Annotated in this window: 99 protein-coding genes and 4 pseudogenes (1 of these 103 running past the window's edge); 67 read left to right on the top strand and 36 right to left on the bottom strand. The window is 66.5% G+C overall.

Annotated elements, in window-relative coordinates; translation table 11 throughout:
• The 11 genes from BM297_RS04980 to BM297_RS04930 all read left to right on the top strand — a co-directional run.
• Window positions 1–1,308, top strand: partial view of a DUF1302 domain-containing protein gene (locus tag BM297_RS04980; RefSeq protein ID WP_092428914.1) — the 3' portion only. Its footprint begins 384 nt before the window's first position; the window shows 1,308 of its 1,692 coding nt (coding positions 385–1,692); the start codon falls outside the window, past its left edge; the stop codon is at window positions 1,306–1,308.
• A gap of 10 nt (window positions 1,309–1,318) precedes the next feature.
• Window positions 1,319–2,692, top strand: coding sequence for a DUF1329 domain-containing protein (locus BM297_RS04975; protein WP_092428912.1), 1,374 nt, complete (start codon window positions 1,319–1,321; stop codon window positions 2,690–2,692).
• Window positions 2,693–2,795: 103 nt separating this feature from the next.
• Window positions 2,796–3,875 carry a YCF48-related protein gene (locus BM297_RS04970; RefSeq protein WP_245768210.1) on the top strand — a complete coding sequence of 360 codons (1,080 nt, stop codon included), beginning with the start codon at window positions 2,796–2,798 and terminating at the stop codon, window positions 3,873–3,875.
• Between the two features lie 26 nt (window positions 3,876–3,901).
• The gene (locus BM297_RS04965; RefSeq protein WP_092428908.1) at window positions 3,902–6,325 is read left to right on the top strand and encodes an efflux RND transporter permease subunit; all 2,424 of its coding nucleotides are present in this window, start codon (window positions 3,902–3,904) and stop codon (window positions 6,323–6,325) included.
• A complete protein-coding gene (locus BM297_RS04960) occupies window positions 6,322–6,768 on the top strand; it encodes a GlcG/HbpS family heme-binding protein (RefSeq protein WP_092428906.1) in 447 nt (148 codons plus the stop codon). The genes BM297_RS04965 and BM297_RS04960 overlap by 4 nt, the downstream gene beginning before the upstream one ends.
• 53 nt (window positions 6,769–6,821) lie before the next feature.
• Window positions 6,822–7,610, top strand: a complete 789-nt coding sequence (dmpE, locus tag BM297_RS04955) for a 2-oxopent-4-enoate hydratase (protein ID WP_217648241.1) — start codon at window positions 6,822–6,824, stop codon at window positions 7,608–7,610.
• A gap of 23 nt (window positions 7,611–7,633) precedes the next feature.
• Window positions 7,634–8,590 (top strand): acetaldehyde dehydrogenase (acetylating), encoded by a 957-nt coding sequence (locus BM297_RS04950; RefSeq protein WP_092428902.1) that lies wholly within the window; start codon window positions 7,634–7,636, stop codon window positions 8,588–8,590.
• Window positions 8,591–8,601: 11 nt separating this feature from the next.
• On the top strand, window positions 8,602–9,633 hold the full coding sequence (dmpG, locus tag BM297_RS04945; protein WP_092428900.1) for a 4-hydroxy-2-oxovalerate aldolase: 1,032 nt from the start codon (window positions 8,602–8,604) through the stop codon (window positions 9,631–9,633).
• Between the two features lie 134 nt (window positions 9,634–9,767).
• Window positions 9,768–10,490 (top strand): hypothetical protein, encoded by a 723-nt coding sequence (locus BM297_RS04940; protein WP_092428898.1) that lies wholly within the window; start codon window positions 9,768–9,770, stop codon window positions 10,488–10,490.
• A gap of 82 nt (window positions 10,491–10,572) precedes the next feature.
• Complete coding sequence (locus tag BM297_RS04935; protein WP_092428896.1) at window positions 10,573–11,418, top strand: alpha/beta fold hydrolase; 846 nt, start codon at window positions 10,573–10,575, stop codon at window positions 11,416–11,418.
• 75 nt (window positions 11,419–11,493) lie between these two features.
• A complete protein-coding gene (locus tag BM297_RS04930; protein ID WP_092428894.1) occupies window positions 11,494–12,705 on the top strand; it encodes a multidrug effflux MFS transporter in 1,212 nt (403 codons plus the stop codon).
• Between the two features lie 69 nt (window positions 12,706–12,774).
• Here the strand turns inward: BM297_RS04930 and BM297_RS04925 are convergent, their stop codons facing one another.
• A complete protein-coding gene (locus BM297_RS04925) occupies window positions 12,775–13,719 on the bottom strand; it encodes a p-hydroxyphenylacetate 3-hydroxylase reductase component (RefSeq protein WP_092428892.1) in 945 nt (314 codons plus the stop codon).
• Window positions 13,720–13,918: 199 nt separating this feature from the next.
• On the opposite strand from BM297_RS04925, the gene BM297_RS04920 reads away from it, so the two are divergent.
• From BM297_RS04920 to BM297_RS04905, 4 genes are all read left to right on the top strand, one after another.
• Entirely contained in the window at window positions 13,919–14,986 is a 1,068-nt protein-coding gene (locus BM297_RS04920) for an SMP-30/gluconolactonase/LRE family protein (protein ID WP_092428890.1), read from the top strand.
• A 35-nt stretch (window positions 14,987–15,021) separates the two neighbouring features.
• The gene (locus BM297_RS04915; protein WP_092428888.1) at window positions 15,022–16,677 is read left to right on the top strand and encodes an arylsulfatase; all 1,656 of its coding nucleotides are present in this window, start codon (window positions 15,022–15,024) and stop codon (window positions 16,675–16,677) included.
• Between the two features lie 178 nt (window positions 16,678–16,855).
• On the top strand, window positions 16,856–17,605 hold the full coding sequence (locus tag BM297_RS04910) for an electron transfer flavoprotein subunit beta/FixA family protein (RefSeq protein WP_092429288.1): 750 nt from the start codon (window positions 16,856–16,858) through the stop codon (window positions 17,603–17,605).
• Window positions 17,605–18,567, top strand: coding sequence for an FAD-binding protein (locus tag BM297_RS04905; RefSeq protein WP_092428886.1), 963 nt, complete (start codon window positions 17,605–17,607; stop codon window positions 18,565–18,567). Before BM297_RS04910 ends, BM297_RS04905 begins: the two co-directional genes overlap by 1 nt.
• Window positions 18,568–18,692: 125 nt before the next feature.
• Here BM297_RS04905 and BM297_RS04900 read toward each other — a convergent pair whose 3' ends face one another.
• Window positions 18,693–19,451, bottom strand: coding sequence for a hypothetical protein (locus BM297_RS04900; RefSeq protein ID WP_092428884.1), 759 nt, complete (start codon window positions 19,449–19,451; stop codon window positions 18,693–18,695).
• 344 nt (window positions 19,452–19,795) lie between these two features.
• Between BM297_RS04900 and BM297_RS21780 the strand changes: the two genes are divergently transcribed.
• Window positions 19,796–19,966: a hypothetical protein gene (locus BM297_RS21780; protein ID WP_175526604.1), complete on the top strand. Its 171-nt coding sequence runs from the start codon at window positions 19,796–19,798 to the stop codon at window positions 19,964–19,966.
• 255 nt (window positions 19,967–20,221) lie between these two features.
• Here BM297_RS21780 and BM297_RS04895 read toward each other — a convergent pair whose 3' ends face one another.
• The 6 genes from BM297_RS04895 to BM297_RS04870 form a co-directional block, all read right to left on the bottom strand.
• Entirely contained in the window at window positions 20,222–21,538 is a 1,317-nt protein-coding gene (locus tag BM297_RS04895; protein WP_092428882.1) for an MFS transporter, read from the bottom strand.
• A 99-nt stretch (window positions 21,539–21,637) separates the two neighbouring features.
• Window positions 21,638–22,669 (bottom strand): 4-hydroxy-2-oxovalerate aldolase, encoded by a 1,032-nt coding sequence (gene dmpG, locus BM297_RS04890; protein ID WP_092428880.1) that lies wholly within the window; start codon window positions 22,667–22,669, stop codon window positions 21,638–21,640.
• 10 nt (window positions 22,670–22,679) lie between these two features.
• On the bottom strand, window positions 22,680–23,600 hold the full coding sequence (locus BM297_RS04885; RefSeq protein ID WP_092428878.1) for an acetaldehyde dehydrogenase (acetylating): 921 nt from the start codon (window positions 23,598–23,600) through the stop codon (window positions 22,680–22,682).
• A gap of 25 nt (window positions 23,601–23,625) precedes the next feature.
• The gene (locus tag BM297_RS04880; protein ID WP_092428876.1) at window positions 23,626–24,417 is read right to left on the bottom strand and encodes a fumarylacetoacetate hydrolase family protein; all 792 of its coding nucleotides are present in this window, start codon (window positions 24,415–24,417) and stop codon (window positions 23,626–23,628) included.
• Between the two features lie 112 nt (window positions 24,418–24,529).
• Window positions 24,530–25,303 (bottom strand): glucose 1-dehydrogenase, encoded by a 774-nt coding sequence (locus tag BM297_RS04875; protein WP_092428874.1) that lies wholly within the window; start codon window positions 25,301–25,303, stop codon window positions 24,530–24,532.
• A 105-nt stretch (window positions 25,304–25,408) separates the two neighbouring features.
• On the bottom strand, window positions 25,409–26,389 hold the full coding sequence (locus BM297_RS04870; protein WP_092428872.1) for a flavin reductase family protein: 981 nt from the start codon (window positions 26,387–26,389) through the stop codon (window positions 25,409–25,411).
• Window positions 26,390–26,544: 155 nt separating this feature from the next.
• On the opposite strand from BM297_RS04870, the gene BM297_RS04865 reads away from it, so the two are divergent.
• The 8 genes from BM297_RS04865 (at window position 26,545) to BM297_RS04830 (ending at window position 36,658) form a co-directional block, all read left to right on the top strand.
• A complete protein-coding gene (locus tag BM297_RS04865) occupies window positions 26,545–27,978 on the top strand; it encodes an aldehyde dehydrogenase family protein (protein WP_092428870.1) in 1,434 nt (477 codons plus the stop codon).
• 213 nt (window positions 27,979–28,191) lie between these two features.
• The gene (locus BM297_RS04860) at window positions 28,192–29,379 is read left to right on the top strand and encodes an acyl-CoA dehydrogenase family protein (RefSeq protein WP_092428868.1); all 1,188 of its coding nucleotides are present in this window, start codon (window positions 28,192–28,194) and stop codon (window positions 29,377–29,379) included.
• 34 nt (window positions 29,380–29,413) lie between these two features.
• Window positions 29,414–31,120, top strand: a complete 1,707-nt coding sequence (locus BM297_RS04855) for an FAD-binding protein (protein WP_092428866.1) — start codon at window positions 29,414–29,416, stop codon at window positions 31,118–31,120.
• Window positions 31,121–31,130: 10 nt separating this feature from the next.
• Window positions 31,131–32,831 carry an FAD-binding protein gene (locus BM297_RS04850; protein WP_092428864.1) on the top strand — a complete coding sequence of 567 codons (1,701 nt, stop codon included), beginning with the start codon at window positions 31,131–31,133 and terminating at the stop codon, window positions 32,829–32,831.
• A gap of 14 nt (window positions 32,832–32,845) precedes the next feature.
• The gene (locus BM297_RS04845; protein WP_092428862.1) at window positions 32,846–33,619 is read left to right on the top strand and encodes a glucose 1-dehydrogenase; all 774 of its coding nucleotides are present in this window, start codon (window positions 32,846–32,848) and stop codon (window positions 33,617–33,619) included.
• 2 nt (window positions 33,620–33,621) lie between these two features.
• The gene (locus BM297_RS04840; protein ID WP_092428860.1) at window positions 33,622–34,650 is read left to right on the top strand and encodes a ferredoxin--NADP reductase; all 1,029 of its coding nucleotides are present in this window, start codon (window positions 33,622–33,624) and stop codon (window positions 34,648–34,650) included.
• Window positions 34,651–34,667: 17 nt separating this feature from the next.
• Entirely contained in the window at window positions 34,668–36,290 is a 1,623-nt protein-coding gene (locus tag BM297_RS04835) for a FadD3 family acyl-CoA ligase (protein WP_092428858.1), read from the top strand.
• Between the two features lie 113 nt (window positions 36,291–36,403).
• A complete protein-coding gene (locus tag BM297_RS04830; protein WP_092429286.1) occupies window positions 36,404–36,658 on the top strand; it encodes a type II toxin-antitoxin system Y4mF family antitoxin in 255 nt (84 codons plus the stop codon).
• A gap of 412 nt (window positions 36,659–37,070) precedes the next feature.
• Here the strand turns inward: BM297_RS04830 and BM297_RS04825 are convergent, their stop codons facing one another.
• Together BM297_RS04825 and BM297_RS04820 are read right to left on the bottom strand one after the other, a co-directional pair.
• Window positions 37,071–37,787: a hypothetical protein gene (locus BM297_RS04825; protein ID WP_092428856.1), complete on the bottom strand. Its 717-nt coding sequence runs from the start codon at window positions 37,785–37,787 to the stop codon at window positions 37,071–37,073.
• 108 nt (window positions 37,788–37,895) lie between these two features.
• Entirely contained in the window at window positions 37,896–39,215 is a 1,320-nt protein-coding gene (locus tag BM297_RS04820) for a HEPN domain-containing protein (RefSeq protein ID WP_092428854.1), read from the bottom strand.
• Between the two features lie 470 nt (window positions 39,216–39,685).
• On the opposite strand from BM297_RS04820, the gene BM297_RS04815 reads away from it, so the two are divergent.
• The 6 genes from BM297_RS04815 to BM297_RS04790 all read left to right on the top strand — a co-directional run bounded on the left by BM297_RS04815 (window position 39,686) and on the right by BM297_RS04790 (window position 47,456).
• On the top strand, window positions 39,686–40,885 hold the full coding sequence (locus BM297_RS04815) for an acyl-CoA dehydrogenase family protein (RefSeq protein WP_245768209.1): 1,200 nt from the start codon (window positions 39,686–39,688) through the stop codon (window positions 40,883–40,885).
• 17 nt (window positions 40,886–40,902) lie between these two features.
• The gene (locus BM297_RS04810; protein WP_092428852.1) at window positions 40,903–41,979 is read left to right on the top strand and encodes a 3-ketosteroid-9-alpha-monooxygenase, oxygenase component; all 1,077 of its coding nucleotides are present in this window, start codon (window positions 40,903–40,905) and stop codon (window positions 41,977–41,979) included.
• Between the two features lie 180 nt (window positions 41,980–42,159).
• Complete coding sequence (locus tag BM297_RS04805; RefSeq protein ID WP_092428850.1) at window positions 42,160–43,062, top strand: VOC family protein; 903 nt, start codon at window positions 42,160–42,162, stop codon at window positions 43,060–43,062.
• 246 nt (window positions 43,063–43,308) lie between these two features.
• Window positions 43,309–44,901, top strand: a complete 1,593-nt coding sequence (locus BM297_RS04800) for a DUF1302 domain-containing protein (protein WP_175526607.1) — start codon at window positions 43,309–43,311, stop codon at window positions 44,899–44,901.
• A gap of 15 nt (window positions 44,902–44,916) precedes the next feature.
• Entirely contained in the window at window positions 44,917–46,293 is a 1,377-nt protein-coding gene (locus tag BM297_RS04795) for a DUF1329 domain-containing protein (RefSeq protein WP_092428846.1), read from the top strand.
• Window positions 46,293–47,456 (top strand): helix-turn-helix transcriptional regulator, encoded by a 1,164-nt coding sequence (locus tag BM297_RS04790; protein WP_092428844.1) that lies wholly within the window; start codon window positions 46,293–46,295, stop codon window positions 47,454–47,456. The genes BM297_RS04795 and BM297_RS04790 overlap by 1 nt, the downstream gene beginning before the upstream one ends.
• Before the next feature lie 12 nt (window positions 47,457–47,468).
• Here the strand turns inward: BM297_RS04790 and phaC are convergent, their stop codons facing one another.
• Together phaC and BM297_RS22095 are read right to left on the bottom strand one after the other, a co-directional pair.
• Entirely contained in the window at window positions 47,469–49,175 is a 1,707-nt protein-coding gene (gene phaC / locus BM297_RS04785) for a class I poly(R)-hydroxyalkanoic acid synthase (RefSeq protein ID WP_092428842.1), read from the bottom strand.
• Window positions 49,176–49,333: 158 nt separating this feature from the next.
• A pseudogene (locus tag BM297_RS22095) lies at window positions 49,334–49,474 on the bottom strand (DUF4172 domain-containing protein); the annotation flags it as partial.
• Between the two features lie 382 nt (window positions 49,475–49,856).
• Between BM297_RS22095 and BM297_RS04775 the strand changes: the two are divergent.
• Entirely contained in the window at window positions 49,857–50,087 is a 231-nt protein-coding gene (locus BM297_RS04775; RefSeq protein ID WP_092428840.1) for a hypothetical protein, read from the top strand.
• A gap of 9 nt (window positions 50,088–50,096) precedes the next feature.
• Here the strand turns inward: BM297_RS04775 and BM297_RS04770 are convergent, their stop codons facing one another.
• Entirely contained in the window at window positions 50,097–50,882 is a 786-nt protein-coding gene (locus BM297_RS04770; RefSeq protein ID WP_092428838.1) for an enoyl-CoA hydratase, read from the bottom strand.
• A gap of 139 nt (window positions 50,883–51,021) precedes the next feature.
• On the opposite strand from BM297_RS04770, the gene BM297_RS04765 reads away from it, so the two are divergent.
• The 12 genes from BM297_RS04765 (at window position 51,022) to BM297_RS04710 (ending at window position 65,185) form a co-directional block, all read left to right on the top strand.
• Entirely contained in the window at window positions 51,022–51,804 is a 783-nt protein-coding gene (locus BM297_RS04765; RefSeq protein ID WP_092428836.1) for an SDR family oxidoreductase, read from the top strand.
• A 74-nt stretch (window positions 51,805–51,878) separates the two neighbouring features.
• Window positions 51,879–52,838, top strand: coding sequence for a bifunctional MaoC family dehydratase N-terminal/OB-fold nucleic acid binding domain-containing protein (locus BM297_RS04760; RefSeq protein WP_394328007.1), 960 nt, complete (start codon window positions 51,879–51,881; stop codon window positions 52,836–52,838).
• 10 nt (window positions 52,839–52,848) lie between these two features.
• Window positions 52,849–53,982: an acyl-CoA dehydrogenase family protein gene (locus tag BM297_RS04755; RefSeq protein WP_092428832.1), complete on the top strand. Its 1,134-nt coding sequence runs from the start codon at window positions 52,849–52,851 to the stop codon at window positions 53,980–53,982.
• Window positions 53,954–54,373, top strand: coding sequence for a MaoC family dehydratase (locus BM297_RS04750; RefSeq protein WP_092428830.1), 420 nt, complete (start codon window positions 53,954–53,956; stop codon window positions 54,371–54,373). Before BM297_RS04755 ends, BM297_RS04750 begins: the two co-directional genes overlap by 29 nt.
• Window positions 54,374–54,390: 17 nt before the next feature.
• Window positions 54,391–55,566, top strand: a complete 1,176-nt coding sequence (locus BM297_RS04745; RefSeq protein ID WP_092428828.1) for a lipid-transfer protein — start codon at window positions 54,391–54,393, stop codon at window positions 55,564–55,566.
• 10 nt (window positions 55,567–55,576) lie between these two features.
• The gene (locus tag BM297_RS04740; RefSeq protein WP_092428826.1) at window positions 55,577–56,746 is read left to right on the top strand and encodes an acyl-CoA dehydrogenase family protein; all 1,170 of its coding nucleotides are present in this window, start codon (window positions 55,577–55,579) and stop codon (window positions 56,744–56,746) included.
• 118 nt (window positions 56,747–56,864) lie between these two features.
• Window positions 56,865–58,055, top strand: a complete 1,191-nt coding sequence (locus BM297_RS04735; RefSeq protein ID WP_092428824.1) for an acyl-CoA dehydrogenase family protein — start codon at window positions 56,865–56,867, stop codon at window positions 58,053–58,055.
• Window positions 58,056–58,065: 10 nt separating this feature from the next.
• Window positions 58,066–59,220 carry an acyl-CoA dehydrogenase family protein gene (locus BM297_RS04730; RefSeq protein ID WP_092428822.1) on the top strand — a complete coding sequence of 385 codons (1,155 nt, stop codon included), beginning with the start codon at window positions 58,066–58,068 and terminating at the stop codon, window positions 59,218–59,220.
• Window positions 59,221–59,236: 16 nt separating this feature from the next.
• Window positions 59,237–60,925, top strand: a complete 1,689-nt coding sequence (locus BM297_RS04725) for a class I adenylate-forming enzyme family protein (protein WP_092428821.1) — start codon at window positions 59,237–59,239, stop codon at window positions 60,923–60,925.
• A gap of 220 nt (window positions 60,926–61,145) precedes the next feature.
• The gene (locus BM297_RS04720) at window positions 61,146–62,522 is read left to right on the top strand and encodes a DUF1329 domain-containing protein (protein WP_092428820.1); all 1,377 of its coding nucleotides are present in this window, start codon (window positions 61,146–61,148) and stop codon (window positions 62,520–62,522) included.
• A gap of 157 nt (window positions 62,523–62,679) precedes the next feature.
• Window positions 62,680–63,471, top strand: coding sequence for an SDR family NAD(P)-dependent oxidoreductase (locus BM297_RS04715; RefSeq protein ID WP_092428818.1), 792 nt, complete (start codon window positions 62,680–62,682; stop codon window positions 63,469–63,471).
• Window positions 63,472–63,598: 127 nt separating this feature from the next.
• Window positions 63,599–65,185, top strand: a complete 1,587-nt coding sequence (locus BM297_RS04710) for an amidase (RefSeq protein ID WP_092428816.1) — start codon at window positions 63,599–63,601, stop codon at window positions 65,183–65,185.
• 81 nt (window positions 65,186–65,266) lie between these two features.
• Here BM297_RS04710 and BM297_RS04705 read toward each other — a convergent pair.
• The 6 genes and pseudogenes from BM297_RS04705 to BM297_RS04680 all read right to left on the bottom strand — a co-directional run.
• A pseudogene (locus BM297_RS04705) lies at window positions 65,267–65,557 on the bottom strand (helix-turn-helix domain-containing transcriptional regulator); the annotation flags it as partial.
• A 195-nt stretch (window positions 65,558–65,752) separates the two neighbouring features.
• A complete protein-coding gene (locus tag BM297_RS04700; RefSeq protein ID WP_092428814.1) occupies window positions 65,753–66,619 on the bottom strand; it encodes an SDR family NAD(P)-dependent oxidoreductase in 867 nt (288 codons plus the stop codon).
• Between the two features lie 129 nt (window positions 66,620–66,748).
• Complete coding sequence (locus BM297_RS04695) at window positions 66,749–67,189, bottom strand: nuclear transport factor 2 family protein (RefSeq protein WP_092428812.1); 441 nt, start codon at window positions 67,187–67,189, stop codon at window positions 66,749–66,751.
• A gap of 65 nt (window positions 67,190–67,254) precedes the next feature.
• A complete protein-coding gene (locus BM297_RS04690; RefSeq protein WP_092428810.1) occupies window positions 67,255–69,384 on the bottom strand; it encodes an FAD-dependent oxidoreductase in 2,130 nt (709 codons plus the stop codon).
• Between the two features lie 55 nt (window positions 69,385–69,439).
• A complete protein-coding gene (locus tag BM297_RS04685; RefSeq protein ID WP_092428808.1) occupies window positions 69,440–70,270 on the bottom strand; it encodes an alpha/beta fold hydrolase in 831 nt (276 codons plus the stop codon).
• A gap of 14 nt (window positions 70,271–70,284) precedes the next feature.
• Window positions 70,285–71,628: a spinster family MFS transporter gene (locus BM297_RS04680; protein WP_245768208.1), complete on the bottom strand. Its 1,344-nt coding sequence runs from the start codon at window positions 71,626–71,628 to the stop codon at window positions 70,285–70,287.
• 178 nt (window positions 71,629–71,806) lie between these two features.
• Between BM297_RS04680 and BM297_RS04675 the strand changes: the two genes are divergently transcribed.
• From BM297_RS04675 to BM297_RS04600, 16 genes are all read left to right on the top strand, one after another.
• Window positions 71,807–72,544: an SDR family NAD(P)-dependent oxidoreductase gene (locus BM297_RS04675; RefSeq protein WP_092428804.1), complete on the top strand. Its 738-nt coding sequence runs from the start codon at window positions 71,807–71,809 to the stop codon at window positions 72,542–72,544.
• Window positions 72,545–72,557: 13 nt separating this feature from the next.
• Complete coding sequence (locus BM297_RS04670; RefSeq protein WP_092428802.1) at window positions 72,558–73,331, top strand: SDR family NAD(P)-dependent oxidoreductase; 774 nt, start codon at window positions 72,558–72,560, stop codon at window positions 73,329–73,331.
• 80 nt (window positions 73,332–73,411) lie between these two features.
• On the top strand, window positions 73,412–74,044 hold the full coding sequence (locus BM297_RS04665) for a nuclear transport factor 2 family protein (protein ID WP_090311690.1): 633 nt from the start codon (window positions 73,412–73,414) through the stop codon (window positions 74,042–74,044).
• Window positions 74,045–74,054: 10 nt separating this feature from the next.
• Window positions 74,055–75,128, top strand: coding sequence for an alkene reductase (locus BM297_RS04660; protein ID WP_092428800.1), 1,074 nt, complete (start codon window positions 74,055–74,057; stop codon window positions 75,126–75,128).
• Window positions 75,129–75,198: 70 nt separating this feature from the next.
• Window positions 75,199–77,058 carry a long-chain-acyl-CoA synthetase gene (locus BM297_RS04655; RefSeq protein WP_092428798.1) on the top strand — a complete coding sequence of 620 codons (1,860 nt, stop codon included), beginning with the start codon at window positions 75,199–75,201 and terminating at the stop codon, window positions 77,056–77,058.
• Window positions 77,051–78,136, top strand: a complete 1,086-nt coding sequence (locus BM297_RS04650) for an MBL fold metallo-hydrolase (protein WP_092428796.1) — start codon at window positions 77,051–77,053, stop codon at window positions 78,134–78,136. The genes BM297_RS04655 and BM297_RS04650 overlap by 8 nt, the downstream gene beginning before the upstream one ends.
• Before the next feature lie 71 nt (window positions 78,137–78,207).
• Window positions 78,208–79,803: a DUF1302 domain-containing protein gene (locus BM297_RS04645; RefSeq protein ID WP_092428794.1), complete on the top strand. Its 1,596-nt coding sequence runs from the start codon at window positions 78,208–78,210 to the stop codon at window positions 79,801–79,803.
• A gap of 219 nt (window positions 79,804–80,022) precedes the next feature.
• Window positions 80,023–81,234 (top strand): thiolase family protein, encoded by a 1,212-nt coding sequence (locus BM297_RS04640; RefSeq protein WP_092428792.1) that lies wholly within the window; start codon window positions 80,023–80,025, stop codon window positions 81,232–81,234.
• 5 nt (window positions 81,235–81,239) lie between these two features.
• A complete protein-coding gene (locus tag BM297_RS04635; RefSeq protein ID WP_092429282.1) occupies window positions 81,240–82,178 on the top strand; it encodes a bifunctional OB-fold nucleic acid binding domain-containing protein/MaoC family dehydratase in 939 nt (312 codons plus the stop codon).
• A 482-nt stretch (window positions 82,179–82,660) separates the two neighbouring features.
• Window positions 82,661–83,560, top strand: coding sequence for a sulfate adenylyltransferase subunit CysD (cysD, locus tag BM297_RS04630; RefSeq protein WP_092428790.1), 900 nt, complete (start codon window positions 82,661–82,663; stop codon window positions 83,558–83,560).
• Complete coding sequence (cysN, locus tag BM297_RS04625) at window positions 83,560–85,467, top strand: sulfate adenylyltransferase subunit CysN (protein WP_092428788.1); 1,908 nt, start codon at window positions 83,560–83,562, stop codon at window positions 85,465–85,467. The genes cysD and cysN overlap by 1 nt, the downstream gene beginning before the upstream one ends.
• Before the next feature lie 59 nt (window positions 85,468–85,526).
• A complete protein-coding gene (cysQ, locus tag BM297_RS04620; protein WP_092428786.1) occupies window positions 85,527–86,315 on the top strand; it encodes a 3'(2'),5'-bisphosphate nucleotidase CysQ in 789 nt (262 codons plus the stop codon).
• A gap of 170 nt (window positions 86,316–86,485) precedes the next feature.
• Entirely contained in the window at window positions 86,486–87,154 is a 669-nt protein-coding gene (locus tag BM297_RS04615) for a TetR/AcrR family transcriptional regulator (RefSeq protein ID WP_092428784.1), read from the top strand.
• A gap of 10 nt (window positions 87,155–87,164) precedes the next feature.
• Window positions 87,165–88,337 carry a sulfotransferase family protein gene (locus tag BM297_RS04610; RefSeq protein WP_092428782.1) on the top strand — a complete coding sequence of 391 codons (1,173 nt, stop codon included), beginning with the start codon at window positions 87,165–87,167 and terminating at the stop codon, window positions 88,335–88,337.
• Window positions 88,330–89,736 (top strand): hypothetical protein, encoded by a 1,407-nt coding sequence (locus BM297_RS04605; protein ID WP_092428780.1) that lies wholly within the window; start codon window positions 88,330–88,332, stop codon window positions 89,734–89,736. Before BM297_RS04610 ends, BM297_RS04605 begins: the two co-directional genes overlap by 8 nt.
• Window positions 89,737–89,846: 110 nt before the next feature.
• Window positions 89,847–90,890 carry a TIGR03617 family F420-dependent LLM class oxidoreductase gene (locus BM297_RS04600; RefSeq protein WP_092428778.1) on the top strand — a complete coding sequence of 348 codons (1,044 nt, stop codon included), beginning with the start codon at window positions 89,847–89,849 and terminating at the stop codon, window positions 90,888–90,890.
• 557 nt (window positions 90,891–91,447) lie between these two features.
• On the opposite strand, the gene cofH is transcribed toward BM297_RS04600, so the two are convergent.
• From cofH to BM297_RS04575, 5 genes are all read right to left on the bottom strand, one after another.
• Complete coding sequence (cofH, locus tag BM297_RS04595) at window positions 91,448–94,468, bottom strand: 5-amino-6-(D-ribitylamino)uracil--L-tyrosine 4-hydroxyphenyl transferase CofH (protein WP_092428776.1); 3,021 nt, start codon at window positions 94,466–94,468, stop codon at window positions 91,448–91,450.
• On the bottom strand, window positions 94,465–95,427 hold the full coding sequence (cofD, locus tag BM297_RS04590; RefSeq protein WP_092428774.1) for a 2-phospho-L-lactate transferase: 963 nt from the start codon (window positions 95,425–95,427) through the stop codon (window positions 94,465–94,467). The genes cofH and cofD overlap by 4 nt, the downstream gene beginning before the upstream one ends.
• Window positions 95,424–96,191 carry a coenzyme F420-0:L-glutamate ligase gene (gene cofE / locus BM297_RS04585; RefSeq protein WP_092428772.1) on the bottom strand — a complete coding sequence of 256 codons (768 nt, stop codon included), beginning with the start codon at window positions 96,189–96,191 and terminating at the stop codon, window positions 95,424–95,426. The genes cofD and cofE overlap by 4 nt, the downstream gene beginning before the upstream one ends.
• Window positions 96,192–96,194: 3 nt before the next feature.
• A complete protein-coding gene (npdG, locus tag BM297_RS04580; protein WP_092428770.1) occupies window positions 96,195–96,875 on the bottom strand; it encodes an NADPH-dependent F420 reductase in 681 nt (226 codons plus the stop codon).
• A gap of 458 nt (window positions 96,876–97,333) precedes the next feature.
• Window positions 97,334–98,197 carry a LysR family transcriptional regulator gene (locus tag BM297_RS04575; RefSeq protein WP_092428768.1) on the bottom strand — a complete coding sequence of 288 codons (864 nt, stop codon included), beginning with the start codon at window positions 98,195–98,197 and terminating at the stop codon, window positions 97,334–97,336.
• 262 nt (window positions 98,198–98,459) lie between these two features.
• Between BM297_RS04575 and BM297_RS04570 the strand changes: the two genes are divergently transcribed.
• Window positions 98,460–98,855, top strand: coding sequence for a DUF6306 domain-containing protein (locus BM297_RS04570; protein WP_092428766.1), 396 nt, complete (start codon window positions 98,460–98,462; stop codon window positions 98,853–98,855).
• 27 nt (window positions 98,856–98,882) lie between these two features.
• A complete protein-coding gene (locus BM297_RS04565; RefSeq protein WP_245768207.1) occupies window positions 98,883–99,305 on the top strand; it encodes a hypothetical protein in 423 nt (140 codons plus the stop codon).
• Window positions 99,306–99,399: 94 nt separating this feature from the next.
• Here BM297_RS04565 and BM297_RS04560 read toward each other — a convergent pair whose 3' ends face one another.
• The 3 genes from BM297_RS04560 to BM297_RS04550 form a co-directional block, all read right to left on the bottom strand.
• Entirely contained in the window at window positions 99,400–99,753 is a 354-nt protein-coding gene (locus BM297_RS04560) for a DUF1428 domain-containing protein (RefSeq protein ID WP_092428764.1), read from the bottom strand.
• A 186-nt stretch (window positions 99,754–99,939) separates the two neighbouring features.
• Window positions 99,940–100,419: a SixA phosphatase family protein gene (locus tag BM297_RS04555; protein WP_092428762.1), complete on the bottom strand. Its 480-nt coding sequence runs from the start codon at window positions 100,417–100,419 to the stop codon at window positions 99,940–99,942.
• A 156-nt stretch (window positions 100,420–100,575) separates the two neighbouring features.
• A complete protein-coding gene (locus BM297_RS04550; protein ID WP_092428760.1) occupies window positions 100,576–101,508 on the bottom strand; it encodes an AraC family transcriptional regulator in 933 nt (310 codons plus the stop codon).
• A gap of 284 nt (window positions 101,509–101,792) precedes the next feature.
• Between BM297_RS04550 and BM297_RS04545 the strand changes: the two genes are divergently transcribed.
• From BM297_RS04545 to BM297_RS22090, 3 genes and pseudogenes are all read left to right on the top strand, one after another.
• Window positions 101,793–102,821 (top strand): alpha/beta hydrolase, encoded by a 1,029-nt coding sequence (locus tag BM297_RS04545; protein WP_092428758.1) that lies wholly within the window; start codon window positions 101,793–101,795, stop codon window positions 102,819–102,821.
• A 182-nt stretch (window positions 102,822–103,003) separates the two neighbouring features.
• The gene (locus BM297_RS04540) at window positions 103,004–104,197 is read left to right on the top strand and encodes an MFS transporter (RefSeq protein WP_175526602.1); all 1,194 of its coding nucleotides are present in this window, start codon (window positions 103,004–103,006) and stop codon (window positions 104,195–104,197) included.
• A gap of 16 nt (window positions 104,198–104,213) precedes the next feature.
• Window positions 104,214–104,424: pseudogene (locus tag BM297_RS22090) on the top strand (hypothetical protein); the annotation flags it as partial.
• On the opposite strand, the gene BM297_RS21440 reads toward BM297_RS22090, so the two are convergent.
• The 8 genes from BM297_RS21440 to BM297_RS04500 all read right to left on the bottom strand — a co-directional run bounded on the left by BM297_RS21440 (window position 104,421) and on the right by BM297_RS04500 (window position 111,507).
• A complete protein-coding gene (locus tag BM297_RS21440; RefSeq protein ID WP_175526601.1) occupies window positions 104,421–104,993 on the bottom strand; it encodes a hypothetical protein in 573 nt (190 codons plus the stop codon). The pseudogene BM297_RS22090 and the gene BM297_RS21440 sit on opposite strands and share 4 nt — an antisense overlap.
• 260 nt (window positions 104,994–105,253) lie before the next feature.
• On the bottom strand, window positions 105,254–105,655 hold the full coding sequence (locus BM297_RS04530) for a helix-turn-helix domain-containing protein (RefSeq protein WP_092428756.1): 402 nt from the start codon (window positions 105,653–105,655) through the stop codon (window positions 105,254–105,256).
• Window positions 105,656–105,657: 2 nt separating this feature from the next.
• Entirely contained in the window at window positions 105,658–105,945 is a 288-nt protein-coding gene (locus BM297_RS04525; RefSeq protein WP_092428754.1) for a type II toxin-antitoxin system HigB family toxin, read from the bottom strand.
• 212 nt (window positions 105,946–106,157) lie between these two features.
• Window positions 106,158–107,084, bottom strand: a complete 927-nt coding sequence (locus tag BM297_RS04520; protein ID WP_092428752.1) for a TauD/TfdA dioxygenase family protein — start codon at window positions 107,082–107,084, stop codon at window positions 106,158–106,160.
• A gap of 20 nt (window positions 107,085–107,104) precedes the next feature.
• Window positions 107,105–107,875 (bottom strand): class II aldolase/adducin family protein, encoded by a 771-nt coding sequence (locus BM297_RS04515; protein WP_092428750.1) that lies wholly within the window; start codon window positions 107,873–107,875, stop codon window positions 107,105–107,107.
• A 176-nt stretch (window positions 107,876–108,051) separates the two neighbouring features.
• A complete protein-coding gene (locus BM297_RS04510; RefSeq protein WP_092428748.1) occupies window positions 108,052–109,002 on the bottom strand; it encodes an AraC family transcriptional regulator in 951 nt (316 codons plus the stop codon).
• Window positions 109,003–109,171: 169 nt separating this feature from the next.
• On the bottom strand, window positions 109,172–110,350 hold the full coding sequence (locus BM297_RS04505) for an acyl-CoA dehydrogenase family protein (RefSeq protein WP_092428746.1): 1,179 nt from the start codon (window positions 110,348–110,350) through the stop codon (window positions 109,172–109,174).
• The gene (locus BM297_RS04500) at window positions 110,347–111,507 is read right to left on the bottom strand and encodes an acyl-CoA dehydrogenase family protein (protein ID WP_092428745.1); all 1,161 of its coding nucleotides are present in this window, start codon (window positions 111,505–111,507) and stop codon (window positions 110,347–110,349) included. Before BM297_RS04500 ends, BM297_RS04505 begins: the two co-directional genes overlap by 4 nt.
• Before the next feature lie 159 nt (window positions 111,508–111,666).
• On the opposite strand from BM297_RS04500, the pseudogene BM297_RS21435 reads away from it, so the two are divergent.
• A pseudogene (locus tag BM297_RS21435) lies at window positions 111,667–111,792 on the top strand (quinone oxidoreductase family protein); the annotation flags it as partial.
• A 51-nt stretch (window positions 111,793–111,843) separates the two neighbouring features.
• On the opposite strand, the gene BM297_RS04495 reads toward BM297_RS21435, so the two are convergent.
• Window positions 111,844–112,740: a LysR family transcriptional regulator gene (locus tag BM297_RS04495; RefSeq protein WP_092428744.1), complete on the bottom strand. Its 897-nt coding sequence runs from the start codon at window positions 112,738–112,740 to the stop codon at window positions 111,844–111,846.
• 95 nt (window positions 112,741–112,835) lie between these two features.
• On the opposite strand from BM297_RS04495, the gene BM297_RS04490 reads away from it, so the two are divergent.
• Window positions 112,836–113,702, top strand: a complete 867-nt coding sequence (locus tag BM297_RS04490; protein ID WP_092428743.1) for a pirin family protein — start codon at window positions 112,836–112,838, stop codon at window positions 113,700–113,702.
• An 85-nt stretch (window positions 113,703–113,787) separates the two neighbouring features.
• Window positions 113,788–114,414: an isochorismate family cysteine hydrolase YcaC gene (gene ycaC / locus BM297_RS04485; protein WP_092428741.1), complete on the top strand. Its 627-nt coding sequence runs from the start codon at window positions 113,788–113,790 to the stop codon at window positions 114,412–114,414.
• Window positions 114,415–114,469: the final 55 nt, after the last annotated feature.

Raw genomic sequence — 114,469 nt, 5'->3', positions numbered from 1 at the left:
GATACCGCCAACGCCTTCAGCGTCGACCACGACGAGTTCACCGACGACACCCGCGACCTGCACGGCCGCGACGCCGAGTTCCTCGACGCCTTCGTCTACAGCGACTTCAACCTGGGCGAGGAGATGTGGGGCGTGGCCCGGCTCGGCCAGCATGCCCTGCTGTACGGCGAGAGCCTGTTCTTCGGCAACAACGGCATCGCCGCCGCCCAGCAGCCGATCGACGTGGTCAAGGCGATCTCGGTGCCCAACTCGCAGTTCAAGGAGCTCGGCCTGCCGGTCAAGCAGTTCTCCACCCAGCTGCAGCTGACTCCCAACTTCTCGGTGGGCGCCTACTACCAGTTCGAGTGGGAGAGCAACCGTCTGCCGGGTGCCGGCAGCTACTTCAGCCCGGCCGACCTGCTCGACGAGGGCGGCGAGCGCATCATCCTCGCCACGGCGCCGGGCGTCGGGCCGGTAGCTTCCTTCTACCGCGGCAAGGATATCGAGGCGCGCGACTCGGGGCAGGGCGGCATCCAGCTGCGCTACCGCTCCGATGAGCTGGATACCGACTTCGGCCTGTATGCCGTGCGCTACCACGACAAGAACTTCCAGGTGCAGGTGCGCCCGGGGGCCAACGTCGGTGCGGGCCAGCCGGGGGACAAGCAGGGCGAGTACATGCTGGTGTTCCCGGAGGACATCACCGCCTTCGGCTTCAGTGCCAACCGCGGCATCGGCAACGCCAACGTCGGCTTCGAGGCCTCGATCCGCCACGACGCCCCGCTGGTCAGCCTGACCGTGGCCGACCTCAGCGCGGTCGCGCCGGTGCCGGTCGGCGACAACGACCACAACCCGCTGTATGCCGTGGGCAAGACCGCCCATGCGCAGATCAACATGATCAACGTGCTGCCCACCGGCACCTTCTGGGACTCGGCGGTCATCCTTGCCGAGCTGGCATGGAACCGCACGCTGAGCGTGGACAAGAACCGCGACATGCTCGACCCCAACGCCACCCGCGACGCCACCGCCATGCGCGTGGTGTTCACCCCGACCTACTTCCAGGTGCTCGACGGCCTCGACCTGTCGGTACCGATGGGCTTCGGCTACGGCATCGACGGCCGCTCCTCGGCGGTCGGCGGCTTCAGCCAGTCCAAGGGCGGCAACTACAACATCGGCATCGCCGGTGACTACCTGAAGTCGATCAACTTCAGCCTGGCCTACAACGGCTTCTTCGGCCCCTCGGCGCCGATCAACATCGGCGGCATCAAGACCTACGAACAGACCAACGCCGACCGCGACTTCATTGCCTTCAGCGTTTCGCACACTTTCTGAGGTGTTGACCATGTACAACAACAAGAAAACCCGTTTCCTGACTTGCGTATCCCTGCTGACCCTGTGCATCGGCGCCGCCCATGCGGCGGTCAGCCCGCAGCAGGCCGCCGCCCTGAAGGACAAGCTGACCCCGCTGGGCGCCGAGCGCGCCGCCAATGCCGACGGCAGCATTCCGGCCTGGGACGGCGGTTTCACCCAGGTGCCGGCCGGTTACCAGCCTGGCCAGCGCAACGTCGATCCGTTCGCGGCCGACAAGCCGCTGTTCACCATCACCGCGGCCAACCTGGATCAGTACAAGGACAAGCTGGCCGAGGGGGTGATCCAGCTGTTCAAGCAAAATCCGGACACCTTCCGCATCGACGTCTATCCGACCCGCCGCACCGCCGCGGCGCCGCAGTGGATCTACGACAACACCTTCAAGAACGCCACCAACGCGACCCTGGAGAACGACGGCCTGACCGTGAAGGGCGCCTACGGCGGCGTGCCGTTCCCGATTCCCCAGTCGGGTCTGGAAGTGCACTGGAACCACATGACCCTGTGGCGTGGCGAGTCCACCCACACCAAGTACAAGGTGTGGACCACCACCGCCGATGGCAAGCAGGTGCTGGCCACCGCGGCCCAGGACGAAGGGCAGTATCCCTACTACTACAAGGAAGGTTCGGCCGAGACCTCGCCCAACCCCAACTACATGCTGGCCATCCAGGCGACCTACGCCCCGGCCTTCCGCGCCGGTGAGGCGCTGATGGTGCACAACGTCCTCGACCACGTGAAGGGCCGCACCCTGTGGCAGTACCTGGCCGGCCAGCGTCGCGTGCGCCGCGCGCCGAGCATCAACTTCGACACGCCGAACGTGGTGGCCTCCGGGGTCAACTTCGTCGACGAGACCTTCGGTGGAGGCGGCTCGCCGGAACGCTACGACTGGAAGCTGCTCGGCAAGCGGGAAATGATCATTCCCTACAACAACAACAAGCTGCTGGCCAACGCCGACCAGGCAGTGATGGGCCAGCGCCACGCCAAGCCGGAGATGATGCGCTGGGAGCTGCACCGTGTCTGGGAAGTGGAGGCCACCTTGAAGCCCGGCAAGCGCCACGCCGTGCCCAAGCGCAAGTACTACTACGACGAGGACAACTGGGGTACCGCGATCCTCGATGGCTGGGACGCCGAAGGCACCCTGTGGCGCACCGCGCTGACCACGCCGTTCGCCGCGCCGGACATCCCGGCCACGGTGAACTACTGCACCGGCTTCTTCCACGACCACCGCACGCAGGCCTGGGTCTACAACTGCGCCCTGGGCGACTCAGGCAAGGACCAGTACGCCATGGCCGAGCGCCGCCGCGAGAGCTACTTCTCGCCGGAGTCGCTGACCAACCAGAGCGCGCGTTAAGCCCTGCGCGGCAGACAGCGGCCTGCACCGGTTCCCGGGGCGGGCCGCTGCTCCGGTAGCAGGTGCAGGTGGCAGGTGGCAGGTGGTAGCAGAGGTTCGAAGCATGAAAAAAACAATAATTGCCTTGTGTGTATGTCTGGCCGGCATGGGTGGCGCTAGCGCCCATGCCGTCGAGGCGGCGGCCAATCAAGCGCCGAGCAGGAAGGTGGCGGATACCCTGGAGCAAAAGGCGCTGCCTTCTGCGCTGGCCGCCCAGTCCATGCTGAGCGCCATCGCCAGGGCCGGTGAGCGCCTGGTGGCGGTGGGTGTGCGCGGCCATGTGGTGTATTCCGACGATCAGGGGCAGAGCTGGCAGCAGGCCAGCGTGCCGGTGACCGTGACCCTGACCGGGGTGTGCTTCGCCGATGCGCAGACCGGCTGGGCGGTCGGTCATCGCGGCGTGATCCTCAAGACCGTGGATGGCGGGCAGAACTGGAGCAAGCAGCTGGACGGCCGGCAGGCCGCCGCGAGGATCCTCCTGGCGCGCGAACTGCAGGACCCGGAGCAATCGGCTGACGCCCGGCGCCTGCAGATGGAGGGCGCCGACAAGCCGTTCCTCGATATCCAGTGCGTCGATCGCCAGCACGTCGTGGTCGTGGGCGCCTATGGCTTCGGCTTTACCACCCGTGACGGCGGCACCGACTGGACGCCCTCGCTGGCGCTGCTCGACGGCAGCGAACAGCGCCATGTCAACGTCGCCCGCCCGCTGCACGGCAAGCTCTACCTGGCCGGCGAGCTGGGCATGCTGCTGCGCATGGATGCCGACTTGCGCCAGCTGGAGCCGCTCGGCGAGCCCTATGCCGGCAGCTTCTTCGGCCTGGTGGTGAGCGGCAAGGGCAGCCTGCTGGCCTTCGGCCTGCGCGGCAACCTGTTCCGCTCCACGGATGCCGGGGCGAGCTGGCAGCAGGTCGAGCTGGCCACCAGCAAGAGCCTGACCACCGGGATCAACCTGGCCGATGGCGCCATCCTGCTGGTCGACGAGTCCGGCACCGGCTGGCTCAGCCGCGACGACGGCCTGCGTTTCAGGCCGGTCAAGCCCACCCGGCAATTCCCCTTCGCCGGCCTGCAGGCCACCGCCCAGGGCGGCGGCGTCGCCGTCGGTGTGAACGGGGTTGCCTTCTTCGAGCCGGACGCCCTGCGCTGAGTCGCTGGATACACGAGGTCAACAACATGGGTATCGGTACATCTTCCGATGGCTTCGAGGCCATCGCATCCCTCGCGGATTTCGACAAGTACTCGGGCAACCGCCTCGAGCGCCTGCTGTTCAACCACCGCTTCGTGGTGATCAGCGTCTGCCTGCTGCTGACCCTGGTGTTCGCCCTGGCGGCGACCAACCTGCGGCTCAATGCCAGCTTCCTGAAGACCATTCCGGCCAATCACCCGTTCGTGCTCAATTTCCTGAGCCATGGCGACGACCTCAAGGGCTCGGCCAACTCGCTGCGCATTGCCGTAGCCAGCCGTGGCGAGCAGGACATCTTCACCGCCGAGTACATGGAGACCCTGCGCCAGATCAACGACGACCTGTACCTGGTGCCGGGCGTCGACCGCGCCTTCATGAAGTCGCTGTGGACGCCGCTGACCCGCTGGCAGGGCGTGACCGAGGAGGGCTTCGACGGTGGCCCGGTGGTGCCGGACGGCTTCGACGGCAGCCCGGCCAGCCTCGAGACGCTGCGCGCCAACGTCGAGCGCTCCGGCGAGATCGGCCAGCTGGTGGCGCGCGACCTGCGCTCCAGCATCGTGCTCATCCCGCTGCTGGACATCGACCCGAAGACCGGTGAGGCGCTGGACTACAAGACCCTGTCCGATGCCCTCGAGCAGATCCGCGAGCGCTACCAGGCCAAGGGCGTGGACATCCACATCATCGGCTTCGCCAAGGTGATGGGCGACCTGATCGCCGGCCTGCAGGCGGTGCTGGGCTTCTTTGCCGTGGCGGTGCTGATCACCTCGGCGATCCTCTACTACTTCACCCGCTGCTGGCGCAGCACCCTGGTGGTGCAGGGCTGCACCCTGATCGGGGTGACCTGGCTGCTCGGCTGCCTGCCGCTGCTGGGCTACGAGCTCAACCCGTACTCGATCCTGGTGCCGTTCCTGGTCTACGCCATCGGCGTCAGCCACGGCGCGCAGAAGATGAACGGCATCATGCAGGACGTCGGCCGCGGCACCCACAAGCTGATCGCCGCGCGCTACACCTTCCGCCGCCTGTTCGCGGCCGGCATCACCGCGCTGCTGGCCGACGTGGTCGGCTTCGCCGTGCTGACCATCGTCGACGTGCCGGTGATCCAGGAGCTGGCGATCATCGCCAGCGTCGGCGTCGGCATTCTGGTGTTCACCAACCTGGCGCTGCTGCCGATCATGCTGTCGTTCACCGGCGTCTCGGCGCAGGCCGCCGCGCGCAGCCTGAAGAGCGAGGCCGGCGCGGAGCAGGGTGGTGCCAGGCATCCGCTGGTGCAGTGGCTCGACCGCTTCACCGCGCCGCGGGCGGCCACCGTCGCCATCGTCGTCGCCCTCGGTGTCGGCCTGTTCGCGGTGCTGGTGGGCAAGGAGCTGAAGGTCGGCGACCTCGATCCGGGTGCTCCCGAGCTGCGCGCCGACTCGCGCTACAACCAGGACAACCAGTTCGTCATCGGCCACTACCAGGCCAGCAGCGACGTGTTCGTGGTCATGGTGGAAACCCCGGCCGGCCAGTGCGTCGACTACGACACCCTGCGCAAGGTCGAGGAGCTGGAGTGGCGGCTGCGCCAGCTGCCGGGCGTCGAGGGCACCAGCTCGATCGCCGGGCTGGCGCGCAAGATCAACGTCGGCATGAACGAGGGCAACCTCAAGTGGAACGAGCTGCCGCCCAACCAGGCGATGATCAACGCCGCCGCCATCCGCTCGCCGCGCGAACTGTTCAATGCCACCTGCGACCTGCTCTCGGTGTACGCCTACCTCAAGGATCACAAGGCCGACACCCTGGACGGGGTAGTCGACGTCACCCAGCGCTTCGCCGCCGAGTACAACGACGCCGACGCGCGCTTCCTGCTCGCCGCGGGCAACGCCGGGATCGAGAGCGCCACCAACATCGTGGTCAAGCAGGCCAACGGCCAGATGCTGCTGGGCGTGTACCTGGCGGTCACCCTGCTGTGCTTCATCGCCTTCCGCTCCTGGCGCGCGGTGGTCTGCGCCATCCTGCCGCTGATCCTCACCTCGCTGCTCGCCGAGGCGCTGATGGTCAAGCTGGACATGGGCCTCAAGGTGGCGACCCTGCCGGTGGTGGCGCTGGGCGTCGGCATCGGCGTGGACTACGCGCTGTACATCCTCAGCGTCACCCTGTTCTGGCTCAAGCGCGGCGCCACGCTGTCGCAGGCCTACTACCAGGCGCTGATGTTCACCGGGCGGGTGGTGGTGTTCACCGGCCTGACCCTGTCGCTGGGCGTGGTCACCTGGATCTTCTCGCCGATCAAGTTCCAGGCCGACATGGGCGTGCTGCTGACCTTCATGTTCCTCTGCAACATGCTGGTGGCCCTGGTGCTGGTGCCGGCGCTGGCCTGCTTCATGCTCAAGCCGCAGCAGGCGCCGGCTGGCGCCCGCGCTGCCGGGGAGGTGCTGGCATGAACCTGCATCCCAACCCCGGCGCCGAAGCGCTGCGCCTCAGCGATCCGCTGAGCCTGCCGGTGGCCCACCAGTCCATCGCCGCCGCCCTGCGCCATGCCCAGGAGCGCGGCCTGCGGGTCAGCGTCGCCGTGGTGGATGCCGGCGGCCACCTGCTGGCCTTCTCCCGGCTGCCCCAGGCGCCGCTGCACACCATCGACATCGCCCAGGACAAGGCGATGACCGCGGTGTCGTTCTCCATGCCGACCGGCGCGCTGGGCGAGCTGATGAGCTGCGCGCCCGAGCACGTGCGCACCTGCCTGCTGCTGAGGCCGCGCATGGTGCCGATGGGCGGCGCCTTTCCGCTGCTGGTCGACGGCCGGCTGGTCGGCGCCATCGGTGTGTCCGGTGCCAGCGAGGAGCAGGACACCGAGTGCGCCGCTGCCGGCTGTCACGCCATCACATGAACCTGAACTGTCTCAACCCATTCCGCAGTTTCCCCGTACCGGAGAACCACACCGTGAATAGCACTTCCATCGACATCCCGGCATTGGGCGACGAACTGTTCAACGCCCTGCGCAGCGGCGAGGTGGTGGCGCCGCTGACCGAGCGCTTTCCGCAACTGGGCATCGAGGATGCCTACGCCATCCAGCAGCGCCTGATCGCCCGGCGCCTGGAGCAGGGCGAGCGCATCGTCGGCAAGAAGATCGGCGTCACCAGCCAGGCGGTTATGGACATGCTCAAGGTCGACCAGCCGGACTTCGGCCAGCTCACCGACCGCATGATCGTCGACCAAGGCACCAGCGTGCCGATGGCCTCGCTGATCCAGCCCAAGGCCGAGGGCGAGATCGCCTTCGTGCTCAAGCACGACCTGGCTGGGCCGGGCGTCACCGTGGCCGACGTGCTGCGCGCCACCGAGGGGGTGATGGCCTGCTTCGAGATCGTCGACTCGCGCATCCAGGACTGGAAGATCCGCATCCAGGACACCGTGGCGGACAACGCCTCGTGCGGCGTGTTCGTCCTCGGTGACCGCCTGGTCGACCCGCGCCAGCTGGACCTGTTCACCACCGGCATGGTGCTGGAGAAGAACGGCCGCATCGTCGGCACCGGCGCCGGCGCGGCGACCATGGGCTCGCCGGTGATCGCCGTGGCCTGGCTGGCCAACACCCTGGGTCGCCTCGGCATGAGCCTCAAGGCCGGCGAAGTGATCCTCTCCGGCGCGCTGTCGGCCATGGTGCCGGTGGTGGCCGGCGACCAGTTGCGCATGACCCTGGCCGGCATCGGCAGCTGCTCGATCCGCTTCGACTGAGCGATATCTACCAAGGAATTCCCATGAACGACAAGAAACTCAAAGTCGCCATCATCGGCTCCGGCAACATCGGCACCGACCTGATGATCAAAATCCTGCGCCACGGCCAGCACCTGGAAATGGGCGCCATGGTCGGCATCGACCCGGCCTCCGACGGCCTGGCGCGCGCCGCGCGCATGGGCGTGGCCACCACCCACGAGGGTGTCGAAGGCCTGACCCGCATGGCGGTGTTCCAGGACATCGACTTCGTCTTCGACGCCACCAGCGCCGGCGCCCACGTCAAGAACGACGCCTTCCTGCGCTCGTTGAAGCCGAACATCCGCCTGATCGACCTGACCCCGGCGGCCATCGGCCCGTACTGCGTGCCGGTGGTGAATCTGGAAGAGCACCTCGCCGCCCTGAACGTCAACATGGTCACCTGCGGCGGCCAGGCCACCATCCCGATGGTCGCCGCCGTCTCGCGCGTGGCCAAGGTGCACTACGCCGAGATCGTCGCCTCGATCGCCTCGAAATCCGCCGGCCCGGGCACCCGCGCCAACATCGACGAATTCACCGAGACCACCACCCAGGCCATCGAGGTGATCGGCGGCGCCGTCAAGGGCAAGGCGATCATCGTCATGAACCCGGCCGAGCCGCCGCTGATCATGCGCGACACCGTGTTCGTGCTCTCCGAGTCCGTCGACCAGGCCAAGGTCGAGGCCTCGGTCGAGGAAATGGCCGCCGCCGTGCAGGCCTACGTGCCGGGTTACCGCCTCAAGCAGAAGGTGCAGTTCGACGTGATTCCGCAAGACAAGCCGCTGCACATCCCGGGCCACGGCACGTTCTCCGGCCTGAAGACCTCGGTGTTCCTCGAAGTCAAAGGTGCCGCCCACTACCTGCCGGCCTACGCCGGCAACCTCGACATCATGACCTCCGCCGCGCTGGCTACCGCCGAGCGCATGGCGCTGTCGATTTTGAACAACGCCATGAACAACGGCTGAGGAGACGCGCCATGACCTTCAACCCCGGCAAGAAGCTGTACATCTCCGACGTCACCCTGCGCGACGGCAGCCATGCCGTGCGCCACCAGTACTCGCTGCAGAACGTGCAGGACATCGCCCGCGCCCTGGACGAGGCCAAGGTCGACGCCATCGAAGTCACCCACGGCGACGGCCTGCAGGGTTCGAGCTTCAACTACGGCTTCGGCGCGCACACCGACCTGGAGTGGATCGAGGCTGCCGCCGAGGTGGTCCAGCACGCCAAGATCACCGTGCTGCTGCTGCCCGGCATCGGCACCGTGCACGACCTCAAGGCCGCCTACGACGCCGGCGCCCGCAGCGTGCGCGTGGCCACCCACTGCACCGAGGCGGACGTCTCCAAGCAGCACATCGAGTACGCCCGCTCGCTGGGCATGGACACCGTCGGCTTCCTGATGATGAGCCACATGATCCCCGCCGAGCAGCTGGCCGCCCAGGGCAAGCTGATGGAGAGCTACGGCGCGCAGTGCATCTACATGGCCGACTCCGGCGGCGCGATGAACATGAACGACATCCGCGACCGCATGCGCGCCTTCAAGGCCGTGCTCGATCCGCAGACCCAGACCGGCATGCACGCCCACCACAACCTCAGCCTCGGCGTGGCCAACTCGATCACCGCAGTGGAAGAGGGTTGCGACCGCATCGACGCCTCGCTGGCCGGCATGGGCGCCGGCGCCGGCAACGCGCCGCTGGAAGTGTTCATCGCCGCCGCCGAGCGCATGGGCTGGAACCACGGCACCGACCTGTATCGCCTGATGGACGCCGCCGACGACCTGGTGCGTCCGCTGCAGGACCGTCCGGTGCGCGTCGACCGCGAGACCCTCGGCCTCGGCTATGCCGGCGTGTATTCGAGCTTCCTGCGTCACGCCGAAGTGGCCGCCGAGAAGTACGGCCTGAAGACCCTGGATATCCTCGTCGAACTGGGCCGCCGCCGCATGGTCGGCGGCCAGGAAGACATGATCGTCGATGTGGCACTGGACCTGTTGGCGGCCGGCAAGGGGCGCTGAGCGAGGGTGGGAGTGGCCGAGCGCGGTGCGGTTGCCGGCTCCCGCGCGCCCTCCAGGGGCGCGCGAGCGGGTCACCCGAAGTCGCGGCAATCCAAGGTCGTGGATGATTGCTCATAACAACAAGGAACACCGTCATGCATCTTCGTCTGCTACTTGTCCTCCTGCTCGCGCTGCCCGGCCTGGCCAGTGCCAGCCTGTCTGCCCAGCGTCTGCAGGACATCCGCATCCAGGCCTTCGGCACCTGCAGCAACCTGCTGGCCTTCTACAACCCCAACCAGGATGCCGCCGACCCGCGTCATGCCGAGCGCTACCGCGAGCACCTGCAGACGTTGCGGGGGCTTCTGGCGGGGCAGGATGCCACCCCGCTGGGCCAGGCTGGCGCAGAAATGCACACGCTGGTCGCGGATCTGGAGCGCGTTCCGGCGGGCCAGGCGGAGCTGTATCCCGAGCTGATCATCCCGCTGCTGAAGGCCCATGCCCGGCTCGACCGCGAGGCGGCCACCGCCTACGCCGCGGCTCCGCCTGCCGAGCAGCGCCAGCTGACCCTGCATGGCCTGAGCCTGGATGTCGAGCGCCTGCTGCTGCTCTACCAGACGCGCGCCTTCAGCCTGATCGGCATGTATGTGCTGGACGTTGACGACAACACCGTTCCCCAGCTGGATGGCCAGATCCATCAGGGCTTTGCCGACCTCGCGGCCCAGTGGCCCGAGCACTCGGCCGAGCTGGCCAAGCTGAAGCAGAGCTACGACTTCATCCGCCCCCGTCTGCTGCAGCACGACCGGGCCTGGGTCCCGGGCAGTGCCGCCTACTACCTGGGGCAAGTCACCACGCGGTTGGCGCAACTCGATGCCGAGTAGCGGTGACCCACTTACCTGACCGGCGTCGCGCCTGACGCGATGTCGTCCTTCACCTGAAATCAAAAACAAAAGGAATCAACCCATGAGCCAGTTCTCTCAGGACAACACCAGCCACTTCGCCCAGGTCGGCGACCTGCGCCTGCACTACAACGACGTCGGCGAAGGCGAAGTGGTGATCATGCTGCACGGCTCCGGCGCCGGTGCCACCGGCTGGGCCAACTTCCATCGCAACGTCGATGCCTTCGTCGCGGCCGGCTACCGGGTGATCCTGCTCGACTGCCCGGGCTTCGGCAAATCCGACCCGATCCTCACCGCCGAGCCGCGCTTCGTGGTCAACGCCCGCTACACCAAGGGCCTGATGGACGCGCTGGACATCGACAAGGCGCACCTGGTCGGCAACTCCATGGGCGGCGGCAGCTCCCTGGCCTTCGCCGTCGAGTTCCCCGAGCGCCTGAACAAGCTGATCCTCATGGGCGCCGGCGGCGTCGGCAAGACCAGCCTGTTCACCCCGCTGCCGATGGAAGGCATCAAGCTGCTGTTCCAGGTCTACCGCGAGCCGACTCTGGACAACCTGAAGAAGATGCTCAACGTCTTCGTCTACGACGCCAGCGCGCTGACCGAGGAGCTGGTGCAGCTGCGCCTGAACAGCATCCTCGCCAACCCGCAGCATCTGGAGAACTTCCTCAAGAGCGTCGAGCTGAGCCAGTTCAATTTCGGCGATTTCTCGGCCAACCTGCCGGACATCCGTCACCAGACGCTGATCACCTGGGGCCGCGACGACCGCTTCGTGCCGATCGACTGGAGCCTCAAGCTGCTCAACGGCATCCCCAACTCGCGCCTGCACGTGTTCAGCCAGTGCGGCCACTGGGCACAGTGGGAACACGCCGACGCGTTCAACCGTCTGGTGATCGACTTCCTCCAGCACTGATCGACGGCCGGCCGGGACGAGGGGGGAGGCGGGCTGCCTTCCCCCTTTTTTGTTTGCAGTGAACAGGAAACATCCATGACTTCCTCTCGGGACATACCGCTCCTGCTGTTGCTGCTGCTGGGGGCGTTGACCGCCATCGCGCCGATGTCCACCGACATGTATCTGCCGGCATTCCCGGCGATTCAGGAGCGGCTTGGCCTTGCGCCTGGCGAGGTCGAGCTGAGCTTTTCCGCCTATTTCGTGGGCATGCTGCTTGGCATGCTCTGCTACGGACCGATCAGCGACCGCTTCGGCCGCAGGCCGCCGCTGCTGTTCGGTCTGTCGCTCTATACGCTGGCTTCTTTGCTGCTGGCCGGCAGCGACAGCCTGGCCGGGCTGATCGGCTGGCGTTTCGTGCAGGGCCTGGGCGGTTGCGCCGGTGCGGTGCTGGCGGTGGCCATCGTGCGCGACCGTTGCACCCCGCAGCAGACGGGGCGGGTGATGAGCCTGATCACCCTGGTGATGGGCGTGGCGCCGGTCTTCGCGCCTTTGGTCGGTGGCCTGGTGCTGGAGCTGTGGGGCTGGCATGCCATCTTCGTGACCCTCGCCGGCTTCGGTGCGCTCTGTCTGCTGGGGCTGCTGAGCGTGCTCGACGAGAGTCTGGCGCAGCGCAGTGCACGCCTGGCGTTGCGACCGGTGCTGGCCGGCTACGGCGAGCTGCTGCTGGATCGGCGCTTCATCGGCTACTCGCTGAGCCAGGCCTGCACCACCGGGGCGATGTTCGCCTACATCGTCGGCTCGCCGTTCGTGCTGATCGAGCTGCACGGCGTGTCGCCGCAGCGCTTCGGCCTGTTCTTCGGCGTCAATGCCATCGGCCTGGTGCTGGCCAGCCAGCTGGTGCGCCTGCTGCTGCGTCGGTTCAGCCCGCAGCAACTGCTGCCGAGGATGCTCTGGGTGCCGCTGCTGGCCGGCAGCCTGCTGATGCTCAACCAGCTCCAGGGGCTGGAAGGCTTGTGGCTGATCCTGCCGGCGTTCTTCGTGCTGGTGTCGAGCGTCGGCCTGGTCGGCCCCAACGCCACGGCGCTGGCGATGGCCGAGCAGGGCGCGCGCGCCGGACAGGCATCGGCGCTGCACGTCAGCCTCACCTTCGGCATGGGGATGCTCGCCGGCCTGCTGGTCAGCCGGTTGCACGATGGCAGTCTGCTGCCGCTGGCACTGGTGGTGTTCGCCTTCAACATCGCCGGCCTGCTGGCCGTGCGCCTGCGCCGCGAGCCGCTGGTCGAGCCTGTGCATGAGGTCGGCACCTGACCACCGCGCGGTGGCGGGCCGTGTCGGGAGGGGAAAGTGGCGGGGCCGTCCGGCCCCGCGGGCGGGGTTTCAGCGGCTGGCCATGCCCAGGCGCAGGGCCTTCTTGACCACCTCCAGCTCGCCTTCGCTCAAGGTGCCGAAAATGTCCTCCTGCGCCTTGTTCACCGTGGCCCACAGCTCTTCCAGCTTGGCACGCCCGGCCGTGGTGACCTGGTGGCGCTGGCCCGCGGACTCCAGATAGCCGCGTTCCTGCAGGGTGACCAGGGCGTCCTCGACTTCCTGGGCCGGCATCGCCGCCGCCTGCTGCAGCTCGCCCAGGCCGGCGTTGGGTGCGCTGTCGAGGACCAGCAGCAGGCGCGCCTCGCTGTTGCGCAGGTTCAGCGCCAGATTCTCCTGGACGAAGCGCGGATGGCAGGCGTTGACCGCCTGGATCATCAGGTAGAACAGGTTGTCGCCCAGGCGGGTGTTGAGCAGGTCGCGGGCGTCGCTGGTTTCGCTGCTTTCCGGCTTGCGCCCGCGCGGGTGGGGCAGAACCATGGCGTAGCCGCCCTGGTGGTAGACCAGTGGCGCGCGGCCGTGATCCTCGTAGCGCTCCACCTTGCCGATCATGATCCAGTGGTCGCCGCCGTCGATGTGCTGGAAGTGGCTGCACTGGAAGTTGCCCGCGCAACCATCGAACACCGGGGCGTCGCCCAGGCCGCTGGCGTACTCGATGCCGGCGAACTTGTCTTCCTGCGGACGGGCGAAGTGGTTGGACAGGGCGATCTGGTCCGAGGCGAGCAGGTTGACGGTGAAGTGGCTGGCGGCCTTGAACACCTCCCAGGCGCTGGAGCGCTTGTCCAGGCTCCAGAGGATCAGCGGCGGCTCGAGGGACACCGAGTTGAAGCTGTTGGCGGTGACGCCGACCTTGTGCCCGTCCGGGCCGCAGGCGGTGACGATGGTCACCCCGCTGGCGAAGTTGCCGAGGGCACGGCGAAACTGGCGGGGGTCCATGCTGTTCTCTGCAGTAGTCATGAGGCTCTCCTGGGATCCTTCTGCGGCGCGGCCTGCGAGATCCGTTGTGTTGTCGAGGTAAGACCATTCTGGGCAACCTGGCGGGCGGCTTCATTGGCGTTAAACCGAAAGCACCTTTCGTTTGGTTTGGCTGGTCGAATGGGTCGCGGCTGGTAGCTTGGGCGGAAAACCTGACTGGTAACGCAAAAGGAGTCCGCCCGTGCCCAGGATCAATCGCACCGCCATCTTGGCCTGTTCGCTGCTCAGTGGTTTCGCCTTCGCCGACGCCCCGCCCTGCACCCCGGGGCAGGGCTTTCAGCCGGTCTGCGGGATCGCCCCGCCGGAGGATATGGAGCCCACCCCGGACGGCCGCCAGCTGATCATGAGCATCACCCCCGGGCTGGCCGGGCAGCAGGTGTCGCGCCTGCGCATCATGGACCTGCAGACCGAGAAGGTCCGCGACCTGCCGCTGCAGATCGCGCCTCAGGCGGGCTGGGGCGAGGCCGGCTGCGCTGCCCCGGCGCAGGCGCCCGGCGCCCACGGCATCCACCTGGCGCAGCGCGCCGATGGCCGCCAGCAGTTGCTGGTGGTCAACCACAGCGGTCGCGAGGCCGTCGAGTTCGTCGAGCTGGTGGCGGACGGCGGTGACTGGCAGGCGTTCTGGCGCGGTTGCGTGGAACAGAAGGAAGTCGGCCGCTTCAACGACGTGGCAGCCACGCCGGAGGGCGGTTTCATCGCCACCGTGATGTTCGAGTCGTCGAGCATGGCGCCGCCGTTGCCGCTGGAGCAGTTGCTCGACGGCCGCGACACCGGCTACCTGATGCGCTGGGCGCCGGGGCAGCCGCTGCACAAGCTGGCGGGCAGCGAGGCGCCGTTCCCCAATGGCGTGCAGGTCTCGGCCGATGGCCGGCATGCCTGGTTCGCCGCCTGGACCGCCGGGGAGATCCGCCAGTTCGACCTGCAGGAAGGCCGCCCGCTGGCGCGGGTTCCGGTCGGCTACATGGTCGACAACCTGAGCTGGGGTGCGGACGGCCGACTGCTCGGCGCCGGCATCGACGACGCTGGCGCCTTCCAGCGCTGCTTCGCCAGCCATGTCGAGCACTGCCCGGTGGGCTTCAAGGTGTCCGCGGTGGATACGCAGAGCGGCGAGAATCGTGAGCTGTTCGCGGCCGACGAGGGCGTGCTGGCCGGTGCCTCGGTGGCGGTTGAGGCTGGCGGGGTACTCTATGTCGGTTCCTATACCGGGGATCGTCTGCTGCGCCTGCAATCCACCCAGGCGGATGAATGAGCAGACCGGGCCACCAAGAACAACGGGAACATGCCATGCAACGACTCAAGCGGGCGGCCGGCGCCGCCCTGCTGGCCTGCGTATTGCCGGCCGGCGCCGCGGCGGCCGAACAGCCGAACATCCTGCTGATCCTCGCCGACGATCTGGGCTTCTCCGACCTCGCCAGCTTCGGCGGCGAGATCGAGACGCCAAGCCTCGACCAGTTGGCCGGGGAGGGTGTGCGAATGACCGATTTCTACGCCGCGCCGACCTGCTCGCCGACCCGGGCGATGCTGATGTCCGGCACCGACAACCACCTGGTCGGCCTCGGCACCATGGCCGAGGTGCTGCCCTTCGCCAAGGGACTGCAGGGGCGGCCGGGCTACGAGGGGCATCTCAACGGGCGCGCCCATTCGCTGCCGCGGCTGCTCAAGGATGGCGGCTATGCCACCTACATGGCCGGCAAGTGGCACCTGGGCAAGGCCGACGAGCAGGGGCCGCACGCCTGGGGCTTCGACCGCTCGCTGACCCTGCTCGAAGGCGGCGCCAGCCACTTCAAGCCGCTGCCAGGCTCCACGGTGCGCGTCGAGAACGTCAGCTACCGCGAGGACGGCAAGCCCATCGAGCTGCCGGAGAACTTCTTCTCCAGCGACTTCTACACCGACCGGCTGATCGACTACATCGAGTCCGGGCGCGAGGTGGGCAAGCCGTTCTTCGCCTACGCCGCCTACACGGCGCCGCACTGGCCGCTGCATGCTCCCGAGGCCTACATCGACAAGTACCGGGGGCGCTACGACGCCGGTTATGAGTCCATCCGTGAGGAGCGCATCGAGCGCCTGAAGCGGCTCGGTCTGATCGATCCGCAGTTCGTCGCTGCCGCTCCGGCCAGCCTGCCGAGTCCGCAGTGGCAGCAGCTCGACGCCGCGGAGCAGGCGGTGCAGGCGCGCAAGATGGAAGTCTACGCGGCCATGGTCGAGCACCTGGACATGAACATCGGCCGGCTGATCGACTACCTCAAGCGCGTCGGCGAATACGAGAACACCCTGATCGTGTTCATGTCCGACAACGGTGCCGCTGGCGAGGACCATGCCAAGGGCTATTCGCCGGGCGACAGCCTGACCGACAACTCGCTGGCCAACATCGGCCACAAGGGCTCCAACATCAACTATGGCTACCGCTGGGCCGAGGTCAGCGCGACGCCGTTCAGTCTGGTCAAGGGCACCACCGCCGAAGGCGGCATCGCCGTGCCGACCATCGTGCGTCTGCCGGCGGCCATGGGCGGCGAGGGCGGGCGAATCCTGCGCGGCTTCGGCCGGGTCGACGACCTGGCGCCAACCTTCCTCGAGGTGGCTGGCCTTCCGCTACCCGGCGACAGCTACCGGGAAGAGCCCAAGGCGCCAATGACCGGCCGCTCGCTGCTGGGCCTGCTCGCCGGCGAGCAGGCCGGCACGCCCCGCCAGGTGGCTGGCGAGCTGTTCGGCCAGGCCTACGTGCGCGACGGCGACTGGAAGCTGGTGGCCGCCCGTGCCCCGCACAGCGGCCCGCCGCTGCCCGACCGACCCTACGCCTGGAAGCTCTACAACCTGGCCGAGGACCGCGGCGAGACCACCGATCTGGCCGCCCGCTATCCGCAGAAGGTCGAGGAACTCCAGGCACAATGGCGGCGCTATGTGGACTGGGCAGGGGTGGTCGAACCGCCGCCCGGCACCTGAGCGTTTCCTCCGGCGAGGCCCCCATCCGGGGGCCTCTTGCATTGGCGCCGCGGCGGATTCTGCAGCAAAGCTGAACGCCCCCTTCGCTCTCCTTGCCTCCTCAAGGGTGGTCGCGGCTGTCGATAATCCGTGCAACAAGCAAGCCCATCCGGGCATGACAGCAATGAGCGAGGTGGTGATGAAGATTCTGGTGACCGTGAAGCGGGTGCTGGACTACAACGTCAAGGTCCGCGTCAAGGCGGACCACTCCGGCGTCGATCTGGCCAACGTGAAGATGGCGATGAACCCGTTCTGCGAGATCGCCGTGGAAGAAGCGGTGCGCCTCAAGGAGCAGGGTATTGCCAGCGAGGTGGTGGTGGTCTCGGTCGGTCCGGGCGCTGCCCAGGAACAGCTGCGTACTGCCCTGGCCCTCGGCGCCGATCGCGCCGTGCTGGTCGAGGCCGACGCCGAGCTGGGCTCGCTGGCCGTGGCCAAGCTGCTCAAGGCCGTGGTCGACAAGGAGCAGCCGCAGCTGGTCATCCTCGGCAAGCAGGCCATCGACAGCGACAACAACCAGACTGGCCAGATGCTCGGCGCGCTGACCGGCTTCGCCCAGGGTACCTTTGCCTCCAAGGTCGAGGTCGCCGGCGACCAGCTCAACGTCACCCGCGAGATCGACGGCGGTCTGCAGACCGTTTCCCTCAAGCTGCCGGCCGTCGTTACCACTGACCTGCGCCTCAACGAGCCGCGCTACGCCTCCTTGCCCAACATCATGAAGGCCAAGAAAAAGCCGCTCGAGGTGCTGACGCCGGACGCCCTCGGCGTGTCCACCGCCTCGCCGCTGAAGACCCTCAAGGTCGAGGCCCCGGCCGCGCGCAGCGCCGGCATCAAGGTCAAGTCGGTGGCCGAACTGGTCGAGAAACTGAAGAACGAAGCGAAGGTGATCTGATGGCCATTCTCGTCATTGCCGAACACGACAACGCCGCGCTGGCTGCGGCGACCCTCAATACCGTGGCAGCGGCCCAGCAGATCGCTGCCCGGGCCATCGGTGGCGACATCCACCTGCTGGTCGCCGGCAGCGGTTGCGCCGCCGTCGCCGAGGCGGCTGCCCAGGTCGCCGGGGTGGCCAAGGTGCTGGTCGCCGACCACTCCGCCTACGCCCACCAGCTGCCGGAGAACCTCGCCCCGCTGATTGCGCAACTTGTTCAAGAGCAGGGCGGCAAGGAGTACAGCCACGTACTGGCCGCCGCCACCAGCAACGGCAAGAACGTCCTGCCGCGCGTCGCTGCGCTGCTCGACGTCGACCAGATCTCCGAGATCGTCAAGGTGATCGACGCCGACACCTTCCAGCGGCCGATCTACGCCGGCAACGCCATCGCCACCGTGCAGTCCTCGGCAGCCGTGAAAGTGATCAGCGTGCGCGGCACCGGCTTCGACGCCGTGGCGGCCGAGGGCGGCAGCGCCAGCATCGAGGCCATCGCCAGCGTCTGCGACGCCGGCATCTCCCGCTTCGTCGGCGAGGAAATCGCCAAGTCCGAGCGTCCGGAGCTGACTGCGGCGAAGATCATCGTCTCCGGTGGTCGCGGCATGCAGAACGGCGACAACTTCCAGCTGCTCTATGGCGTGGCCGACCAGCTCGGCGCCGCCGTCGGTGCTTCGCGTGCCGCTGTCGATGCCGGCTTCGTGCCCAACGACATGCAGGTCGGCCAGACCGGCAAGATCGTCGCCCCTGAGCTGTACGTCGCCGTCGGCATCTCCGGCGCCATCCAGCACTTGGCCGGCATGAAGGACTCCAAGGTCATCGTGGCGATCAACAAGGACGAGGAAGCGCCGATCTTCCAGGTCGCCGACTACGGCCTGGTTGCCGACCTCTTTGAGGCAGTTCCCAACCTGTCGCAGGCCATCGTCTGAATATCCCCGACGTTAACTCAGGCTGCGATTGGTTCTTCGCCTGGGCCGAGGCGTTCTGCTTGCGCCCTGTCTTTTGACGGAATTTAAGCTGACGCCGCATGATTGCGGCGTCGATTCCCGATGATTTATTGCCGGGCGGAAATGATGCTTGTCTGCGCCAGGTTGTTCAGGCGAGTCACTCCTCTTCCCAGATAGATTGCGGCGCTGCGCGAAACAATCCTCTGGCCAGGGGCGAGCAGGCGAGGGCGGATGAAGTTGTAGTCGGTGTGTATCTTTTCAAGATCACTCCTGAAGTGTGGCAGCAGCTCGATCAGCGTCGCGTGACGGGAGCTGATGCGCTGGTCGATTTCCTGGAATGTATCTTCGTGGAACTCAATGGAGAATATGCCGAGGCCAATGAATGCCTGAGTCTCGTAGAGCAGCAGCATGCGGCTCGTGTCAAGGCTTTGCTGGTGGAGGTTGTCGGTCGTCGGTTCTTCCGAACGGGCCGTTTTGTAGGCCGCTTCGACAGCCTTGTCGAGCTCTCCATGCTCGCGAAGAATTGGGTTTATCAGGCGCGAATATTGCTCGTAAGCATCTTTGGGTTGTTGCTCGAGATGGTCGATTGCAGACTTGATCTTATTTAGCGAACTGGCAATCGCCGTGTTGTCAGGGAGGCCATCCACCATCCCTTGCAGATGCGTGAGATTCTGCTGGTAGGCTTGCTTTGCTTCGGGGTCGAAAGTGGCGGCAGGGTCGTGATTGTTGAAATAGACCAGCAGATTGGAACAGAGCAGAAATCCATGGGTGCGGATCTCGTGCAGACGATGGGCGACAGCCGGGTCGGCCCATGCAGGGATGGCGAATGCCAATAGGAATAGCAGCGAGAGTATGCGATTGAACATGGGGTAACCTCCTGTTTTTATTGTGTTTTTGCGTTTGTAGCAGCACACCTTGGTCAAGGATCGATCGGGGTGTGGGGTATGCGTCTGGTTGGTCGTTTCTGCTTGCATGGCGAGCCATGCCTTGACGAGCTATGCCTTGAATTGTTCAGCCCCATGCCGGCCTGATGAACATACCCTGAAAACGCCTAGGGTAGGTTTCTGGATATGCGCGGTGCAATATATTGTGTGCGTATTCAGCGTGGCTCTTGTAGTCCGAATAGACGATGTTGGTGTGTTCTTGGTGTGTAGAATCCATGTGCGAGCGAGTCATTCCTTGTCGGCTTGAGGCAGCTGGAGTGAATATTGTGAAATTGGAAAAACACAAGATATTGGTGGTGGTGTTATTTTCTGTCATGCTCGGAATTTTTGCGTTTTCGTGTATTCATGATCCGTATGCGGAAAAGCGTTCGCAGGATGATTTGATGAGCTTGATTCTGTCGCGAATTGGACTGGATAACGTGTTTGGCGGATTTTGAATTTCGGTTGCACTGCGGAAAATATATGGAGCGTCATTCGCGGCATACTCGAAAGAGTTGCCGCTTTTTTTTATCAAAAAACCAGATTGGTTTGTCAGCCTTGTCGAACACCGGATTCGCTCATGCGTGAAGGTGCTTCGTTGCCGCGGTGAGCGGGCCTTGTCGCCAGCAGCGGGCATTTGCCGTTCTGGTTGCGCGATCTCAGTTGCATGGCTCGCTCCAGGCGCAGGGGCGCGTAGCCACGGGGACGTCGATTCAGAGCGCCCGACAGGCCAGCGCCGCGTCCTCCCTCGCCGTAAGCCCGTAGACCCGCCACAACAGAAGGATCGGCAGGAGCACGGTCGCACTGATCGCCAGCATGGCGTAGCGCAGCGACTCGACACCGAAGGCCGGCAGCAAGAGGTCGCTGAAGATGCCGGTGGCCAGAGGGCCGAGGCCGACGCCGAGGAGGGTGGAGAGGATGGTCTGCATGGCCATGGCGGTGCCGCGCCGGTCGGGGGCGACCAGGTGGGTGACCAGGGTGAAGGAAGGCGCGACCCACCACACCGAGAAGAAGCTGGAAACGGCGCACCAGAGCATCGCCGTGGGTACCGCCACGCTGCCGAGCTGGGCCAGGGTGGCCGTCGGCCAGAGCAGGTAGGCGGCAATCGCCAGGCCGCCGATCAGGTTGCCCAGCAGCGGAATGCCGATCAGCCAGTGGCGATTGTGTTGCGCCAGGCGGTCGGTCAGCCAGCCGCTGAACAGGGTGCCGATGCCGGCGGCGCCGCCGGCGACCAGGCCGGCGAGCAGGCCGGCGTGCTGCAGCGAAAGGTCGTGGGAGCGCACCAGGAAGCTGGCGTTCCACATGGCGAAGGCGTAGCCGCTGAGGGTGGTGAGACCGCTAGCGAGCAGCAGGCAGCGCAGCGCTGGTTCCCGCCAGAGGTCGAGCGCGCTGCGCAGCATGCCCTGCGGGGCGGTCGGTGTATGGCTCAGCTCCCAGCGACCGCGCTGCGGCTCGTGCACGGTGGTGGCCAGCAGAGCCGCGATCAGCAGGCCCGGCAGGCCGATGAGCAGGAAGGCACTGCGCCAGCCGTGGGTTTCCACCAGCCAGGCACCGACGCTCAGGCCGATGATCGCCGAGAAGGTCGGCGCCGCGGTGAAGCAGCTGATGGCGAACGAGCGGCGGTGTGGCGGGTAGAGGTCGGCGATCAGCGACAGCGAGGTCGGCGTCGCCGGCGACTCGGCCACGGCCACCGCCATGCGCGCCAGCACCAGCACCACGAAGCTGCCGGCCAGGCCGCAGAGCATGGTCGCCAAGGCCCAGAGCAGGCAGGCACCGGCGAGCAGGCGGGCGCGCGGCAAGCGGTCGGCCAGGCGCCCGGCCGGCAGGCCGAGCACCGCGTAGACCGCGGCGAAGGCGAGGCCCGAGATCAGCCCCATGGCGCTGTCGCTGGCGCCGAACTCCTGCTTGATCGGTTCGATCATCACCGCCAGCACCTGGCGGCCGACGAAGGTGTCGGCGTACATCAGGGCCAGCAGGAACAGCAGACCGTGGCTGCGCCACAGGCTGGGAGAAGTCGTTGCACGGGCCATCGCAGGCTCCTTCGCTGCCGGGCCGCATGGCCCGGAGATTGATGACTGCGGCGCCGAAATCCATCCGCAGGGTGCGCGATGCGCACCCTGCGCGGGCCGTCAGACTGCCAGGCCGCGCTGGCGGGCCATGGTCATCGCGGTGTCCTCGATCATGTCCTCCTGGCCGCCGACCATGCCGCGGCGGCCCATCTCGACGAGGATCTCGCGGGCCGACACGCCGTACTTCTTCTCGGCGCGCTTGGCGAACAGCAGGAACGAGCCGTACACCCCGGCGTAGCCCATGGTCAGGGCGTCGCGGTCGCTGCGGATCGGGAAGTCCATGATCGGCACCACCAGGTCCTCGGCGACGTCCTGGATGCCGAACACGCTGACCCCGGTCTCGATGCCCATGCGGTCGCACACCGCGACGAGGATTTCCATCGGCGTGTTGCCGGCCCCGGCACCGAGGCCCGCGCAGGCGGCGTCGATGCGGGTGGCGCCGGCGCCGATGGCGGCGATGGAGTTGGACACGCCCATCGACAGGTTGTGGTGGCCGTGGAAGCCGATTTCGGTGGCCGGATCGAGTACTTCGCGCAGCGCGGCGATCCGCGCGGCCACGTCGTCGGGCAGCATGTAGCCGGCCGAGTCGGTGATGTACACGCAGTTGGCGCCGAAGCTCTCCATCAGCTTGCCCTGCTTGGCCAGGCCTTCCGGGCTGTTCATGTGCGCCATCATCAGGAAGCCGACGGTGTCCATGCCGAGCTGGCGGGCGATGCTGATGTGCTGCTCGGAGACGTCGGCCTCGGTGCAGTGGGTGGCCACGCGGATGGTGGACACGCCCAGCTCGTGGGCCATGCGCAGGTGGTCGACGGTGCCGATGCCCGGCAGCAGCAGCGCGGAGACCTTGGCCTGCTTCATCAGCGGGATCACCGCCGACAGGTATTCCTCGTCGCTGTGCGCCGGGAAGCCGTAGTTCACCGAGCGCCCGCCGAGGCCGTCGCCGTGGGTGACCTCGATCAGCGGCACGCCGGCGGCGTCCAGGCCGCTGGCGATGTCCTTCATCTGCTGCAGGCTGATCTGGTGGCGCTTGGGGTGCATGCCGTCGCGCAGGCACATGTCGTGGACGGTGATTTTCTTGCCGCGAAGATCCATGGTCGGCTCCTTAGGCGAGGGCGGGTTGCGGGGCGAGGGTCAGTTCGCCGCTGAGGATTTCCTCGGCGAACATCTCGGCGGTGCGTGCGGCGGCGGCGGTCATGATGTCGAGGTTGCCGGCGTACTTGGGCAGGTAGTCGCCCAGGCCCTCCACCTCCATGAAGATCGACACGCGGTTGCCGTCGAACACCGGGCCGTTGACCAGCTTGTAGCCGGGCACGTACTGCTGCACCTGCTCGATCATCGCCAGGATGGCGGCGGTGATCGCCGCCTGGTCCGGCGCGGACTCGGTCAGGCAGTGCACGGTGTCGCGCATGATCAGCGGCGGCTCGGCCGGGTTGATGACGATGATCGCCTTGCCCTGCTTGGCGCCGCCGACCTTCTCGATGGCGCCGGCGGTGGTGCGGGTGAACTCGTCGATGTTCTTGCGGGTGCCCGGGCCGACCGACTTGGAGGCGGCGGTGGCGACGATCTCGGCGTACTCCACCGGCTGCACGCTGGACACCGCGGCGACCAGCGGGATGGTGGCCTGGCCGCCGCAGGTGACCATGTTGACGTTCATCGCCCCGGCCTTGAGGTTGTGCTTGAGGTTGACCGGCGGCACGCAGTAGGGGCCGATGGCGGCCGGGGTCAGGTCGATCATCAGCACGCCCAGCTCGTTGAGCTTGCGGCTGTTCTCGGCGTGCACGTAGGCGCTGGTGGCGTCGAAGGCGATCTGGATGTTGTCTTCCAATACGTGCGGCAACAGGCCGTCGACGCCGTCGCTGGTGGTCTTCAGGCCCAGCTCGCGGGCGCGGGCCAGGCCCTCGGAGGTGGCGTCGATACCGACCATCCACACCGGCTCCAGCACCGGGCTGCGCTTGAGCTTGTAGAGCAGGTCGGTGCCGATATTGCCCGGCCCGATCAGGGCACATCTGATCTTCTTGGTCATGGATTCGCTCTCGAAAAAGGGGGCGTCAGGGCACGAAGCGCAGCGAGGCTTCGCCCAGGCCGCTGAGGGAGAGGTGGATGCTGTCGCCGGCGGTCACCGGCACCAGCGGGGCGAGGGCGCCGGAGAGGATCACCTCGCCCTTGCGGAACGGGATGCCCAGTTCGCCCAGGGTGTTGGCCAGCCAGGCCACCGCTGCGCAGGGATGGCCCTGCACCGCGCTGCCCAGGCCGCTGCCGGCAGGCGCGCCGTTCTTGCTCATCTCCAGGCGCACGGCGGCCAGATCCAGCGTGCGCGGATCGATGCGCTGCTCGCCCAGGGCGAATACGCCGCAGGAGGCGTTGTCGGCCACGGTGTCCTGGATGCGGATCTTCCAGTCGTGGATGCGCGAGTCGACGATCTCGAAGCAGGGCACCACCCAGGCGCTGGCGGCCAGCACGTCCTCGGCGGTGATGCCGGGGCCGACCAGGTCCTCGGCGAGGATGAAGGCGATCTCGCCCTCGGCGCGCGGCTGGATCAGGCGGTGCTCGATGAGGCTGACGTCAGCGCCGTCGGCCACCTGCATGCGGTCGGTGAGGAAGCCGAAGTCCGGCTGGTGGACGTTGAGCATGTCCTGCACGGCCTTGCTGGTGACGCCGATCTTCTTGCCGATCACCCGCTCGCCCTGCTGCTCGCGCTGGGCGAGGAAGCGCAGGGAGATGCGGTAGGCGTCGCCCAGGGTGATGTCGGGATGGCGCTCGGTCAGCGGCGCCAGGGTGCGCCGGTCGCGCAGGGCGGCGAATAGCTCGTCGCCCAGGGTGTCGATCAGGGATTCGTTCATGCGATTGCCTTTCCTGTAGGGGCGAATTCATTCGCCTTGCCGGGGCATCTGGGCGAATGAATTCGCCCCTACATCAGTCATGCGATTGCCGTGGGATTCGGGTCTGGGGCTCTCAGCCCGGCCAGACGCTGTTCTCGGCGCCGCCGTCGACCTCGAGGATCTTGCCGGTCACCCAGCGCGACGCCGGGCTGGCCAGATACAGCGCGGCGCAGGCGATGTCCTCGACCTCGCCGAGGCTGCCCAGCGGCGTGCCGGTCTCCATCGCGGCACGCATCTCGGCGGGCATCACCCGCTGCAGGGCGTCGGTGAGGATCGGCCCGGGGGCGATGCCGTTGACCCGCACCTGCGGGGCGAAGTCCTGGGCGAGCAGGCGGGTCAGCTGGGTCAGCGCCGCCTTGGCGGTGCCGTAGGCGCTGAACTGGCGCTGGGCGTAGCGCGCCGCGCCGGAGGTGATGTTGATGACGTTGCCGCCGCCGGCCTCGCGCATGTGCGGCACGCACAGCTGGGTGAGGTGGTAGGCCGAGGTGACGTTGAAGCGCAGGATCTCGTCCAGGCGCTCCGGGGTCAGCGTGAGCGGGTCGTTGGGACCGGCGCCGCCGGCGTTGTTGACCAGGTGGGTGATGCGCCCGAACTGCTCCAGGGCGGCGGCGACCAGGGCCTCGCGCTGGGCGGCGTCGGTGACGTCGCAGGACACGGCGATGGCGCGCCGGCCGAGGGCGCGGATCTCTGCGGCCACGGCCTCGACGTCGGCCAGGGTGCGCGCCGCGCAGACCACGTCGGCGCCGGCTTCGGCGTAGGTCAGGGCGATGGCACGGCCGATGCCGCGACCGGCGCCGGTGATCACGGCGACGCTGCCGTCGAGGGTGAAGCGCTGCAGGATGTTCATGGCGTATCTCCTTGTCGTTGTTGTCGGTCCGGGACGAACCTGTAGGGGCGAATTTATTCGCCAACGCGGCCATGCAAGGCGAATGAATTCGCCCCTACAGGAGCCTCAGCGCGCCGCCCACAGGTCGGGCAGGCCGGGATCGGTGGCGGCCACCAGACGCTTGAGCAGCACCTTGAGCGCCATCACGTCACCGGCGTCCAGCTTGTCGGCGACCTCGGCCTCGACGGCCTTGGCCAGGGCGATCTGGTGCAGCGACGCCTCGCGGCCGAGGGCGGTCATCACATAGCGTTCGGTGCCGGCAGCGTCCTGCTCGCAGGCGATCAGGTCCTGTTGCTGCAGGGCCTGCAGCGTCTCGGCGCTGACCTTGAGGCCGGTATAGCCGACGAAGGCATTGATCTCGTCGAGGGTCAGGTGGTCGCGGATGCACAGGATCGACAGGATGAAGAACTGCTGCTCGTCGAGCTGCTGGCCGGCCAGCAGGCGGCGCAGGGTATCGAGCATCTGGTAGTGGGCGCGGCCGAGCAGGTAGCCGAGCAGGTCCTCGGTATAGCTGCACTCCGGCGGCGGCGGGGCGGCCAGGCGCAGCTCGGTTCTCGGCTTGCGCGCGGCCAGCGCGTACTGGCCGCTCTGGAACACCAGCGGCGCATGGCCGCTGCTGTCGAAGGCGAGCACCTCGCCGACGAAGATCACATGGTCGCCGCCCTCGTACTGGAAGGCGGTGCGGCACTGGAAGCGCGCGGTGCAGTCGGGCAGCAGTGGCGCCGGGCCGATGCCGTCGTCCAGCTCGACGCCGGCGAACTTGTCGCTGCCCTGGGCGGCGAAGCGCCCGGACAGCGCCTCCTGCTCGGCGGCCAGCACGTGCACGTTCCAGTGCCGCTCGCTGCTGAAGGCCGGCAGGCTGCGGGCGTTCTTGGCCAGGCTCCACAGCACCAGCGGCGGATTGAGGGATACCGAGTTGAAACTGTTGGCGGTGATGCCGATCGGTTCGCCCTCGGCGGTGCGGGTGGTAATAATGGTCACCCCGGTGGTGAAGGTGCCCAGGGCGGCGCGGAAGGCCTGTGGGTCGAAGGTAGCCGGCGCGTTCATGCTCTGCCTCGCTGGAACGGGGAGTGGTGAGGCGAGTATCCGAGCGGTGACCGGCGGCAACATCGTCTCAATGGACGAGGCGTTTGGACGATGGCCGCCGCCAGTATCCCGCTGGGGCGCCGACCGGTCGCCACAGCCGAATTTCAGGAGGTTCGATGAGTTCCGCAATTTCGCCTGTCGAGGCGCTGGCCACGCTGCTGGCCGAGCAGAAGTCCGCCTTCGTCGCCCAGGGTGCGGTCGATGCGGCCGAGCGCCGCCGGCGCATCCAGCAGGTGATCGACCTGCTGGTGGCCTGGCACAAGCCGCTGGTGGCGGCCATGGACGAAGACTTCGGCAATCGCCCGCAGGGCTTCTCGCTGATGAACGACGTGCTCGGCTCGCTGGCCTCGCTCAAACACGCCCGCGACCATCTCGAGGAGTGGATGCAGCCGCAGGAACGCCAGCCGTTCGCGCCCTACGACCAGCTGGGCGCCAAGGCGCGGGTGATGTACCAGCCCAAGGGCTCGGTCGCCATCATCGGCACCTGGAATGCGCCGCTGTTCACCCTGCTCAGCCCGCTGGCCTACGTGCTGGCCGCCGGCAACCGGGCGATCCTCAAGCCCTCGGAGATCGCCCCGCGCACCGCCGCGGTGCTGGCCGCGGCCTGCGCCGAGCTGCTCGATCCGCTGGTGGTCGGCGTGGTGAGCGGCGGCCCGGAGGTCGCCGCCGCGGTGAGCGCGCAGCCGTTCGACCACCTGGTGTTCACCGGCAGCACCGCCGTCGGCAAGCTGGTGATGCGCAGCGCCGCCGACAACCTGGTGCCGCTGACCCTCGAACTGGGCGGCAAGTCGCCGACCATCGTCGCGCGTAGCGCCGACCTGGCGACCGCCGCCTTCCGCATCGCCGCCGCCAAGGCCAACAACGGCGGCCAGCTGTGCGTCAACCCGGACCTGGTCTACGTGCCGCGCGAGCAGCTCGAGGCGTTCCTCGCCGAGCTGAAAGGCGCCTACGCCAGCCTGTTCCCGCAGGTGCAGGGCAACCCGGACGTGGTGGCGGTGGTCAACGAGCGCCATCTGGTGCGCGTTGAGGGGCTGGTCGACGACGCCATCGCCGCCGGCGTGCGCATCGAGTCGTTGCCCGAAATGCTGCCAGCAGATGCCGCCGACCGTCGCCGGCCGCTGCGCGTGGTGGTCGATCCGCCGGCTTCCTGCCGCATCCAGCAGGAGGAGATCTTCGGCCCGGCCATGGTGCTGCTGCCCTACGACGAGATCGACGCGGTGCTCGCCGACATCAATGCCCGGCCGCGGCCGCTGGCGCTGTACTACTTCGGCAACGACCCCGCCGAGCAGCAGCACGTGCTCGAACACACCCTGTCCGGCGGGGTGACCATCAACGACGCGATGATGCACGCCGCCATGCAGGACGCCCCGTTCGGCGGCATCGGCGCCTCCGGCATGGGCCACTACCATGGCCGCGAGGGCTTCCTCGAGTTCAGCCACGCGCGCACCGTGTTCGAGGCCGGCGCCTACGACCCGCGCCGCGAGTGGGGCCTGCTGCCGCCCTATGGCGAACACTTCCTTGCCGCCATGGAGGCGCAGGTAACGCCCTGATGCCCTGACCTGATCGTTCCCACGCTGGAGCGTGGGAACGATCAACGATCACCTGTCTGCCATCCCAAAGGCCCGGCCCCTGCGCCGGGCCTTTGCATTGCGCCGCCTGCACGTATCTGCCTAGTCCGGTTTGACGATGAACGCGGGCGGGCCGCGCCGGATCATCGGTCTCACGAGCACATTCGCTCACCGAGATTGACGGAGGAGTAGGCGATGCATGTCATGCGAGAGAAAACCGCGGTAGAGATCGAGCTGATCGCTCGCGCCCGGCGCCTGGTTCCTGCCCTGCGCGAGCGGGCCGAGCAGGCCGACCGCGAGGGCAAGGTGCCCGACGAGACCATCCGCGAGATGCAGGAGGCCGGCCTGTTCCGCGCCCTGCAGCCGAAGCGGTGGGACGGCTACGAGGTCGACCCGCGCACCTTCTTCGAGATCCAGATGACCCTCGCCGAAGGCTGCATGTCCACCGCCTGGATCTATGGCGTGATGGGCGTGCACCCCTGGCAGCTGGCCCGCTATCCGGTCGAGGCCCAGCAGGACGTGTGGGGCGAGGACACCAGCACGCTGATCTCCTCCACCTACATGCCGGTGGCCAAGGTCACCCCGGTGGAAGGCGGCTACCGCATCAGCGGGCGCTGGGGCTTCTCCAGCGGCAGCGAGCACTGCCAGTGGGGCCTGCTCGGCGGCATCCTGCCGCCCGGCGAGGACCAGCCGGCCGAGCACGGTACCTTCCTGGTGCCGCGCAGCGACTACCGCATCGAGAAGAACTGGGACGTGCTCGGCCTGCGCGGCACCGGCAGCCACGACATCGTGATCGAGGACGCCTTCGTCCCCGCCCATCGCGTGCAGCGCACCAACAACGCCAGCCTGGCGGCCACCCCGGGCCGCGAGGTCAACACCAACCCGATCTACGCGCTGCCCTTCGCCCAGGTGTTCACCCGCGCGGTGTCCAGCTCGTGCCTCGGCGCCCTGCAGGGTGCGATCAACCAGTTCAGCGACAACGCCAAGCAGCACATCGGCAAGCACGGCGCCAAGACCGCCGAGGACCCGGTAGCGCAGACCGCGGTGGCCGAGGCGATCACCACCGTCGACGCCTTCAAGCTGGTCCTCGAGCGCAACTTCGCGCACATGCTGGCGCTGGCCGAGAAGGGCGAGATCCCCGATACCGAGACCCGCCTGCTGTACCGCTACCAGTCCGCCCAGGTCACCAACGTGTGCGCCGAGCGAGTCAGCGACCTGCTGCGCTCGATGGCCGCCTCCGGCCTGTACAACACCAACCCGGTGGCGCGCACCTTCCGCGACCTGCACCAGGCGCGCGGGCACATCTCCAACAACGTCGCCGCCTACGGACGCAGCTACGGCGCGGTGCAGCTCGGCCTGCCCAACCCCGATCCCTACGTCTGACCCCCCAGCGACCACGGCACAGGACACGACAACAATGACAACACAGGTTCAGCCACAGTCCGCCTACGACGTGATCGTCGTCGGCTCGGGGGCAGGTGCGATGGCAGCGGCGGTAGTTGCCGCCGACCAGGGGCTTTCCGTACTGGTCGTCGAGAAGAGCGACAAGTACGGCGGCACCTCGGCGATCTCCGGCGGTGGCATCTGGATTCCCAACAACCACTACTTCGCCGAGAAGGGTGGCAACGACAGCTTCGACAAGGCGCTGACCTACCTGAAGGCCTCCACCGACGGCAAGATCGACGAGGAGCGCCTGCGCGCCTACCTCGAGTACGCGCCGCGGATGATCCACTACTTCGAGACCCGCAGCCGTGTGCGCTACGCGGTGGCCGAGAAGTACCCCGACTACTACCAGCACCTGCCCGGCTCGCTGCCCGGCGGGCGCAGCCTGGACCCCGAGCTGTTCGACACCAGCCTGCTCGGCGACGAATACGACAACATGCGCAAGCCGTCGCCGACCACCCTGCTGATGGGCTGCATCGCCTGGACCGCGCGCCACGCGCACAAGGCCATGTCCCGCGAGTTCGGCTGGCGGCTGATGATTCTCGGCCTGATGCTGCGCTACAAGCTCGACTTCAAGTGGCGGCGCAAGACCAAGATGGACCGCCGCGCCGCCCTCGGCGCCTCGTTGATCGCCGCGCTGCGCCGCTCGCTGATGGACCGCAACGTGCCGCTGTGGCTGAACACCGACTTCCGCGAGCTGGTGGTGGAGAACGGCCGGGTGACCGGTATCGAGGTGGTGCAGGGCGGCCAGAAGATGACCCTGCAGGCGCGTCGCGGGGTGATCTTCGCCAGCGGCGGCTTCGAGCAGAACCAGGCGCTGCGCGAGAAGTATCTGCCGCAGCCGACTCAGGTCGGCTGGAGCGCCACCCCGCCGGGTAACAACACCGGCGCCGCGCTGGAGGCCGCGCAGGCCATCGGCGCCGCCACCGACCTGCTCGACTGGGCCTGGTGGGCGCCGACCATCAAGGTGCCGGGCGAGGAGAAGCCGCGCGGCATCTTCGCCGAACGCGCCTTCCCCGGCGCCATCGTGGTCAACGGGCTGGGCAAACGCTTCGTCAACGAGGCGGCGCCGTACCTGGAGTTCGTCGACGCCATGTATCGCGAGCACCAGAAGGACGGCAAGAGCATTCCGGCCTGGGTGATCTTCGACGGCCACTACCGCTTCAACTACGCCATGGGCCCGCTGATGCCGGCCCAGGTGTCGCCCGACAGCCGCCTGCGCAAGGAGTGGCTGAACACCGTGTACTGGAAAGCCGACAGCCTCGACGGACTGGCCCGGCAGATCGGCGTCGATCCTGCCGGCCTGGATGCCACCGTCAAGCGCGTCAACGAGTTCGCCCGCACCGGCGTCGACAGCGACTTCGCCCGCGGTGGCAACGTGTTCGACCGCTACTACGGCGACAGCAACGTCAAGCCCAACCCGTGCCTGGCGCCGATCGCCAAGGGGCCGTTCTACGCCATGCGTCTGGACGCCGGCGACATCGGCACCAAGGGCGGCCTGCTGACCAACGCCAACGCCCAGGTGCTGCACGAGAACGGCCAGCCGATCCCCGGCCTGTACGCCATCGGCAACACCTCGGCCTCGGTGATGGGCACCAGCTATCCCGGCGCCGGCGGCACCCTCGGTCCGGCGATGACCTTCGGCTACATCGCCGCCCGGCACCTTGCTAGCAACGTCTGAGGAGGCCGGGATGAAGAGCGAACCGATTTCCACCTGCACCGACATCCAGCTGCCGCTGCAGGTGGCCGACGCCGCCAGCGTGCAGTGGGCCGAGCAGTGCGACGTGCTGGTGATCGGCTGGGGCGCGGCCGGCGCCTGCGCGGCGCTGGAAGCCCGCGCCCAGGGCGCCGACGTGCTGGTCGCCGACCGCTTCACCGGCGGCGGCGCCAGCGCCAAGAGCGGCGGGGTGGTCTACGCCGGCGGCGGCACCCGCCAGCAGCGCGACGCCGGCTTCGCCGACACGCCCGAGGCGATGTTCGACTACCTCAAGCACGAGACCCAGGGGGTGATCGGCGACGCCACCCTGCGCCGCTTCTGCGAGAGCAGCGTGGCCAACCTGGAGTGGCTGGAAGGCCACGGCGCCCGCTACGAACACAGCATGCCGCCGGGCGGCAAGACCTCCTATCCGCCGGACGGCTACTTCCTCTACTACTCGGGCAACGAGCTAGTGCCCTCGCATGGCGGCGCGCTGCCGCCGGCGCCGCGCGGTCATCGCACCGTCGGCAAGGGCCAGTGCGGCGCGGTGCTCTATGCACGGCTGCAGGAAGCCTGCCTGCGCGCCGGCGTGCGTGCCCAGACCCAGTCTGCGGCGCGGCGCCTGGTGCTGGATTCCAAGGGACGGGTGATCGGCGCCGAACTCTGGTGCCTGCCGCCCGGTAGTCCGGCGGCCAGGGAGCACGCCAAGCTGGCGGCGCGTGCCGAGCGCCTGCAGAACTTCGCCCCGGCCTACTGCGACGGCCTGCGCCGCAAGCTGGCGCGCCTCGAACAGCAGCACGCCCGACCGCGCCTGGTGCAGGCGCGCCAGGGGGTGATCCTCAGCACCGGCGGCTTCATCTTCAACCGGGCGCTGCTCGGCGAGCACGCGCCCAAGTACCGGCGCAACTTCAAGGTCGGCGCCACCGGCTGCGACGGCAGCGGCCTGCGCCTGGGCCTGACCGCCGGCGCGGCCAGCGACCGCCTGCAGCAGGTCTCGCCGTGGCGCTTCATCAACCCGCCGCTGTGCTGGCCGAAGGGCATCGTGGTCAACACCGCCGGGCAGCGCTTCGTCAACGAGGAAGTCTACGGCGGCACCCTCGGCTACCCGCTGTGCGAGGAGCAGGGCGGCAAGGCCTGGCTGGTACTCGACGCCCGTCTGCGCCGCCAGGCCATCAAGCAGGCGCTGTTCGGCGGCTACTGGTGGTTCCAGAGCCTGCCGGCGCTGGCGCTGATGCTCCTCAAGGTGCGCAAGGGCCGCACCGCGCGCGAGCTGGCGGGCGTCACCGGCATGCAGCCGGCGCTGCTCGAAGAGTCGCTGCGCGCCTACAACGCCGCCGCCCGCGGAACCGCGCCGGACGCCTTCGGCAAGTCGGAGAGCAGCCGCCAGGTGCTCGACCAGGGGCCGTTCTACGCCTGCGACATCTCGGTGGGCAACCCGGTGTTCCCGCTCGGCGCGCTGACCCTCGGCGGCCTCAAGGTCGACGAGGACAACGGCGCGGTGCTCGACGGCCACGGCCAGGCCATCCCCGGCCTGTACGCCGCCGGACGCACCGCCATCGGCATCCCCTCGCACCTCTACATCAGCGGCCTGTCGCTGGCCGACTGCGTGTTCTCTGGCCGCCGCGCCGGCGAAGCGGCGGCCCATGCCGGCCACACCACCACCAGCCAGGCCGCGCCTCTCGGCGTGCGTGCCTGAACGAGGAGACGAACATGACAGGACGGGTACAGGACAAGATCGCCCTGGTCACCGGCGGCGCCAGCGGCATCGGCCGCGCCATCGTGCAGGCGCTGGTGGACGAGGGCGCCCGGGTGCTGATCGCCGACATCAACGCCGACGCCGGCCAGGCGCTGGCCGACGAGCTGAACGAGGAGCGGGGCGACGCTGCCAGCTTCATCCGCCACGATGCCAGCAGCGAGGCCGGCTGGGACGCGGTCGCCGCTTGCGTGCGCGAGCGCTACGGCCGTCTCGACGTGCTGGTCAACAACGCCGGCATCCTGCTCAAGGGCAGCATCGAGGAGAGCAGCCTGGCCGACTGGCACAAGCTGCTGCGCGTCAACTCCGACAGCGCCTTCCTCGGCTGCCGCATGGGCGTCGCGCTGATGAAGGAGAGCGGCGGCGGCTCGATCATCAACGTCTCGTCCATCGCCGCCCTGGCCGGTCGCGACGACTACGCGGCCTACGGCGCCTCCAAGGGTGCGGTGGCCGCCCTCAACCGCGCGGTGGCGGCGCACTGCCGCAGGCAGAGGTACCGCATCCGCTGCAACTCGCTGCATCCCGACGGCGTGCTGACGCCGATGACCGTCGCCAGCTACCCGCCGGGCATCGACCCGGCGCAGTTCACCATCGACAGCGACCCGATGAACCGCATGTGCCTGCCCGAGGACGTCGCTTCCGCCGCCCTGTACCTGGCCAGCGACGAGTCGCGCGCCATCAACGGCATGGAACTGCGCATCGACAGCGGCCAGTTCGTCATGAGTATCTGACTATGAACAATCCCGAATACATCTCCCTGCGCGTCGCGCAGGTCATCGAGGAAACCGCCGACGCCCGCTCGCTGGTGTTCGAGGTGCCGGCCGCGCTGGCCGGCCAGTTCAAGTACAAGCCGGGGCAGTTCCTCACCCTGCGCATCCCCCACGACGGCAGCTGGCTGCCGCGCTGCTACTCGCTGTCCAGCACGCCGCTGCTCGATGAGCCGCTGCGCGTCACCGTCAAGCGCGTGCGCGACGGCCGCGCCTCCAACTGGCTGTGCGACGTGCCCAAGGCCGGCGACGCCATCGAGGTGCTGGCGCCGGCCGGGGTGTTCGTGCCGCGCAGCCTGGACGGCGACTTCCTGCTGTTCGGCGGCGGCAGCGGGGTCACCCCGGTGCTGTCGATCCTCCGTTCGGTGCTGCACACCGGTTCCGGCCGCGTGCTGCTGATCTACGCCAACCGCGACGAAGCCTCGGTGATCTTCCGCGACGAGCTGAAAGCCCTGGCCGCCGCCCACCCGCGCCGCCTGCAGGTGATCCACTGGCTGGACTCGGTGCAGGGCATCCCCGCCGTCGAGCAGCTCGCCGAACTGGCGCGGCCGTTCAGGCAGGCCGAGGCCTTCATCTGCGGCCCCGGCCCGTTCATGGACGCCGCGGTGAGCGCGTTGCACAACCTCGACGTACCGGCCGCCAAGGTCCACGTCGAGCGTTTCGTCTCGCTGCCCGGCGAGGGCGAGCAGGGCGAAGTGGTGGTCAGCGAGGCGGCGGTGGCCGCGCGCCTGGAGGTCAGCCTCGACGGCGCCGAGCACGCCCTCGACTGCGAGCCCGGCGAAACCCTGCTCGACGCCATGCGCCGCAATGGGGTGCGTGCCCCGCAGTCCTGCCTGGTCGGCGCGTGCGCCTCGTGCATGTGCACGGTGGAGCAGGGCGAGGTCGAGCTGCTGCGCAACGAGGCCCTCGACCAGCAGGAGCTGGACGAAGGCTGGACCCTGGCCTGCCAGGCCGTGGCCACCAGCGCGCACGTGCGCGTGCGCTTTCCCGATTGACCGGCCTGGGGGCTGCAATGACTGATTCTTCGATTTCCGCCGTTCCGTTCGCCGCCGACAGCCTGCTGCCGGCGAGCATTCCCGCCCTGGTGTTCGCCGCCGCACGCCGGCACGCCGGCCACTGCGCCCTGGCCGACGGCGAGGTGCGCATCGACTACGCCGAGCTGCCCGAGCGGGTGCTCGCGGTGAGCCGCGCACTACTCGCCGAGGGCATCCAGCCCGGCGATCGCGTCGCCGTGTGGGGGCCGAACCGCTACGACTGGATTCTCGCCGCGCTGGGCATCCACTGCGCCGGCGCCACCCTGGTGCCGATCAACACGCGCATGAAGGGCAACGAGGCCGCCGACATCCTCGAACGCAGCGGCACCCGCCTGCTGTTCTGCGTCGGCCAGTTCCTCGGCGTCGACTACCCGGCGATGCTCGAAGCGCACCGCCCGGACTGCCTGGAGCGCGTGGTGGTGCTGCCCTGCGAGGCGCCCTCGGATCATGGCGACCTGAGCTGGCAGGGCTTCCTCGCCGCCGGCGAGGCGGTCGACATGGACGAGGCCCAGGCGCGCGCCCTGACCGTGCGCCCGGACGATCTGTCCGACCTGCTGTTCACCTCCGGCACCACCGGCAAGCCCAAGGGCGTGATGAGCGGCCACGGCCAGAACCTGCGCGCCTTCGCCGAGTACGTGCAGGTGATCGGCCTGCGCCCCGGCGACCGCTACCTGATCGTCAACCCGTTCTTCCACGCCTTCGGCTACAAGGCCGGCTGGCTGACCTGCCTGCTGGCCGGCGCGACCATCCTGCCGCACCCGGTGTTCGACGCCGAGGCGGTGTTCCAGCGCATCGAACGCGACCGCATCACCGTGCTGCCCGGCCCGCCGACCCTGTACCTGACCATGCTCGCCCACCCGAAGCTGGCCGAGACCGACCTGTCCAGCCTGCGCATCGCCGTCACCGGCGCGGCCACCATCCCGCCGGTGCTGGTCGAGCGCATGCGCCGCGAGCTGGGCTTCGCGGTGGTCACCACCGCCTACGGCCTCACCGAGTGCGGCGGCCTGGCGACCATCTGCGACCCGGCCGACGACGCCGAAACCGTGGCCACCACCTGCGGCCGCGCGCTCCCCGGCACCGAGGTGCGCATCGTCGACGAAGGCAACCGCGAGCTGCCGCCGGGCGAGGCGGGCGAGGTGTGCCTGCGCGGCTTCCACGTCATGCAGGGCTACTTCGAGAACCCGCAGGCCACCGCCGAAACCATCGATGCCGACGGCTGGCTGCACACCGGCGACGTCGGCACCCTGGATGAGCGCGGCTACCTGCGCATCACCGACCGCCTCAAGGATATGTTCATCGTCGGCGGCTTCAACTGCTACCCGGCGGAGATCGAGGCCGGCCTGCTCGAACACCCGGCCATCGCCCAGGTCGCGGTGATCGGCGTGCCCGACGAGCGCATGGGTGAGGTCGGCTGCGCCTGCGTGGTGCTGCGCCCCGGCCAGCAGCTCGACGAACCCGGCCTGATCGCCTGGTCCCGCCAGCGCATGGCCAACTACAAGGTGCCGCGCCTGGTGCGCTTCTTCGACGCGCTGCCGGTCAATGCGTCGAACAAGGTGGTGAAGGGGGAGTTGCGGGGAACGGTGATTCCCGTTCGGGAATAATTCACCCATACAGCTGACGGAGTGCACGTAATTTTCCCGATCAGGAATATTGGCTTGCGCCAGTGTGGTTTCAGGCGAATAATTTCCCGAACGGGAAATTATTCGAGCACGCCATGATCCCTATCGACTCCACACAAGCGCTCGGCGCGGCCCTGCGAGCCGCACGCAAGCAACTGGGCCTGACGCAAGCCGATCTGGCCCTGGCCGCCGTGGTGGGCGTGCGCTTCGTGGTCGATCTGGAGGCAGGCAAGCCCTCGGTGCGGCTGGAGCAGGTGCTCCGCGTGATCGATGCCCTGGGTGGTCGGGTCCAATTGGACGGACTTGCGGATGCTCCGACTCCAGCGGAGCCCACTCGTCATGGCGCATGAACTCGCCGTCTGGCTGTTCGCCGAGCAGGTCGGCAGCTTGTCGCTGGTGGATGGTCGCCTGAGCTTTGGTTATCACGCCCGCTAATCCGCTTTGATAAGTCAGTAGGGTGGGTAACTCGCGTAGCGATTACCCACCGTGGGCATCGGTAGACAAGGCTGCGCCGTTGTCTACCCTACTTGCTGGCCAGGGGAGATGTGCTGGCGGAGGTGGCTTGTGGGGTGTGGAGGTATCCGGTGGGGGAGGTGTCGTGAGGCTGGCCTCCCCTGCGGATTGCCAGCTACGAGGTGACAAAATAGGGGTACTTCTTGATGCTGCAGTGTTGCCGAGGCGAAGCACTTGATGCGTTCTATCCCTGAGGCTCATCCGCGTCAAACGAGCGTGGCGAGTGCAGCGTCGACTGAGTTTGCGAGATCAACCACCGTGTTGCAGCAACTGAATGATTTGAGTTAGCTGTGGAATTCCTACTGCAACCGTGACGAGGTTGGCGGCTGCTCCAAGGCAGCCTAGAAGGCTCTTGCCCAACTCGTGGTCCTTAAGGAATTCTTTGTACTCGTTGTCGATGTAGGCATGGCCTATTGTTGCTTCTATTCGTTCCAAGATGGGCTCCGCGCCTGTGATAAAGTAGTTGTCAAGGACAGAGACAAGATCATGGAGTTGAAGCACGACGTAGGATTTTAGCCTAGGAGGTAGGTCGGATGACCGGACTTCCTCCAGCAGCTTGACGAAGCCTTCTCGTAATTCTTGTAGCTCATCTTTATCAAGTTTTTTAGTTTTAATCTGCGTTTCAAGGAGTGTCGATGCTAATGCCAGGTAGTTCGTCATGTGTGTATCTATTCGGTTGATGAACAACTCCCATTTTTCCGAAAATTTGTGGGTTGTAAATGCGGCGTAAAGTTGATTGGATATGTGCTGAACAACACCTGGAGTTGTTTCGGTACTGTTGGTTAAGGTGGTCGAAATCTGCTCTGGAAGAGCAATCATTTTTCCCATTCTAGAGAGTAGGAGTGCCGGATTATTCTTTGCGCCGAGAAGCTGCTCCCATGCGTGAATGCTCGCAGTGTTTGGGTCGATGCTCTTAGCTTTGATAAGGAGATCAAGGAGTCGGGATGCTGCGTTGTCTTGTGCCATAATGTTTCCATGTTGATCAGGTGTGGCAATTTTTTTGGATTTCAATAATGCAGATTTTTGACGAGTATTAGAAGTCGCTCCCGCAAAACTAGATGTATCAGTTAAAAATCAAATTTCCATTGGTGAATAAACGAACTCATCATTTATTTTCCCAAGGCGAATTTCTACAGAGTCACCAAATGCCTCGGAGAAATCTCCCGCGTGGCGACGGATGCGAGATAGTGTATGCACCTCGCCATCCTCTCTCAATACGCACACTAAATGGATTTTGGAGAGCTTCTCAAGACTGTTTTCGGACACCCAATGCTTGAGTTGCCGCTCAGCAACAATTCTAAGCATTGAGTAAAAACTTCTTGGTCGAATTGATTTGACCTCAACCGCCACAGTTTCGCCATCGTTGCTCGCTATAAAATCAAACGCCCGCATCGTTGGCGACGGAGTTATGTTGTAGCCTAGGCGAGAGTAGTACTCGGCAACAGCTTTTTCTGCAATAAATCCGATAGCCTCCGGCGATTCTGATTGGTATGAATATATGATTAGCTCTCTATCCTCTTCGTCGAGATTGATCTCGCCCAGTTTTTCCGTGGCTCTTCTGATTATATCTTTAATATCGTTTGCCAGGCCGACAATTTGATCGAATTCACTTTTAGATACATTGCGATTGTGTGCAACTTTGTTTCTTAGCTTGTAGAGGATTTCCCATTTCTTTTCCAGGCCTTTGTCTTTTTCATCGAGCAATGCTGAGAAGTATTTTTCCCAGTTGGACCTGGGGGCGTACTTCGTGATCTTGTCTTTGTCCTCATCAGAAAAGTTGGTCTTTGAGAGAATGCGATCTAGCTCTTCTAGGCTGATGTCGCGCTTTTTATCGAAAAGAACCTGCTTGAGGTGGATGAAGTCGAGCTTGTAGAGGTCATTTAGGTGGATATCTTCATCTTCGTAGCTTTCTATTTTTTTAAATAGCTCTGGGTTGATGGCATCCTTAGACCAGTTCATTCCAACGTTAATCAGCATGAACTTTGCAATAAGCTTTCTCATTAGGTTTTCAACTTCATTGATCACCGGGTATGACTTTTCAGCGTATGTTTTTCCAACTCCATCCCAAAGGGTGTTGATTGCAGTAGAGCCCGGAGAAATCCTCTCGGCAATGGATTTTACTCTTTCGCACAGTTCTGAGAACTCATCAATGCTATCTTTGTTTTGGCATTCTAGTACTAGTAAGAAAAACCTTTCATCCTTGTCTTTTACCTTGTCTGTTTCAACTCGGAATCGCGCGGAAACAAGATCTCTGGCTTTGGCGGATCGGCGGTACGATAATTTTTGGCCAGATATGGTTATTAATGCATCGATCTTCAGAAAATCAACGAATGCCTTCTTGCTGCTACAGAAGGAATCGCCACCAGGAACTAGTATTAGGTATTCGGTTTTCAAGTGGGTCCCCTAAAGTTGTTTGTGGCGGCTTCTAATAAAAATAGATACCAGGTGGCGCATGCCCCCCCCCCTTGGCATGGTTTAGTGGATAAAGTTTCAGGGTGAACGCATTAAACAGCTCTGGAATGCGAGCTGCGCGAAGGAGGTGGGGCTGGTAGGCGGTTAAGAACCAAGACGGCAACTCCCTTTGCATGCGGCATTCGAGCAGGCGTTGAGATTAGCGCGGGGTCCAGATGAAAAACAACCAAGACCCGCTTTCACAACACCCAGCCAACCGCAGACCCTGACTCCCATCCAACTCTCCCCTACAACACCCCATTCCTTGCTCCAGATCAACAAAACCCCCACTACCCGCGCGGCTACTCCATACGGATGATGTCGCCCCCCACCCCCCGACCAAAAATCCATCCCGTATCACACAGGGCGGGCCGCCCCGAGTCAGGCGGCCCGCGACTTCTTCCCGCACGACCATGGGTGAGTCGATGGAGCAAACAACAAGAATTTCCCCCGAGGAGCTGGTGGCCCGCGCCCGGGCACTGGTGCCGCTGCTAGCCGAGCGTGCCGCGCAGGCCGAGGCCGAGCTGAAGGTGGCCGACGACGTGATCGCCGCGCTGCAGGAGGCGCAGCTGTTCCGCGTCATGCAGCCGAAACGTCACGGCGGCTTCGAGTTCGGGCCCAAGGTGTTCGCCGAGATCCAGCAGACGCTGGCCGAGGGCTGCATGTCCACCGCCTGGATGTACGGCGTGGTGGCGGTGCATCCGTGGCAGCTGGCGCTGTTCCCCGAGCAGGCGCAGCAGGAGGTGTGGGGCGAGGACGCCTCGACGCTGGTCGCCTCGACCTACATGCCGGTGGCCAGGGTCACGGAAGTGGAGGGCGGCTACCGCATCAGCGGGCGCTGGGGCTTCTCGACCGGCTGCGAGCACTGCGACTGGGTGTTCCTCGGCGGCAACCTGACGCCGGGCGTCGGCAAGGGCAACAGCTACCGCACCTTCCTGCTGCCGCAGAGCGATTTCCGCATCGAGCGCAATTGGGAGGTGATCGGCCTGCGCGGCACCGGCAGCCACGACATCGTGGTCGAGGACGCCTTCGTGCCGCTGCACCGTACCCACGCCACCCAGCAGCACGACGACGCGGCCAACCCCGGCCGCGAGCTGAACAGCGCGCCGCTGTACCGGGTGCCGTTCGCCCAGATGTTCATCCCCGCGGTGTCCAACGCCTGCCTAGGCGGCCTGGCGGCGGCCATCCAGCACTTCAAGGACTACGCCCAGCAGGGCATCAGCAAGAACGTCGGCATGCGCACGGTGGACGACCCCAACGCGCAGCTGGCCTACGCCCGCGCGGTGGTGGCCCACGAGCAGATGGTGGAGAACCGCAAGCGCCACTACGAGGTGCAGATGGCCTGGGCCGAGCGCGGCGAAGCGGCGCCGGTCAACGAGCGGCTGCGCCAGCGCTACCAGCTCGCCCAGGTGGCCAACGAGTGCGCCCACCACATCAACGAGCTGCTGCGCTGCTGCGGCGCCACCGGCACCTACCGCAGCAATCCGCTGACGCGGATCTTCCTCGACGTGTTCACCGGCCGCGCGCACATCGCCAATAACGTCGACCTGTTCGGCCGCGCCTTCGGCTTCATCGCCCTGACCGACCAGACCACCACCGACAGCTTCCTCTGAGCCCTGGAGACCCGACCATGTCCATGAATCGCGCAAAGATCATCGCCGACCCGATCCCCGAGCGTTACGCCCGCGGCTGGCACTGCCTGGGCTCGGCCCTCAAGTACAAGGACGGCAAGCCGCACACGGTGAACGCCTTCGGCTACCGCCTGGTGGTGTTCCAGACCTCCGACGGCGCGCTGCAGGTGCTCGACGCCTGGTGCCCGCACATGGGCGGCGACCTCAGCCACGGTCGCCTGGAGAACGACAACGTGGTCTGCCCGTTCCACGGCTGGCAGTTCGACCGCGAGGGCAAGGCGGCGAGCATTCCCTACTGCAAGCGCGTGCCGCCGAAGGCGCGGGTGGGCCGCTGGGCCACCGCCGAGCTGAACGAGGCGCTGTTCATCTGGCACGACCCGGACGGCAACCCGCCGCTCGAAGGCCAGGAGATCCCGCGCCTGGAGGAGCTGTATTCGCCGGAGTACAGCCAGATGCACTGGGCGGAGTGGGTGATCAACGCCAACAGTCGCGAGCTGGTGGACAACATCGTCGACATGGGGCACTTCGACGAGACGCACCAGTCGCCGTCGCTGTTCTTCGCCAATCTGTTCGAGGGCCACAAGGCCACCCAGGTGCAGATCTCCGGCTCGCGGATCATGAGCGCGGGCGAGGCGGTGATCACCTACGCCACCTACTACGGGCCGGGCGTGCTGCTGGTGTCGTTGAAGGGGCCGTACAAGGGCCACTACATGGAGACCATCTACATCGTCGGCAACACGGCCATCGACCACAACAGCTTCACCCTGCACTTCGGCGTGGCCACCAAGAACATCCCGGGGCTGAGCAAGGCGGAGAACCAGCAGCTGATCGCCGAGTGGACCGAGCTGCAGTGCGTCGCCCTGGGCACCGACGTGGCCATCTGGGACAACAAGGTGCGCATCGGCAACCCGATGCTGTGCGAGAGCGACGGGCCGATCTACCACGCGCGCAAGTGGTACGACCAGTTCTTCCAGCCGATCAACGAGGCGTCCGAGGAGTCGACCCGCCGCTACGAGCACGAGATCGACATGGACTACGTCGGCGTGAAGCCGGAAATCCGCCACCTGAGAGGCTGATCAGCCAAGGCGTGCGCCGGGCTCTTCTGTGGGGGCGAATTCATTCGCCATGGGCCGCAGCGCGGCCCCCAATGCTGCCAAGGGCAGGCCGATGGCCTGCTTGGCGAATGAATTCGCCCCTACGGGGGTGTTCATGCGCCGCCATGGTGCCCCCGCCCGGCGCCGCGACGAGGAGAACCGATGATGGACATTCGTGGACTGGCCTACGTGGTGGCGTCGAGCCGCGACCTGGGCGCCTGGCGCCGGCAGGCCGAGGACGTGCTGGGCATGATGGTGGAGGAGGGGCTGCTGGGCGACCTCTATATCAAGATGGACGAGCGGCCGTTCCGCCTGTTCGTGTCGGGCGGGCCGGCCGACCGCTACGTGGCCAGCGGCTGGGAGCTGGCCGGCGAGGAGGCCTTCGAGCAGGCCTGCGCGGAACTGGAGCGCGCCGGGGTGCCGTTCGAGCGCGGCTGCGCCGAGCTGTGCGCGGTGCGCCGGGTCAACGGGCTGGCCAGCCTGCGCGACCCTTCCGGCAACCTGCACGAGCTGGTGTGGGGTGTGTGCTCGGACTTTCGCCGCTTCGTCTCGCCGGCCGGCGTGCCGGGCTTCGTCACCGGCGAGCTGGGCATGGGCCATACCGTGCTGCCGGCAGAGAACTTCGCGGAGACCTGGGCGTTCCTGCGCGATGTCATGGGCTTCGGCCTGTCCGACATCCACCGCTTCCAGCCGGCGCCGGACGCCCCGGCGATCCCGATCTACTTCCTGCATTGCAACAACGGCCGCCACCACAGCCTGGCGCTGTTCGGCGGCCCGGTGCCCAGTGGCTGCGTGCACCTGATGGTGGAGGTGGACAACCTGGTGGAGGTCGGCCGCGCCCACGACCGCATGCAGCGCGCGGGTGTGAAGCTGATGGCCACCCTCGGCCAGCACGTCAACGACCGCATGACCTCCTTCTACATGGACACCCCCTCGGGCTTCGCCATCGAGTACGGCTTCGGCGGCCTGGTCCTCGACTGGACGCGGCACAGCGTCTACGAGGCCAGCGAGGTGAGTGTGTGGGGGCATGACTTCGGGGTGGGCTTCAACGCGCCGGCGAAGTGAACCGCAACACGCCCGGATATCCCTCAAATGGGTGATGTGTCACCCACCCGACCCTTCCCACACTGGACCTGTCCCCGCCGCGCCGGCTCCTCGCGCGTCGGGGCAATGGACCTGCCCGCGTGGCGTATGCCTGAGCGCGGGCCTGCAATGCCAGAACAACAATAATCCGGAGGCAGTATGCCCAAGGCAGCAAGAAAGGATTGCCGGCGCGCCGGCCAACCGCCGTACCTGCGCGAGTTGCTCGCCATGGCGGTGGCGTTGAGCAGCGGGGCGGTGAGCGCCCTGCCGACCGCCGAACTGGGCGAGTCGACCACCCTCGAATCGTCGCTGACGGTCAACTACACCGCTTCGGTGCGTACCGAGAAGCCGGCCGACGAGTACCTCAACGACCTCAACAGCGACGACGGCACACGCAACTTCGATCGCGGCTCGCTGATCACCAACCGGGTCAGCCTGTTCGGCGAGGCGCTGCTGCGCCACGACAACGTCGGCGCCATGCTGCGCGCCAGCCACTTCTACGATGCGGCCTACCACGGCAGCAACGACAACGATTCGCCGCTCACCGTCAACAAGATCGGCGCTCACGACCATTTCATCGACAAGACCCGTGAACGCAGCGGCGGCGAATTCCGCCTGCTGGACGCCTTCGTGTTCGGCAGCTGGGATCTGGACGGCCGCTACCTGTCGGCCAAGGCCGGCCGCCACCTGGTGGCCTGGGGCGAGAGCCTGTTCTGGCCGAACATCAGCCAGGGCCAGGCGCCGGTGGACGCCACCAAGTTCAACGTGCCGGGCACCGAGGCCAAGGACGCCTACCTGCCGGTCGGCCAGGTGTCGGCGTCCTTCTCGCTGACCGACGACCTGACCCTGATCGGCTTCTGGCAGTACAAGTGGGAGGAGACCCTGCTCAACCCGGTGGGCGACTACTTCGGCAGCGACTACTTCGGCCCGGGCGCGCAGTTCTTCCGCCTGGCGCCGGGGGTGATCGGCAACCTGCCGGACCAGAGCTTCCGGGTGGCCAACTTCGCCGGCGAGGTGGAGCCGGACGACGACGGCCAGTGGGGCCTGGGTCTGCGCTACCGGCTCGGCCACAACACCGAGGTCGGTCTCTATCACTACCGATACCACGACCGGGTGGCGGCGCTGTTCTTCGATTTCACCGGCGACACCCAATACTCCTCGCTCAAGAGCATCGGCCGCGACACCGGGGCGGGCAATGCGCCGGCCTACCAGCTCGGCTACTTCGACGACATCGCCCTCACCGGGGTGAGCCTGAGCACCAAGCTCGGCGATGCGGTGCAGATCGGCAGCGACCTGAGCTACCGCGAGGATGCCGCCGTGTACCTGTCCAACGGCGCGCCGACCCGTGGCAACCTGATCCAGGGCAACCTCAACGCCGTCTACATCCTCGGCCCGAGCGCGCTGGCCCACCAGACCACGCTGATGGGCGAGGTGGTGCACCAGCGTATCGACAGCGTCGACACCCTGCAGGTCAGCGGGGGGCTGCCGGGGCAGAACGGCAGCTTCGACGACTTCGAGTACGACGGCCAGACCCGCGGCAGCACGCTGCTCGGCGTGGGCGCGATGTTCGACTACCCGAGCCTGTTCAGCGGCTGGGACCTGACCACCAAGGTGTTCTGGAACCAGAACGTCTCCGGCAGCGCCTACTCGGGTCTTGGTCGCGACGAGAAGCGCATCACCGTCGGCGGCGACTTCAAGTACCTCGGCAACTTCCAGGTCGGCATGACCTACGTCGGCTACCTCGGCTCGGCGGACATCGCCAATGGCCGCACCCTGGCGGATCGCGACTACGTGTCGCTGAACGCCAAGTACACCTACTAAGAAGGGGAGGGACCCATGAAGAAGCACACGCAACTCGCCAGCCTGCTCGCCTGTGGCGCGCTGTTCGCGCTCGCCACGCCGGCGCTGGCCAAGACCGATGAAGCGGCCCAGCTGGACAGCAGCACCTACACCTGCATGGGCGCCGAGCGCGCCGGCAACGCCGACGGCAGCATTCCGGAGTATTCCGGCAAGTGGCTGGGCGCGCCGCCGCACGTGAACTTCCAGGGCACCGGCAACCATCCGCTCGATCCTTATGCGGACGAAAAGCCGCTGTTCACCATCACTGCGGCGAACATGGCCGAGCACGCGCAGTACCTCACCGACGGCATGAAGGCGTTGTTCCGGCTGTATCCCGATACCTTCAGCATGCCGGTCTATCCCTCGCATCGCGACTTCCGCTTCAACGACAGCGTGTGCCAGGCGACCAAGGCCAACGTCGGCTACGCCCACCTGACCGATGACGGCGAGGGTGTGGTGGCCAAGACCGGCGGTACGCCCTTCCCCATGCCGAAGAGCGGCCTGGAGCTGTTGAAGAACGCCTCGCTGTTCACCGTGCGCCCATGGACCGAGGAATATGTCTCGGACAACGCCTATGTGGTCAGGGACGGCAAGGTCAACTGGGGGCGCGTCCACTCGAAGAACCTGGCGCCGCATCTGGAGCCGGGGCGCATCGGCGACACCAGCGGCCAGTCGTCCTTCTACCTCAACGAGACCCTGCTGCCGCTGCGTGACAAGGGCGAGGTGAACACCGGCATGGAGTTCTGGAACGACAAGACCGAGCCACGCCAGAGCTGGCGCTACGACCCGGGTACCCGCCGCGTGCGCCAGGCCCCCGGTTATGGCTTCGACATGGCGTTCCCCGGTTCCGGCGGTTCCATCACCGTGGACGAGGTGCGGCTGTTCAACGGTTCCGGCCAGCGCTACGACTGGAAGATCGTTGGCAAGGAGGAGCTGTACATCCCCTACAACGCCTATCGCATCCACTCGCCGCAACTCAAGTACGCCGACCTGATCAAGCCCGGTCATATCGACCCGACCCACATGCGCTACGAGAAGCACCGCGTGTGGGTCCTGGAAGGCACCCTCAAGGCCGACTACCGGCACCTGTACGGCAAGCGTCGCCTGTACATCGACGAGGACACCTGGTTCCCCATCGTCGCCGACAACTACGACAGCCGTGGCGAACTCTGGCGCACCTCGATGCTCAACTTCTTCTACGCCTACGAGACGCAGACGCCGCAGGCCGGTGTCGGTCTGTACCATGACCTGCTGGAGAAATCCTACCTGGCGTTCAACCTGATCAACGAGCAACCCAAGGGCTACAAGCTGAACGCCCCGAACTTCCGGGCGGCGATGTTCGGGCCGGAGGCGGCGCGGCGGGGAGGTCTGTGATGGACGGGGCAGGGGGCGCCTGCGCCCCTTGCCTCGCGGCGGGCACCAGCTACGCCGAACTGCAGGGGTTGATCGGTCTGGTCTACGACGGCCTGCTCGAGGACAAGCCGTGGAGCGGTTTGCTCGACGCCCTGCGCCGGCAGTTCGGAGCCAACTACGCGTCGCTGACCATCCGCCTGCCGAGCGCGGAGGATCGCGGCCTGGTGGTGTTCGCCGGCGAGGCGCGGCCGCACATCCACGCCCTCTACAGCAGCTCGCTGTACGCGGTCGATCCGTTCGTCAACCTGCCGCACGACACCGTGGTGATGCTCGAGGAGCTGATCGACGAGCGCGAGTGGCTGGGCAGCGTGATCTACCGCGATTTCCTCGAACCGTTGCAGGTTCGCTACATGATGGGCGCCGACATCCGCAGCGACGACGGCCGCGAGCGCGAATTCCGCCTGCGCCTGAGCCGTCCGCCGGAAAGCGGGCCGTTCAGCGAGACGGAGCGCGCGCTGTGCGGCCTGCTGCTGGCGCACCTCAAGCGCGCGCTGCGCCTGTACGCGCACCTCGACCGGGTCGAGAGCGCCTGCCGCCTGTATGTCGGCACCCTGGAGCGCATGGGTATCGGCTCGATCCTGCTCGACGAGCAGGGCGGCATCTTCAGGATCAACCGCATCGCCGAGGACATCCTCGCCGAACGGGACAGCCTGCAGCTGCACAACGGCATGCTCGAGGCCATTTCGCCGCGCGACGACCGCCGCCTGTGGCGGCTGATCAAGCAGGCGGCTGCTGGCCGCAACGGTACCGGTCTGGTGGAAGCCATTGCCCTCGACCGCGCCGGCCAGCGCGGCAGCCTCAGCGTGCTGGTGCGCAGCATCCCGCTGACCGCCAGCGCCGAAGCCGGCCGCGCGGCTGCCGTCGAGCTGATCCTGCGCGACAGCAACCGCCCGGCGCAGCCCTCCGAACCCCTGCTGCGCCAGCTCTACCAGCTCACCCCGGCCGAGGCCGCGCTGGCCGTGCTGCTCGGCGAGGGCCTGACCCTCGAGGAGACCGCCTCCAGGCTGGGCATCAGCCGCAACACCGCGCGCAGCCACCTGCGCGCGGTGTTCGCCAAGACCGGGGTGAAGCGGCAGACCGCGCTGGTGCAGCTGTTGCTGTGCAGTGTGGTGGCGATGGATTGAGGGGGGCTTGGGTCAGCTGCGGGCCAGCACGTACTGGCCAGGGGCGGCCTCCAGCGGCGGGTAGTCGGCCGAGCCGAGGCGGGTGACCGGCTTGCCCTGTTTGCCGGCATGCTGGCCCAGCCAGTTGGTCCAGTCGAGCCACCAGCTGCCGGGTTGTTCGGTAGCGCCTTCCAGCCACTGATCCGGGTCGGCCGGCAGCGCATCGCTGGTCCAGTAGTTGCGCTTGTTCTTCGAGGCCGGGTTGATGATGCCGGCGATGTGTCCCGAAGCACCGAGCACGAAGCGGGTCGGCCCCTTGAGCAGACGTGAGCTGGTGAAGGCGCTGCGCCATGGCACGATGTGGTCCTCGCGGGCGCCGACGACGTAGGTCGGCATGTCTAGCTTGGACAGGTCGAGGGTTTCGCCGCAGACCTCGAGCTTGCCGGTCTTCAGCTCGTTCTGCAGGTAGGTGTGGCGCAGGTACCAGCAGTACATGGCCCCGGGCAGATGGGTGTGGTCGTTGTTCCAGTAGAGCAGGTCCAGCGAGCGCGGCTTCTGGCCCTTGAGGTACTTGTCGACGCCGTAGTTCCACCACAGCTCGTTGGGGCGCAGCAGGGAGAAGGTGTTGCCCATGTCCTCGCCGCGGAACAGGCCGTAGTGGCCGTCCGCGCCGCCGATGGCGTGCTCGCGATAGCGGACGATCTTCTCGTCGATGAACACCCCGAGCACGCCGGGGTCCTCGAAGTCGAGCAGGGTGACCAGCAGGGTCAGGCTGGCCGCCGGCTTTTCGCCACGCGCGGCGAGCACGCCGAGGCCGCAGGCCAGCAGGGTGCCGCCGACGCAGTAGCCGAGCAGGTTGAGCTGCTGCTCGCCGCTGATCGCCTGGGTGACCTTGATCGCCTCGACGATGCCCTGCTCGACGTAGTCGTCCCAGGTGGTGGCGGCGAGGCTTTCGTCGGCGTTGCGCCAGGACGCCAGGTACACCGGATGGCCCTGTTCCAGCGCATTGCGGACGAAGGAGCTCTCCGGCTGCATGTCGAGGATGTAGTACTTGTTGATCGCCGGCGGCACCAGCAGCAGCGGACGCTTGTACTGGGTTGCACTCTGCGGCGCGTACTGGATCAGCTGGAACAGCGGGTTCTGGTAGACCACGTGGCCGGGTGTGGTGGCCAGGTTGACGCCCACCTCGAAGGCAGCGCTGTCGCACTGGCGCAGCTTGCCTTCCTTGAGGTCGCTGGCCAAGTGTAGCAGGCCGCTGAACAGGCTGGCCCCGCCGGAGTGTACCGCGCGCTCGAGCGCTTCCGGGTTGCTGCCCAGGCAGTTGCTCGGCGCTCCGGCGGCGATCAGTTGCTCGACCAGGAAGACGAGTCGCGTGCGCAGCTTGGCCGAGTCGATTGGCAGCAGATCGAGCAGACGCATCAGGAAGCGCGAGTTGAGCAGGTACAGCGCCGCCAGCGAACCGAACAGCGGCTGGTTCCAGGCGCTGCCGGCAAAGCGCGAGTCGGTGAAGGCGAACGGCTGGTGGGTGAGCACCTGCATGCCGAGGGTGGCCCATTCGCCGTTGTATTCGCTCTGCAGGCGCTCAAGGGCGGCGGCGTCGACCTCGAACCAGGCATCGGTGTCATGGTCCCGGAACCAGGGACTCTGGCGAACCCAGGAGCGCAATGGCTCCAGGGCTGCGCGGGCAACGAAAGGCAGGTTGGCCGAGAAGAAGGCGGAGAAGGGCGGCATGTTGTGCATTTTTTACCCGATGTTCTGCAAATAAGGTCCCGCATCCGCAACAGAGGCAAGATCGCGTGGCCGGATGGGCAGGCAATCTAGGGGTTGGTGCTGGCAACTGCTTACCATCCTGCGACAGACGTTTAGCATTGCGTGACAGGCATGCCGGCGGCGCTTGCGGCGCTGGCCTTGGAGACATTGGCGACGGCCTGGTACTGGGCGGCACTGATGCCGTCCGCGAAGCCGCGTTCGCCGCCATTCAGCAGTCGGTTGAGCACCTTGATCTGCTCGGCCTACAGCGTCTCCCCGCGGTGCCGCTGCCTGATCCAGCGGGAATGTTCCATCGTCGGCCTGCTCGCGGGTGATGAGCCGAATACGGGTTTTATTCGGCTCATTTGGTGAGCCGATTGTGGTGGCTATTCGGCTCTGGGGTCAGCCGGGCAGGTCCAGGAGCGGGCCGGACAATCGTGCCCGCCGTTCGGTAAGAAAAGCCGGGTAGGGCTCGCAGGGTGCACCCTACGGCAAGATGTGCGAGTCATTCCGACTCGCTGCGTAGTCTGGATGACAGCAGTGGTTCATGTCGATTTGACTGCAAATTCCAGAGCGCTGCGCTAGGTTATTGATCTGCAAGGCCCCGCACGCCTGGCACGCTTCCTGATTGGTTATCTGCACATTGTGAAAGCAGTCGTGGAGGTATCTGACATGTCTGGCGTGCTCGAATCCCCCAGAAGTGTGTTCAACCTGGCCAACAACCTGGTGCTGTCCGGCGTGGCGATCCTGATCGTCGGCGTGCTCGGCGCCTATTGCTTCGACGAGGCCATCGGCCTCGGCATGGTGGTCGGCTCGCACATGCTGACCATCGTCGGCCCGTCGCTGGTCAAGCTTGGCTATGTGATGCGCCTATCGGTGCAGGACAAGCTGGTCGCCTGCTGAGGAACGGCCTCAGCGCCCCTCGAAACGCGGCTTGCGCTTGTCGATGAACGCCTGCATGCCTTCCTTCTGATCGCGCGAGGCGAACAGCAGGGCGTTGGCCTTGCGCTCCAGGGCCAGGCCGGTCTCCAGCGAGGCATCCAGGCCGGCGATGATCACTTCCTTGATCTGCTCGGCGGCCAGCGGCGGCATGCCGGCGATGTCGCGCGCCATCTCCAGGGCGCGTTCCTGCACCTCGGCGTCGTCGACCAGTTCGCTGACCAGGCCGGCCACCCAGGCCTCCTCGGCGCTGATCGGCCGGCCGGTGAGGGCCATGCTCATGGCCTTGGCCTTGCCCACCGCGCGCACCAGGCGCTGGGTGCCGCCGATGCCGGGCATGATGCCGATGCGGATTTCCGGCTGGCAGAACTTCGCGCCGCGGCCGGCGACGATGATGTCGGCGAGCATCGCCAGCTCGCAGCCGCCGCCGTAGGCGTAGCCGCACACCGCGGCGATCACCGGCTTGGGACAGTGCTGGATCGGTGCCCAGACCCGCTCGGTATGTCGCTGGTAGATGTCGATGGCGCCGACGCCGGCCATGCTGGTGATGTCGCCGCCGGCGGCGAACACCTTGTCGCCGCCGGTGAGCACGATGCAGCGCACCGCCGGGTCGCTGCCCAGTTCGCTGAAGTGCTGCGAGAGCAGCGCCTGCAGCTCCAGGCTCAGCGCGTTGGTGGCCTGCGGCCGGTTCAGGCGCAGCCGCGCCACGCCCTCGCTGGGAAAGTCGAGAAGCACGGGAAGAAGGTTGTCGGCGGACATGCGCGACCTCTCTATAAGGCAGGAGGGATGGGCGCATTGTTCGCAGGCTTCGGACTGTCACTCATCGTCCGTTTGAACGACGAGTGCGGCGCCGGCCTGCCCCTAGAGTGAAGCCATGCAGCTATGAAAGGAGCATGCAATGGCCACTCAGAACCTCGATTTCGCCGGCAAGGTGGTGCTGGTCACCGGCGGCACCAAGGGCGTCGGCGCGGGCATCGCGCAGAGCTTTCTCGCCGCCGGCGCCCGCGTGCTGGTCTGCGGTCGCAACGCCCCCGAGACCCTGCCCGCGGCCGACGGCCGCCAGGCCGAATTCCTCACCGCCGACGTGCGCGACGCCGACTCGCTGGCCACCCTGTTCGCGGTGATCGAGGAGCGCTGCGGGCGGCTCGACGTGCTGGTCAACAATGCCGGCGGCAGCCCGCACGTGCTGGCCGACGAGGCTTCGCCGCGCTTTCACGAGGGCATCATCCGCCTCAACCTCATCGCCCCGCTCAACGTCGCCCAGCACGCCAACCGGCTGATGCAGCGCCAGGAGCAGGGTGGGGTGATCGTCTTCATCGGCAGCATCAGCGCCCTGCGTCCTTCTCCGGGCACCGCTGCCTACGGCGCGGCCAAGGCCGGCGTGCTGGCCCTGGTCACTTCGCTCGCGGTGGAGTGGGCGCCCAAGGTGCGCGTGGTCACCGTCAGTCCGGGCCTGGTGCGCACCGAACAGGCGCACCTGCACTACGGCGACGAGCAAGGCATCGCCGCCGTCGGCGCCACCATCCCGGCTGGGCGCATGGCCAGCCCCGAGGACATCGGCAACGCCTGCCTGTACATCGCCTCGCCGCTGGCCGGTTACGCCAGCGGCTGCAACCTCCTGCTGCACGGGGGCGGGGAACGTCCCGCCTTCCTGTCGGCAGCCAATTCCGCCCATCAATGACCGAAGCCGGCGCGCCCGCCGTGCGGCGGTGCGCCCTCAACTCCGAGGAGAACATCTTGGCTGAACAAGAATTCATGCCCGCCGTGCGGGCCATGGTGGGACGCGAGTACGGTCGCGTCTACGCCTGGGACGTGGTCAACGCGCCGATGATCCGCCAGTGGTGCGAGGTGATGGGCGTCGACAATCCGCTCTACACCGACGCCGACTACGCGGCCAGCAGCGAGCACGGCGGCATCGTCGCGCCGCCGGCCATGCTGCAGGCCTGGTGCCTCGAAGGCCTGCACATGAACAACTATGCGCCGGGCTCGACCGACGAGAACCCCTACGAGGTGCTCAAGCTGCTCGAGGCCAACGGCTACGCCTCGGTGGTGGCGGTGAACTCCGAACTCAGCTTCGCGCGCTACCTGAAGCTGGGCGAAAAGCTCTACTACACCACCCGCCTCGACGCGGTGGGCGAGGAGAAGACCACGGGCCTGGGCACCGGCTTCTTCGTCACCCTGATCATGAGCTTCTTCTCCGAGAAGCCAGAAGGCGACGAGCCGGTCGGCCAGCTGCTGTTTCGCGTGTTCAAGTTCCGCCCGGCCAATCCGGTCAAGGCGGTGGAGCAGGGCGAGGCTGCGGCGGCGATCCCGAAGATCAAGCGCTCCAAGCCGGGCATCAGCGACGACAACCGCTTCTTCTGGGAAGGCTGCGACAAGGGCCAGCTGCTGATCCAGCGCTGCACCGCCTGCAGCACCCTGCGTCATCCGCCGGCACCGGTGTGCAGCAGCTGCCATTCCTTCGACTGGGACAGTCAGGTGGCCAGCGGCAAGGCGACCCTGTACTCCTTCGTGGTCATGCACTACCCCGAGGTGCCGCCGTTCGACTATCCGAACCCGATCGGCCTGATCGAGCTGGAGGAGGGCGTGCGCCTGGTCGCCGGGCTGGTTGGCGTCAAGCGCGACGAGCTGGCCATCGGTCAGGCCCTGCAGGTCGAGTTCCACACCTTCGATGACGAGCTGACCCTGCCGATGTTCCGGCCGGTTGCCGAGTGAGGAGCGCAGCATGGATTTCGAACTGAACGAGGAACAGCGCGCTATCGCCGAGATGGCCGGCAGCCTGTTCGCCGACTACTGCACCGACGACCGCCTGCGCGCCTTCGACGGCTCCGGCGAGCCGTTCATGGCGCCGCTGTGGCAGAGCTGCGTGGAAACCGGTCTGCATGCCCTGGCCATCCCCGAGGACCTCGGCGGCAGCGGCCTGGGCATGACTGAACTGATGCTGGTGCTGGAAGCCCAGGGCCGCGCGCTGGGGCAGGTGCCGTTGTGGCGTCACCAGCTGGCGGCGGCGCTGTTGGGCCGCTTCGGCGGCGAGCGCGCCCTGCCGCTGGTGCGGGCGGCGGCCGAGGACTCGCTGCTGCTCGGCCTGTCGCTGGACGGCCAGGGCCGGGCGCTGGGCATCGAGTTGGAGGCCCGCCCGCGGGTCAACGGCTGGAGCCTGGATGGCCGGGTTGCGGCGCTGCCGCAGGGCGGCCAGGCCGGCGCCGCCGTGGTGCTCGCCCAGTTCCCGCAGGGGCCGCGACTGGTCGTGCTGGAGCTGGATAGCCAGGGGGTGAGCCGCATCCCCGGCGTGCTGACCCACGGCGAGGCGGTGGCCGACCTGCAATTGAGCGGCGTGCTGATCGGCGCCGACCAGGTGCTGCCGGAGGCCGCCCTCGACTGGCTGGAAAGCCGCGCCATCGCCGCGCTGGCCGCCCTGCAGCTGGGCGTCTCCGCCGAGCAGATCCGTCGCACGGTCGAGTATGTCAGCGAGCGCAAGCAGTTCGACCGCGCCATCGGCAGCTTCCAGGCGGTGCAGATGAGCATGGCCGACGCCCACATCGCGCTTGAAGCGCTGCGCTCGTCGCTGTGGCAGCTGGTCTGGCGCCTCGACGCCGGCCTGCCGGCCAACGCCGAGGCGCTGGCGACCAAGTACCTGGCCTGCGAGGCCGGCCACCTGGTCGGCCACAAGGCGCAACACGTGCACGGCGGCATCGGCGTCGACCTGACCTACCCGATCCACCGCTACCTCTACTGGAGTCGCGCCCTGGGCATCACCCTGGGCGGCGCTGCCGCAAGCCTCGAGCGCCTCGGCGACTGGCTGGCCAACAACGACAAGCTGGGATGGAAATATGACCTCGAAGAAAACCAAGGCATTTGACGACGTGCGTCCCGGCGAAGCGCTGCCGGAGCTGGCGATCCCGATCACCGTGCAGCTGATCGCCGCCGGCGCCATCGCCACCCGCGACTACTTCCCCGGCCACCACGACAAGGACGCCGCGCGCGAGCTCGGCTCGCCCCACGTGTTCATGAACATCCTTACCACCAGCGGCCTGGTGCAGCGCTACATCGAGGAGTGGGCCGGTCCCGCGGCGCGCTTCGCCGATCTGAAGATCAAGCTGGGCGCGCCCAACTACCCGGGCGACACCATGACCTTCAGTGGCGAGGTGAGTGCCCGCGACGAGGCCAGCCGCACCGTGCAGGTGGCGTTGAAGGGCAAGAACTCCATGGGCAACCACGTGACCGGCACGGCCACGCTGATGCTGCCGTAAGGCGCAGGAGACAGGATATGAGCAGCAATTCAATTTCCGGACGCGCGGCCATCGTCGGCCTCGGTGCGACCGAATTCTCCAAGAACTCCGGGCGCACCGAGCTGCGCCTGGCCATGGAAGCGACCCTGGCCGCGCTGGCCGACGCCGGCATCGACCCGTCCGAGGTGGAGGGCTTCAGCTCCTACACCATGGACAACGTGCCCGAATACGAGGTGGCGCGTCTGCTCGGCTGCAAGAACGTCAAGTTCTTCTCGCAGATCCCCCACGGCGGCGGCGGCGCCTGTGCGCCGCTGATGCACGCGGCGATGGCCGTGGCCACCGGCGTGGCCAAGGTGGTGGTGGTGTACCGGGCGATGAACGAGCGCTCCTGGTACCGCTTCGGCAAGCCGCATGACTTCGGCGGTGCGCCGATCTTCGACGCGGTCAACTACGGCTGGTACATGCCGCACGGCCTGCACACCCCGGCCGCCTGGGTCGGCATGTTCGCCCAGCGCTACATGCACACCTACGGCGCCACCTCGGAAGACTTCGGCCGCGTCGCGGTGGCGGTGCGCGACTTCGCCGCCACCAACCCGGCGGCGTTCTTCTACGGCAAGCCGATCACCCTCGAGGAGCACCAGGCCTCGCGCTGGATCTGCGAACCGCTGCACCTGCTCGACTGCTGCCAGGAGTCCGACGGCGCGGTGGCCATGGTCATCACCTCGGCCGAGCGCGCCCGCGACCTGCGCCAGAAGCCGGTGATCATCAAGGGCGCCTCGCAGGGCATCGCCGAGGGCCAGCAGAGCATGACCTCGTTCTACCGCGAGGACATCACCGGCCTGCCGGAGATGGGCGTGGTGGCGCGTGAGCTGTACGCGCAGTCCGGCCTCGGCCCGCAGGACCTGCAGACCGCGGTGATCTACGACCACTTCACCCCGTTCGTGCTGCCGCAGCTGGAGGAGTTCGGCTTCTGCAAGCGCGGCGAGGCCAAGGACTTCATCCGCGACGGCCTGCACGCCCGCGGCGGCAGCCTGCCGATCAACACCCATGGCGGCCAGCTCGGCGAGGCCTACATCCACGGCATGAACGGCGTGGCCGAGGGCGTGCGCCAGGTGCGCGGCAGTTCGGTCAACCAGGTTGCCGACGTGGAGAACGTGCTGGTCACCGCCGGTACCGGCGTGCCCACCAGCGGCCTGATCCTGGGCGCAGCATGAGGAGCGCGACATGTTCGTCGATCTGACCCCCGAGCAACACGCCCTGCGCCTGAAGGTGCGGGACTACTTCCAGAACCTGATGACCCCCGAGCTGCGCAGTGAGCTGCGCGGCAAGGAAGGCGGCGACCTGTACCGCCAGACCATCCGCCAGATGGGCCGCGACGGCTGGCTGGCGGTCGGCTGGCCGAAGGAGCACGGCGGCCAGGGCTACGCGGCCACCGAGCAGCTGATCTTCTTCGAGGAAGCCAACATCGCCGGCGCGCCGCTGCCGTTCGTGACCATCAGCACGGTCGGCCCGGCGCTGATGGAGAACGGCAGTGCGCTGCAGAAGGAGAAATTCCTGCCCGGCATCGCCGCCGGCGAGATCATCTTCGCCATCGGCTACTCCGAGCCGGACGCAGGCTCCGACCTGGCCGTGCTGAAGACCACCGCGCGCCCCGAGGGCGACCACTTCGTGGTCAACGGCAACAAGCTGTGGACCTCCGGTGCCGAGGCGGCCGACTACATCTGGCTGGCCGCGCGCACCGATCCGGAGCGCCCGCGCCACAAGGGCGTGTCGATCCTGATCCTCGACACCCAGTTGCCCGGCTTCTCGACCACGGTGATCCCGACCTGCAGCAACCCGACGGCGGCCACCTACTACGACAACGTCAAGGTACCGGCCGACATGCTGGTGGGCGAGCTGCACGGCGGCTGGAAGCTGATCACCGCCCAGCTCAACCACGAGCGCCTGGGCCTCGGCTCCTGGTCGGACAAGGTCGCCGGGCTGTTCCGCCGCGTCTACCTGTGGGCGAAGAGCGCCGATGAGCAGGGCCGCAAGGCCATCGACAAGGCCTGGGTGCGCAGCGCGCTGGCCGAGTGCTACGCGCGTCTGGAAGCCATGCGGCTGATCAACTTCCGCATCGCCGCCGACCTCGAGCGCGGGCAGATGGACGTGGCGCTGGCCTCGACCACCAAGGTCTACGGCGCCGAGTCGGTGATCGAGATCCTGCGCAAGCTGTCGGAGATCGTCGGCGCCAATGGCCTGCTCCGCGAAGGCTCGGCGGCGTCCTTGCTGCAGGGCGAGCTGGAGTACGAGGTGCGCGCCTCGGTGACCCTGACCTTCGGCGGCGGCACCAACGAGATCCAGCGCGAGCTGATCGCCCAGTTCGGCCTGGGCATGCCGCGCACCGTTCGCTAAGCGGCGGGGACACATCGGTCGGGACTTGGGTACAGTGCGCTGACCGGGTTCCGACCGTCACCGCCCCGGCTGCGCTTGCGGTGTTTTCCCCGCGCTGAGAATAAGAGGATAAAAAGGCATGAGCGCCATCGACGATTTTCGCCAAGACACGCGGGCCTGGCTCGAAGCCAACTGCCCGCACTCGCTGCGCACCCCGACGCCCGAAGGCGAGCTGGTGTGGGGCGGCAGCAAGATCGAATTCAGCAGTGAAGACCAGCGCCTGTGGTTCGAGCGCATGCGCGACAAGGGCTGGTTCTGCCCCGACTGGCCGCGCGAGTACGGCGGCGGCGGGCTGTCGCCTGCCGAGCTGGCGGTGCTGGAAAGCGAGCTGCGCCGCCTCAAGTGCCGGCCGCCGCAGATCAACTTAGGGATATGGATGCTCGGCCCGGTGCTGCTCGAATACGGCAGCGAACAGCAGAAGCGCGACCTGCTCACCCCCATGGCGCGCGGCGAGATCCGCTGGTGCCAGGGCTTCTCCGAGCCGAACGCCGGTTCCGACCTGGCCAGCCTGAAGACCAGCGCCCGCGACGAGGGCGACCATTTCGTGGTCAACGGCACCAAGATCTGGACCTCCTACGGCGACAAGTCCGACTGGATGTACGCGCTGGTACGTACCGACCCGAGCGCGCCCAAGCACCTGGGCATCAGCCTGATCGTGCTGGACATGCGCTCGCCCGGCATCAGCGTCAGCCCGATCGACCTGATCAGCGGCAAGTCGGCGTTCTGCCAGGTGTTCTTCGACAACGTCAAGGTGCCGAAGAGCCAGTTGATCGGCCCGCTCAACGGCGGCTGGACGCTGGGCAAGAGCCTGCTGCAGCACGAGCGCAAGGCCATGTCCAAGTTCGGCGAAACCAGCCTGCCGAACCACTTCCACCTGCTGCCGCTGCTCGAGCGCTACCTGCCCGAACCGCGCAGCGCGGCCGACCAGGCCCTTCACAGCCGAGCGCTGGTCTGCGCGATGGACGAGCACGCCTACGCCCTCACCGTGCAGCGCATGGGCGAGGAGGCGCGCAGCGGCCAGGACATCTCCGGGCTGATGGCGATCATGAAGCTGGTGCACAGCGAGCAGGATCGCGAGAAGTTCGAGATCCTCCTCGATGCCCTCGGCTATCACGCCCTCGGTTGGGAAGGCGATGCCTTCACCGGCGAGGAGCTGGCGATCACCAAGGCCTGGCTGAACGGCTTCGCCCTGACCATCGCCGGCGGCGCCTCCGAGGTGCAGCTCAACGTCATCGCCAAGCGGGTCCTCGGCCTGCCGGACGCCAAGTGAGGAACACGCCATGAGCCTGATTTTCAACCAAGAACAACGGCTGCTGGCCGACACCGCGCGCGAATTCCTCGCCGCGCGCAGTCCGGTGGCCGCGCAGCGCCGCCTGCGCGACGAAGCTGCGCCGCTCGGCTTCGACGCCGCCCTGTGGAGCGAGATCGTCGAACTGGGCTGGAGCGCCATCCCGTTCCCCGAAGATTTCGGCGGCCTGGACTTCGGCTGCCAGAGCCTCGGTCCGCTGTTCGAGCAGATCGGCCGCAACCTCTCCGCCAGCCCGCTGCTGTCCAGCGTGGTGCTCGGCGGCTCGCTGCTGCAGCTGGCCGGCACGCCCGAGCAGCAGGAGCGCTGGCTGCCGGCGCTGATCGGCGGCGAGCAGCGCCTGGCCCTGGCCATCGACGAGACCGGCCGCCACGATCCGCTGGCCACCACGCTGCGCGCCGAGCGCACTGAAGGCGGCTTGCGGCTGTCTGGCGGCAAGCTGTTCGTGGTCGACGGCGTCGGCGCCGATGGCTACCTGGTGGTGGTGCGCACCGCCGGACAGCGCGGCGAGGCTCACGGCCTGTCGTTGCTGCTGGTCGAGGCGGGTACGCCGGGGCTGAGCGTGCGACCGGCGGCGCTGATCGACTCGCGCAACTGCGCACGCCTGCAGTTCGACGGCGTGGTCGTCGGCGCGGATGCGCTGGTCGGCGAACTCGACAACGGCCTGGCCGTGCTGGAGACGGCGCTCGATCGCGGCCGTGTGTGCCTGGCCGCCGAACTGCTCGGCGCCGCCGAGACGCTGTTCGCCACCACCCTCGAATACCTGAAGACCCGCGTGCAGTTCGACGCACCGATCGGCTCGTTCCAGGCCCTGCAGCACCGCGCTGCGCGGTTGCATGTGGAGCTGGCGCTGGCGCGCAGCGCGGTGATGGGCGGCCTGGCCGCCCTCGACGATACCGGCCTCTCCGCCGCCGAGCGCGGTCGCCTGGCCAGCCTGGCCAAGTGGAAGGCCGGCGTCGCCGCCGACAAGGTCAGCAACGAGGCGGTGCAGCTGCACGGCGGGATCGGCGTCACCGACGAGCTGGACGTCGGCCTGTTCCTCAAGCGCATCCGCGTCGCCCAGGCCTGCCTCGGCGACAGCGATTACCATTGCCAGCGCTATGGTTCGCTGACCGAATCGCAGACCTGAGCACAGGAGATACGACATGACGCTGGAAAACTGGCAAGCCGCCTGGCAGCAACTGATCGGCCCTGGCTCGCCCTATGAAGTGGTCACGCCCGGCGACGGCGGCACGCGCTACTTTCGCAACGCCGCACCGGACCTGCTGACCGCGCTGAACGCCGGGCGCGTGCATGGCGAGCGCGAGTTCGTGGTCTGGGAGGAGCAGCGGCTGACCTTCGCCGAGTTCTTCGCCCAGGCCGACCGCCTGGCCGCCCAGCTGCGCGGCCGCTTCGGCGTGCAGAAGGGCGACCGCGTGGCCATCGCCATGCGCAACCAGCCGGCCTGGCTGGTCGCCTTCGTCGCCGCGGTGGCCAGCGGCGCCATCGTGGTGCCGCTGAACAGCTGGGGCCAGCGCGAGGAGCTGCTGCACGGCCTGGAGGATTCCGGGTCGCGGGTGCTGCTCTGCGACGCGCAGCGCCTGGCGCTGATCGAGGGCGACCTCGAGCCGCTCGACCTGCAGGCCATCGCGGTCGCTGCCCCAGGGCTGAGCGCGCGGGTACACGACTATGCGGCGCTGCTCACCGAGGCGGTGGCGCCGCTGCCACCGCTGGAGTTCCAGGCGGACGATCCGCTGCTGATCCTCTATACCTCCGGCACCACCAGCAAGCCCAAGGGCGTGCTGTCCACCCATCGCGCCGTGTGCCAGGCGCTGGCCGCCCTGGAGTTCCAGGGCGCCTTCGCGGCGATGAGCTCGCCCGGACGCATCCGCGCGCTGCTGGACAGCGGCTTCGCGCCGACCTCGCTGATGGCCGTGCCGCTGTTTCACGTCAGCGGTCTGCACGCGCAGTTCCTGCTCGCCCTGCGCGGCGGCCGGCGCCTGGTGCTGATGTACAAGTGGGACGCCGAGCGCGCCCTCGACCTGATCGAGCGCGAGCGCTGCACCCAGTTCAGCGGCTCGCCGGCGATGATGCAGCAGCTGCTGGCCTCGCCGCGTTTCGCCAGCGAGGCCACCGCCAGCCTGTTCGGCCTGGGGCTAGGCGGTGCGGCGGCCAACCCGGGACTGCTGGCGCAAGTGACCAGCGTCAAGCCGAACGCCATCGGCGGCGCTGGTTACGGCATGACCGAGAGCAACAGTCTCGGCGCGGCCATCGGCGGCGACCAGTTCGTCTACAAGCCAGCCTGCGTCGGCTGGCCGCTGCCCATCGTCGAGGTGCGCATCGGCGACTCCCCCGACTCGCCCCAGGCGCCCGGCGCGGAAGGGCAGATCTGGCTGCGTTCGCCAACCCTGATGCGCGGCTACTGGCAGCAGCCCGAGGCGACCGCCGAGGCGCTGCAGGGCGGCTGGCTGGCCACCGGCGACGTCGGCTGTGTGGACGACGAGGGCTTCCTGAGGATCACCGACCGCATCAAGGATCTGATCAACCGTGGCGGCGAGAAGATCGCCGCCGCCGAGGTCGAGGCCTGCGCCTGCGGCCTGGATGGGGTGATGGAGGCTGCGGCCTTCGCCGTGCCGGACGAGCGGATGGGCGAGGCGGTGGCGCTGGTCGCACGGGTGCGTGAGGGCAGCGGGGTGGACGAGGTGGCGCTGCACGCGCACATCGCCGCCCACCTGGCGGCCTTCAAGGTGCCCGAGCACGTCCTGCTGAGCAGCACCGAGCTGCCGCGCAACGCCTCCGGCAAGCTGCTCAAGCGCGAACTGCGCGAGGATTTCCTGCGCCGTTTCCTGCGCTAGAACCGCCTTTCCAGACGCGTCCCCGATAGCGCCCGCCCCCGAGCTTCCCCGGAAGTCTCGGGTGCGGGCGCTGGCGTTTTCCGCTGCCTGGAGCAGGCGCCAGGCCTCCCGGCCGGAAGCGGTTTCTTGTAGTCCTGATGGACGATGATGCGGAGTCGCTGCATTGGGAAACATGGACTCCGGCACCAAAGCCGGACCACCCCATCGGAGACCAACAACAATGAACAGAAAAGGTGTTGCGCTAGCCATAGCGCTGGCGGTCAATGCAGGCCTGATCGCCAGCGCCCACGCCAAGGTAAGCCCCGAGGAAGCCGCCAAGCTCGGCAAGGAACTCACCTGTACCGGTGCCGAGCGTGCCGGCAATGCGGACGGCAGCATCCCCGCGTTCACCGGCAAATACCTGGGGGAGGTGCCCGGCTGGAATCACGTGCGTTTCTCCGGACAGAAGCCGGTCGACCCCTACGCGGACGAGAAGCCGGTCACCGTGATCACCGCGCAGAACATGGCGCAGTACGCCGAGCGCCTGAGCGAAGGCCAGAAGACGCTGCTCAAGCGCTACCCGGAGACCTACAAGATCAACGTCTACCCGGGGCACCGCGACTACCGCTACCCGGACTACGTCTGCGAGCGGGCGAAGAAGAACGCGCTGACCGCCGAGCTCGAGAACGGCGGCATGGGCGTCAAGGGACTCGGCCAGGTGCCGTTCCCGATTCCGAAGAGCGCCATGGAAGTGCTGTGGAACCACCAGCTGCCGGCGCGTGCCTTTACCGAGGACAATATCCGCGACATCGCCAGCGTGCTGCCCAATGGCAAGATCGCCTGGGGCCGCACGTGGCAGCGCAACATGTCGCAGGCCAACGACCCGAAGGTGGAGCCGGACACCGCCACCGGCATGCAGGCGATGAGCTGGAACACCACGCTCTCTCCCCAGCGCGAGAAGGGCACCATGAACGTCTCCCACGAGCCCTACAACTTCGAGACCAGCACCCGTCAGGCCTGGACCTACAACCCGGGCACCCGGCGCGTGCGCCAGTTGCCGGGCTATGGCTATGACCAGCCGATGATCGGCACCAACGGCACCATGATCATCGACGAGGACCGCCTGTTCAACGGCGCCCCCGATCGCTACCAGTGGAAGCTGCTCGGCAAGCGCGAGATGTACGTTCCCGCCAACGCCTTCAAGGCCAACAGCGGTGACGTCAAGTACGCCGACATGCTGACCCCCAACCATCCCAACCCCGACGTGCTGCGCCACGAGCTGCGCCGCGTCTGGGTGCTGGAGGCGACCATCAAGGAAGGCTTCCGCCACCTGTACAGCAAGCGCGTGATGTTCATCGACGAGGACACCTGGAGCGCCGTGATGGCGGACAACTACGACGCCCGCGGCGAGCTGTGGAAGTTCGCGTTCATCAACTACTACTACCACCCCGACATGAGCGCCTGGCAGGCGGGCTCGTCCTTCTACCACGACCTCAACTCCGGACAATACGTCGGTTACAGCCTGACCAACGAGTCCAAGCGCGGGCCGATCCTCAACGAAGGCAAGTACGTCCCCTCCATGTACACGGCTGACGCCATCCGCGCGCAGGGTCGCTGAGTCCCGCAGGACGCCGGCTGCGGCTGCTGCCTCAGCCGGCACAGTCAACCCATGCCGCCCGCCCGACCGGTGGGCGGCATCTTCATTGTGGAGCAGTGGGCTCGTCCTGCCGGGTAGCAGGCGAGCCTGTCTGCGCAAGGCGCACGAGGAGTGGAGCATGGACAAGTTGAAGGGGCGGGTGGCCATCGTCACCGGTGCCGGCATGGGCATCGGCCGCGGCATCGCCGGTGCACTGGCCCGCGAGGGCGCCAGCGTGCTGGTGGCGGAAATCGACGCCGCCGCCGGCGAGCAGACCGCGGCCTGGCTGCGCGAGGCGTGGGGCGTGGACGCCGCCTTCCAGGCGGTCGACGTCACCGACAAGGCCCAGGTGCAGGCCATGGTCGAGCAAGCCATCGCCCGCTTCGGCCGGCTGGACATCCTGGTCAACAACGCCTGGCGCGGTTCCGGCTTCGCCCGCCTGGAGAACCTCAGCGACGAGCGTCTGCGCGCCGGCTTCGACATGGCGGTGATGGCCGCCTTCTGGGCCATGCAGGCGGCCCTCCCGGAGTTCAGGAAACGCGGCGGCGGGCGCATCATCAATTTGTGCTCGCTCAACGGCGTCAACGCCCACCTGTACAGCGCTGACTACAATGCCGCCAAGGAAGCCCTGCGCACCCTGACCCGCAGCGCCGCCCGCGAATGGGCCGCGGAGCAGATCTGCTGCAACGTCATCTGTCCCGGCGCGATCAGCGAGGCCTACCGCAAGTTCGCCAGCGCCAACCCGGACAATGCCGCAGCCATCGCCGCCGCCAACCCGATGGGCCGCGTCGGCGATCCGCTGGACGACATCGGCCCGGTCGCCGTCTTCCTGGCCAGCGACGATGCCCGCTACCTGACCGGCAACACCCTGTTCGTCGACGGCGGAGCGCATATCAACGGCGTGGCCTGGGCGCCGCAGGTGAAAGACTGACCGCGCAATCAATTCGCCCTGGCGGGGTATTGTTGGCGAATAGATTCGCCCCTACAGGTAACATGCCAGTGCCCTGCGTCGCGGTGCCGACAGCCGATCGAACAACAACAAATTAGAGGCAAAAATTATGGATAAGGCTGGTGTCCCACAGGGGCAACAACAGATCGAGTCTGACCACGGGCTGCAGCTCCAGCGCCGCAGCCTGCTCAAGGCCGGCGCCGTCCTCGCCGGTGCGAGTCTGCTGCCGCGCTTCGGCTTTGCCGCCGATACCGGCGTCTCGCCGCGCGAATACGCTGCGCTCGACGCCACGGCCATGGCTCAGGAAGTGCGCCGCGGCGCGATCAGCGCCGAGGAGCTGCTGGCCGCCGCCCTGCAGCGCTGCGATGCGGTCAATCCCAAGGTGAATGCCGTGGTGATGCGCCACGACGATTACGCCCGCAGCCTGATCGCCGCACGGCGCAGCCAGGGACTGATCCGCGAGGGCGCCCTTGCTGGGGTGCCCATGCTGGTCAAGGACCTCAACACCTTCCTGACCGGCACCTCGACCAGCAACGGCTCGCGCTTCTTCAAGGATGCCCCGCCGGCCAAGTACACCAGCACCCTGATCGCCCGCTACGAGGCCGCCGGCGCGCTGGCCTTCGGCAAGACGGCGGTGCCCGAATTCGGCCTGACCACCACCACCGAGTCGCAACTGTGGGGGCAGACCCGCAACCCCTGGAACCTGGCGCACAGCGCCGGCGGCTCCTCGGGCGGCGCCGCAGCCGCGGTGGCGGCCGGCATCATCCCGGCCGCCCATGCCACCGACGGTGGCGGCTCGATCCGCATTCCGGCCTCCTATTGCGGCCTGTTCGGCCTCAAGCCCAGCCGCTACCGCACGCCCAGCGGCCCCGGCAAGTTCGAGAGCTGGTTCGGCGCCAGCGTCGCCCACGTGGTGTCGCGCAGCGTGCGCGACTCGGCGCTGCTGCTCGACGTCGGGCAGGGCCACGAACCGGGCAGCCCCTACTGGCTGCCGCCGCTGGAGCGGCCCTTCGTCGACGAGGTCGGCCGCGCCCCGGGCAAGCTGCGCGTGGCGCTGCTCGACCAGTCGCTGACCGGCCTGGCCCTGGATGCCGACATCCGACGGGTGCTCGACGAGACGGTCAAGCTGCTGCTGTCGCTCGGCCACGAGATCGAGCAGATCCCGCTGCCGGTGCAGCCGCAGCAGGTGTTCGGCGCCCAGGGCGCGGTCACCGGCACGGCCCTGCTGACCAGCATCCGTGACCGCGAGCAACTGCTCGGCCGCAGCGCCGGCGAGGGCGACCTCGAGCAGGTCACCCGCAAGGTGCTCGAGCGCGCCCAGGGCGTGACCGGCGAGGGCCTGTACCGCGCGCGCCAGTCGTTCGAGGCGGTCAGCCTGGCGATGGAGGCGCTGTTCGAGCGCTTCGACGTCATCCTCTCGCCGGTCACCGCCACGCTCACCCCGGAACTCGGCAAGCTGCGCCTCAGCCAGCCCTGGGACGACTACGCGAGTGCCGCCACCGGCAGCGCCGCCTTCACCGTGGTCGCCAACGTCAGCGGCCAGCCGGCCATGTCGGTGCCTTCCGGCTGGAGCACCAGCGGCCTGCCGGTCGGCATGATGTACACCGCGCGTCTGGGTGGTGAAGGTCTGCTGCTGCGCCTGGCCGGCCAGCTGGAGCGCGAGCGGCCGTGGCAGGGGCGCAGGGCGGCAGTCTGAGCGTAGCTGCAGCTGCAAGTGCGGGCGTGAGGGGCGGGGGCAGCAGGGGCTGCTCCCGCAGGCGTTCCGGCCAGCGGTTCGTCAGGCGGCACTCACCGCATGGACCTGGATATCCACGCCCAGTTTGGCGCGAATGACGGCAAAGATGGCGGCCAGGTTGTCCATGCTGAGGTTGCCGCTGGCAGAGAGCATGCGGTGCAGGCTCTTGCTGGGCTTGGCTGTCTCGCGGGACAGCTCCTCGAAGCCCACGGTCGCATTGACCAGATCGCGGAGAATCACGCGAGCGGCTTCCGGCTCGCCATTCAGGAACAGGGTGGCCGCTTCGTCCAGGAGCGCCTGGGCGAAGGCGGGATCACGCTGAGCGCGCTCTGCCCAACGACCGGCCGGCGCAGGTCATGCGGTTAGCGCGGCTGATGAGTCGCAGGTGCTCCAGAGGCACCGGAGTGGGCAGGGCAGCCAGGCTGCCCGCCCCGGAGGGGCAACTCAGACCGCACGGCCGGCGCGGAAACCGGAGGCGATGGCGCCTTCGATGTAGCCCAGCTCGTTGCCGTCGCCGATACTCCGGTTTCAGCCCTTGGGTGGTGCGGCAGGTACATTGTCGAGTTCGGTCAGACCGTCCAGCGAGCACACGGGAATTTTCAGTTCTTCCAGCAGATTCAAGCTGAAGGCAATGCGCCCGGTCAGTGATTGCTGCGGGCCTGAGCACAGTGCCAGGGCGGCTTCCGCCATGGCTTCAATGGGCTCAAAGAACGCCACATCATCGATACTGCCGCTGTCTAATGCCCCTTCGCTGGCGACCGCCTCGACGGGCGCCAGGCTGTTGATGGCGATCGACTGGCTGGCCAGTTCCATCGCCCAGCCGGCGGTCAGTCGCTCCAGTGCCGCCTTGGTCGAGCCGTACAGGCTGGGCGAGGCGGTGTTATGAAAGCGGTAGGCGCGGTCATCGGCGCCGTAGGGGCCGTGATGGGGCTTACGCGCGGTATCGCTGGACAGGTTCAGAATCCAGCCACCGCCGCGTTCGAGCATGGACGGAATAGCCAGTTGGGCGAGGTGCAGCGGAGCAATGAAGTTGATCCCCAGTGACAGCTGAACGTGCTTGGCCTGCTGCTCGCGAGTGGGGCTGAAGCGGGCAAACGCGGCGTTGTTCACCAGGATATCGACGCCGCCAAAGTGCTCTAGGGTCTGCGCCATGATTCGCTCGCGATCCTCTTCCTTGGCCAGGTCACCGGTGACGCTCAGGCATTCGCCGCCACGCGCGCGGATGCGCTCGGCGGTCTCCTGCAGGGAGCCGGGCATCCGGCCACCGGGTTCACTGGTCCGCGCGGTGATTACCACGCGGGCACCTTCGGCGGCGAAGCGTTCGGCGATGGCGGCGCCGATGCCGCGGCTGGCACCGGTAATGATGGCGACTTTATTGGTCAGACTGTTAGGCATGATGAACTCTCAGTGATGGCGGTAGCGGCGTTGAACATGTTCCTGGTTGGTGTTCTTGTCCAAGGGCCAACCTCTAGAGATTTATTCAGGGGGCTAAACCTGATGCGCTGGATGAATCCGCTGCCCCGCTCAGCGCGCGGAGTAGTTCTGCAGGTGACGGCTCAGGTCGCCGGCCAGATCCAGTCGATACTCCCGCGCCGTGAAACACCACTCCCCGTCGATACGCGCAAAGCTATCCAGGTAGCGGCCGCTGGCGATGACCTGCAGGGGGAGCTGCTCGGTGGCCTGGAACACGGTGTAGCAGGAGCGGGCAGTCGCCGTACCGGCAGCCTCGTCGATCTCGACAATGGGGTTGCTGATCAGGTGGCGGGTACGCGGGGTGCCGCAGGGGTAGAGCACGATGATCCGCCGCCACAGGGCGAGCAGGCCGGCGTGGTCCAGCGTGCCATTGCCGCCGGCGACGATGCGCGCATGGCGAAACAGCGCGGCGGCGTCTTCGAGCTGTCCAGCGTCGATGGCTTCGGCGTAGCGGTAGAGCAGGTTGTGAATGGCGAGGGCTGCAGCGGTCATCGGCAGGGCTTCCTGGGGAAGTGGTGGTGCGGCCGCAGCGGGGGAGCCCCGCTGCGGCCGCTGGCTCAGACCGCGCAGCCGGCGCGCAGGCCGGAGGCGATGGCGCCCTCGATGTAGCCGAGCTGGTCGCAGTCGCCGATGCGGCTCACCGGCAGGCCGCTGGCGGCCAGGCTGCGGGCCAGGCTGTCGTCCGGTTCGGCGCCGCTGGCGAGGACCACCGAGTCGGCGGCGATCTGCATGGCGATGCCCTCGGCGCTGACGTAGCTGACCTTGTTGCGGCCGATGCTGCTGACCTGCACGCTGGTGAGCAGTTGCCCGCCGTGCTGCTTGATGCCGTGCAGCACGCGCCAGCGGCGCACGATGGCCAGTTCGCGGCCGAGGTGGCTGCCGCTCTCCAGCACGCAGACCTCGCGGCCGCGCTCGATGAGGAACTCGGCCAGCTCCAGGCCGACCAGGCCGCCACCGACGATCACCACGCGCTTGCCCAGCGGCATCCACACGTGCGAGAGCTTCTGCATGGCGGCGGTGCTGTCGGTGACGCCGACCAGGCTGCCGGCCTTCATCATGGTGCGCTGGGTCAGCGACAGCTTGCGCTTGGCGATCTCGTCGGCGCGGTCGCCGGTGAGCAGGCGGCGCAGTTCGTCGCCGCTCCACACGTGGTCCTGGTCGGCGCCGGCGATGTCCGGCGCGGCGCGCCGCGCGCCGCTGGCCACCAGCACGGCGTCGGCGTTCAGTTCGCGCAGCAGCTCGGGCGTCGCCTCGCTGTTGAAGCGGATCTCGATCGGCTGGTTGCGCACCTGGTGCACCAGGTTGTCGAGCAGGCGGCCGTTCTCGGCGTAGGCGAGGGCGGCGAAGAACAGGGTGCCGCCGAGGCGGTCGCTGCGCTCGATCAGGGTCACGCGGTGGCCGCGCTGCGCCGCTACCCGCGCCGCTTCCATGCCCGCCGGGCCGCCGCCGACCACCACCACATGGCGCGGCGTGGCGGCCGGGCTGATGACGATGTCCGCCTCGTGCCCCGTGCGTGGGTTGACCGCGCACTTGACCCGCTGGTTGATGAAGATCTGGCTGACGCAGACGTAGCAGTAGATGCACGGGCGGATGTCGGCGACGCGGTTCTCGATCAGCTTGTTGGGCAGTTCGGGGTCGGCCAGCAGTTTGCGGCCCATGGCAATGAAGTCGCAGCGGCCCTGGGCGATGGCGGTGCTGCCGACCTCAGGTTCGATGCGTCCGACGGCGATCACCGGGATGTCGACTTCCTTCTTGATCGCCGCGGCCCAGTCGAGGAAGCCCGCCGGTTGCTGGACCAGCGGCGCCTCGGTGAAGGCCACGCCCTCGGTGACCGCGGCGTAGGCGGACACGCTGACCGCATCGGCGCCGGCAGCCTCGGCCATCACCGCCACCGTCTTGGCGTCCTCCAGGGTGATGCCGCCGGGGGTGCGCAGCTCGTAGGCGTCCAGGCGCAGCCACACGGCGAAGTCGGGGCCGACACGCGTGCGCACCGCCGCCAGCACTTCCATGAGCAGGCGCGCGCGGTTCTCCAGCGGGCCGCCGTACTCGTCGTCGCGCTGGTTGTAATAGGCAGAGAGGAAGCCGGCGATGATGTAGTTGTGCGCGGCATGGATCTCCACGCCGTCGAAACCGGCACGCTGGGCGCGCTCGGCGGCGGCGGCGAACCACTCGACCATCTGCGCGATGTCGGCCTGGTCCATCACGCGGATCGCCGCGCCGCCCTCGCGGCGCTTGGCCGAACTGACGAAGGTGGCCAGCTCCTCGGGGGTGAGGGCGGCCATCATGTCGGTCTTGGCCGGCGGCGGCAGCGACGGCACCCAGATCGGCCGGCCTTCGGCCATGTCGCGTACGGCGTTCTTGCCGGCATGCTGCAGCTGCATGGCGATCTTCGCGCCGTGCTGGTGCACGCGACTGGCCAGCGCGGTCAGGCCGGGCAGGAACTCGTCGGAGGACACGCCGACCTGGTAGGGCTCGGCGGTGCCGGCCGGATAGGCGATGGCGCATACGCCCATGATCAGCAGGCCGGCGCCGCCGGCGGCGCGCTCCTCGTAGTAGGCCTGGATGCGCTCGCCGCAGTGGCCGTCGCTCTCGGCGAAGTTGGAGCCCATTGGCGCCATCACGATGCGGTTGCGCAGTTCGAGCTTGCCGATGCGCCCGGGGGCGAGCAGGTGGGTGAAGCTGGTCATGATCGGATCGTCCCTTGCTGGCTGCTAGCGGCGGTGCCGCACACAGCCTGATTGTTCACTGTTCGCCGAGGAAATCGAGGCAGGTACGGTTGAACAGCTCGCGATGCTCCACCTGCACCCAGTGGCCGCAGCGGTTGAGCAGCAGGAAGCGCGCCTGCGGGGCGTGGTCGAGGAACTTCAGCGCGCCGCCGATCGGATTGAAGCGGTCGTTGCTGCCCCAGAAACCGAGGATCGGGCAGCGCAGCTCGCCCAGGCGTGCGGTCATGTTGGCCACGCGCATGCCGGCGAACAGGCTGCGTGGCTGGGTGGCGGCGACCGCGGCGCGCTCGGCGAGCAGGGCATCGTCGAGCTGGCTGGCGTCGAACAGTTGCAGGCTCATCACCTGGCGCATTTCCTCGACCCCCATCGGGCCGGCGCTGTAGACCTCGACCATGCGCTGGATACCTTCCATCTGGAAGTAGGTTTCGCGCTCCTCGACACCGCCCGGGGCCATCAGGACCAGAGCCGCGACGCTCTCCGGACGGGCCAGCGCCTGGCCGAGGGCGATGGCGCCGCCCAGCGAGTTGCCGAGCAGGGTGCAGCGCTCGATGCCGACGGCGTCGAGAAAGCCGCTCAGCGCGGCGACGAAGAATTCCAGGCAGTACTCGGTGTCCTCCGGCTTGTCCGAGCGGCCGAAGCCGGGCAGGTCGAGGACGATGTTGCGGTAACCGGCGGCGGCGAACTCGGGGTAGTTGCCCTTGAAGTTGCTGTAGCCACTGGCGCCGGGACCGCTGCCGTGCAGCCAGAGGACGACCGGGCCCTGGCCCTCGTCGAGGTAGTGCAGGCGCAGGCCGTCGGCGAGGGTGACGAAGTGGCCTAGGGGCAGCGGAAGGTCTTGTGCGGACATGCGTTATCTCCGGGTCAGGCGGTAGCGGTGGTGGCGCCGGGGGCGGCGTGCGGATGCGAAGACTGGCCGAGCAACTGGCGGCGATAGCGCGGCAGGGCCAGGGCCAGGAACAGCGCGGCCAGCACCAGCAGGGACATCGAGGCGGCCAGCGAGTAGCGCAGCGCCGCGCTGCCGGCGAGGGGCGTGAAGTAGTCGCTGAGCATGCCGGTGACCAGCGGGCCGAGGCCGACGCCGAGCAGGCCCATGCCCATCACGAAGATCGCGGTGGCCTGAGCCAGGCGGGTGGCCGGGAACAGGTGGCTGATCGCGCCCAGGCAGGGAGTCGCCCACCAGGTGCCGAAGAAGCCGAACGGGATGTAGAACAGGAAGGCCAGCGGCACGCTGATGCCGAAGGCGGTGAAGGCCACGCCCTGCGGCCACAGGAAGCAGGCCAGGCCGAAGGGGATGCTGAGCAGGGTGCCGAGCAGCGGCACGCCGATCTGCCAGCCGGCGTCGCGGCGCACCATGCGGTCGGTGAACCAGCCGCAGGTGAGGGTGCCGATGGCCGAGCAGGTGCCGCCGACCACGCCGACCAGGATGCCGGCCTCCTGCAGCGACAGGCCGTGGGAGCGGATCAGGAAGCTCGGCGCCCAGGTGCCGATGGCGTAGCCGGCAATGGCCGCGACCGAGCCGGTCATCACCAGCAGGCCGAAGGCCGGAGTGGCCAGCAGGATGCCGAGGGTCTGCAGCCAGCTTTCCTGGGCTTGGGCCTGGGCCACGCTGGTCGTCGGTGCGGCGGGTTTGGGCGCGCGAACCGTGGTCCACAGCAATATGCCGAGGAGGATGCCCGGGGCGCCGATGACCACGAAGGCGGTGCGCCAGCCGTAGTGCTGGGCGATCCAGCCGCCGAGGCCGAGGCCGAACACTGCGCCCAGGCTGGAGCCGAGCATCAGCACCGACAGGGCGGTGGAGCGGCGCTGCGGTGGATAGAGGTCGGAAACCATCGCCATCGACGGCGCGGTGCCGCCGGCCTCGCCGATGGCCACGCCGATGCGTGCCAGCACCAGGAACAGGAAGCTGCCGGCCAGACCGCAGAGCATGGTCATCGCGCTCCAGGCGATGCAGGCCAGGGCGATGACCGGCTTGCGGCCGATGCGGTCGGACAGCCGGCCGAGCGGGAAGCCAAACAGAGTAAAGAACAGCGCGAAGGTCAGCCCGGAAAGGAGACCAATCTGGGTATCGGAGATGCCGAACTCGGCCTTCACCGGCTCGATAAGGATCGCCATCAAATGCCGGTCGATGTAGTTGAACACATAGATGATGGTCAGCACCCCGAGGGCGTAGTGCGTACGCCAGGTGACACGCGCAGGTGTGTTCACGGGCAGGTCCTCTTGTTGTTCTTTTGAAATGGTTGAGCGAGAGGCTCCGCTTTTGCTCCCGCCACGGGCATCGTCAAATCGGACGATGCCCTTCCCCGACCCGCCGCCAATCATGAGTACCGTGGTCGCCGCGGGACTTTCCTCGCCGCGACGAATTTTCGCTTGCGGGAGAACGCACATGAAGCTGGTGAACAAGGTGGCCTTCGTCACCGGGGCAGGGCAGGGCATGGGGCGGGCGATGGTACGCCGCTTTGCCGCAGAGGGCGCTGTGGTGGTGGCGGCGGACATCAACCTGGACGCCGCGCGCGCGACCATCGAAGGCCTGGCCGGCGGCAGCGCCATGGCGCTGGCCTGCAACGTGGCCGACAGCGCCTCGGTGGCCGCGGCTATGGCTGCGGTGGTCGAGCGCTTCGGCCGTCTCGACGTGCTGGTCAACAACGCCGGCGTCGGTTCGGTCGACGCCTTCCTCGATACCCCCGACGAGCACTGGCTGCGCGTCATCGGCGTCAACCTGACCGGCACCTTCCTGTGCAGCCGCGAGGCCGCGCGCCTGATGCACCAGGGCGGCGAGGGTGGGGTGATCGTCAACCTGTCGAGCACCGCGGCCATCTCCGGCGAGGGGCCGAGTCACTACTGCGCCTCCAAGGCGGGTGTGATGGGCCTGACCCGCAGCATGGCCCGCGAGCTGGCTGCCAGCCAGATTCGCGTCAACACCATCGTTCCCGGCCCGACCAACACGCCGATGATGGCCGGCATCCCCGACGAGTGGATGCAGAGCATGGTCAAGGCCATCCCGCTCGGCCGCATGTGCGAACCGGACGAGATCGCCAAGGTCGCCGCCTTCCTGGCCAGCGACGACGCCAGCTTCATCACCGGCCAGAACATCGCCGTCAACGGCGGCATGGCCTTCATCTGAGGAGGGGAGAACGATGACAGCACGTCTGCAAGGCAAGGTCGCCTTCATCACCGGCGGCAGCTCGGGCATTGGTGAGGCCACCGCCCACCGTTTCGCCGAGGAAGGCGCCACCGTGATCATCTGCGGCCGCCGCGCCGAGCCGCTGGAAGCGGTGGTCGCCGCCATCCGCGACAAGGGCGGCAACGCCGAGTGCGTGGTCGTCGACGTCAGCGACGAACAGGGCTTCGTCGCCGCCATCGAGGCGGCGGCCCAGCGCCATGGCCGCCTGGACATCCTGGTCAACAACGCCATGGCCTACAGCTGGGGCGCCATCACCGGCACCGACACCGCCACCTGGCACGGCAACTTCTCCACCACCGTGGACGGCACCTTCTGGGGCACCCGCACGGCGATGCGCCTGATGCAGCAGCAGGGCGGCGGTTCCATCGTCAACCTGGCGTCGATCTGCGGCCTGTTCGGCACCGCCTGGATGGCCGGCTACTCGGCGGCCAAGGCCGCGGTGATCAACTTCAGCCGCGCCGCCGCCTCCGAGGGCGCCGCGCACAACATCCGCTGCAACGTGGTGATTCCGGGCGTGGTCGCCACTCCGGCCACCGCCGGCATGCTGGCCGACGACAAGGCACGCGCCAACACCGAGAAGCTGATCCCGCTGCGCCGGGCCGGCGAGCCGGTGGAGCTGGCCAACGCCATCCTGTTCCTGGCCTCCGACGAAGCCTCCTACGTCACCGGCGCGTGCCTGACGGTGGACGGCGGACGCAGCTCGGACCTCTACACCGTAATCGAGTAACGCCGCGCGCCAACGACACCCCGCGCGCGGCGCCGCCAACCGCCCGCGGGGCCGAATCACCCTCAGCAAGGGCAACCTGAATGGACAACAACAATAACCTGGCCGCGCGCCTGGACCGCCTCGAATCCATCGAGGAAATCCGCCAGCTGGCCGGCAAGTACTCGCTGTCGCTGGACATGCGCGACCTCGACGCCCACGTCAACCTGTTCGCGCCGGACATCCGCGTCGGCCGCGAGAAAGTCGGCCGCGCCCACCTCAAGAGCTGGCTCGACGACACCCTGCGCAACCAGTTCGACGGCACCTCGCACCACCTCGGCCAGCACATCATCGAGTTCGTCGACGCCGACCATGCCACCGGCGTGGTGTATTCGAAGAACGAGCACGAGACCGGCCCCGAGTGGGTGATCATGCAGATGCTCTACTGGGACGACTACCAGCGCATCGACGGGCGCTGGTACTTCCGCCGCCGTCTGCCCTGCTACTGGTACGCCACCGACCTCAACAAGCCGCCGATCGGCGAGCGCAAGATGCGCTGGCCCGGCCGCGAGCCCTATCACGGCACCTTCCACGACCTGTTCCCCTCCTGGACCGAATTCTGGGCCGCGCGCCCGGACAAGGAAACCCTGCCCGAGGTGGCCGAACCGGCGCCGCTGGAAGGTTTTCTCGCCACCCTGCGCCGCGGTGCCGGCGCGCCCAAGATCCGCGTGCGCTGAGGAGGCCACCATGAATCCGCTTTTCCAACCCATCCGCCTCGGCGATATCGAACTGGCCAACCGCGTGGTGATGGCGCCGATGACGCGCAGCCGCGCGGCGGACGACGGCATGCCGACCCTGGACATGGTCGAGTACTACGCCCAGCGCGCCGGCGCCGGCCTGATCGTCGCCGAGGGCACTGCGCCCTCGGCCGCCGGCCTCGGCTACTGCCGCACGCCCGGCATCTACAGCGCCGCGCAGATCGCCGCCTGGCGCAGCGTCACCCAGGCGGTGCACGCCGCCGGCGGGCGCATCGTCCTGCAGCTGATGCACGTCGGCCGGGTCGCCAGCCACCACAACAAGCCGGCCGGCGCGCCGACCGTGGCGCCCTCGGCGCTGCGCGCGCGCACCCAGCTGTTCAGCGACGCCGCCGGCATGGTCGACACCGATGAGCCCGTGGAGCTGAGCACCGCGCAGGTCCGCGAGGTGATCGAGGAATTCGCCCAGGCCGCGCGCAACGCCCGCGCCGCCGGCTTCGACGGCGTCGAGCTGCACTGCACCAGCGGCTACCTGCCGATGCAGTTCATGGCCAGCGGCAGCAACCAGCGCAGCGACCAGTACGGCGGCAGCGTGGAAAACCGCGTGCGCTTCCCCGCCGAGGTGCTCGCCGCCATGGCCGAGGCCATCGGCCCCGGGCGGGTCGGCCTGCGCATCTGCCCAGGCAATCCCTACAACGACAGCGAGGACGCCGACCCGGCCGCCACCGCGGCGGCGCTGCTCGACGCCATCGCCCCGCTGGGCCTGGCCTACCTGCACGTGATGCGCTCGCCGCTGCCCGAGCTGGACGCCTTCGCCCTGGCCCGCGAGCGGTTCCCCGGCGCGCTGATCCTCAACGACGGCTTCGACGGTCACTCGGCACGCCAGTCCATCGAGGCCGGGCAGGGCGAGGCGGTGTCCTTCGCCCGCCACTACATCGGCAACCCGGACCTGGCCGAGCGCCTGCGCGTCAACGCACCGCTGGCCGGCTTCGACCGCCGCTCCCTGTACACGGCGGGGCCGCGCGGCTACCTCGACTATCCGCGCTGGCCGGTACCGGTCGTGTGAGGGTCGACAGGCTGAAGGCAGACAAAGGCGAAGCGCACGAGCTGGTGCGTGTACCAATTCGGAGGTGAACATGAACGACCGCATGAAGCTGCCAGTGGCGGCTGCCCAGGAATACGTGCCAGTGGCCCGCGAAGTGACTCAGGCAAAACTTGACCGTCGCGCCGCGGCCAGCGCACTGATCAAGCCGCGCGATCTCTATACCATCGCCGACCGGCTCGAGGAGCAGGCACATCGCTACGCCGAGCGGCCGCTGCTGATCTACGGCGAGCAGCGCTTCAGCTACGCCGAGGTGGACGCGCGGGCCAACCAGGTGGCGCATGCCGCCCTGGCGCGCGGTCTCAAGGCCGGCGACGTCTGCGCGCTGGCCCTGGAGAACCGTCCCGAGTTTTTCTTTGCCTGGTTCGGGCTGGTCAAGCTCGGCGTGGTGGTAGCGCTGATCAATACCCAGATCAGCGGACGGCCGCTGGTGCATGCACTGGAGACTACCGGGGCGAGCGCGGTACTGGTGGGCGAGGAGTGCCTGGCCAACTTCGTCGCCAGCGAGGGCCTGCCGGCAGTGCCGCTGTGGCTGGTGCCGGATGAAGAAAAACCGGCCGACCGCGCCCTGCACGAGCACGCGGATTGCCGCTTCGCCATGGAAGTCGCACAGGCGCCGCGCCTGGCGGTGAGCCGCGACCTGCGCGCCGGGCTGACGGCGGAAACGCCGACCCTGTTGATCTTCACCTCCGGTACCACCGGTTTGCCCAAGGCGGCGCGCTACAGCCACATGCGCTGGATGAGCTCCGGCGATGTGATGGTGGTGACTCTCGATGTCACCCCGGACGACGTGTTCTATTGCTGCCTGCCGCTGTACCACGGCGCCGCGGCCACCTCGGTGACCTCCACCGCGCTCAAGGGCGGCGCCGCCATCGTGGTGCGTCGGCGCTTCAGCGTGCGCGAGTTCTGGAACGACGTGCGCAACAACGGCATCACCGTCTGCCAGTACATCGGCGAGATCTGCCGCTACCTGCTCAACTTGCCTGCGGATCAGCGCGACCGCGAGCACAGCCTGCGCGCCATGCTCGGCGCCGGCCTGACTCCGGAGTCCTGGCAGCGCTGGGTAGAGCGCTTCGGTGCGGTGCAGATCTTCGAGGGCTGGGGCTCGACCGAATCCAACGCCAACCTGGTCAACGTCGACAACCGCATCGGCTCCTGCGGCCGCGTGCCGTACTGGGAGAAGACCAACTTCCGCCTGGTGCGCTTCGATGTGGAGAGCGAGTCGCACCCGCGCGACGCCAACGGCTTCTACCTGCTGTGCCAGCCGGGCGAGGTGGGCGAGGCGCTTGGCCGCATCATCAGCCATCCGGACATCGGCGGCGGCCGCTTCGAGGGCTACACCTCGGCCGAGGCCACCGAGAAGAAGATCCTGCGCGACGTGTTCGAGACGGGCGACTCCTACTGGAGCTCCGGCGACCTGCTGCGCTACGACGAGGACGGCTACTTCTATTTCGTCGACCGCATCGGCGACACCTTCCGCTGGAAGAGCGAGAACGTCTCGACCCTGGAGGTGGCCGACGCCCTGGCCGACTACCCGGGCCTCGAGCTGATCAACATCTACGGCGTGCAGGTGCCGGGACAGGAAGGCCGCGCCGGCATGGCTGCGGTGCTGATGCAGGAAGGCCGCGAGTTCGACCCAGCCGGCTTCTACGCGCTCACCGAGCAGCGCCTGCCGCGCTACGCCGCGCCGGTGTTCGTGCGCGTGTCGCCCGCCGCCGACCTGACCAGTACCTTCAAGCTGCGCAAGGTCGACCTGCAGCGCCAGGGCTACGACCCGGACGCCTTCGCCGACCCGCTGTATGTACGCGACGACGGCGCCGGCACCTACCGGCCGTACTCGGCCGAGGCACTGGCCGCCATCGGCCTGCCGCCGTTCGGTGAAGCCCATGGCTGATCTCGACCACAATGGCCACGAGCTGAAGTCCGGCCTGCGCTACCCCTGGGTGGCGCCGCCAACCGCCGGCGAGACCTTGGAGGTGGCGCCCGGCGTGCTGTGGCTGCGCATGCCGCTGCCGTTCGGCCTCGACCACATCAACCTCTACCTGCTGCGCCACGGCGACGGCTGGGTGGCGGTGGACAGCGGCCTCAACACCACGCAGAGCCGCGAGGTCTGGGAGCAGGTGTTGGGCGGCGTGCTGGAGGGCCGGCCGCTGCTGGCACTGGTCTGCACCCACTTCCACTACGACCACAGCGGGCTGCTCGGCTGGCTGGCCGAGCGTTTCCACTGCCCGGTGTACATGACCCACGCCGAGTACCAGGCGATCCACGTCGCGCCGCCGCAGGACGGCGAGCCGGACTGGGCCTTCCACCAGTTCTACCGCCAGGCCGGGCTGACTGCCGAGGATTCGGCGGCCTTCCTGCCCATGATCCGCCAGGAGCATTTCCGCCCGACGCCGCCGGCCGCCTTCCGCCGCCTCAAGGAGGGCAGCGTGCTGCCCATCGGCGGGCGGCGCTGGCAGGTGGTGGTCGGCCGCGGTCACTCACCCGAGCACGCCTGCCTGTACAGCGCTGAGGACGGCCTGCTGATTTCCGGCGACCAGGTGCTGCCGCGCATCACTTCCACGGTCGGCGTCGCCGTCGACGAACCGGAAGGCGACCCCCTGCGCGACTGGCTGGACTCCCTCGACCGCCTGGGCGAACTGCCGGACGAGGTGCTGGTGCTGCCGGCCCACGAGCGGCCGTTCCACGGCCTGCTCACGCGGCTGGCCCAGCTGCGCGAGCACCACCGCCTGCACCTCGACCTGGTGCTGGAGCGTTGCGCGCAGCCGTGCACGGCGGCCGAGCTGATGGTCGAGCTGTTCCCGCGGCTGAAGAGCCGCTTCGACGCGCTGATGGCCATCGGCGAGACGCTGGCCCACACCAATTATCTGATCGGCGAGGGGCTGCTGGTGCGCGAGGAGCAGGGGGGCGTACACCGCTATCGGCGCGCCCGCCCCGAAGAGACGGTCGGCGAGCTCTCTAGTCCTTTTTGACGACGAACATTCGTAGGCGCCGCCCGGAAACTCGACGCGGCCGGTTGGCCTTCATTAGGAGAAAAAGCAGCATGCACAATAACAACAATCTTCGTTGCAAGAATCTGGTAGCCCAGCGCTTCCCGCTCCTGGGCCTGGCCGCCGCGGTGGCGATGGCCAGCGGTGCGGCCCAGGCCGGTGAGACCATCGAGTTCGACAACGGCGCCACCCTCGACTGGACCCTCACCACCAGCTACGGCATGGGCGTGCGCATGGAGGATCGGGACAAGGCTCTGAGCGAGGGCCCGCTGACCATCAACATGGACGACGGCAACCGCAACTTCGACAAGGGCAGCCTGGTCACCAACCGCGTCGGCGCGCTGGCCGAACTGATCCTGCAAAAGGACAACTATGGCGCGGTGCTGCGCGCCAGCACCTTCTATGACGACGTCTACCACAACAGCAACGACAACGACGCCCCGGGTCGGGTGAACAAGGCCGGCGAGTTCGACGAGTTCACCAGTGACGCCAAGCGCTTCAGTGGCGGGCGCAGCCGCATTCTCGATGCCTACGTGTTCGGCGGCTGGCGTACCGACGGCGGACAGAGCATCGACGTCAAGGCTGGCGAGCACGTGGTGTCGTGGGGCGAAAGCCTGATCTTCCCCGGCGTGTCCGGCGCCCAGTCGCCGGTCGACGTGGTCAAGGCCTCGCTGCCGGGCATCGAGGCCAAGGAAGTGCTGCTGCCGATCGGCCAGGTGTCCGGCCAGTGGAGTCTCAACGAGTCGTTCAGCCTGGGTGCCTACGCGCAGTACGAGTGGGCAGGCAACGAGCTGGCGCCGGTGGGCAGCTACCTGTCGACCAGCGACGTCACCGGCCCGGGCCGCGAGCTGCTGTTTGCCGGCCCGATGCGGTTGCCCTACCTGGGCACCGACGAACCGCGCGACAGCGGCCAGTGGGGCGTGCAGATGCGCTACCGGCCGACCGCAGACCTCGAGCTGTCGCTGTTTCGCATCAACTACCACGACCGCAACCCGGCGGGTGTCGACATCAGCTTCCCGCCGGCCGGCCCGCTGGGCTACCGGGTCAAGTACTTCGAGGACATCCACCTCACCGGCCTGAGCTTCTCCACCAAGATCGGCGACACCCAGGTCGGCGGCGAATGGTCGTACCGCGACGGCGCACCGGTTAACGTGCTGACCGCTGGTGGGCCCAAGCCGACCAAGGGCCAGGGCCAGCAGATGCAGCTGTCGTTCATGCGCATCCTCGGCGACCGCCCGTGGGCAAGCCAGACTACCTTCATGGGTGAGGTGGTCCACGTGCGGGTGGACGACGTCGACGCGCTCAACGGCGCCGACGACTACACCTTCAAGACCGCCTCGGCCTGGAAGAGCAAGACCGCCACCGCCTACTCGCTGGTCGGCGTGTTCAACTACCCGGGCGTGCTCACCGGCTGGGACCTGGACGTGCCGATCCGCTTCTCCCACGTCGTGGAAGGCGCCACGCCGATGTCCGGAACCATCTCCGGCGCCGAGGGCGACCGCCGCCTGACCGTGGGCACCACCTTCAAGTACATGAGCAACTTCGAGGTGGCGCTAGCCTACAACGCCTTCCTCGGCGAGGCCGATCCGGTACGCCGCCAACTGGCCGACCGCGACTACGCCACCCTGTCCGCCAAGTACTCGTTCTGACCAGGCTGTGCCGGGCAGCGCCTGCCGCCCGGCCTGTCCGATCAGGGCAATGGCATGAATCCGGTCAATCCGTTGTAGGGGCGAATTCATTCGCCCGGACACCCCGTCAGGCGAATGAATTCGCCCCTACAGGGCCGGTCTAGTCGATTCGAACGATTCGCGCGAGGCGCGACTGCGGCATAGTGGCTGCAGTCACGCCCCGCAGCAGTGGAGACAACCATGGGACTCAAAGGCAACGCCGCCATCGTCGGGGCGGCCCAGTACAAACCGGAGAAGTACGCCACCGCGCCGCGCATGTTCCACCTGGAACAGGTGGCCGACCTGGCCGCGCGCGCCCTGGCCGACGCCGGCCTGCGCGCCGAGGATCTCGACGGCCTGGTGATCAACGGCCCGCAGTTCCACGAGGCCTCGGTGTTCGTGCCGGCGATGGCCGCCGAATACCTGGGCATGAAGCTGAACTTCGCCGAAGTCGTCGACCTCGGCGGCTGCACCTCGGTGGGCATGGTCTGGCGCGCCGCCGCCGCCATCGAGCTGGGCCTGTGCCAGGCGGTGCTCTGCGTGCTGCCGGCGCGCATGGCGCCGTTCGGCCCCGACGAGGACCCGAGCTGGATGGCCCGGGCCATGCGCTTCGGCGGCCACAGCACCGCCTTCGGCGCGCCCGAGGCCGAGTTCGACCTGCCCTACGGGCACATGGGCCAGAACACCGGCTACGCGATGATCGCCCAGCGCTACGCCGCCCAGTACGGCTACGACGCCGCGGCCATGGCGAAGATCGCCGTGGATCAGCGCTTCAACGCCCAGTTCAACCCCGAGGCCATGTTCTACGGCCAGCCGCTGACCGTGGAGCAGGTGCTGGCCAGCAAGAAGGTCGCCGACCCGCTGCACGTGCTGGAGATCGTCATGCCGGTCGCCGGCGGCGCGGCGCTGATCGTCGCCTCCAAGGAAGTGGCGGCGCGTGCACGCAACCGCGGCGCGGTGGTCACCGGCTTCGGCGAGCACCTGTCCTTCAAGTCGCCGACCTATGCCGAGGAGATGACCCGCACCCCGATCGGTCCGGCCTCCGAGCGCGCCTTCGCCATGGCCGGACTCAAGCCGTCCGACATGCACGCCGCGCAGATCTACGACTGCTACACCATCACCGTCCTGCTGACCCTGGAGGACGCCGGTTTCGTGCCCAAGGGCGAGGGCATGCGCTTCGTGCGCGACAACGATCTCACCTGGCGCGGCAACTTCCCGATGAACACCCACGGCGGCCAGCTCAGCTTCGGCCAGGCCGGCTCGGCCGGCGGCATGTCGCAGGTGGTCGAGGCCTTCCACCAGATCGCCGGCCGCGCCGGCGATCGCCAGCTGTCACGCTGCGACAACGTCTACGTCTCCGGTACCGGTGGCGTGATGAGCGAGCAGGGCGCACTGATTCTTCAGGGAGCATGAGCGAGATGTCGACCAACAAACCGATGCCGGTGCCGACGGAAATCTCGGCGCCGTTCTGGGCTGGCCTGAAAGAGCAGCGCCTGACCCTGCCGCAGTGCCAGGCCTGCGGCCACTGGATCTTCTATCCGCGCCGCCACTGCGACCGCTGCTACTCCCACGATTTGAAATGGCAGGAAGTGTCCGGTGCCGCCACGCTGTACACCTATACGGTGGCGCGCATCCCGACCCTGCCGGACTTCGCCGACGAGGCGCCGCAGAAGCTCGCCGTGGTCGAACTGGACGAGGGCGTGCGGATCAACACCACCCTGGTCGGCCTCGCCGAGGACGAGATCAAGGTGGGTATGCGCCTCAAGCCGGTGTTCGATACCGTGAACCGCGAGGGCGACACCCTGCTGCGCTTCACCGGCGTCGATAAGGACGTGGCCCCGCGCCGCTTCGACGAGCCCGAGGCGGTGGAGCAGGTCGAGGAACAGGCGCCGCGCCGGCAGATCCGCGTCGACGACGCCGAGGCCCTGCAGGCGCTGGTCAGCGAACAATTCACCGCGTGGAGCAACGAGTTCGTTGTCGATCAGGCCGTGATCGACGAGTTCGCCCGCCTGTCCGGCGACGACTACTGGATCCACACCGATCCCGAGCGCGCGCGCAAGCAGGGTCCGTTCGGCGGCACCATCGCTCACGGCGCGCTGGTGCAGGTGCTGATGTCGCGCCTCAAGGTGCCGTTCGACTTCGAGATCGTCGGCTTCACCAACATGGTCAACTACGGCTCCGACCGCCTGCGCTTCCCCAGCCCGGTCCCCGCCGGCTCGCGCATCCACGCCCGTGGCCGGGTCAAGGCCGTGGAGATCGGCAAGCGCGGCACCCAGCTGACCCTGGAGCTGAACATCCACGTGGTCGGCAGCGAGCGCCCGGCGGTGATCAACGATCTGGTCGTGCTGTACATGTAACGAATGGAATGCTGAGGTGTCACCCTTTGACCGCTCCCGCGTATGCGACGAGCGGTTTTTTTTTGCCTGCGCACTGCTGCACGGAATAGCGCTTCTCGTCTCCACCAACCGGAAGCGTCTGACTCGCCATCACAGCCTTGTTGTGCTGTCCCCGCCACCGTCCGGCCGGACCCATGGGGCGATGAGCGTGACTCCCTGGATCATCGCTGGCCAATCGGTTGCGTTGTCGGCGTCAGCCATCCCGGGGCAACTCGGGAGAAAATGTGAGCCTTCTCAGTTTTCCCTCTGCTGGTTGTTAGTAGGCTTCGTATCTATCTGAATTTAAAGGATTTTTTCATTGTTCGGCGCGTGAGGGAAGAGGCGCAAAGCGAGTAGTCGCAGATATATCCAGGTGCTCAAATGCTTAGCAAGTGGGGGGCGAGAGAAGTTTATCAGCCTCCCAATAGTGGTTTTTCAAACACTCTTGCCAGAGTGAGGTACCCATGACGCTAACTCATTTGCAACGCCTCGAAGCCGAAAGCATTCAGATCATGCGCGAAGTTGTCGCTGAGTCGGAAAACCCGGTGATGCTTTACTCCATCGGCAAGGACAGCGCAGTCATGCTGCATCTGGCGCGCAAGGCCTTTTACCCGGCGGTTCCGCCGTTTCCACTGTTGCATGTGGATACCCGCTGGAAGTTTCGCGAGATGTATGAGTTCCGCGAAAAGATGGCCAGGGAAACGGGGATGGAGCTGATCGTTCACATCAATCCGGAAGGGATCGAGAAAGACATCAATCCGTTCACCCATGGTTCGGCGATCCATACCGACATCATGAAGACCGAGGGTCTCAAGCAGGCGCTCGACAAGTACGGCTTCGATGCGGCTTTCGGTGGCGCACGACGCGACGAAGAAAAGTCGCGTGCCAAGGAGCGCGTGTTTTCGTTCCGTACCGCGCAGCACCGCTGGGATCCGAAGAATCAGCGTCCCGAACTGTGGAAGCTCTACAACACCCGCAAGCACAAGGGCGAGTCGATCCGGGTGTTTCCATTGTCGAACTGGACCGAACTCGACATCTGGCAATACATCCAGCTGGAGAACGTGCCGATCGTGCCCTTGTACTTCTCGGCGCTGCGTCCGGTGGTCGAGCGAGACGGCGCGCTGATCATGGTCGATGACGAGCGCTTGCCCCTGAAGGCCGGGGAGCAGCCGATGATGAAAAACATCCGCTTCCGCACCCTCGGCTGCTATCCGCTGACCGGCGCCGTCGAGTCGGAAGCGGACAGCCTGTCCGCGATCATTCAGGAAATGCTGCTCACCAGGACCTCGGAGCGCCAGGGCCGAGCCATCGACCACGATTCGGCGGCTTCCATGGAAAAGAAAAAACAAGAGGGGTACTTCTGATGGCACACGTTTCCGAGCTGATCGCCAGCGACATCGATGAATATCTCAAGCAGCATGAACACAAGAGCCTTCTGCGCTTCATCACCTGCGGCAGTGTGGATGACGGCAAGAGTACCCTGATCGGGCGCCTGCTCTACGAATCGAAAATGCTCTTCGACGACCAACTCGCGGCGGTCGAGGCCGACTCGAAGAAATTCGGTACCCAGGGCGGCGAAATCGACTTCGCCCTGCTCGTCGACGGCCTGGCCGCCGAGCGGGAGCAGGGGATCACCATCGACGTCGCCTACCGGTTCTTCTCCACCGAAAAGCGCAAGTTCATCGTTGCCGACACCCCCGGTCACGAGCAATACACCCGCAACATGGTCACGGGGGCCTCCAACGCCGATGTGGCCATTCTGATGGTCGATGCGCGCAAGGGGATCCTGACCCAGTCCCGCCGCCACAGTTATATCGTCTCGCTGCTGGGCATTCGCCACATCGTCGTCGCGATCAACAAGATGGACCTGGTGGGTTACTCGGAAACGACCTTCCGCGAGATCGTCGCCGACTACATGGCGTTCGCCGGCAGGATCGGCATCACCGATGTGACCTTCATTCCGATGTCCGCCTTCAAGGGCGACAACATCGTCGCTCCCAGCGAGCACATGCCCTGGTACCAGGGCGACACGCTGATGCAGTTCCTGGAAACGGTGCAAATCGACGAAGCCGATCACGAGAAGGCCGCCTTTCGCCTGCCGGTTCAATGGGTCAATCGCCCGAACCTGGATTTCCGTGGCTTTGCCGGCACCATTGCCAGCGGCAAGGTCAAACCGGGCGACCGGATCCGGGTGCAGCCTTCGGGTCGGGAAAGCACCGTGGCCCGTATCGTGAGCATGGGCGGAGATCTGCCCGAGGCGGTGGCCGGTCAGTCGATCACCCTCACTCTCAGCGACGAGATCGATATCTCCCGTGGTGACGTCATTTCCACCACGGAGGGACCGGCCGAGATCGCCGATCAGTTCGAGTGCACCATCACCTGGATGCATGAGGCGCCGCTGCTGCCCGGTCGCAACTATCTGCTCAAGATCGGTACCCGGACAGTCACGGCCAGCGTCACCGAGATCAAGTATCAGGTGAACGTCAATACGCTCGAGCACACCGCGGCCAAGACCCTTGAGCTCAACGCCATCGGTGTCTGCAACATCAGCCTCGACCGGCCGATCGCCTTCGATCCCTACGCGCAGAATCGCGACACCGGCGGGTTCATCCTGATCGACCGGATCAGCAACAACACCATCGGGGCGGGCCTGCTGCATTTCGCACTGCGCCGCGCCAACAACATCCATATGCAGCATGTCGACGTGGACAAGTCGGCCCGCTCGGCCAGCAAAGGCCAGAAGAGCTGCGTCCTCTGGTTTACCGGTCTGTCCGGCGCCGGCAAGTCGTCCATCGCCAACATGGTCGAGAAGAAGTTGCATGCCAGTGGCCACCATACCTATCTGCTCGACGGCGACAACGTTCGCCATGGGCTGAACAAGGATCTTGGCTTCACCGACGCCCACCGTGTCGAGAACATTCGCCGCGTCGCGGAAGTTTCCAAGCTGATGGTCGATGCCGGCCTGATCGTCATCACCGCGTTCATCTCGCCATTCCGCTCCGAGCGGGGCATGGCCAGAAACCTGGTCGAGGACAACGAGTTCTTCGAGATCTACGTCGACACCCCCCTCGAAGTGGCCGAGCAGCGCGACGTCAAAGGGCTGTACAAGAAGGCCAGAAGCGGCGAGCTGAATAACTTCACCGGTATCGACTCTCCCTACGAGGCGCCCGAGCAGCCGGAGCTGCGCATCGACACCACGACCCTGTCCATCGAGGAGTCGGCCGATGCGGTGATCGACGAACTCAGAAAGCGCGGGATTCTGCTCGGCTAGCGAGCGGCGCCGGCTCTGGACCTGGCCGGCGCTCGTTTACCCATCGGAGGATTAGCATCGTGACCGATATATCAAGACTCGACGAGTTGCTGGAGGCCTTGCTGCCCGTCGCGCGGGAAGCGGCGAACAGCATCATGGACATCTACTCGACCGACTTCGAGATCCGCGGCAAAGCGGATAGCTCGCCGGTGACCGAGGCGGACGAGCGAGCCGAGGGCGTTATCCTCGCGGCTCTGGCACGACTCACACCCGACATTCCCGTGGTGTCGGAGGAGCAGGCCTCGGCCGGCTTCATCCCCGAGGTCGGGGAACGCTTCTGGCTGGTCGACCCGCTCGACGGCACCAAGGAATTCATCAGTCGCAATGGCGAGTTCACGGTAAACATTGCCCTTATCGACAACGCTCGACCGGTGCTGGGCGTGGTCCTTGCGCCGGCAATCGACCGACTGTTCGCCGGTGCCGTCGGGGGCAAGGCCTTTACCGAGACCGCGGGCGAGCGACGTCCGATCGCCTGTCGTGCCGTACCGGCGCAGGGGCTGACCGTAGTGGCCAGCCGTTCCCATGGCGATGCCCAGGCGCTCTCCGAATTCCTCGCTGGCCGGGTGGTCGCCAAACAGACCAGCGCCGGCTCCTCGCTGAAGCTCTGCCTCGTGGCCACGGGCGAAGCGGATGTCTATCCGCGCCTGGGGCGAACCATGGAATGGGATATCGCGGCCGGCGATGCGGTCCTGCGCGCGGCTGGCGGGGCAGTGATGACTCTGGACGGTACGCTGCTTGCCTATGGCAAGGCCGGATTTGCCAATCCGCACTTCGCTGCCTGGGGATTATCCAATGAACGAATATCTTGAAAGCTCATCTTCGAGTGAATCTTGAGATATTCAGCAAGTATTCATGAATGCCCTGATGCGTTGATTCTGTGATGGATTGCTACCAGAATGAATGTCCGAACAGGTTTTGTGGGCAATTATTCGTGTCGATAAAGCCTTGATATTGGATGGTCATAAAAGAGCCTGACAGCATGACTCAAAATACCCGCCACCTTCGCAGGAATCCAACCCAGTCCCGAGCGGAAGCGACGCTCAGGGCAATCCGTGAGGCTTGCCTGAAAATTCTGGAGGAGGAAGGCCACAAGCGGTTGACGACCAACCGTATCGCCGAGGTGGCGGGTATCAGCATTGGCAGCCTTTATCAATACTATGCCGACAAGCGTGCAATCGCTGCGGATATCTGCAATGAGCTGTTGCTGGCCGAGTTGAACGAGGTCGATCGCCTCGACGAGCAAGCGATATCCATGGTCAGGAACTCGCTCGAGACGACAATGAAATTCTTCGTCGAAGAGTATGTGGCTCGCCATCGCCGGTTGTATCTGAAGCTAAAGGGCTTCTACCTCGAAATGCACTGGCATTACGATTTCGAGACCTACGTGCTGAAGACGCGCCCCGGAAAACTGACCACCGTCGAGTGGCTGCCCCGTGCGCTCAAGCGTTATCGGGACATATTGGGCGTCCATGACCTGGTGCTCGCCTCGACGATGATCGTGAATGTCATCGAAGGCACCATCCACGCCACACTCGACCGCAGCCCCGATCTCATCCTGAAGCAGGAGTTCGCCGACGAGCTTCTCGCTATCGTTCTCAGTTATCTGAAGTACGCCTCCAAATCCAACGCGTCACCTGGAAGCTCCTGAGGAGAATGTCTTGTTTTATTATTTCGATTTCCTGATCTGGTTCAAACTCCTACGGCTGGTCGCCAAAGAACCGGACAAGCGCCGGCGCCGGGGGCTGTTTCGGCTGCTGTTGTTGCGTGTGCCGGCCCGGGCTGCGCTGACCGCCGTCTGTTTCTTTCTCGATGGGATTCTGTTTCCGGGGCTGTGGCGCACCAAGGTCAAGGCGCCGGTATTCATCATTGGGCACGCCCGCAGTGGCACGACGCTGGCCCACCGGATAATGGGTGGGGACGAGCGGTTCTCCACCTTCAAGTACTACGAGCTGTTGCTGCCTTCCCTGGTGCAGAAGAAGATCGTCCGTGCTCTGGCCTGGGTCGATGCCGCCCTGCTCGGCAGGGTCATCGAGCGAAAGCTGCAGGCTTGGGAAAAGCGCAAGTTCGGCCCGACCCAGCACATTCATAAGATGGGCCTGACGATTCCCGAGGAAGACGACCTGCTGTACTTCAACTCCTGTGCCTCGGGGTTCTGGCTTACCAAGCTGCCTTACATGGACTCGCTGGATTTCTTTCACATCGACCAGCGTTCGCCCGGCAGCCGCCGCCGTATGATGAAATTCTATAAGGAGTGCGTACGGCGTCAGCTGTATCTCAATGGCAGCCACCGTTTCCATCTGAGCAAGAATCCGACCTACTGTGGGCGGGTGGAGTCGCTGCTCGAAGCATTCCCCGATGCGCGCTTCGTCGTTCTCTACCGCAATCCTTATGAAACCATCCCCAGTCTGCTGAAACTGCTCAACGTGGGCTGGAAGCACCAGGGAAATCTTTCTGTTGAACGTATAAAGACGTCCAACAGGGTAATGACCAATCTGTCATATGAGACCTACCTGTATCCTCTGGAAGTGTTGCAGCGGCATCCGGAGACCCCTTGTGCCGTGGTCGATTACCGGCAGTTGACCACCGATCCGAAGGCGACCGTCGAAAAAATCTACGCCGACCTCGGTCTTGAAATTACACCTGAATACCAGTCATTCCTCGAAACCGAGGCCAGCAAAACTCGTAAGCACGAAACCGAGCATCGTTACAGTCTGGCCGAATTCGGTCTCGACGATGCAGAAATTCGCCGCCGTTTGGCCACGCTTTTCGAGCAGTTCCAATGGGAAGAAAACGTCAACAAGATCAATAAGAAGGAGCTCGACAATGTCTGAAACGAAGCCTCAGGATGCAGCCACGCTGCAAGCAAGCGAGACTCTGCGCCAAGCTTGGGATGAGATGCTGAGCCAGTTGTCGTCTGCCCGCAATGCTATCGACGATCCCGAACTCTGGGCCCCGCCGGCGTCGCCGCGCAACCTGGCGGAAGGTTACCGTTATGTCATGGGCTTTCTGTACGGCTCTATCGCACGCTGCATGGGGCCTACTCCCGAGTTTCCCTATTTCACCCGGGCGATCCAACCGCTGAACCGCTCCACGATCGATAATGCGGATGCCATCTATCTGATGGCGCCGATCGATGGCAATTACAGCTATACGATCCGCGGTAGGGCGGGCGATACGAGCCAATGGCGCGGCGAAGCTTCGACCGGTCAGGGGCGCAAGGCTCCCCATTACGTCATCTTCGAAACGCCCAGCGGTTATTCGGGTGAGAGTGGCAGCCTGAAGGAGTTGAAACGCGGCTCCCGGATCAACTGCGCCGAGCTGGACTCCACTGAACTGCAGGTCAACGCCGACGGTAGCTTCGAGATATTGCTGGCCCCCGAGAAACCCGAAGGCTACACCGGCAACTTCATGCTGACCCGCGCCAGCCGGACGCGCACGTCAGCCGACGGCATCACCGAGACCCGTGAGTACGTCAGCCAACTGGTCATGCTGCGTGAGCTGTTCTGCGACTGGGAGCAGGAAGACCTGCTGGAGCTGTTCATATATCGCAACGATCTGCTCGGCCAACCCATGCCGACGTACACGCCCGAGCAGGCCGCCAAGCAGCTCAAGGATATCGGCCGCTTCACCCGTAACCAGGTGCATTTCTGGAACGAGTTCTACGCGGTTGTCTGCGAGGCCTACGGGGACATGAACGGCGATGGCCAGTGCTTCATGCCGCGCAACGCATTCAACAATCCCAATGCGGCGTCCATTGCCACGGCCGGCGGCATGGCGACCAATATCTATTGTGGTGGCATGTTCGAGCTGGAAGAGGACGAAGCCCTGGTCCTGGAGCTGCACCAGCCAGTGGAACCCGTTTATATCGGTTTCCATTTGAGCAATATGTGGGGCGAGTCCCTGGATTTTGCCAACTACCAGTCCAGCCTCAACGGCCTGCAGGCGCATCGTGACCCGGACAACGTCCTGCGTTACGTGGTTTCCCATCGCGACCCGGGAATCGCCAACTGGGTCGACACGACGGGACATCCTGAAGGTTACATGGCGGTGCGCTGGGCTTACCCCGTGAAGCCCAAGGAAAACCTGCCCTGGGCTACCGCCAAGAAAGTCAAACTCTCGGAAGTCCTGCAGCATTTGCCCGCAGGAACTCGCCTGATCACCCCGCAAGAGCGCCGAGCCCAGATTGCGATACGGCAAGAGCATGTGCAGCGCCGTTATCGACAGCACTGAGCAACACCCAAGCCCAAGTGCACTGCGCCTTGGGCTTTGATCGCCTTTCCCTGCCAACGAGACTGAGTTTGCGCAAAAGTCAGTCTCCGCGGTTTTATGGAGCCACCGAAATGCTAGAGATATTCGCATCGACACCCGAGAGTCTCGGCCTGGACAACATCGCTTCCTTCGCCCAGCGGGTCGAGGCCATGGGCTACGACGGTCTGTTCGTATCCGACGCTATCCATGATGGCCTGCTGCTTGCCTGCCAGGCGTTGTCCGCCACCCGGCGGATCAAGGTCAGCACCTCGGTGCTGGTGGCCTTCCCGCGCAGCCCGATGAACGTCGCGCTGGCAAGCTGGGACCTGCAGAAGATGTCGGGGGGCCGTTTCGAGCTGGGCCTGGGCACGCAGATCAAGCAGAACATCGAGGATCGCTATTCGTCGCGCTGGTTGCCACCCGCCGCTGGCATGCGCGAGTACCTGCAATCGATGCGCGCCATCTTCCACAGCTTCCGTACCGGCGAGCCGTTGAACTATGTCGGCGAGCACTACCGCTTCACCCGCCTGCAGCCATTCTTCAATCCCGGTCCCATCGATGCGCCGGATGTCCCGCTCATGCTCGGCGCGGTCGGCCCGAAGATGCTCGAGCTGGTCGGCCAGGAGGCCGATGGCATCCATACCCACCCCACCAATACCTCGGTTCGCTACCTGCGCGAAGTCATCACCCCGCAGATCGCTCAAGGTCTCTCCAAGCGCGATCCGGCAAGGCCGCGGCCGCTGATCAGTGCCAGCCAGTTCGTTGCCACCGGTCCGGATCAGGCGACTGTCGCGGCGGAGCGCGAGCGCTTCCGTGACATGCTGGCGTTCCTTTTCTCGACACCCGCCTATTGGCCGAGCCTCGAGCTGTTCGGCTGGGGGAACGTCGGTGAAAGCCTGCTGCAACTGACCCGCGAGAAGCGCTGGAAGGACATGCCTTCCGTGTTCTCCGACGAGGTTCTCGACCAGTTCCTGGTCAGCGCCCGATACGAGGAGCTGCCGGAGGCACTCGCTTCGCGCTTTGTCGGCGTGGCAGACCGCGTCACCCTGACGGTCCCCAATGACCCGGCCAACGATGCGGCGGTGTCCCTGGCCATTTCGGCAATCCGCGCACGGACCCAAAGCGCAGCGGCGTAAAGCTCCTCCCAGGGCAAGGTCGAACAAGGGGCGATAGCGCAGCATTGCCGCCCAGCCACTTGAGCGATCTTGCCCTGCAGTCGCGGCCCCGGGGCCGATCGCTCATCAACGCCCCGATGTGTTCCGGCGGATGAGCCCCAGCGTGCCGTGCCGAGGCCGGTAGCCCCGGTTGCAGTCGGCGTCGCCCATTCCCTCCAGGCTTCAGCCATTCCGGCGCGAGCCTTCCGTATTCCCCGCCAGTCCTAACCTGTGCCGCTTACAGGCTGCTTGAGCTTCGCGGCCTGCACGGATGGCAGGACATCCATCGAATCCTATTCATAAGCGTTGACCATCCGCAGCTGCAGATGCCACCTGGCTCCTTCGCGCGTCCGTGCGCAGGTTTGCATAAGGGTAGATTGATGGCGGGCGGGGTGGCGGCGGGTGGGCGGGGAGGGCGGATGGGCCGACGCAACCAGCGATGCCGGCGGGCACTGGTTGGCGGCGAGTGCCCCCCTGGCAGGCGCCGCGCCGCCGCCGCTTGCCGGGGGGCTACATCGGGGCGGCGCGCCCCATCTCGACTAGCCTGCGGATTTGGCCAGCAGCTGCACCGGCGTTGCGGGTTGCCGTTCGGCGCTGGGCGCAATCGGCTGATACAGGGTGTTGCGCAGCTGCAACGGACGCCCCGAGCTTGTGGCGATAGCGGACATTTCAGTCTCGGCCATCAGTTGTCCGTTGGCGCCGCCGGCCGCCCGGGTGATCGACTCGTACATCAGCACCCCACCCAGGTCGTTGGCCCCGGCTTGCAGGCAGAGTGCGGCGCCTTCCCGGCCCATTTTCACCCAGGAGGTCTGAATGTTGCGGATATGGCCATGCAACGCCAGCCGGCTGACGGCGTGAACCAGAATCGACTCGCGCAGGGTAGGGCCCGAGCGGGCGAGCCCCTTGTGCCAGAGCGGGGACTCCATGTGCACGAAGGGCAAGGGCACGAACTCGGTGAATCCGCCGGTCTCCTTCTGCAGGTCGCGTATGCGAATCAGGTGCCTGGCCCAGTGCAGCGGTTTTTCGACATGGCCAAACATCATCGTGGCGGTGGACCTGATACCGGCGGCATGAGCAGTGCGCATGACCCGCAGCCATTCTTCGGTATCCAGCTTGTCCGGGCAGATGATGGCACGGACTTCGTCGTCGAGAATTTCGGCGGCCGTCCCCGGTAGGGTGCTCAATCCGGCGTCGCGCAGTTGCCTGAGGTAATCGTCCAGGGTCAGCCCCAGGGTGGTGGCGCCGTGGATGACTTCCAGGGGGGAGAACGCATGGATGTGCATCTGCGGAACCGCTGCTTTGACGGCCCGCACGAATGCCAGATAGCTATGCCCGGTGTAGTGGGGATGAATGCCCCCCTGCATGCAGACTTCGCTCGCGCCGCGCTGCCAGGCTTCGGCAGCCCGCTCGGCAACCTGGGCCGGATCCAGCTGATAGGCCGGACCGCGCAGGCTGGCCGCGCCCTGGCTCTTGGCGAAGGCGCAGAATCCGCACCTGAACTGACAAATGTTGGTGTAGTTGATGTTGCAGTTCTGCACGAAGGTCACGTCGTCGCCGACGACCTCCCGGCGCAGCCGGTTTGCCGCGTCGGTGAGCGCGGCAAAATCGTTATCGTCGACGGCAAACAGCGCGACGATTTCGGCTTCGTCGAGGTCGAGCTTCGCGTGCACCTTGTCGATAATGCGTTGCACGTCGAGCGAAGCCTGAGTCGACGGTCCCGAGCGGAGCAGGCGCGCCAGGTCTTCGTCCGGCGCCATGCTGGTTCCGGCGCGCCACTTGTCGCGGCGCACAAAGCCGCTGGCGTCGATGCGATTCAGTATGGCCCGTGCCATCTCCTTGCCGGTCCAGCGCGCGGTCGACTGGGTGAATGCCGGGGTAAGCGCCAGGCGCTCGATCAGGTTGCGGCCGCACTGCGTGGTCTGCTTCGCCAGGAAGGAAATATGCGGCCAGGCCGCCTCGGGATTGACGTGGTCGGGGGTGACGGGGGAAATGCCACCCCAGTCGTTGATGCCGGCGTCGATCAGCGCTTCAAGCTCTCCGGGGCGCAGGTTGGGAGGGGCCTGGATGGACATCTGCGGGCCGAAGATCAACCGAGCCATGGCGATGGTCCAGCCATGGTCCTCGAGGTCCGGTTCGGGCTTCTGGGCCATGGGGGTGTTCGGCTTGGCCCGGAAGTTCTGGATGATGATCTCCTGCAGATGGCCATAGCGGGCGTGCAGATCGCGCAGGGCCAGTAACGACTCGATGCGCTCCTTGCGGGTCTCGCCAATGCCGATCAGGATGCCAGTGGTCATCGCCACTTGCGCTTCACCGGCGTTGCGCAGCGTTTGCATGCGTACTTCCGGGTGCTTGTCCGGGCAGTTGAAGTGAGGGCCGCCTCGCTCGCAAAGACGTGCGCTGACCGATTCGAGCATGATCCCCATCGAGGCGGCGAAGGGCTTGAGCATGCGAACTTCTTCGATGTCCATGTTGCCCGGGTTGATGTGCGGCAGCAGGCCGGTTTCCTTGTGCACCCGTTCGGCCATCGCAGCGACATACTCTAGCGTGGAGCGATACCCCATCTCCGCCAGTGCCTCGCGCGCAGCGGCGTAGCGCAGTTCGGGTTTTTCCCCCAGGGTGAACAGCGCTTCCTGGCAGCCGGCCTCGGCACCCTTGCGGGCGATGTCGAGCACTTCATCCGCGCTCAGGTAGGGGGACGGAACGCGTTTGGGGGAGGTGGCGAAGGTGCAGTAGCCGCAGGTGTTGCGGCACAGCCGCGTGAGCGGAATGAATACCTTGCGCGAGTAACTGACCCGCCGCCCGTGACCTCGCAGCGTCAGGGCTCGCGCAGTCTCGAACAGCTCGGGCGTGGCGTCCTGCTCGGCGAGCGCCAGGGCCTGTCGATCGCTGAGCGTCCTGCCCTCCAGCAGTTCGGAGAAAAGCGGGGTCTTGGATGAGGTCATGGCTGTCTTTCTCCGGAATTCGTCAAACAAGAGCCCGCCGGGCAGCAGATCCAGATCGGCCGGCTCGTCGATATCGAGGGTCAGCCCCGGAAGGTTGGTCACCGCGATGGACAGGTTCTTGCGCTTGGCTTCGTTGAGGTGTTGCTCGAGGCTTTGCGTGCCGAAATGGAAGGTGAAGTCGACGGGCAGCGGCAGGTAGAGAGCGTTGCTGCCCAGGCGGCGCGCATCGCTGGCCAGCAGGAGGCCCTCCTGGCGTCCGCGGGTGATGAACTGGTCGATCTCCGTGGCGCTCACCCGCGGCATGTCAGCGTGCAGCACCAGCAGCTCATCGGCGCCGTCGCGTTCCAGTTGCCGGGCGGCAAAGGTCAGTGCCTCGTTGAGCCCACCGCCTGGGTCATCGATCAGGCGCAGCCGATCCGAGGCAATCAGGCCGAGTGCTCGGGCGTCAGGCGTGACGATGGCGATACCGCGCAGCTGGCGGCTCTCGAGCAAGACCTCGAGCATGCGGTGGAGCATGGCCCTGACCAGCAGGCGGCGCTGCCGGGGCGACAGGACCGCCGCCAGGCGTTGCTTGCCCTGGCTGGGGTGCTTCACGGCCAGCAGCGCCCAGCAGTTCATGCGCCGGCTCTGGTGCGGCCGTGCAATTGCGCGGCGAAGGCGATGCACTCTTCGGCCAGGCGTTCGCGATCCTGCTCGCAGCGCATCAGGGTATTGGTGACCAGCGCCGGGATTGCCAACTGTTCCGCCAGATGCCGATCCGCATGATCCAGGACGATGGCATCGATCAGGCCCCGATAATGCTGCGCGATCGCGAGACTGCACTGGGCAATGCCCAGCTCTTTCATGATCTTCGCGGTGGGGCCCTTGACGGCGGCGCCACCGATGATCGGTGACACGGCGATGACGGGAACGGCGGCCGTCGCTATGCGTTCGCGCAGACCCGCAATCGAGAGCAACGGGTCGATGCTCAAATAGGGATTGGATGGGCAGATGATGATCGCCCGCAGATCGGGGTCTTCCAGGGCCCGGATAACGCCTGCGGCGGGTTGTGCGCCCTCGGCACCGTCAAAGCGAATTGCATTGACCGTCGGTTTGCAGGCCTTTCTGACGAAGTAGTCCTGAAAGTCCAGCGTGCCTGCATCGGTTTCAACGCGAGTGCGAACCCTGTGGTCGGTCATCGGCAGGATATCGCTGGCGATGCTCAGTTTTCGCGCCAGTGTGGCGGTGATCTGGCTGAGCGTTTCGCCAGCCCTCAATCGCCGTGTCCGTTCGACATGCATCGCCAGATCGGCATCGCCGAGCCGGAACCAGGTCTCGCCCCCGAGCTCGCCGAGCGCCTGCATGAAACTCCAGGTTTCGTCGCGACGACCCCAGCCGTTTTCCTGGTTGACCAGGTTGGCGAGGGTGTAGATCAAGGTGTCGATATCGGGCGATATCTGCAGCCCGAGGTGTTCGAAATCGTCGCCGGTGTTGACGATCAGCTTGAGCTTGCCGGCAGGCATCAGTCGAGCCAAACCGGCCGCCAGTTTCGCGCCGCCGACGCCGCCGGTCAGTGCCACCAGGGTACCCTTGGTCATTGGAATAGATCCTCGCTCAAGGGTCTGATCAGGGCCTTGCTGTCCCTGACTGGGGCGTGGCGCGGCAGCCCCTGAATCACCACGACCGGGAGGCCTTCAGCGCCTTCCCCCATTTGCAGGGCGGCACCGGCGGCTATCGCATCGGCATGGGCGACCTGGGTGATCTCCAGCACATTGCCATTGCGGTCGCGTTCTCCACGACGATCGACCAGCGCAGCAATGCCGGCGCAACCGATGGCAACATTGGTTACGCCGTGGCGCCAGGGGCGCCCGAAACTGTCGGTAATCACCACCCCCGGTGCTCCATCACAGAGGTATCCCAGCTTGTCGCGCAGGCGGGCAGCGCTCAGATCGGGATCCTCCGGCAGCAGCAGCACCCGCTCCTGATCGGCCGCCGTGGGGACGTTGGAGTGATCTATCCCGGCGTTGGCCATGACCAGGCCCAGACGGTGTCTCACGATCAGTACACCGCGCACGGCGCGCACGACCTGAGTCGACTCGGACAGGATCGCTTCAACCAGTCGCGGGTCTTTGCCGGTGATCTCCGCCAGTTCCCGGGCCTGCGCCGAGGGGCTGATCCGGTTGAGGTCGACATAGCGGCCCTCGGACTTGGAGACCACCTTCTGGGCGATGACGATCACCGAGTCCGCGTTCAGCTCGATGGCATTGCGCTGACAACTTTCCCAGATGATCTGTGCCAGATCGTCCCCGGGATTGATCTCGGGAATATCCGGCGGGGCACAAAAAATCAGGGTCGGTTTCATCGCTCAACCCTGGGCTGACAGGTCGAAATGACCGGTGATGCGGATGCCGGCGCCGTCGACCTTGTAGGTCTTGTTCATGAAAATCAGGATGGAGGTCAAGGCCTCGGCCGCTGCCGAGTTGGCCAATGCACCGCCATGCAGGCCGCGCAGGCCGATATCGTTGGCCAGGCCTACCACTGTGGCTCGCGCGTCCTTGTCGTCGCCGAATACGAGGACATCGCACTCGACCTGCTCGTCGGTCGCCAGTTTGTGCGCCGCGACATTGTGAAATGCGGATACCACTCGGGTGCTTTCGTCCAGCAGCGCCTGAGCCCGCAGCGCTGCGGAGCCTTCGGCCGGCAGTTGCACGCGCATCACCTTCGGCGGCATCAGCGGCACGCACGTATCGACGACTATCTTGTTCTTCAGCTTGTCGGCCAGGGCACTCAAGGTGCTCTGCTGACTGGCGAAGGGCACGCTGGCGATGATCAGGTCCGCCTGCTCGGCGACCTGGTCATTGCTGGCGCCGCTGATGGCCTGCGGGAGGTTAACGGACAGCTCTTGCGCGACCGTCTGTGCACGTTCTGCATCCCGGGAGCCGATCATCACGGTGTGGCCAGCTTTGGCTAAGCGAACCGCCAGTGCGGCGCCCAGATTTCCAGTACCGCCGATGACCCCAATAGAAGTTGGCTGTCGTTCCTGCATGGTCGATTCCTCGTTGGATTTGCTACGGCCTGGTTCTGGCAAAGGATTGCAGCGACCCGGCGCTGGCGCGATTTTCGGACTAGGCAGTTCAGACTAGCCAGTCGCCTTTGGAGGGTCATACTGCGAATGGACTAGCGAATTGACCCCGGTGGCCCGGCTGGATGCCCCAGCCCGGTTATTTGCGGCCGAGAGGGGCTGAATGGCGGTGGGCTTGGGCTCTCTGGATCGGGCAGCCTGGTGCCGCGCCGATGACACCGAGCCCTTGCAGGCGCAGGTCAAAGTGGTAGGTTCAGCAACCTAGTGGCCTGTGCGGTTAGTTTGTTAACTCAAGTTCGGATGACCATGGTTCCGAGACAAGGCGCCGCGACGAGTCATAGCAGGGCTATGGCGAGGAGTGGCAACGCAGTATCGGGGCCATGGGCGCCGAAATTGACTAACTGAACTAACCAAACAGGCCACTAGATCAGCGGGTCCCAGCGCTGTGACCAGTCCCGCTGCTGACTCACCTCTTCGCGCAGGAGTTCGCAGGCCATCTGCAGCTCCTGCGAGTCGCGCTCGCGGGCGTAGACCAGATAGATCGGGTGGCTGAACTCCGGGGCCTTGGGTACCCGTTCGAGCAGGCCGCGCTCCAGGTAGGTCTGCACCACCCGGCTACGGAAGTAGCCCGAACCGCCGTGCTCGAGCAGGTATTGCAGGGCCAGCGGACCGAGATTGAAGCTGAGCGCCGCGCGGGCATGCTGCGGCAGCGCGGCGTCATGGCGGCGGCGGAAGTCTTCGCTCCAGTCGATGTAGAGGTAGGGCTCCGGCGTCTTCAGCGCGCGGACCAGGATCAGGTGCTCCTCCAGCAGCGGCTCGACCTGCAGGCCGGGCCAGTAGGCCGGGCTGTGGAGCAGGGCGGCATCCAGGCGGCCGTGCTCGAGCTGCTCCAGCAGTTGGGCGGCGGCAGCGATCTCGGCGCGGATGGCATGCCGGGGAAAGTGTTCGCGCAGGCGGCTCACCCATTGCAGCAGCAGCGGGTTGCTCAGGCTGACCTCGCCGCCGACGTGCAGCCGCTCGCGGTAGCCCTCCGGCAGCGGTAGGTCGCGTTGGGCGGCCTCCCAGGTCTGCACCAGCTGGTTGGCGTAGGTGATGAAGGCGGTGCCGTTGGCGGTGAGCTTGGCGCCGGCGCGGTTGCGCACGAACAGCTTGCTGTTGAGCTGCGTTTCCAGGTTCTGCACCCGCGCGGTGATCGCCGTCTGGGTGACGTGCAGGCGCTCGGCGGCGGCCACGAAGCTGCCGCAGCGGACGATCTCGATGAAGGTGCGGGCAAGTTCGATATCCATGTGGTGGCTTCCGGCGAAGGTGGCTCGGCGTAGCGGGGGCGTTGGCTTTCCTGCGGGCGGCAGATTCGGTTCCGGGGACTCGGCAGGGGCCAGGGTATCGTCGCCGTCGTCCAGCTTAAGTGCAAAAAAAATGATTGGAAAGCGCATTAATATTCGTTAGTCAACGGCATTGCCGGGCGTGACACTGGAGCTGTCCACACCGCCCTTGCAACGCAAAGGGCCCCGGAATGATGGACGTCCCGTCCCTACAGGAGTTCGAACCATGTCCGTATCGCTCGATGAACTGCTGCAAACCCTGCTCAGCGCCGAACGCGCGGGTGTCCAGGTGGCTGCGGCGAGCCTGCGGGAATGCCAGAATCCGACCTTGCGGCCGGTGCTGGAACAGATCCTCGCCGGCGAGGGCGAGAGCTGTCGGCGACTGCTGACTTGCATGCAGCACCTGGGCCTGGAGCCGAACCGGCAGACCGGGGAGTTCTACGCCAGGGCGATGGCCATCGCTGACCTGAATGAGCGCCTGGCATTCATCGACCGCGGCCAGCGCTGGGTGATCCGCAAGCTGCAGGAAGCGCTGCCGGACTGCACGGACCCCACGGTGTGCGAGGAGCTGGAAACGGTACTGCGTATTCACGAAGAGAACAGCGCGGCTACGCCAGCCTGACTGGAAACGCCTGTTCGAGGAGGCAACATGAAACATTCAACCCTGAGCGCTCTGCTGGTGAGCGTGAGCCTGCTGCTCGCTGCGAGCGTGCAGGCCGACGAAGTGCTGTCGACCGCCCATGACAACACCGCCGGCAAATCCGTCGGCGCACTGACCGGCGTGATGGTCGGTGGCGCGGCGGGAGGACCGCTGGGGGCACTGGTCGGCGCCGGTATCGGCTGGCTGGCGGGCTGGGGCGTGCAGGAAGGCACTGGACTAAGCGAGAACGCCTACCAGGTGCGCACCGCCGATGGCGACACCAAGGTAGTGCGCTCGCCGAATCGCCAGTTCGCCATCGGCGAGCAGGTCGACCGTCAGGCAGGACGGCTGCATGCGCGAACTGACTCGGGGCAGGCCCCGGCCAGCGGACTGTGCGCCGCACCGGCGACTTCCGCCGAAAGCCGCTGCTGAGCTGGCTGGAGAGCCCCTGACGGAACAGGGGCTCTGCGCTTGATGCCGGCGGCTGAAGCACGACCGCCAGTGGCCGACGCTCCGGGAAGGCCGCTCAAAGATCCACGATCATCTCGAAACCGCCGCAGATCAGGCGCTTGCCGTCGAACGGCATCGGATTGTTTTCCGGCTGCAGGCGCGGGTCGGCCATGACCTTGTCCATGCCCTGGTCGCGCACCTCGCGCGATGGCCAGACGATCCAGGAAAACACCACGGTCTCATCCGGCTGGCACTTCACCGCCATGGGGAAGGAGGTGATCTTGCCCTCGGGCACATCGTCGCCCCAGCACTCGACCACCTTCAGCGCGCCATACTCCTTGAAGACGACGGCGGCTGCCGCCGCATGTATTCGGTAGGTTTCCTTGTTTGCCGTGGGTACGGCGAGGACGAACCCGTCGACGTAGGACATTGCCGGTCTCCTTGCTCTGCGTGGGGTGGGACAGCCGGATGAGTCTAGGTCAGCGCCGGAGGGTTTGCCGGCCTGCCAGGCGGCCGGTGGGCGGCTGGCCAGGCTGGGCCTGCCAGCGGCGCCGCGGAGCATGCGACGGTGGCAGGGAGATCACCGCCAACCCCCCCAGCCTTGGCCGACCAGCCCTCACGAATACTTGATCGAAACCTTCTCGAGCTTCTTCTTGCCGATTTTCGCCCACGACTTGATGTCGAATCTGAGCACGGCCACGGCACAGGTCGGCAGGTTGACGTCCTTGTCCGCAAGGCGCAGCACCAGCTCCGACAGCAGCGGATTGTGGCCGACCAGCATCACCCGCTTGTGGTCGTCGCCAACCTCCTTGATGAGCTGCAGCAGGTCATCCACCTGTCCGCCGTAAAGCCGCTCATCCTGCACGATGTGCTTGCGCTTGAAGTCGAGCCTCCGGGCGATGGTCGCTGCGGTCGCCAGCGCCCGTTGCGCCGGGCTCGCAACAATCAGGTCGAGCGCAACTTCGGACTCGGCCAGCCGCTTGCCCATCTTCGTCGCATCTCTCTTGCCCTTGTCCGTCAAGGGGCGCTCCCGGTCGGCCAACTTGACGTCGTCCCAGCTCGACTGGCCGTGGCGAACGAGGAACAGCGTTTTCATGGTGCTCACCTCTTTGGCACGCTGGCTTCACCCTCAGGCTAGCTTGCGTTGCTTACAAACAGATGCACGCGATTTCCCGATCATCTGAAAACAGATTGCGCGGCATAGGATGGCCGCGGATCCGCCAGGCCGCCCGTGATCGGCAGGCGCGGCCATTCAGCCAGCCTGGCTGGCCGCGCGCCTGAGCTCCTCGATATCCCGCTTGGGCGATGCGCCGAACAGGCGGCCGTACTCGCGGCTGAACTGCGACGGGCTCTCGTAGCCGACGGCAAAGGCCGAGCTCGATACGTCCTGGTTCTCCGTCAGCATCAGCCGGCGCGCCTCGCCCAGGCGCAGCCACTTCTGGTACTGCAGCGGGCTCATCGCGGTGATCTGCTTGAAGTGCTGGTGGAAGGTCGAGGGACTCATCTTCACCGAGGCCGCCAGTTCTTCCACCCGCAGGGGCTGGCGGTAGTTGTGGCGGATCCAGTCCACCGCGCGGGCGATGCGGTGCACCTTGCTGTAGGCGGCGGTGACCTGCCACAGCCGGGCGCTCTGGTCGCTGGCGATCAGCCGGTAGTAGATCTCCCGCTCGATCAGCGGCGCCAGCAGCGGAATCGACTCGGGCTCGTCGAGCAGGCTGACCAGCCGCACCAGCGCGCGCAGCAGGGCGGGGGAGGTGCGGCCGAGGAACATGCCGGGTTCGCCGGCCTTGCCGGCCGGCGCGGCGAAGCCGCTCTGCAGCATGACTTCCGACACGACGCGCATATCCAGCCTGAGCATCAGGCCCAGATACGGGCGCTCCTCGTCGGCTTCGACGATGTGCATCATCGCCGGCAGATCCAGCGAGGTGATCAGGAAGCTGTGGATGTCGTAGGTGAAGGCCTCCTGGCCGAACAGGGCGCGCTTGGTGCCTTGCACGACGACGAACAGGCTCGGCCCGACCGTGCAGTAGTCCGGCTGGGTCGGCGCGGTGCGACGGAACAGGCCCAGGTTGGCGATGGGCGTCTGCACGTCCTGCGCGTCGCGGGTCCAGCGCGCCACAGCCTGCACCAGGGTCTGGCGGAGCGCTTCGAATCCTCCGGACTCGGCGAGAAAAGTGTCAGTCATTCGATGCGTACCCGGGCTCGCGTTCGGTCATTGGCAGCCGGGCAGGGCAGCACGAAAGCCCTGTCTTTCCGGCAGATAGGCACCGTTAGTCCGCACGATGCCCGCACCGCGAGTTATGCCTCAGGCCCCGCCGGCTGGCAATGCCGTCACGGCCGCAACAGGGCACTTGCGGAGGATCAGGCAAGAAGTCGCCAGTAATGAGCTAACCCGCCAACGGGGGCCGCGGCAAGAATGTCCTCAAGCACTCATGCCCTGACCGAGGACCTCCCATGAGGAAGCCGCCAATGAAAAACCTCCTACTCTCCATGGGACTGCTGTTCAGCTCCTTCAGTGCAATAGGTGCCCAGATGCCCGCCGACGCCGACAACTTCTACCAGAGCCAGCAACTGACCGTGCAGAAGGTCAGCTTCGCAAACCAGTACCGCATGAAGGTCGCCGGCAATCTCTACCTGCCCAGGGACTTGGACCCGCAGGTGCGCTACCCGGCGATCATCGTCGGCCACCCGATGGGCGCGGTGAAGGAACAGAGCGCCAACCTCTACGCGCAGAAGATGGCCGAGCAGGGCTTCGTCACCCTGTCGCTGGACCTGTCGTTCTGGGGGGAAAGCGCGGGCGAGCCGCGCAACGCGGTAGCGCCGGACATCTACGCCGAAGACTTCAGCGCCGCCGTGGACTTCCTCGGCACCCGCGCCTTCGTCGACCGCGAGCGCATCGGCGTGATCGGCGTCTGCGGCAGCGGCAGCTTCGCCATCAGCGCCGCCAAGATCGACCCGCGGCTGAAGGCCATCGCCACGGTCAGCATGTACGACATGGGCGGCGCCAACCGCAACGCGCTGAACCACTCGCTGACCCTGGAGCAGCGCAAGGCGATCATCGCCGAGGCGACCGAGCAGCGTTACGTCGAGTTCACCGGTGGCGAAACCCGCTACACCAGCGGCACCGTGCATCAGCTGGACGAGAACACCCATCCGATCCAGCGCGAGTTCTTCGAGTTCTACCGCACCCCGCGTGGCGAGTTCACCCCGCAAGGTTCCTCGCCGCAGCTGACCACCCACCCGACCCTGACCAGCAACGTCAAGTTCATGAACTTCTACCCGTTCAACGACATCGAGACCATCGCGCCGCGGCCGATGCTGTTCATCGCCGGCGAGAACGCCCACTCCCGCGAATTCAGCGACGAAGCCTACCGCCTGGCCGGCGAGCCCAAGGAGCTGGTGCTGGTGCCGGGCACCGGTCATGTGGATCTGTACGACCGTGTCGGCCTGATTCCCTTCGAGCGCCTGACCAGCTTTTTCCGCAACAACCTCAAGTAAGTCGAGGACGAGGGCCCCGCAGCGTGCGGGGCCGGCATTCGCGAGCGGCCGGCTGAACAGCCCGGCTTCCACGAGCGGCGGCTGCCGGCGAACAGGCAGCCGGCCGCGCCTTCATCTGCGCCACCGCATTGCGCCGCTCCCGCCGGCGACGGTGCCGGGGCGTGCATTGCCCGAGATCACCGATGACGACTTCAACGCTTGAGCCCGCATCTGCCCAGCAGCAGATGGGCGGCGCCGTGGGCTCCATGGCGCTTTGCGTGGCGCTGCTGATCGCCTCCGAGTTCCTGCCGGTCAGCCTGCTGACCCCGATTGCCGCCGACCTGCAGGCCACCCAGGGCCTGGCCGGACAGGCCATCTCGGTGTCCGGCCTGTTCGCGGTGCTGTCCAGCCTGTTCATTGCGCCGCTCGCCGGGCGCTTCGACACCCGCCACGTGCTGCTGAGCATGACCCTGCTGATGCTGCTGTCGCTGGTCATGATCGCCCTGGCGCCCAGCTTCGCCCTGTTGATGGCAGCCCGCGCCCTGCTGGGACTGTCGATCGGCGGCTTCTGGTCGCTGGCCACGGCGACCATCATCCGCCTGGTGCCCACCGACCGCGTGGCGCAGGCGCTCGGCACCATCTACATGGGCAATGCCATCGCCACCGCGTTCGCCGCGCCGCTGGGTGCCTACCTGGGCGGGATCTTCGGCTGGAGGGTGGTGTTCGGCGCCCTGGTGCCGTTGGTACTGATCAACCTGCTGTGGCAGGCCAGGGCGTTGCCCGCCATGCCGCCGCGCGCGAGCATTCCGGTCGGCCGCCTGTTCGGCCTGCTCAAGCGCCGCCACGTCGCCCTCGGCATGCTCGCCACCATGCTCACCTTCGCCGGCGCATTCGGCGCCTTCACCTACTTCCGTCCCTTCCTGGAGACGGAAACCGGCGTCAACCCGAGCCAGCTGTCGCTGCTGCTGCTCGGCCTGGGCGTGGCCGGCTTCGCCGGCACCCACTTCGCCAGCCACATGCTGCACCGGGATCGCCTCTACCCGCTGCTGCGCTACCTGCCCCTGGGCCTGGCCGTCGTCACCCTGGCCATGATGGCCTCGGGGCAGCTGTTCTGGGCGGTGGCGGCCGCGATGGTCGGCTGGGGCGCACTGAACGCAGCCATTCCCGTGTGCTGGTCCACCTGGCTGGCCCGGGAGCTCGGCGACGAGCCGGAAAGCGGCGGGGGACTGCTGGTCGCCTCCATCCAGCTGGCGATCATGCTCGGCGGTGGAATGGGTGGCCAACTGCTCGACCACGCCAGCACCTCGGCCCCGCTGGTGGGTGGTGCGGTGCTGCTGGGTCTTTCTGCGCTGGTCATTGGGGATGGTAGGCGGATCAGGCGGGAGGTGCGGGGGTGAGGGCTGGATGGCAGGGGGAGCACTGCACCCGAAGATGATGAGCATCGGCCTGCACGGCTGCATCAGTGGCTATCCCGCACGCGCCATGGCTTTGGCGCACTTTCTCGATTACGCCCAGGGCCACGACAAGGTCGTGGATCTGCCGGCGGGAGGAGATTGCGCAGCTTTGGATGATCGAGCATCCGTATGGCACGAAAGGTATCCCGCGCGATAAGTCAAGTGGTTAATAGACTATCCAAGTTTTTGCGGTGAACCTGTTTATTTCATTTGCCGATTTTGTGGGGTCTTCAAGAACAGTTGTCAACGACGGGGCGATGACAAGGCTTGGATATTTATGAATCCATATGTTGGTCTGGGCTGTGATAAAAGGCTGGTGGTCTCTATTGGCGATAAGGCTAAATATTTTCTTTCGCGGATTGCCATGCTGCAGTGGATGCTGTGTTCCTGGAGCGAAGAAAGGGGCTCCGAAACACTTATCCATCTTATTCTTGTGGCCTGCAATCAAGAATGCACCGATGCAGCTGGGATTGCTGTCTCTCAAGATCTTAAGGCGCATTAGATCCCAAAGGATGTTTTCGGGGGTGCAGTGAGAAGAGCCGGCCCACTTCGCTTCAATGGCCATTTGAATTGTGTTTGATTGTCTGTGGATGACGGCGTAGTCAATTTCTGGCTTTCTACCTTTTCCTCCTCCGTCGAGATATGGATGAACGTAGTTTTTCCGTATTTCAAAAGTTTGCTGGTCAAAGAATGCGCCGAGGATATCTGCCACGCTCTGGACCAAATATGCCTCATCCATCATTCGGCCCTTGAAGCACAGGTAGTCATAATGCAATCTCGCCGAAACTGCTTCAGCTACGCGTCTTTGTACTGATATGTAATTTCTCGGAATCATTTCTTGCTCAGTCTGACTGATGACTGGAGGGCTTGGCATGGAGTTCAGAGGCGCACCTCCGATTAAAGGCGCGCCCCTTCGAACGAAAGGTTAAGAGTCCTTTTCTGACTCATGCTTGAGCAGATCAACAAATTCTTTCCACTTCCCAGAGAGCAGGTGCAGCCTCAGAAAAACACGTCGGCAGGCACGCCAAAACGCTCGGACAGCGCGCGAATGTGGCGGACATTGAGTTGGCGCTTGCCGCCAAGGATCTCGGAAATGACCGATTGCGCGCCGACCTCGGGCAGGTCGGCCTGGGTCAGGCCGTGCTCCTGCATCAGGTAGCGCAGCACCTCCACGCCGTTGGCCTTGGGCAGGGGGCGGTGCGCTTCATCGTAGGCCAGCAGCATGTCGCCCATGTGCGAGGCGAGGCTGGCCAGCGGGTGGTCTTCATCGTCGCCGACAATGGCCAGCAGTTCGTCCAGGGCTTCGACCAGGGCGTCGTAGTCTTCTTCGTTCGCGGGCCTGCTGAGTAGGGGGGCCACATAGCGCCAGTGCTCGCAGGCCTGCTTGATCAGTGCGGACATGGTTACTCCCTCCACTTGCCTTTGTCGTATTCAGCATGATCCAGCACATGCTGGATGAACAACTTCTGCGCCCGGTACTGGACGATGGCGATCAGGCGCAGCTTGTTGCCGCCGATGTCGAACACATGCTGCGGCCCCACCTTGTCGGTGGCGGGGAACAGGCGCTTCATCTCGGCAAAATCCTGCGGTGAGCTGGCCTTGATCAGGCGATACCAGGCCTCGAGGGCCGTGGCGGCATGAGGCCACTTGGCCTGCGCCTCCCAGATGCGCTTCTGCGTGATGACGTGCATGTCAGCCCTGTATCGCACTTTGCTATGGCATCGAGAATAGCCTGCATCGAGGCTCATAGCAAGATGCGATAATTTCTGCGCCTGGATGCCTGCTGGAGCTGCTTTTCTCAGGCACCACCGGAACATCGCCGATGGTGGTGATCCACTCGATCAGCCAAACGCAGATTCCCGGCTGGTGCTGCGACACCAGCCGGGCAGGGGTTCGCAGCCGCTTACTCCCCGCTCAACACCCGCCCCAGCATCCGATCCCCCTCGATGGTGGTGCGGTTGATCACCCGGCGCACGCCCGGTTTGGTGCCGGTGGCGCAGTGCATGGCGCGCCAGTTGTCCCAGAGGACCATGTCGCCCTGGCGCCACTGGTGGAAGTAGTGGAATTCCGGCTTGCGGGTGTGGGCTATCAGGCGCTCGAGCAGTTCGATGGCTTCGTCGTTGCACAGGCCGAAGCGCTGCGGGGTGATGATGCGGTCGAGGAACTGCTCGACCACGCCGAGCACCTTGCGGCCGCTGACCGGGTGGGTGACCACCGCCGGGTAGACCGCATCGGCGAAGTCCGGGAAGCCGATGTCGGCGGGCTTCTTCGGCAGGCCGGGGCCCGGCACGTAGCCGTCCAGGTCGACGTAGCGCATGTGGCGGCGCTGCATGCTGAACGAGTAGGCCACCTCCAGCTTCTCCAGCAGCGTCTTGGTCTCGTCGTCGAGGGCATCGAAGGCCTTGGCCAGGTCGCCGAAGCCGGTCATGCCGTCTTCGCGGGCGACTTCCACGGCGGTCAGCACGGCGCCGTGGTTGGGGCGGCCGGTGTAGTGCAGGTCGATGTGCCAGTCGAGGCGGCCGACGATCTCCTCGCCGTGGTAGAAGGCGGTGGAGAACCTGTCCTTGGCGCCGTTGTTCTCCAGCACGAAGAGTTCCGGGTACTGGTCGGAGGTGGTGACCTTCAGCGGGTGCATCTCCAGCTTGCCGAACAGGCGGCTGAAGCGGATCTGGCTCTCCGGGGTGATCTGCTGGTCGCGGAACAGCAGGATGGCGTGTTCGTACCACAGCGCCTTCAGCTCGGCCTGCAGGGCCTCGCTGTAAGGGCCGTTGATGTCGAAGCCGGAGACTTCGACGCCGACATTGTTCAGGGGGGTGACGATGAGGCTCATGGTTGCTTTCCCGATTGTCGTTATTCGAGGACGGACGGATCGTTGCGCAGCTCGCGGCGGGCCATGGCTTCCCAGAGGAAGGGAAAGCCGTTGGCGTCGGCGATGGCCAGGCGCTCGACCACCTCGTCGGCCAGCGGGCGGCCGCCGCCGGCCAGCTTGACCTCGTAGGCACGGCGGCAGCGCCATTCCAGGGTGACCACCCGCAGGTGGGCCTGGCGCAGGTCGCGGCCGACCACCAGCGCGCCGTGGTTGGCCAAGAGCGCCCACTTGGCGTCGCCCAGGGCCTCGGCGGCGGACAGGCTGGTCTGCTGCTTCTCGAAGGTGCCGGTGTAGTCGTCGTACAGCGGCAGCTCGGCGCCGCAGTAGGCGCCGGACTGGTCGTAGACCGGCGGCACCTGCTGCAGGTCGGCCCAGATGCCGCTCCACCTGGCGTGGTTGTGGATCACCACGTTGGCGTCGGGGCGCAGCTCGTGCAGCTGCAGGTGCAGGCCGAGGGCGGGGGTGACGTTCCAGTCGCTGTCGAGGATCTTGCCGTGACGGTCGAGAGTGATGATGTCGCTGGCGCGCAGCTCGTCCCAGGCCAGCTCCCAGGGATTGGTGAGTATCGTGCCGTCGCTCTGGCGCACGGTGATGTGTCCGGCGATGTGGTCGTCCCAGCCCTCGCGCCTGAGCATCCGGCACATCAGCGCGACCTGCGCCTTGGGACTGAGTTCGGGCAGCAGCGCACGGGCGCCGGGGTTGGGGGTGAACTTCTCGAGCAGGTGGGCGTTGATGCCCTCGGTTCTCAGCATGGCGGTGCTCCGGTGTTGGTTTGGCGGGTCCTGTCGTGGGTTCGATGTTAGGGCTGAGAGCTGGCGGGGGCATTGCCGATGCGGACAGTACGATGGCCGATCCGGCCATGTTGGCGGGCAGTGCTGAGGGTGTGGCGCGGGTTAGCGAGGGGAGGTGTGGAGCAGACGCGCGGCGTTCAGCCGAACAGCCGCTCGCGGAAGGCGCTGGGCGACAGCCCGGTCCACTTCTTGAAGGCGCGGAAGAAGCCCGAGTTGTCGGCGTAGCCGAGCTGCTGGGCGATGCGGGTGATGCTCTGGTTCGGGTCGCTGAGCGCCCGGCGGGCATGGATCTCGCGCACCTGGTCGACCAGTTGCTGGTACTGCCAGCCCTGGGCGAGCAGCTTGCGGCTCAGGGTGCGCGGGCTGCAGTGCAGGGCATTGGCTGCGGCGGCCAGATCCGGTGGCTCGGCGATATGCTCGACGATCAACTGCGAAACCCGCGCGGCCACGTCGCCCCGGCTGAGTTCGATGCTGCGCCGCTCGCACAGACTGGCGTACAGCGCGGCGCTCTGCGGGCTGGCGTGGGGCAGCGGCTGGTCGAGGATGGCGGCGTCGAAGAACAGCTGGGTGGCCGGGGCGTCGAACTGGATCGGGCAGGCGAACACCGTGCGGTACTGCTCGGCATGGGGCGGTGCGGGGAAGTCGCAGCGCAGGCGGGTGACCGGCAGGGGCCGGCCGAGCACCCAGCGGCAGCTGGCGACTATGCTGCCGAGCACGTCCTCCACGGCGAGCAGGCGCAGCGGGCCTAGATCGTCCCGGACCTGGACCTGGTAGCAGCCCTGGCCCTCGATTTCGCTGAACGAGGTGACCAGCGAGCGCCCGGAAAAGCGTCCCGGGTAGTTCTGGTAGCGCAGGCCGGCGTGGCTCGCCTCGCGCAGCGTGCGGCTGCTCATCATCAGGTAGCCGAGCTGGTCGAGGGTGGCCAGCGAGCGCTGGATGCCCAGTTGCAGGCCGAGGCCGCCGTTGCCGCTCAGCTGCAGCGCATCGAGCAGCAGCGCGCGGTGCTGCTCGGTGCTGACCACGGCATCGGCGTCCAGCAGGCGCGCGGGGTCCAGCCGGTGGCGGCGTGCCAGCTGCGTACTGTCGATGCCCTGGCCGGCGAGGAAGTCGAGCAGCCAGACGATGTAGCGGGAATCGGTGTTGATGGTGGCCTCCCGGTGGCGGTCTGTAGGGGCGAATTCATTCGCCTTGGCGGAGCGTGTTGGCGAATGAATTCGCCCCTACAAGGTTTGGAGATGCCTCGGTCGCCCGTCACGCTCAGCGCGGCTCGCGCGGCATCCCCAGGGCCCGTTCGGCGATGATGTTGCGCTGGATCTCGTTGCTGCCGCCGTAGATGGTGTCCGAGCGGGTGAACAGGAACAGCGACTGCAGGCGCGACAGCTCGTAGGGCTCGCCGTCGAGGATCTCCGCCTGCGGGCCGAGCACGTCCATCGCCAGCTTGCCCAGTTCGACGTGCCAGGTGGACCAGGCCAGCTTGTAGCTCATCGCCTCGGGGCGCAGGCTACCGTTCTGCGGGCCGGAGAGCATGCGCAGCGAGTTGTAGCGCAGGGTGCGCAGGCCGGCCCAGGCACGGGCCAGGCGCTGGCGCAGCATGGGGTCGGCGGCGGCGCCGTTGGTTCTGGCGATGCGCACGATCTCGTCCAGCTCGTTCTGGAACAGCATCTGCTGGCCGAGGGTGGAGACGCCGCGCTCGAAGCCGAGCAGGGCCATGGCGATCTTCCAGCCCTCGCCGGGTGCGCCGACGATGTTGTCGGCGGCAGTTTCGGCGTCGTCGAAGAACACCTCGTTGAACTCGCTGGTGCCGGTGATCTGCTGGATCGGTTGCACGCGGATGTTCGCCTGGTGCATCGGCACCAGGAAGAAGGACAGGCCCTTGTGGCCGACGCTGCCCGGCTCGGTGCGGGCGATCACGAAGCACCAGTCCGACTCGTGGGCCAGCGAGGTCCACACCTTCTGGCCGTTGATCAGCCAGCGGTCACCCTCCAGGCGGGCGCGGGTCTTCACCCCGGCCAGATCGGAGCCGGCACCCGGCTCGGAGTAGCCCTGGCACCAGAATTCGCGGCCTTCGAGGATGCCGGGCAGGAAGCGGCGTTTCTGCTCCTCCGTGCCGAAGGCGGCGATGGTTGGCCCGGCCAGGCCTTCGCCGATGTGGCCCATGCGTCCCGGGCCGCCGGCGCGGGCGTATTCCTCGTGGAAGATCACCTGCTGGCTGATCGACAGGCCGCGCCCGCCGCATTCGCGCGGCCAGCCCAGACCTATCCAGCCGCCCCTGGCCATCTCGCGCTCCCACGCCTTGCGCTCCTCGGGGAACATGTGTTCGTCGCCGGGGCCGCCGCGAAAGCGCAGCTGCTCGAACTCGCCTTGCAGGTGCTGCTCCAGCCAGTGGGCGACTTCCTGGCGGAAGGCTTCGTCCTCGATGCCGAATCCGATTTTCATGGGCGGGTCTCCAGAATCAGGGTGGCCAGGCGCTCGCGGTGCCAGCTCGGGGTGCCGAGCAGCTGCTCGCTGGCGCGGGCGCGCTTGAAGTAGAGGTGCGGGTCGTACTCCCAGGTGAAGCCGACGCCGCCGTGCAGCTGGATCGACTCCGCCGCGCAGTGCATGAAGGTCTCGCTGGCCTGGCTCTGGGCGATGGCGCAGGCCTCGGCCAGCTGGCCGGCCAGCTGCGCGTCGCCGTCCTCGACCAGCGCCTCGCGGGCCACGCAGGCGGCGTAGTAGCTGGCCGAGCGGGCGCACTCGATGGCCAGCATCAGGTCGGCGCAGCGGTGCTTGATGGCCTGGAAGCTGGCGATGGTGCGGCCGAACTGCTTGCGCTCGCCGATGTAGGCGAGGGTCAGGTCGAGGGTGCGCTGCGCGGCGCCGGTCTGCTCGCAGGCCAGGGCGATGGCGGCGATCTGCAGGACCTTGTCGAGCAGGGCTTCGCCGAGGCCGTCGCTATGCAGGCACTGCTCGGCGCTTACCGCCACGCCGTCCAGCTCGATGCGCGCGCGGCGGCGGGTCTGGTCGAGGGTCGGCCGCGCCTGGCGGCGGATGCCGGCCTGTTCGGCGGGCACGGCGAAAAGGCGCAGCGCGCCGGCGTCGTCGCGGGTGGCGACGATCAGCAGCTCGGCGCTGGCGCCGTCGAGCACTGCTTCATATATACCGTCGAGGTGCCAGCCGTCGCCGTCACGCGTGGCGCGCGGCTGCTCGGCGGCGTGCCAGCCGTCGCGGTTCTCGCGGTAGGCGAGGGTGGCGGTCAGGCTGCCGGCGGCCAGTTCGGGCAGCCAGCGCGCGCGCAGCGCCTCGTTGTCGCCCAGCAGCAGCGCCGGGGTGGCCAGGCAGGCGCTGGCGAAGAACGGCGAGCAGAGCAGGTGGTGGCCCATCTGTTCGAGCAGGATGGCCTGCTCGACGAAGCCCAGGCCGACGCCGCCGTACTGCTCGGGAATCATCAGCCCCGGCCAGCACAGCTCCTCGGCGATCTGCCGCCACAGCTGTGCGTCGAAGCCCTGCGGGCTGGCCATGGCGGCGCGCACCGCCGCCGAATCGGAGGCCGCGGCGAGAAAGCCCGCCGCGCTCTCCTGGATCATCAATTGTTCGTCACTCAGCGCGAAGTCCATTACCGGCTCCTCTGGCCCATTAGCAGGAGTGGAGTGTGCGAGGGGAGCAGAGGGCGGGAATCCCCGAAACGGACTATGGAGAGGTTTTCGCCCTGGGCACGGAGCCAATGACCAGCCCGATATTTGGCTGTTGCGGATTGACCGAGACCGCTGATGCACAGCCCCGTGAAAAACGTGCTCGGCCGCTTCGCCTACACCACGCTGCCACCCGCCCCAGGGCGGGATTTCGCCGGGATCGTCGTGTGTGCGCCGCAGGAGCTGCTCGGCCAGGCCGTCTGGGGCAGTAGCGGCAAGCCGTTGGCTTGATCTGTTGAAAGCAGGCTTGCGCAGGGCCGCTCAGCGCGGCTCCTCCAGCGCTTTGCGCAGCTCCTGGGCGGCCAGATCGACGAACGCGCGCAGCTTCGGTGGCGTGAAGCGCTGGCGTGGATAGACGACATGGATCGGGTCTGCCTTGGCATGCCACTGCGGCAGCACCTGTACCAGCGCGCCTTCGCTACAGGCCTGTCGGCAGAGATAGATCGGTAGCAGGGCCACGCCCTCGCCAGCCAGGGCCATCGAACGGATCACGCCGATATCGTTGATCGTCACCTGCCTGGACAGCGGAATGGTGACGCTGCCGTCCCGGTTGCCGAGCGTCCAGGCGTCCTTGCCCAGCGGGGTGAACTGCAGGCAGCAATGGCGGCGCAGTTCCTGTGGCGAATCCAGCGGCGGCGCCGCAGCGAGGTAGGTCGGGCTGGCGAACAGGGCCCAGTGGGCGGTGCCGACACTCTTGGCGATCAGCGTCGAATCCTTCAGCTCGCCCGTGCGGATGGCAACATCCACGCCCTCGGCGACGAGATCGACATAGCGGTCCACCAGCACCATCTCGATGCTGACCAGGGGGTAATGGCGGCGCATGCGCGTGACGATCTCGGCCAGGATGCGATCGCCGAGGTCCGAGGGGGCGGTCACGCGCAGCAAGCCTTTCGGCTCGCCGGCCGATTCGGTCACCGCCGCCTCCGCATCGAGCATGTGCGCCAGCCCGGTCGCGGCATGCTGGAAATACAGTTCCCCGGCATCGGTCAGATGCAGGCGCCGCGTGGTCCGTTGCAATAGCGTCACGCCGAGCCGTTGCTCCAGGCGTGCCACGCGCGTGCTGACCGTCGAGACCGGCAAGCCCAGCAGCCGGGCAGCGGCGCTGAAGCCCCCGGCCTGCACGACCTTGACGAACACGGCGGCTTCGTTGAGATCCATTGTTCATCTCATTGAAAAGAGTTTTGGAATTTAACCAGATAGTCGAATAAACGTCTGCCCTCTACATTGTGCTCATCCACTCACGGAGAGCAGTCATGAAAAAACTGGCATTCATCAAGCGCAGCAATGGCCGCCACTGGGTCGGCGACGGCTTTCCGGTGAAAAGCATCTTTTCCTACCAGGACATCGCCGAGGAAATGTCCCCCTTCCTGCTGATGGACTATGCCGGTCCGGCCGATTTCCCGCCGACCTCGCGCAAGCTCGGCGTCGTTCAGCACCCGCATCGCGGCTTCGAGACCGTGACCATCGTGTACGAGGGGGGCGTCTCGCACCGCGACTCGTCGGGCGGCGGCGGCACCATCGGCCCCGGTGACGTGCAATGGATGACGGCCGCCGCCGGCCTGATCCACGAGGAATACCACAGCCCGGAGTACGCCCGGAAAGGCGGCGCCTTCGAGATGGTCCAGTTGTGGGTCAACCTGCCGGCCAAGGACAAGATGTCGCCCCCCGGCTACCAGGGCATTACCGCCGAGCAGATCCCCGAGGTCGAATTGCCCGGCAAGGCCGGCACGGCGCGCATCATCGCCGGCAAGCACGCCGACACCGCCGGTCCGGCGCGCACCTTCACGCCGATGAACGTCTGGGACCTGCGCCTGAAGGCCGGCCACCACTTGGCGTTCGACCTGCCGGAGGGGCATACCACGGCGCTCTTCGTACTGCGCGGCACCATCCGCATCGACGACAGCCACACGGTGCTCGCCGCAGAGCTGGCCGTGATGGAACGCGAAGGCCGCCGGCTCGCCTTCGCGGTGAGCGAGGACGCCACAGTGTTGCTGCTCAACGGCAAGCCGCTCGACGAGCCGATCGTCGGACATGGCCCCTTCGTGATGAATACGCACGAGGAAATCGTGCAGGCGATCGACGACTTCAGCAGTGGTCGGTTCGGACAGATCCGCCACTGAGCCCGGCCGTCCAAACGCGCAGGCAGTCGTGAAAAACAACCAAGCGCTGGATTCCCAGCGTTAACCCCCCGAGAGGTGACTCACCATGAGCAAGCAATACGTTCGTCTCGACAAGAACAACGCCGCGGTCCTGCTGGTCGATCACCAGGCCGGCCTGTCATCGCTGGTGCGCGACATCGATCCGGATCGGTTCCGCAACAACGTCCTGGCGCTGGCCGACCTGGCCAAGTACTTCCAGCTGCCGACCATCCTGACCACCAGCTTCGAGAACGGTCCCAACGGCCCCTTGATGACCGAACTCAAGGAAACCTTCCCGGATGCGCCGTACATCGCCCGGCCGGGGCAGATCAACGCCTGGGACAACGAGGACTTCGTCAAGGCCGTCAAGGCGACCGGCAAGAAGCAACTGATCATCGCCGGCATCGTCACCGAGGTCTGCGTAGCCTTCCCGGCGCTGTCGGCGCTCGAAGAAGGCTACGAGGTCTTCGTCGTCACCGACGCCTCCGGCACCTTCAACGAGCTCACCCGTCATTCGGCCTGGGACCGCATGTCGGCGGCCGGGGCGCAACTGATGACCTGGTTCGGCGTCGCCTGCGAGCTGCATCGCGACTGGCGCAACGATGTCGAGGGGCTGGGCACGCTGTTCGCCAACCATATCCCCGACTATCACAACCTGATCAACAGCTACACCACCGTCCAGAACAGCAAGTGAAATGTCCGGCGCCCCGAGCGGTTCGGGGCGCCGCCCCCATCGAGAGAGAATCCAC

This window comes from Geopseudomonas sagittaria, from assembly GCF_900115715.1.
GTDB classification, from domain to species: domain Bacteria; phylum Pseudomonadota; class Gammaproteobacteria; order Pseudomonadales; family Pseudomonadaceae; genus Geopseudomonas; species Geopseudomonas sagittaria.
This window is presented reverse-complemented; position numbering and strand designations above follow the sequence as displayed.

Excerpts from the sequence above, each read along its gene's own strand:
- BM297_RS04975 (WP_092428912.1), top strand. The coding sequence starts at position 1,319 with ATGTACAACAACAAGAAAACCCGTTTCCTGACTTGCGTATCCCTGCTG.
- BM297_RS04970 (WP_245768210.1), top strand. The coding sequence starts at position 2,796 with ATGAAAAAAACAATAATTGCCTTGTGTGTATGTCTGGCCGGCATGGGT.
- BM297_RS04965 (WP_092428908.1), top strand. The coding sequence starts at position 3,902 with ATGGGTATCGGTACATCTTCCGATGGCTTCGAGGCCATCGCATCCCTC.
- BM297_RS04960 (WP_092428906.1), top strand. The coding sequence starts at position 6,322 with ATGAACCTGCATCCCAACCCCGGCGCCGAAGCGCTGCGCCTCAGCGAT.
- BM297_RS04950 (WP_092428902.1), top strand. The coding sequence starts at position 7,634 with ATGAACGACAAGAAACTCAAAGTCGCCATCATCGGCTCCGGCAACATC.
- dmpG (WP_092428900.1), top strand. The coding sequence starts at position 8,602 with ATGACCTTCAACCCCGGCAAGAAGCTGTACATCTCCGACGTCACCCTG.
- BM297_RS04940 (WP_092428898.1), top strand. The coding sequence starts at position 9,768 with ATGCATCTTCGTCTGCTACTTGTCCTCCTGCTCGCGCTGCCCGGCCTG.
- BM297_RS04935 (WP_092428896.1), top strand. The coding sequence starts at position 10,573 with ATGAGCCAGTTCTCTCAGGACAACACCAGCCACTTCGCCCAGGTCGGC.
- BM297_RS04930 (WP_092428894.1), top strand. The coding sequence starts at position 11,494 with ATGACTTCCTCTCGGGACATACCGCTCCTGCTGTTGCTGCTGCTGGGG.
- BM297_RS04925 (WP_092428892.1), bottom strand. The coding sequence starts at position 13,719 with ATGACTACTGCAGAGAACAGCATGGACCCCCGCCAGTTTCGCCGTGCC.
- BM297_RS04915 (WP_092428888.1), top strand. The coding sequence starts at position 15,022 with ATGCAACGACTCAAGCGGGCGGCCGGCGCCGCCCTGCTGGCCTGCGTA.
- BM297_RS04910 (WP_092429288.1), top strand. The coding sequence starts at position 16,856 with ATGAAGATTCTGGTGACCGTGAAGCGGGTGCTGGACTACAACGTCAAG.
- BM297_RS04905 (WP_092428886.1), top strand. The coding sequence starts at position 17,605 with ATGGCCATTCTCGTCATTGCCGAACACGACAACGCCGCGCTGGCTGCG.
- BM297_RS04900 (WP_092428884.1), bottom strand. The coding sequence starts at position 19,451 with ATGTTCAATCGCATACTCTCGCTGCTATTCCTATTGGCATTCGCCATC.
- BM297_RS04895 (WP_092428882.1), bottom strand. The coding sequence starts at position 21,538 with ATGGCCCGTGCAACGACTTCTCCCAGCCTGTGGCGCAGCCACGGTCTG.
- dmpG (WP_092428880.1), bottom strand. The coding sequence starts at position 22,669 with ATGGATCTTCGCGGCAAGAAAATCACCGTCCACGACATGTGCCTGCGC.
- BM297_RS04885 (WP_092428878.1), bottom strand. The coding sequence starts at position 23,600 with ATGACCAAGAAGATCAGATGTGCCCTGATCGGGCCGGGCAATATCGGC.
- BM297_RS04880 (WP_092428876.1), bottom strand. The coding sequence starts at position 24,417 with ATGAACGAATCCCTGATCGACACCCTGGGCGACGAGCTATTCGCCGCC.
- BM297_RS04875 (WP_092428874.1), bottom strand. The coding sequence starts at position 25,303 with ATGAACATCCTGCAGCGCTTCACCCTCGACGGCAGCGTCGCCGTGATC.
- BM297_RS04870 (WP_092428872.1), bottom strand. The coding sequence starts at position 26,389 with ATGAACGCGCCGGCTACCTTCGACCCACAGGCCTTCCGCGCCGCCCTG.
- BM297_RS04865 (WP_092428870.1), top strand. The coding sequence starts at position 26,545 with ATGAGTTCCGCAATTTCGCCTGTCGAGGCGCTGGCCACGCTGCTGGCC.
- BM297_RS04860 (WP_092428868.1), top strand. The coding sequence starts at position 28,192 with ATGCATGTCATGCGAGAGAAAACCGCGGTAGAGATCGAGCTGATCGCT.
- BM297_RS04855 (WP_092428866.1), top strand. The coding sequence starts at position 29,414 with ATGACAACACAGGTTCAGCCACAGTCCGCCTACGACGTGATCGTCGTC.
- BM297_RS04850 (WP_092428864.1), top strand. The coding sequence starts at position 31,131 with ATGAAGAGCGAACCGATTTCCACCTGCACCGACATCCAGCTGCCGCTG.
- BM297_RS04845 (WP_092428862.1), top strand. The coding sequence starts at position 32,846 with ATGACAGGACGGGTACAGGACAAGATCGCCCTGGTCACCGGCGGCGCC.
- BM297_RS04840 (WP_092428860.1), top strand. The coding sequence starts at position 33,622 with ATGAACAATCCCGAATACATCTCCCTGCGCGTCGCGCAGGTCATCGAG.
- BM297_RS04835 (WP_092428858.1), top strand. The coding sequence starts at position 34,668 with ATGACTGATTCTTCGATTTCCGCCGTTCCGTTCGCCGCCGACAGCCTG.
- BM297_RS04830 (WP_092429286.1), top strand. The coding sequence starts at position 36,404 with ATGATCCCTATCGACTCCACACAAGCGCTCGGCGCGGCCCTGCGAGCC.
- BM297_RS04825 (WP_092428856.1), bottom strand. The coding sequence starts at position 37,787 with ATGGCACAAGACAACGCAGCATCCCGACTCCTTGATCTCCTTATCAAA.
- BM297_RS04815 (WP_245768209.1), top strand. The coding sequence starts at position 39,686 with ATGGGTGAGTCGATGGAGCAAACAACAAGAATTTCCCCCGAGGAGCTG.
- BM297_RS04810 (WP_092428852.1), top strand. The coding sequence starts at position 40,903 with ATGTCCATGAATCGCGCAAAGATCATCGCCGACCCGATCCCCGAGCGT.
- BM297_RS04805 (WP_092428850.1), top strand. The coding sequence starts at position 42,160 with ATGATGGACATTCGTGGACTGGCCTACGTGGTGGCGTCGAGCCGCGAC.
- BM297_RS04800 (WP_175526607.1), top strand. The coding sequence starts at position 43,309 with ATGGCGGTGGCGTTGAGCAGCGGGGCGGTGAGCGCCCTGCCGACCGCC.
- BM297_RS04795 (WP_092428846.1), top strand. The coding sequence starts at position 44,917 with ATGAAGAAGCACACGCAACTCGCCAGCCTGCTCGCCTGTGGCGCGCTG.
- BM297_RS04790 (WP_092428844.1), top strand. The coding sequence starts at position 46,293 with ATGGACGGGGCAGGGGGCGCCTGCGCCCCTTGCCTCGCGGCGGGCACC.
- phaC (WP_092428842.1), bottom strand. The coding sequence starts at position 49,175 with ATGCACAACATGCCGCCCTTCTCCGCCTTCTTCTCGGCCAACCTGCCT.
- BM297_RS04775 (WP_092428840.1), top strand. The coding sequence starts at position 49,857 with ATGTCTGGCGTGCTCGAATCCCCCAGAAGTGTGTTCAACCTGGCCAAC.
- BM297_RS04770 (WP_092428838.1), bottom strand. The coding sequence starts at position 50,882 with ATGTCCGCCGACAACCTTCTTCCCGTGCTTCTCGACTTTCCCAGCGAG.
- BM297_RS04765 (WP_092428836.1), top strand. The coding sequence starts at position 51,022 with ATGGCCACTCAGAACCTCGATTTCGCCGGCAAGGTGGTGCTGGTCACC.
- BM297_RS04760 (WP_394328007.1), top strand. The coding sequence starts at position 51,879 with ATGCCCGCCGTGCGGGCCATGGTGGGACGCGAGTACGGTCGCGTCTAC.
- BM297_RS04755 (WP_092428832.1), top strand. The coding sequence starts at position 52,849 with ATGGATTTCGAACTGAACGAGGAACAGCGCGCTATCGCCGAGATGGCC.
- BM297_RS04750 (WP_092428830.1), top strand. The coding sequence starts at position 53,954 with ATGACCTCGAAGAAAACCAAGGCATTTGACGACGTGCGTCCCGGCGAA.
- BM297_RS04745 (WP_092428828.1), top strand. The coding sequence starts at position 54,391 with ATGAGCAGCAATTCAATTTCCGGACGCGCGGCCATCGTCGGCCTCGGT.
- BM297_RS04740 (WP_092428826.1), top strand. The coding sequence starts at position 55,577 with ATGTTCGTCGATCTGACCCCCGAGCAACACGCCCTGCGCCTGAAGGTG.
- BM297_RS04735 (WP_092428824.1), top strand. The coding sequence starts at position 56,865 with ATGAGCGCCATCGACGATTTTCGCCAAGACACGCGGGCCTGGCTCGAA.
- BM297_RS04730 (WP_092428822.1), top strand. The coding sequence starts at position 58,066 with ATGAGCCTGATTTTCAACCAAGAACAACGGCTGCTGGCCGACACCGCG.
- BM297_RS04725 (WP_092428821.1), top strand. The coding sequence starts at position 59,237 with ATGACGCTGGAAAACTGGCAAGCCGCCTGGCAGCAACTGATCGGCCCT.
- BM297_RS04720 (WP_092428820.1), top strand. The coding sequence starts at position 61,146 with ATGAACAGAAAAGGTGTTGCGCTAGCCATAGCGCTGGCGGTCAATGCA.
- BM297_RS04715 (WP_092428818.1), top strand. The coding sequence starts at position 62,680 with ATGGACAAGTTGAAGGGGCGGGTGGCCATCGTCACCGGTGCCGGCATG.
- BM297_RS04710 (WP_092428816.1), top strand. The coding sequence starts at position 63,599 with ATGGATAAGGCTGGTGTCCCACAGGGGCAACAACAGATCGAGTCTGAC.
- BM297_RS04700 (WP_092428814.1), bottom strand. The coding sequence starts at position 66,619 with ATGCCTAACAGTCTGACCAATAAAGTCGCCATCATTACCGGTGCCAGC.
- BM297_RS04695 (WP_092428812.1), bottom strand. The coding sequence starts at position 67,189 with ATGACCGCTGCAGCCCTCGCCATTCACAACCTGCTCTACCGCTACGCC.
- BM297_RS04690 (WP_092428810.1), bottom strand. The coding sequence starts at position 69,384 with ATGACCAGCTTCACCCACCTGCTCGCCCCCGGGCGCATCGGCAAGCTC.
- BM297_RS04685 (WP_092428808.1), bottom strand. The coding sequence starts at position 70,270 with ATGTCCGCACAAGACCTTCCGCTGCCCCTAGGCCACTTCGTCACCCTC.
- BM297_RS04675 (WP_092428804.1), top strand. The coding sequence starts at position 71,807 with ATGAAGCTGGTGAACAAGGTGGCCTTCGTCACCGGGGCAGGGCAGGGC.
- BM297_RS04670 (WP_092428802.1), top strand. The coding sequence starts at position 72,558 with ATGACAGCACGTCTGCAAGGCAAGGTCGCCTTCATCACCGGCGGCAGC.
- BM297_RS04665 (WP_090311690.1), top strand. The coding sequence starts at position 73,412 with ATGGACAACAACAATAACCTGGCCGCGCGCCTGGACCGCCTCGAATCC.
- BM297_RS04660 (WP_092428800.1), top strand. The coding sequence starts at position 74,055 with ATGAATCCGCTTTTCCAACCCATCCGCCTCGGCGATATCGAACTGGCC.
- BM297_RS04655 (WP_092428798.1), top strand. The coding sequence starts at position 75,199 with ATGAACGACCGCATGAAGCTGCCAGTGGCGGCTGCCCAGGAATACGTG.
- BM297_RS04650 (WP_092428796.1), top strand. The coding sequence starts at position 77,051 with ATGGCTGATCTCGACCACAATGGCCACGAGCTGAAGTCCGGCCTGCGC.
- BM297_RS04645 (WP_092428794.1), top strand. The coding sequence starts at position 78,208 with ATGCACAATAACAACAATCTTCGTTGCAAGAATCTGGTAGCCCAGCGC.
- BM297_RS04640 (WP_092428792.1), top strand. The coding sequence starts at position 80,023 with ATGGGACTCAAAGGCAACGCCGCCATCGTCGGGGCGGCCCAGTACAAA.
- BM297_RS04635 (WP_092429282.1), top strand. The coding sequence starts at position 81,240 with ATGTCGACCAACAAACCGATGCCGGTGCCGACGGAAATCTCGGCGCCG.
- cysD (WP_092428790.1), top strand. The coding sequence starts at position 82,661 with ATGACGCTAACTCATTTGCAACGCCTCGAAGCCGAAAGCATTCAGATC.
- cysN (WP_092428788.1), top strand. The coding sequence starts at position 83,560 with ATGGCACACGTTTCCGAGCTGATCGCCAGCGACATCGATGAATATCTC.
- BM297_RS04615 (WP_092428784.1), top strand. The coding sequence starts at position 86,486 with ATGACTCAAAATACCCGCCACCTTCGCAGGAATCCAACCCAGTCCCGA.
- BM297_RS04605 (WP_092428780.1), top strand. The coding sequence starts at position 88,330 with ATGTCTGAAACGAAGCCTCAGGATGCAGCCACGCTGCAAGCAAGCGAG.
- BM297_RS04600 (WP_092428778.1), top strand. The coding sequence starts at position 89,847 with ATGCTAGAGATATTCGCATCGACACCCGAGAGTCTCGGCCTGGACAAC.
- cofH (WP_092428776.1), bottom strand. The coding sequence starts at position 94,468 with ATGAACTGCTGGGCGCTGCTGGCCGTGAAGCACCCCAGCCAGGGCAAG.
- cofD (WP_092428774.1), bottom strand. The coding sequence starts at position 95,427 with ATGACCAAGGGTACCCTGGTGGCACTGACCGGCGGCGTCGGCGGCGCG.
- cofE (WP_092428772.1), bottom strand. The coding sequence starts at position 96,191 with ATGAAACCGACCCTGATTTTTTGTGCCCCGCCGGATATTCCCGAGATC.
- npdG (WP_092428770.1), bottom strand. The coding sequence starts at position 96,875 with ATGCAGGAACGACAGCCAACTTCTATTGGGGTCATCGGCGGTACTGGA.
- BM297_RS04575 (WP_092428768.1), bottom strand. The coding sequence starts at position 98,197 with ATGGATATCGAACTTGCCCGCACCTTCATCGAGATCGTCCGCTGCGGC.
- BM297_RS04570 (WP_092428766.1), top strand. The coding sequence starts at position 98,460 with ATGTCCGTATCGCTCGATGAACTGCTGCAAACCCTGCTCAGCGCCGAA.
- BM297_RS04565 (WP_245768207.1), top strand. The coding sequence starts at position 98,883 with ATGAAACATTCAACCCTGAGCGCTCTGCTGGTGAGCGTGAGCCTGCTG.
- BM297_RS04560 (WP_092428764.1), bottom strand. The coding sequence starts at position 99,753 with ATGTCCTACGTCGACGGGTTCGTCCTCGCCGTACCCACGGCAAACAAG.
- BM297_RS04555 (WP_092428762.1), bottom strand. The coding sequence starts at position 100,419 with ATGAAAACGCTGTTCCTCGTTCGCCACGGCCAGTCGAGCTGGGACGAC.
- BM297_RS04550 (WP_092428760.1), bottom strand. The coding sequence starts at position 101,508 with ATGACTGACACTTTTCTCGCCGAGTCCGGAGGATTCGAAGCGCTCCGC.
- BM297_RS04545 (WP_092428758.1), top strand. The coding sequence starts at position 101,793 with ATGAAAAACCTCCTACTCTCCATGGGACTGCTGTTCAGCTCCTTCAGT.
- BM297_RS04540 (WP_175526602.1), top strand. The coding sequence starts at position 103,004 with ATGACGACTTCAACGCTTGAGCCCGCATCTGCCCAGCAGCAGATGGGC.
- BM297_RS21440 (WP_175526601.1), bottom strand. The coding sequence starts at position 104,993 with ATGGATGAGGCATATTTGGTCCAGAGCGTGGCAGATATCCTCGGCGCA.
- BM297_RS04530 (WP_092428756.1), bottom strand. The coding sequence starts at position 105,655 with ATGTCCGCACTGATCAAGCAGGCCTGCGAGCACTGGCGCTATGTGGCC.
- BM297_RS04525 (WP_092428754.1), bottom strand. The coding sequence starts at position 105,945 with ATGCACGTCATCACGCAGAAGCGCATCTGGGAGGCGCAGGCCAAGTGG.
- BM297_RS04520 (WP_092428752.1), bottom strand. The coding sequence starts at position 107,084 with ATGAGCCTCATCGTCACCCCCCTGAACAATGTCGGCGTCGAAGTCTCC.
- BM297_RS04515 (WP_092428750.1), bottom strand. The coding sequence starts at position 107,875 with ATGCTGAGAACCGAGGGCATCAACGCCCACCTGCTCGAGAAGTTCACC.
- BM297_RS04505 (WP_092428746.1), bottom strand. The coding sequence starts at position 110,350 with ATGAAAATCGGATTCGGCATCGAGGACGAAGCCTTCCGCCAGGAAGTC.
- BM297_RS04500 (WP_092428745.1), bottom strand. The coding sequence starts at position 111,507 with ATGGACTTCGCGCTGAGTGACGAACAATTGATGATCCAGGAGAGCGCG.
- BM297_RS04495 (WP_092428744.1), bottom strand. The coding sequence starts at position 112,740 with ATGGATCTCAACGAAGCCGCCGTGTTCGTCAAGGTCGTGCAGGCCGGG.
- BM297_RS04490 (WP_092428743.1), top strand. The coding sequence starts at position 112,836 with ATGAAAAAACTGGCATTCATCAAGCGCAGCAATGGCCGCCACTGGGTC.
- ycaC (WP_092428741.1), top strand. The coding sequence starts at position 113,788 with ATGAGCAAGCAATACGTTCGTCTCGACAAGAACAACGCCGCGGTCCTG.